77 protein-coding genes, 3 tRNA genes, 8 pseudogenes and 1 other annotated feature (1 of these 89 running past the window's edge) are annotated in these 115,343 nt (G+C 66.5%); of the genes and pseudogenes, 36 read left to right on the top strand and 52 right to left on the bottom strand.

What is annotated here, in order from left to right:
- Nucleotides 1–823, top strand: partial view of a S10 family peptidase gene (locus tag B215_RS0113180; RefSeq protein ID WP_019370115.1) — the 3' portion only. 782 nt of this gene lie to the left of the window's left edge; 823 of the gene's 1,605 nt are visible here — the last part of the coding sequence; its start codon lies off the left edge, out of view; it ends in the stop codon at nt 821–823.
- Between the two features lie 42 nt (nt 824–865).
- Here the strand turns inward: B215_RS0113180 and B215_RS0113175 are convergent, their stop codons facing one another.
- From B215_RS0113175 to B215_RS0113120, 12 genes are all read right to left on the bottom strand, one after another.
- Nucleotides 866–2,119, bottom strand: a complete 1,254-nt coding sequence (locus B215_RS0113175; RefSeq protein ID WP_019370114.1) for a DUF3526 domain-containing protein — start codon at nt 2,117–2,119, stop codon at nt 866–868.
- On the bottom strand, nt 2,116–3,555 hold the full coding sequence (locus tag B215_RS0113170; protein WP_019370113.1) for a DUF3526 domain-containing protein: 1,440 nt from the start codon (nt 3,553–3,555) through the stop codon (nt 2,116–2,118). The genes B215_RS0113175 and B215_RS0113170 overlap by 4 nt, the downstream gene beginning before the upstream one ends.
- Nucleotides 3,552–4,322: an ABC transporter ATP-binding protein gene (locus B215_RS0113165; RefSeq protein ID WP_019370112.1), complete on the bottom strand. Its 771-nt coding sequence runs from the start codon at nt 4,320–4,322 to the stop codon at nt 3,552–3,554. The genes B215_RS0113170 and B215_RS0113165 overlap by 4 nt, the downstream gene beginning before the upstream one ends.
- 137 nt (nt 4,323–4,459) lie before the next feature.
- Complete coding sequence (locus B215_RS0113160; protein WP_019370111.1) at nt 4,460–5,524, bottom strand: c-type cytochrome; 1,065 nt, start codon at nt 5,522–5,524, stop codon at nt 4,460–4,462.
- On the bottom strand, nt 5,521–6,111 hold the full coding sequence (locus tag B215_RS0113155) for a cytochrome c oxidase assembly protein (protein ID WP_019370110.1): 591 nt from the start codon (nt 6,109–6,111) through the stop codon (nt 5,521–5,523). The genes B215_RS0113160 and B215_RS0113155 overlap by 4 nt, the downstream gene beginning before the upstream one ends.
- Entirely contained in the window at nt 6,108–6,488 is a 381-nt protein-coding gene (locus B215_RS0113150; RefSeq protein ID WP_019370109.1) for a hypothetical protein, read from the bottom strand. The genes B215_RS0113155 and B215_RS0113150 overlap by 4 nt, the downstream gene beginning before the upstream one ends.
- A complete protein-coding gene (locus tag B215_RS0113145) occupies nt 6,485–9,001 on the bottom strand; it encodes a cbb3-type cytochrome c oxidase subunit I (RefSeq protein WP_019370108.1) in 2,517 nt (838 codons plus the stop codon). The genes B215_RS0113150 and B215_RS0113145 overlap by 4 nt, the downstream gene beginning before the upstream one ends.
- The gene (locus B215_RS0113140; RefSeq protein ID WP_236704506.1) at nt 8,998–9,981 is read right to left on the bottom strand and encodes a cytochrome c oxidase subunit II; all 984 of its coding nucleotides are present in this window, start codon (nt 9,979–9,981) and stop codon (nt 8,998–9,000) included. Before B215_RS0113140 ends, B215_RS0113145 begins: the two co-directional genes overlap by 4 nt.
- 95 nt (nt 9,982–10,076) lie before the next feature.
- Complete coding sequence (locus B215_RS0113135) at nt 10,077–11,087, bottom strand: glycoside hydrolase family 43 protein (protein ID WP_019370106.1); 1,011 nt, start codon at nt 11,085–11,087, stop codon at nt 10,077–10,079.
- A 146-nt stretch (nt 11,088–11,233) separates the two neighbouring features.
- Entirely contained in the window at nt 11,234–12,751 is a 1,518-nt protein-coding gene (locus tag B215_RS0113130) for a PepSY-associated TM helix domain-containing protein (protein ID WP_019370105.1), read from the bottom strand.
- Complete coding sequence (locus tag B215_RS0113125) at nt 12,748–13,326, bottom strand: hypothetical protein (RefSeq protein ID WP_019370104.1); 579 nt, start codon at nt 13,324–13,326, stop codon at nt 12,748–12,750. Before B215_RS0113125 ends, B215_RS0113130 begins: the two co-directional genes overlap by 4 nt.
- The gene (locus tag B215_RS0113120) at nt 13,323–15,587 is read right to left on the bottom strand and encodes a TonB-dependent receptor (RefSeq protein ID WP_019370103.1); all 2,265 of its coding nucleotides are present in this window, start codon (nt 15,585–15,587) and stop codon (nt 13,323–13,325) included. The genes B215_RS0113125 and B215_RS0113120 overlap by 4 nt, the downstream gene beginning before the upstream one ends.
- Before the next feature lie 210 nt (nt 15,588–15,797).
- Between B215_RS0113120 and B215_RS0113115 the strand changes: the two genes are divergently transcribed.
- On the top strand, nt 15,798–18,728 hold the full coding sequence (locus B215_RS0113115) for a sensor histidine kinase (RefSeq protein ID WP_019370102.1): 2,931 nt from the start codon (nt 15,798–15,800) through the stop codon (nt 18,726–18,728).
- A 5-nt stretch (nt 18,729–18,733) separates the two neighbouring features.
- Here the strand turns inward: B215_RS0113115 and B215_RS0113110 are convergent, their stop codons facing one another.
- The 7 genes and pseudogenes from B215_RS0113110 to B215_RS0113080 all read right to left on the bottom strand — a co-directional run bounded on the left by B215_RS0113110 (nt 18,734) and on the right by B215_RS0113080 (nt 25,785).
- On the bottom strand, nt 18,734–20,104 hold the full coding sequence (locus B215_RS0113110) for an alginate export family protein (protein WP_019370101.1): 1,371 nt from the start codon (nt 20,102–20,104) through the stop codon (nt 18,734–18,736).
- Nucleotides 20,101–21,672: an MFS transporter gene (locus B215_RS0113105; RefSeq protein ID WP_019370100.1), complete on the bottom strand. Its 1,572-nt coding sequence runs from the start codon at nt 21,670–21,672 to the stop codon at nt 20,101–20,103. The genes B215_RS0113110 and B215_RS0113105 overlap by 4 nt, the downstream gene beginning before the upstream one ends.
- A complete protein-coding gene (locus tag B215_RS0113100) occupies nt 21,669–22,076 on the bottom strand; it encodes a DoxX family protein (RefSeq protein WP_019370099.1) in 408 nt (135 codons plus the stop codon). The genes B215_RS0113105 and B215_RS0113100 overlap by 4 nt, the downstream gene beginning before the upstream one ends.
- Before the next feature lie 2 nt (nt 22,077–22,078).
- Nucleotides 22,079–23,980, bottom strand: a complete 1,902-nt coding sequence (locus B215_RS0113095) for an amidohydrolase (protein ID WP_037513750.1) — start codon at nt 23,978–23,980, stop codon at nt 22,079–22,081.
- Nucleotides 23,981–24,045: 65 nt separating this feature from the next.
- Nucleotides 24,046–24,198, bottom strand: a pseudogene (locus tag B215_RS20130) (DUF1427 family protein); the annotation flags it as partial.
- A 21-nt stretch (nt 24,199–24,219) separates the two neighbouring features.
- Nucleotides 24,220–25,056, bottom strand: coding sequence for an alpha/beta fold hydrolase (locus tag B215_RS0113085; protein ID WP_026009228.1), 837 nt, complete (start codon nt 25,054–25,056; stop codon nt 24,220–24,222).
- Nucleotides 25,057–25,128: 72 nt separating this feature from the next.
- On the bottom strand, nt 25,129–25,785 hold the full coding sequence (locus tag B215_RS0113080; protein WP_019370095.1) for an isochorismatase family protein: 657 nt from the start codon (nt 25,783–25,785) through the stop codon (nt 25,129–25,131).
- A 175-nt stretch (nt 25,786–25,960) separates the two neighbouring features.
- On the opposite strand from B215_RS0113080, the gene B215_RS0113075 reads away from it, so the two are divergent.
- The 5 genes from B215_RS0113075 (at nt 25,961) to B215_RS0113055 (ending at nt 34,718) form a co-directional block, all read left to right on the top strand.
- Nucleotides 25,961–26,923 (top strand): sensor histidine kinase, encoded by a 963-nt coding sequence (locus tag B215_RS0113075; RefSeq protein ID WP_026009227.1) that lies wholly within the window; start codon nt 25,961–25,963, stop codon nt 26,921–26,923.
- A 37-nt stretch (nt 26,924–26,960) separates the two neighbouring features.
- Nucleotides 26,961–27,590, top strand: coding sequence for a response regulator (locus B215_RS0113070; protein WP_019370094.1), 630 nt, complete (start codon nt 26,961–26,963; stop codon nt 27,588–27,590).
- Nucleotides 27,591–27,950: 360 nt separating this feature from the next.
- Entirely contained in the window at nt 27,951–30,842 is a 2,892-nt protein-coding gene (locus B215_RS0113065; protein ID WP_237718463.1) for a TonB-dependent receptor, read from the top strand.
- 77 nt (nt 30,843–30,919) lie between these two features.
- The gene (locus B215_RS0113060) at nt 30,920–32,506 is read left to right on the top strand and encodes a rhamnogalacturonidase (RefSeq protein WP_037513730.1); all 1,587 of its coding nucleotides are present in this window, start codon (nt 30,920–30,922) and stop codon (nt 32,504–32,506) included.
- Between the two features lie 25 nt (nt 32,507–32,531).
- Nucleotides 32,532–34,718 carry a GH92 family glycosyl hydrolase gene (locus tag B215_RS0113055; protein ID WP_152997874.1) on the top strand — a complete coding sequence of 729 codons (2,187 nt, stop codon included), beginning with the start codon at nt 32,532–32,534 and terminating at the stop codon, nt 34,716–34,718.
- Nucleotides 34,719–34,796: 78 nt separating this feature from the next.
- Here the strand turns inward: B215_RS0113055 and B215_RS0113050 are convergent, their stop codons facing one another.
- The 8 genes from B215_RS0113050 to B215_RS0113015 all read right to left on the bottom strand — a co-directional run bounded on the left by B215_RS0113050 (nt 34,797) and on the right by B215_RS0113015 (nt 47,690).
- A complete protein-coding gene (locus B215_RS0113050) occupies nt 34,797–35,978 on the bottom strand; it encodes a Gfo/Idh/MocA family protein (RefSeq protein WP_019370090.1) in 1,182 nt (393 codons plus the stop codon).
- Nucleotides 35,979–36,003: 25 nt separating this feature from the next.
- Nucleotides 36,004–37,266, bottom strand: a complete 1,263-nt coding sequence (locus tag B215_RS0113045) for a Gfo/Idh/MocA family protein (protein ID WP_019370089.1) — start codon at nt 37,264–37,266, stop codon at nt 36,004–36,006.
- The gene (locus B215_RS0113040) at nt 37,263–38,096 is read right to left on the bottom strand and encodes an FAD:protein FMN transferase (protein WP_019370088.1); all 834 of its coding nucleotides are present in this window, start codon (nt 38,094–38,096) and stop codon (nt 37,263–37,265) included. The genes B215_RS0113045 and B215_RS0113040 overlap by 4 nt, the downstream gene beginning before the upstream one ends.
- A gap of 1 nt (nt 38,097) precedes the next feature.
- A complete protein-coding gene (locus B215_RS0113035; RefSeq protein ID WP_019370087.1) occupies nt 38,098–39,411 on the bottom strand; it encodes a Gfo/Idh/MocA family protein in 1,314 nt (437 codons plus the stop codon).
- Nucleotides 39,412–39,470: 59 nt separating this feature from the next.
- On the bottom strand, nt 39,471–40,859 hold the full coding sequence (locus B215_RS0113030; RefSeq protein ID WP_236704507.1) for a 3-keto-disaccharide hydrolase: 1,389 nt from the start codon (nt 40,857–40,859) through the stop codon (nt 39,471–39,473).
- A gap of 290 nt (nt 40,860–41,149) precedes the next feature.
- A complete protein-coding gene (locus tag B215_RS0113025) occupies nt 41,150–42,325 on the bottom strand; it encodes a serine hydrolase domain-containing protein (protein ID WP_236704508.1) in 1,176 nt (391 codons plus the stop codon).
- Nucleotides 42,322–44,703, bottom strand: a complete 2,382-nt coding sequence (locus B215_RS0113020; protein WP_019370084.1) for a penicillin acylase family protein — start codon at nt 44,701–44,703, stop codon at nt 42,322–42,324. The genes B215_RS0113025 and B215_RS0113020 overlap by 4 nt, the downstream gene beginning before the upstream one ends.
- A gap of 38 nt (nt 44,704–44,741) precedes the next feature.
- The gene (locus tag B215_RS0113015; protein ID WP_019370083.1) at nt 44,742–47,690 is read right to left on the bottom strand and encodes a TonB-dependent receptor plug domain-containing protein; all 2,949 of its coding nucleotides are present in this window, start codon (nt 47,688–47,690) and stop codon (nt 44,742–44,744) included.
- Between the two features lie 247 nt (nt 47,691–47,937).
- Between B215_RS0113015 and B215_RS0113010 the strand changes: the two genes are divergently transcribed.
- From B215_RS0113010 to B215_RS0112975, 8 genes are all read left to right on the top strand, one after another.
- A complete protein-coding gene (locus B215_RS0113010; protein WP_019370082.1) occupies nt 47,938–50,274 on the top strand; it encodes a penicillin acylase family protein in 2,337 nt (778 codons plus the stop codon).
- A complete protein-coding gene (locus tag B215_RS0113005; RefSeq protein WP_019370081.1) occupies nt 50,271–51,857 on the top strand; it encodes an N-acyl-D-amino-acid deacylase family protein in 1,587 nt (528 codons plus the stop codon). The genes B215_RS0113010 and B215_RS0113005 overlap by 4 nt, the downstream gene beginning before the upstream one ends.
- A 70-nt stretch (nt 51,858–51,927) precedes the next feature.
- A complete protein-coding gene (gene dgcN, locus B215_RS0113000; protein ID WP_019370080.1) occupies nt 51,928–52,974 on the top strand; it encodes an N-acetyltransferase DgcN in 1,047 nt (348 codons plus the stop codon).
- Nucleotides 52,932–53,930: an N-acetyl-D-Glu racemase DgcA gene (dgcA, locus tag B215_RS0112995; protein WP_019370079.1), complete on the top strand. Its 999-nt coding sequence runs from the start codon at nt 52,932–52,934 to the stop codon at nt 53,928–53,930. The genes dgcN and dgcA overlap by 43 nt, the downstream gene beginning before the upstream one ends.
- The gene (locus B215_RS0112990; RefSeq protein WP_019370078.1) at nt 53,921–55,171 is read left to right on the top strand and encodes a dicarboxylate/amino acid:cation symporter; all 1,251 of its coding nucleotides are present in this window, start codon (nt 53,921–53,923) and stop codon (nt 55,169–55,171) included. The genes dgcA and B215_RS0112990 overlap by 10 nt, the downstream gene beginning before the upstream one ends.
- Before the next feature lie 24 nt (nt 55,172–55,195).
- Entirely contained in the window at nt 55,196–56,080 is an 885-nt protein-coding gene (locus B215_RS0112985; protein ID WP_019370077.1) for a LysR family transcriptional regulator, read from the top strand.
- Nucleotides 56,077–57,507 carry a D-alanyl-D-alanine carboxypeptidase/D-alanyl-D-alanine endopeptidase gene (gene dacB / locus B215_RS0112980; protein WP_019370076.1) on the top strand — a complete coding sequence of 477 codons (1,431 nt, stop codon included), beginning with the start codon at nt 56,077–56,079 and terminating at the stop codon, nt 57,505–57,507. The genes B215_RS0112985 and dacB overlap by 4 nt, the downstream gene beginning before the upstream one ends.
- A gap of 77 nt (nt 57,508–57,584) precedes the next feature.
- The gene (locus B215_RS0112975) at nt 57,585–59,681 is read left to right on the top strand and encodes a S9 family peptidase (protein WP_019370075.1); all 2,097 of its coding nucleotides are present in this window, start codon (nt 57,585–57,587) and stop codon (nt 59,679–59,681) included.
- On the opposite strand, the gene B215_RS21565 is transcribed toward B215_RS0112975, so the two are convergent.
- From B215_RS21565 to B215_RS20125, 4 genes are read right to left on the bottom strand one after another with little or no spacing between them, the layout of a single operon-like run.
- Nucleotides 59,667–59,810, bottom strand: coding sequence for a hypothetical protein (locus B215_RS21565; protein WP_162839598.1), 144 nt, complete (start codon nt 59,808–59,810; stop codon nt 59,667–59,669). The two genes, B215_RS0112975 and B215_RS21565, sit on opposite strands and share 15 nt — an antisense overlap.
- Complete coding sequence (locus tag B215_RS0112970; RefSeq protein WP_019370074.1) at nt 59,807–60,691, bottom strand: BadF/BadG/BcrA/BcrD ATPase family protein; 885 nt, start codon at nt 60,689–60,691, stop codon at nt 59,807–59,809. The genes B215_RS21565 and B215_RS0112970 overlap by 4 nt, the downstream gene beginning before the upstream one ends.
- Before the next feature lie 11 nt (nt 60,692–60,702).
- Nucleotides 60,703–61,767, bottom strand: coding sequence for a beta-N-acetylglucosaminidase domain-containing protein (locus B215_RS0112965; RefSeq protein WP_019370073.1), 1,065 nt, complete (start codon nt 61,765–61,767; stop codon nt 60,703–60,705).
- Nucleotides 61,758–63,128 carry a serine hydrolase domain-containing protein gene (locus B215_RS20125; RefSeq protein ID WP_237718462.1) on the bottom strand — a complete coding sequence of 457 codons (1,371 nt, stop codon included), beginning with the start codon at nt 63,126–63,128 and terminating at the stop codon, nt 61,758–61,760. Before B215_RS20125 ends, B215_RS0112965 begins: the two co-directional genes overlap by 10 nt.
- A gap of 223 nt (nt 63,129–63,351) precedes the next feature.
- Between B215_RS20125 and B215_RS0112955 the strand changes: the two genes are divergently transcribed.
- The 3 genes from B215_RS0112955 to B215_RS21380 are packed head-to-tail and all read left to right on the top strand — an operon-like array spanning nt 63,352 to nt 65,998.
- Nucleotides 63,352–64,905, top strand: a complete 1,554-nt coding sequence (locus B215_RS0112955) for a sodium:solute symporter (protein ID WP_026009224.1) — start codon at nt 63,352–63,354, stop codon at nt 64,903–64,905.
- Between the two features lie 16 nt (nt 64,906–64,921).
- Nucleotides 64,922–65,800, top strand: coding sequence for an N-acetylmuramic acid 6-phosphate etherase (locus B215_RS0112950; protein ID WP_019370070.1), 879 nt, complete (start codon nt 64,922–64,924; stop codon nt 65,798–65,800).
- 39 nt (nt 65,801–65,839) lie between these two features.
- Nucleotides 65,840–65,998 carry a hypothetical protein gene (locus B215_RS21380; protein WP_019370069.1) on the top strand — a complete coding sequence of 53 codons (159 nt, stop codon included), beginning with the start codon at nt 65,840–65,842 and terminating at the stop codon, nt 65,996–65,998.
- A 109-nt stretch (nt 65,999–66,107) separates the two neighbouring features.
- Here the strand turns inward: B215_RS21380 and B215_RS20120 are convergent.
- The 4 genes and pseudogenes from B215_RS20120 to B215_RS0112925 form a co-directional block, all read right to left on the bottom strand.
- Nucleotides 66,108–67,034: pseudogene (locus tag B215_RS20120) on the bottom strand (formylglycine-generating enzyme family protein).
- Nucleotides 67,035–67,255: 221 nt separating this feature from the next.
- Nucleotides 67,256–67,594, bottom strand: coding sequence for a hypothetical protein (locus B215_RS0112935; RefSeq protein ID WP_019370067.1), 339 nt, complete (start codon nt 67,592–67,594; stop codon nt 67,256–67,258).
- A 34-nt stretch (nt 67,595–67,628) separates the two neighbouring features.
- Nucleotides 67,629–70,124: an ABC transporter permease gene (locus tag B215_RS0112930; RefSeq protein WP_019370066.1), complete on the bottom strand. Its 2,496-nt coding sequence runs from the start codon at nt 70,122–70,124 to the stop codon at nt 67,629–67,631.
- Entirely contained in the window at nt 70,121–70,822 is a 702-nt protein-coding gene (locus B215_RS0112925; RefSeq protein WP_026009223.1) for an ABC transporter ATP-binding protein, read from the bottom strand. The genes B215_RS0112930 and B215_RS0112925 overlap by 4 nt, the downstream gene beginning before the upstream one ends.
- A gap of 50 nt (nt 70,823–70,872) precedes the next feature.
- On the opposite strand from B215_RS0112925, the gene B215_RS0112920 reads away from it, so the two are divergent.
- Both B215_RS0112920 and B215_RS20110 read left to right on the top strand, forming a co-directional pair.
- On the top strand, nt 70,873–71,496 hold the full coding sequence (locus B215_RS0112920; RefSeq protein ID WP_019370064.1) for an arylesterase: 624 nt from the start codon (nt 70,873–70,875) through the stop codon (nt 71,494–71,496).
- Between the two features lie 319 nt (nt 71,497–71,815).
- Nucleotides 71,816–73,046 (top strand): annotated as a pseudogene (locus tag B215_RS20110) (IS3 family transposase).
- Nucleotides 72,099–72,215: a sequence feature (AL1L pseudoknot), on the top strand. (Overlaps the previous pseudogene by 117 nt.)
- A 309-nt stretch (nt 73,047–73,355) precedes the next feature.
- Here B215_RS20110 and B215_RS0112905 read toward each other — a convergent pair.
- The 3 genes from B215_RS0112905 to gyrA form a co-directional block, all read right to left on the bottom strand.
- Nucleotides 73,356–73,431, bottom strand: a tRNA-Glu gene (locus B215_RS0112905).
- Between the two features lie 68 nt (nt 73,432–73,499).
- Nucleotides 73,500–73,853, bottom strand: a complete 354-nt coding sequence (locus B215_RS0112900; RefSeq protein ID WP_019370062.1) for a DUF952 domain-containing protein — start codon at nt 73,851–73,853, stop codon at nt 73,500–73,502.
- A gap of 3 nt (nt 73,854–73,856) precedes the next feature.
- A complete protein-coding gene (gyrA, locus tag B215_RS0112895) occupies nt 73,857–76,610 on the bottom strand; it encodes a DNA gyrase subunit A (RefSeq protein WP_019370061.1) in 2,754 nt (917 codons plus the stop codon).
- Nucleotides 76,611–76,866: 256 nt separating this feature from the next.
- On the opposite strand from gyrA, the gene B215_RS0112890 reads away from it, so the two are divergent.
- Nucleotides 76,867–78,150, top strand: a complete 1,284-nt coding sequence (locus B215_RS0112890; protein WP_019370060.1) for a tetratricopeptide repeat protein — start codon at nt 76,867–76,869, stop codon at nt 78,148–78,150.
- A 93-nt stretch (nt 78,151–78,243) separates the two neighbouring features.
- Here the strand turns inward: B215_RS0112890 and B215_RS0112885 are convergent, their stop codons facing one another.
- Complete coding sequence (locus tag B215_RS0112885; RefSeq protein ID WP_019370059.1) at nt 78,244–78,711, bottom strand: Lrp/AsnC family transcriptional regulator; 468 nt, start codon at nt 78,709–78,711, stop codon at nt 78,244–78,246.
- Between the two features lie 179 nt (nt 78,712–78,890).
- Between B215_RS0112885 and B215_RS0112880 the strand changes: the two genes are divergently transcribed.
- Nucleotides 78,891–80,474 (top strand): histidine kinase dimerization/phospho-acceptor domain-containing protein, encoded by a 1,584-nt coding sequence (locus B215_RS0112880; protein WP_037513726.1) that lies wholly within the window; start codon nt 78,891–78,893, stop codon nt 80,472–80,474.
- A gap of 129 nt (nt 80,475–80,603) precedes the next feature.
- On the opposite strand, the gene B215_RS0112875 is transcribed toward B215_RS0112880, so the two are convergent.
- From B215_RS0112875 to B215_RS0112860, 4 genes are read right to left on the bottom strand one after another with little or no spacing between them, the layout of a single operon-like run.
- The gene (locus B215_RS0112875; RefSeq protein ID WP_019370057.1) at nt 80,604–81,965 is read right to left on the bottom strand and encodes a cytochrome P450; all 1,362 of its coding nucleotides are present in this window, start codon (nt 81,963–81,965) and stop codon (nt 80,604–80,606) included.
- 48 nt (nt 81,966–82,013) lie between these two features.
- Complete coding sequence (locus tag B215_RS0112870; RefSeq protein WP_019370056.1) at nt 82,014–83,717, bottom strand: Dyp-type peroxidase; 1,704 nt, start codon at nt 83,715–83,717, stop codon at nt 82,014–82,016.
- Nucleotides 83,714–84,718 carry a hypothetical protein gene (locus B215_RS0112865; RefSeq protein ID WP_019370055.1) on the bottom strand — a complete coding sequence of 335 codons (1,005 nt, stop codon included), beginning with the start codon at nt 84,716–84,718 and terminating at the stop codon, nt 83,714–83,716. Before B215_RS0112865 ends, B215_RS0112870 begins: the two co-directional genes overlap by 4 nt.
- Entirely contained in the window at nt 84,711–85,577 is an 867-nt protein-coding gene (locus B215_RS0112860; RefSeq protein WP_019370054.1) for a hypothetical protein, read from the bottom strand. Before B215_RS0112860 ends, B215_RS0112865 begins: the two co-directional genes overlap by 8 nt.
- A gap of 288 nt (nt 85,578–85,865) precedes the next feature.
- Between B215_RS0112860 and B215_RS0112855 the strand changes: the two genes are divergently transcribed.
- The 4 genes from B215_RS0112855 to B215_RS0112840 all read left to right on the top strand — a co-directional run bounded on the left by B215_RS0112855 (nt 85,866) and on the right by B215_RS0112840 (nt 89,868).
- Nucleotides 85,866–87,497, top strand: a complete 1,632-nt coding sequence (locus B215_RS0112855) for a ferritin-like domain-containing protein (RefSeq protein ID WP_019370053.1) — start codon at nt 85,866–85,868, stop codon at nt 87,495–87,497.
- 76 nt (nt 87,498–87,573) lie between these two features.
- Nucleotides 87,574–88,191, top strand: coding sequence for a hypothetical protein (locus B215_RS0112850; RefSeq protein ID WP_019370052.1), 618 nt, complete (start codon nt 87,574–87,576; stop codon nt 88,189–88,191).
- Nucleotides 88,192–88,198: 7 nt separating this feature from the next.
- The gene (bufB, locus tag B215_RS0112845; RefSeq protein ID WP_419724242.1) at nt 88,199–89,077 is read left to right on the top strand and encodes an MNIO family bufferin maturase; all 879 of its coding nucleotides are present in this window, start codon (nt 88,199–88,201) and stop codon (nt 89,075–89,077) included.
- A complete protein-coding gene (locus B215_RS0112840; RefSeq protein ID WP_019370050.1) occupies nt 89,074–89,868 on the top strand; it encodes an HvfC/BufC family peptide modification chaperone in 795 nt (264 codons plus the stop codon). Before bufB ends, B215_RS0112840 begins: the two co-directional genes overlap by 4 nt.
- Nucleotides 89,869–89,938: 70 nt before the next feature.
- On the opposite strand, the gene B215_RS0112835 is transcribed toward B215_RS0112840, so the two are convergent.
- From B215_RS0112835 to B215_RS0112805, 7 genes are all read right to left on the bottom strand, one after another.
- Nucleotides 89,939–90,015, bottom strand: a tRNA-Pro gene (locus tag B215_RS0112835).
- Nucleotides 90,016–90,072: 57 nt separating this feature from the next.
- Nucleotides 90,073–90,148, bottom strand: a tRNA-Ile gene (locus tag B215_RS0112830).
- Nucleotides 90,149–90,232: 84 nt separating this feature from the next.
- Nucleotides 90,233–91,735, bottom strand: a complete 1,503-nt coding sequence (locus tag B215_RS0112825) for a tryptophan halogenase family protein (RefSeq protein ID WP_019370049.1) — start codon at nt 91,733–91,735, stop codon at nt 90,233–90,235.
- A complete protein-coding gene (locus B215_RS0112820; protein ID WP_019370048.1) occupies nt 91,732–93,228 on the bottom strand; it encodes a tryptophan halogenase family protein in 1,497 nt (498 codons plus the stop codon). The genes B215_RS0112825 and B215_RS0112820 overlap by 4 nt, the downstream gene beginning before the upstream one ends.
- 110 nt (nt 93,229–93,338) lie before the next feature.
- The gene (locus B215_RS0112815; RefSeq protein WP_236704495.1) at nt 93,339–96,374 is read right to left on the bottom strand and encodes a TonB-dependent receptor; all 3,036 of its coding nucleotides are present in this window, start codon (nt 96,372–96,374) and stop codon (nt 93,339–93,341) included.
- A gap of 209 nt (nt 96,375–96,583) precedes the next feature.
- Nucleotides 96,584–97,222 (bottom strand): GDSL-type esterase/lipase family protein, encoded by a 639-nt coding sequence (locus B215_RS0112810; RefSeq protein ID WP_236704494.1) that lies wholly within the window; start codon nt 97,220–97,222, stop codon nt 96,584–96,586.
- Between the two features lie 152 nt (nt 97,223–97,374).
- Nucleotides 97,375–98,349: an alpha/beta hydrolase gene (locus tag B215_RS0112805; protein ID WP_026009222.1), complete on the bottom strand. Its 975-nt coding sequence runs from the start codon at nt 98,347–98,349 to the stop codon at nt 97,375–97,377.
- 173 nt (nt 98,350–98,522) lie between these two features.
- Between B215_RS0112805 and B215_RS20105 the strand changes: the two genes are divergently transcribed.
- The 5 genes and pseudogenes from B215_RS20105 to B215_RS20905 all read left to right on the top strand — a co-directional run.
- Nucleotides 98,523–100,730: a WD40/YVTN/BNR-like repeat-containing protein gene (locus tag B215_RS20105; RefSeq protein ID WP_236704493.1), complete on the top strand. Its 2,208-nt coding sequence runs from the start codon at nt 98,523–98,525 to the stop codon at nt 100,728–100,730.
- Nucleotides 100,727–102,358, top strand: coding sequence for a DUF5597 domain-containing protein (locus B215_RS0112795; protein ID WP_050990179.1), 1,632 nt, complete (start codon nt 100,727–100,729; stop codon nt 102,356–102,358). Before B215_RS20105 ends, B215_RS0112795 begins: the two co-directional genes overlap by 4 nt.
- A gap of 35 nt (nt 102,359–102,393) precedes the next feature.
- Nucleotides 102,394–105,264, top strand: a complete 2,871-nt coding sequence (locus B215_RS0112790) for a TIM-barrel domain-containing protein (protein WP_019370042.1) — start codon at nt 102,394–102,396, stop codon at nt 105,262–105,264.
- Between the two features lie 2 nt (nt 105,265–105,266).
- Entirely contained in the window at nt 105,267–106,877 is a 1,611-nt protein-coding gene (locus B215_RS0112785) for an alpha-L-fucosidase (protein ID WP_019370041.1), read from the top strand.
- Nucleotides 106,878–107,143: 266 nt separating this feature from the next.
- Nucleotides 107,144–107,951 (top strand): annotated as a pseudogene (locus B215_RS20905) (IS3 family transposase); the annotation flags it as partial.
- A 208-nt stretch (nt 107,952–108,159) separates the two neighbouring features.
- Here the strand turns inward: B215_RS20905 and B215_RS0112770 are convergent.
- A pseudogene (locus tag B215_RS0112770) lies at nt 108,160–109,456 on the bottom strand (IS110 family transposase).
- 153 nt (nt 109,457–109,609) lie between these two features.
- Between B215_RS0112770 and B215_RS20900 the strand changes: the two are divergent.
- Nucleotides 109,610–109,876 (top strand): annotated as a pseudogene (locus B215_RS20900) (integrase core domain-containing protein); the annotation flags it as partial.
- 99 nt (nt 109,877–109,975) lie between these two features.
- Here B215_RS20900 and B215_RS20090 read toward each other — a convergent pair.
- A pseudogene (locus B215_RS20090) lies at nt 109,976–110,872 on the bottom strand (beta-N-acetylglucosaminidase domain-containing protein).
- Nucleotides 110,873–110,936: 64 nt separating this feature from the next.
- Between B215_RS20090 and B215_RS0112755 the strand changes: the two are divergent.
- The 4 genes and pseudogenes from B215_RS0112755 to B215_RS0112740 form a co-directional block, all read left to right on the top strand.
- Nucleotides 110,937–111,086 (top strand): annotated as a pseudogene (locus B215_RS0112755) (IS3 family transposase); the annotation flags it as partial.
- Nucleotides 111,087–111,403: 317 nt separating this feature from the next.
- Nucleotides 111,404–111,706, top strand: a complete 303-nt coding sequence (locus B215_RS21375) for a hypothetical protein (protein WP_019370036.1) — start codon at nt 111,404–111,406, stop codon at nt 111,704–111,706.
- Between the two features lie 155 nt (nt 111,707–111,861).
- Nucleotides 111,862–113,925, top strand: a complete 2,064-nt coding sequence (locus tag B215_RS0112745; RefSeq protein WP_019370035.1) for a TonB-dependent siderophore receptor — start codon at nt 111,862–111,864, stop codon at nt 113,923–113,925.
- Nucleotides 113,925–115,076 carry a PepSY-associated TM helix domain-containing protein gene (locus tag B215_RS0112740; protein ID WP_019370034.1) on the top strand — a complete coding sequence of 384 codons (1,152 nt, stop codon included), beginning with the start codon at nt 113,925–113,927 and terminating at the stop codon, nt 115,074–115,076. Before B215_RS0112745 ends, B215_RS0112740 begins: the two co-directional genes overlap by 1 nt.
- Nucleotides 115,077–115,343 lie beyond the last annotated feature (267 nt).

The raw sequence follows: 115,343 nt of genomic DNA, 5'->3' as shown, positions 1-115,343 counted from the left end.
GACCATGGCGGCCACCGCCTGGTATCATAACCGGCTGCAGAACCGACCGGCCGACCTGCGCACGTTCCTTGACGAGGTTCGCGCGTTCACCAGCGGTACCTATGCCGCGGCGCTCGCCAAGGGATCGACGATCTCGGCCGAAGAAAAGGCGGCGGTGGCGCGGAAGATGGCGGAATATACCGGCATCAGCGAAGCCTATATCCTGCGTGCCGACCTGCGGCTGACGCTGCCGCGCTTCCAGACCGAACTGCTGCGCGATCGCCGCCTCGCCACCGGCCGGCTCGATTCGCGCTATCTGCTGAACGTGACCGACGCCAATGCGGACAGCCCGACCGACGATCCCTCCTCGACAGCCGTCACCGGTGCGTTCGTCGCCACGTTCCAGGACTATGCGACCCGCGTGCTCGGCTACAAGACCGACATGCCCTACCGCATGACCGCGCGCGGCCCCGGTTTCGACTGGGACTGGAAGCACCGCGCGCCCGGTGACGGCGGCACGCACCTGATGCCCGACAGCGCCGTCGACCTTGCCTATACGATGCGGACCAACCCGTATCTGAAGGTGCTGTTCATGAACGGCTATTATGACTTCGCCACGCCCTTCTACGGCGCCGAATTCGACGTGAGTCACATGCTCCTCGACCCGCAGCTGCAGAAGAACATCCGCTTCACCTATTACGAGGCGGGGCACATGGTGTATCTGAATCCGAACACGATGGGCGAGATGCACCGCGACCTTTCCGCCTGGTATGACGAAGCGCTGCGTGCCGCGGCGTCGAGCCGTCCGCCGCTTCGCCCCGGCGCCAAGGCGGCGCAGAACTGAACCCCCCGGCCGGTCTGCGACACGCGCAGATCGGCCGAGCGGCTATCGTGCGTCGAAGCGTGGTGCGCGATCGAAATCGGCCTTGGCGAAAGGTCGATCCCGGAAGAGATAGCCATAGTAGAAATCGCGCAGCCGTGCGTGGAACGCCCGGATGCGATCCTGATAGGCGAGCTGGGCTGCGAGATCGGTTTCTGCCAGCCGAGTGAGCAGCGCCTGCACGCCTACCGACGGCAGCACCCAGCCAAGTGCTCGCCCCGCGGCATCGCGCCGCTCCAGCCCCGCGCGATAGGCACGTACCCGTGCCGCCACGCTCGCATCGCCATTTTCGTGGAAGGCGAAATACCATTTGTAATGGAATTCGGGGCCGAGCGGCGCGGAGTCCTTCCATTCGGGATGTGCGGCATAAAAACGCCGCATCGTCGCATCGCGGGGAATATCCCAGGCGTGGTTGACGGCTTCGCGCTGCGCGAGGGCGATCTCTGCACCTTGATCGACCGGTATCGACTGGTTGATCAGGACATGGGCGAAGGTGGGCAGGATCAGCACCAGCACCAGCCATGCCGCCGCGAGCGTCGCGGCATTCGCGACCGAGCGCCAACGCAGCCTGCCGACCAGCGCCGCCAGCGCGATCCAGAACAGCAGATAGGCGGCGATCACCGCCAGGATCAGACCGATCACGCCGATGGCGACGCCCTCGATCGCCGCCGCAACCGTGAAGGGCAGGGCGAGCACAGCCCAGAGCAGCACCAGCCGCAACAGCGTGCGCCGACGCCACAGCGCCGCGCCACCCATGGGCAGCGCCGCAAGCGTCCGCAGCCGCCCCGCCTCGCGCTCGCCGGAGACGAGATCGTGGAACAGCGCGATAACGAACAGCGGCGCCAGGAAGACGAGGACAAAGGCGAAATCGAACCGCCCGGGCAGCGCCAGTTCGGGATTGAACGTGTCGCCGTCATAGATCTGCGCCTCCAGGCCGAGCGCGCGCACGCGGAGGATGTAGGGCGACACGTCGCGCATCCCCAGGGCGGCGAAGGCGAGCGGGGAGGGCGGATCCCAGGTTGCGTGGAAGCTGTAATAGGCGGCGCTGCCGGCATCCTTCTTGTGATCGACCCAGGCGGCGATCGCGCCGATATCCTCCGCCTGGGCGGCGGGAATGGCGGCGATCGCTGCGCGCTGGCGGGCGACCTCGGCCATGCCGGCAGTCAGCGCGGCGACGGTGAGCAGGCCGAGCAGCGCCAGCGAGAAAAGCGTCAGGCGCTGGCGGAGCAGCAGCCGAAGTTCATGGGCGAGCAGGGTCATCGAAAGGCTCCCAAACGGCGGGTCGCCAGCGCCAGCAGCGCTCCGGCTACGCTCAGCCACACCAGCAGGATAGCGAGGCCGGGCAAGGCGGCGCGGGCGAGCGCGGCACCGCTCGGCGGGACGAAGGCGAACTCGGGAATAGACTGCCAGTTGCTGGCGGAGACTCGCTTGCGGCGATCGGCATCCGGATCGACAGCGGCATCGTCGCTGAACCGCACCTTTTCCGCCTGCAGATGGTTCAGACGCTGCACCAATGCGTAGCGATATGCCTCGGCTTGTTCGAGGAAGCGGCGATGGCCGGCGAAGTCTGTGCCTGCCGCGGCCATCGACAGCGAACGGATGGCGATGGCGGGGCTGAACAGCGAAACGCCGTCGACGATCGCGTTCTGCCGCGCCTGGGCGGCATAGCTCTGCCCGGCGTAGCGATCGAACAGCGCGGACGTCAGGCGCTCCCCCTCGACGCCCAGCAGGCCCTTGTAGTTGACCGGCAGATCCTCGACTCGCGTCACGCCGTAGCGGGCGAGCACCGCCTGCTTGAACTTAGCGAAATGCGGATCCTCCGGGTTGTGGCTGTCGCCCATGCGACGAAGGTCGCGGGCAATGGCGATATCGGTCTGCAGGCGGTTCTGCAGCGGCACGGCGGCGCTCGCCACGTCCGGCGCGACGCGCGGCAGCAGCACCACAGCGACGGCCCAGAGCGCAACCAGGGCAAGCAGCGCATCGCGGCTGCAGCGAACCAGCGCCGAAACGAGCAGGATGAGCAGCACCCAAAGCGCGAGATAGACCAGATAGCCGAGCGCGATCACCAGCATCGGCAGCGCGAGCGCACCCGGCTGGCCTGCAATCAGCGCGAAGCCGAGCATCGCCGGCAGCGCGGCGAGCAGCGCCACAGTGGCGAGCGCGAGCAGCTTGCCCGCGACGATCTGCGCGCGCGTGACTCCCTGAAGCATCAGCAGCCGCATCGTGCCACGCTCGGTCTCGCGGGCAAGCGCGCCATAGCCCAGGAAGACCAGCAGCAGCGGCGCGACGACCTGCAGCACGAACGCAGGGGTCAACTGGCCGAAGCGGACGAGCAGCGAACTCTGCCGGACATCGCCGAAATTGGCGGTGTTCTGGCGATGCCCTTCCAGGAACATGCTGTTGCCGGTGAAGGCGTCGACGCCGGGATCGAACGCGGCGAGCGGCCCCAGCGGGCGGAAGATGAAGTGGCCGTAATGGACGACGCGGTGTGGATGGCGATCGGGCTGGCCCTGAAACGCCGCTTCGGCGGCATGGGCGCGGCGATCGCGCAGGTCGGCGATGCCGCGCTGGTGCGACCAGCTGCTGGCGACAGCCACCAGCGTCAGCAGGACGAGCAGCACGAAGGCAATCACGGCGACGCGATTGCGCGCCATCATTCGCAATTCGTCGCGGGCGATCAGGCGGACGGTGCTCATGCCTGGGCCTGCGCCTCGCCGACCTGGAAGCGCGCGTGCAGCGCGCGTACGTCGAAGCGATCGGGCCCTTCGGCGACCACGGCGTGCCGCACCCTTCCGGCTTCCAGGAAGGCGATGCGATCGGCGACGTCGGCGGCAGAGAGCAGGTCATGCGTCACCATCAGCACGGCCGTGCCGCGATCACGCACCTGCATCACCAGCGCGTTGAAATCGCCGGTCGCGCGCGGATCGAGGCCCGAGGTCGGCTCGTCGAGCAGCAGCACCGGCACCTGGCGCAGCAACGCGACGGCGATCGCCACCTTCTGTCGCATGCCCTTTGAAAAGCCGTCCAGCCGCTGATCCCAGGCGCGTTCCTGCAGCCCCGCCGCCGCCAGCGCCTCGCAGATGGCGCCGCGCGCCTGGCGCTCGCCGGAAAGGGCGAGGAGATAATCGGCATTCTCCACCGCGCTCAGATGCTCGTACAGCGCGACATTCTCTGGCAGATACGCGATGCGCCTGCGCGCGCCGTCCGGATCGCTCGCAGGATCGATCCCGCATATCGCCACCCGCCCGCCATCTGCGCGCGCGAATCCGAGCAGGACCGACAGCGTCGTTGACTTGCCGGCGCCGTTGCCGCCCAACAGCGCTGTGATGCTGCCAGCGGGCACCGCGAGCGACAGCCCGTCCAGCACCTGGTGTGCGCCATAGGCGAGCGTCACCTGATCGAGAAGTATCGGCGAATCGTTGGAAGGCACGGGATATTCCTTGTCGGCGAAACGGTGCGTCATGCAGAGGTTGTGGGATGTTACAACATGCTATTGGCAATTCCGAAGCGGTTTGACCAGACCCGACGGGACGGTTCCGCCGTTCCGCCGCCGTTGACGTTGCCCGAGCGGGTCGATCGCGGGCCCCGGCCCCGGGCCGATCACTTCGCCGGATCGGCCTCGCGCGGTGGTCGACTGCTGCCCAGATAGCCTGCGAGGCGATCGATCATCGCTTCGGGGATACGGCGCGCGATCACCGGCATTGTCGCCTGCGACTGGCGCGCGTCGACCTGCTTGTCGTCGCCGCGCATCTGCCGCAGTCGCGCGGCGATATAGGCGGGCTTTTGGCCGGACAGCACCGGATAGGGCTTGCCGGGCGCATGGCAGCTCGCGCACGCGGGCAGCTCGCGATCGGGCAGGCCGCGCGCCACGATCCGGGCCGCGTCGGCATCGGCGCGCGCAGGCGCTCCGCCCAGGCCGGGCATCGCTGCGAAGCGCGTCGCCAGCGCCGTCACGTCCGCATCGCTGAGCAGCGCGGCGGCGTTCGCCATGACGCCGCTGCCGCGATGTCCGTCGCGATAGGCACGCAGGGCGGCGGCGAGATAGCCGGGAGTTTGTCCGCCGAGCACGGGAATGTCCGGCTGCCCGCGCCCGCGGCCATCGGCACCGTGGCAGCCGGCACAGGCTTCGAACCGCGGTGCCCCGGCGATGCCCGCGATGCCGCCGGTCAGCCGGACATAGTCGGCGGGCGACATGGTGGGCAGCCGACGCACGAAAGCGACCATGCGGCGAATCTCGTCCGGTCGGTCGCGCGCGGGCCAGGCGGGCATGCCACTGAACTTCACCCCGTGATCGATGATCCAGTAGAGTTCGCGGTCGCTCCATTCCGGCGCAGTGCGGGCGAGATCGGGTGCGGCCGGCGTCGCCGCCTGGAACACCGCGCGCGGCCGCATCCCCGGTGCGCCGTGGCAGGCAGCGCAACTGGCGGCGAAATGGCCGGCCGCGCTGACCAGACCCTGCGGATCGGCGGCAGCCTTGGGGCTGTCCAGTGCGCTGCGGGTGCCCACCGAGTTGCGCATCACCCAGTGGAGGAACCAGTTGGTGATCGGCCAATGCCCGCTCGACGCGGCCACGTTCACCGCGCCCGACCAGCCGACTGCGAGCGCGAGCGCGACGATGCCGACCAGCGTCAGCACGACGCGCTTCCAGGTGACCTGGATGGTCATGTCCGCGCCTCCTGCCGCAACAGCCCGCCGAGCAGTGCCAGCCCGCCCAGGAAATAGGCCGCGCCGCCGACGAGCAGCATCACCACGCCGGAGAGCTGCTGATCGGCAAGCGGGCCGAGCCCGGCCGGCGCCATATGCGCCATCGCAGGGTAGAGCGGCCGCGGCGCGAGCCCGATCAGTGCGCCGAGCAGCGTCATATGCATCGAGGTCAGCAGCAGCGCGCCGATGCCCATCGCGCGCGCCGCGGGCGCCAAGACTGCGCTCCACAACAGGACGCCGGCAACCAGGAAGCTTGCCTGCTCCAGCGCGAGCAGCAGCGGCGAATGCGCGGCGGCGGCGCGGAGCGCGGGTAGGTGCCAGCTCCACACCACCCCCAGTTCGACGAGGCTCATCGCCAGAGGCGTGACCAGGCGGGGCAGGTGCAGCGCAGGATCAGCACCGGTGCCGGCCAGGCCGACGGCGATGCAGGGTGCGGCAACCGCCACCGCAATCATGTGCGCCGCCATGTGCCCGGTCATCCCCTGTCCCGCCACTGCCCAGCCCAGAGCGAGCAGCGCGGCACCCAGCGCGAGTGGCGCGGCCTTCATCGGCAATCCCGCAGGAAGAGCACCGGCAGCGCCGTGAAAATCACGCCGACCACGCTGAGCCCGGCAAGCAGCAGGGTGGAATAGGCAAGGAAGCGCAAGCGATCGCTATCCGTGCCGGATTCATGCGGCGGATGATCGCCGGGCGCGCGCGCCTGCACCCAGGCGATCCAGCCCGAGGCGAGGATCACCAGCAGCGCGGCGATGGTGCCGCCCCAGAAGACCGTCGGCGCATCGACATAGCGGCCGGTCTTCGCGCAGCGCACCGCCGCCCAGAGATAGGAGAAGAGGAAATGTGCCGCCCAGCTCGTCGGCGGCACGATCAGCGTCCACAGAGTGACGCGAAGCGCGCGGAAGCGCTGGTGCAGCCGCCCGATCATAGCACCTCCGGGAAGAGGCCCAGCGTCGTCCAGGTGACGAGCGCGGTGAACAGCAGGAAATGCTGGTAAAGCGTGACGTTGCGGATATCCGCGTCGTGCGTCGGCGTCGCTCGGCCGGCAAGGCTGCGGGCCAGCGCATAAAGCTGACCGATCACGCCGATGGCGGCATGGGCGACCGTCCAGCCGGCCAGCGTCCAGACGATCGCCGGATAGCTGTGCAGCTGAGGATCGAGGCCGGACAGCCACGGGCCCGCCAGCCCGGCGGGGATTGCCGCCAGCCCGGCAAGCGCGCCTGCACCGAGCAGCAGCCGCGCTACCACCAAGGCACCGCGCCGGTTGGTCTCGCGGGCGGCCAGCGTCGTAACCCAGCTCAGCACCATCAGCGCCAGCGCCACCATCGGCCAGAACATGCCCGGGCCGTCCATGCCGGGTGGCGGGAACTGGGGATGCACGGTCCAGAAGAAATAATAGCCGAACACCAGGCCCGAAAAGGCGGTGGCATCGGCCATCATGGTGATGAACATCGCCCACCAGCCCGGCGCCTGCGGACCCGCGACGTAGAGCGGGAGTTCGATGCCATGGCCGATCGGCTTGCACGGCTTTTCCGGAATCTCGGCGGTTTGCCAAAGCCAGACCAGCACCAGCGCCAACGTGGCGAAACCGGCGGTCAGCGCCGCCCAGTACAGGTGATAGGTGGTCAGGATGAACACCCCGCCCAGTGCCGCCGCCGTCGCCATCGGGACGAAGGACGTGCTCGGCAGCCGCAGCACGGCGACGGGGCGGGCATCGAGCACCGACGTGATCATCGTCTCGCGCCGGCCTTCCTCCGCATCGGGCAGGAAGAAGCGGCCTTCGTCGACCTTGCGGACGAAATCGGGCTGGTCCCAGATCGGATAGCGCGTCTCGATGAGCGGGATCGAACGGATGCCCCATTGCTCGCCCTTGGGCGTCGCCAGCCATTCGAGCGTGCCCGCCTTCCAAGGGTTGCGCTCCGCCTGTGGCCGCCAGGGCGAGCGCAGCAGATCGATGACGATCAGCAGGACGCCAAATGCGAACAGGAAGGCGCCGATCGTCGAGGCCATGTTGAGCCCCTGCAGTCCCAGTTCGGCCGGATAGGTGAATACCCGGCGCGGCATGCCCATCAGCCCGGACAGGTGCATAGGGAAGAAAGCGAGGTTCGCGCCGGCGAACAGGATCCAGAAGGCGGTGCGGCCGATACGGTCGCTCAGCTTCTTCCCCGTAACCAGCGGCCAATAGTAATAGAGGCCGGCGAACAGCGGCATCAGCGTGCCGCCGATCAGCACGTAATGGAGGTGCGCTACAACGAAATAGGTGTCGTGCGCCTGCCAGTCGAACGGCACGATCGCGACCATGACGCCGGTGAGCCCGCCAATCACGAAAATGGCGAGGCTGCCGGTGGCGTAAAGCAGCGGCGTCGAGAAGATCACCCGGCCTGCCGCAAGCGTGGCGATGAAGGCGAAGATCTGGATGCCGGTGGGGATCACCACTGCCTGGCTCGCCGCCGAGAAGAAGGCGAGGCTGATCTTGGGCAGCCCGGTCGCGAACATATGGTGCACCCACAGCCCGAAGCTGAGGAAGGCGGTGCCCACCGCCGCCAGCACGATATAGGGATAGCCGAGCAAATGCCGCTGCGCGAAGGTGGGGATCAGCATCGCGAACAGCGCGATTGAGGGCAGGAAGATCACATAGACTTCGGGGTGCCCGAAGATCCAGAACAGGTGCTGCCACAAGAGCGGATCGCCGCCGCGGCTCGCATCGAAGAACGGCCAGCCGAGCAGCCGCTCCATCTCGAACAGCAAATCGCCCGCGATCAGCGGCGGGAAGGCGAACAGGATCATCACCGCCACAACCAGGATGTACCAGGCATAGAGCGGCATCAGATTGAGACGCATGCCCGGCGGCCGGCATTTCAGCACGCCGACGATCAGTTCCACCGCCGCCGCGACGGACGAGACCTCGATGAACGACAGCCCCAGCATCCAGATATCGGCACCGAGCCCGGACAGGTCGGTGCGGGTGGTGAGCGGCGGATACATGAACCAGCCGCCATCCGGCGCGGCGTTGAAGAAGATCGAGCCGAGCACGAACACGCCGCCGATCAGGAAGCTCCAATAGCCGAAGGCGGAGAGGCGCGGGAAGGGCAGGTCGCGCGCGCCGAGCAATTGCGGCAGCAGGATGATCGAGACCGCCTCGAACATCGGCACCGCGAACAGGAACATCATCGCCGACCCGTGTAGGGTGAACAGCTGGTTGAAGGTGTTGGCGGAGACGAGGTCGTTCTCCGGAACGGCCAGCTGCGCGCGCATGATCAGCGCCAGCACCCCGGCGAACAGCATGAAGGCAAAGGCGGTAAGCGTGTACCAGGGGCCGACGGCGTTGTTGTTGGTATCGCTCCACCGCAGAAACAGGCCCTTGGGCGGCTCCCATACCGCGCGCAGCCGCTGCTCCTGCGCCCGGCGCAGTTCGGGATCGTCCTGATCGTGCAGGCTCATTCCAGCGTACCGAGATACTGGGCGATGGCGCGGGCTTCTGCTTCGGGCATCTGTGGGTAACTCGGCATCCGGGCGCCGGGTTTCACGGCAGCAGGCGTGCGGATGAACCGGGCGAGGGCCGCCGGCTGGTTGGGCAGCGTGCCGGCGGCCACCGTCGGGCGGCTGCCGATATGGGTCAGGTCCGGCCCGATCGTGCCTTGGGCCGCGGTGCCCCGGATCGCGTGGCAGCCGCCGCAGCCGTGCTGCGCGAACAGCGCCGCGCCGGGCGTTCCGCCTGTCGCCGCCGCGGGCCGGCGCTGCTCGGCAAGCCAGCGATCGAACGCAGCGGGCTCCATCGCCACAACGTCGAACGCCATCAGCGCGTGGGACAGGCCACAGAATTCGGTGCACTGGCCCCGGAAGCGCCCCGGCCGGGTTGCGCGGACCGGCAGGTCGTTGGTGCGGCCCGGGATCATGTCCATCTTGCCCGCTAGCCCGGGAATCCAGAAGCTATGGACCACGTCGCCGCCCGCCAGCCGGAACAGCACGGTACGGCCGACGGGGATGCGAATTTCGTTCGCGCTCGTCACCGCGCCGCCGTTCTGCGGACGATAGGCGACGCGCCACCAGAATTGCTCGCCAGTGACGTCGATCCGCAGATCGGCCGCCGCGACGGGGCGCGGACGCATATAGGGTAGGCTGAAGCCGAGCAGCGCGATCAGCACCAGCGCAGGGATGAGCCCGCCGGCGATGAGGATCAGCCCCTCTCCGCGCCGCAGGCTGAGCGCCCCCGGCCGAGCCCGTACCGCCCAGGCCATCAGGCCGGCAACGGCCGCAGCAATCACCAGCGCACCAACGACCATCACGAGAGTGATTCGGTTGATGCCCGATGCCTCCTCGCCGAAGGTGGCGAGCGTCGATTGGTGCCGATTGCAGGCCGTCAGCGCGACGCTGGACGTCGCAATCGCCAGCCGCAACAGCATGCTGGTGCAGCGTCGCATAGGTCGTGCTTAACGGCAGGCGGGCCCGGGGTCTACCAAGTGATTGCGAGGAGCGGGGATTCTTCGGTGCCGGATAGCGCTTCTCCGTCCGGATCTCAGCGGGCTACCGCTGGCGGTAGTGAGGAAACGCCTGCATCCGTCTGGACGACCGGCTTCATCGTCCCGTCAGCATTATAGTGGAGATGCTCCACCGTCACGGCCCGTCGCCCGATCGCGCCATTGAGATCGCCGATGCTGAGCGTCGCATTGTGGAGGAAGACGTACGACTTGCCCTTGAACTCGGCGATGCCGGGATGGATGGTGAAGCTGTACTTGCCCGATCCGGTCAGTTCTCCGCGCGGGGTCCACGGCCCGGTGATCGCAGGCGCCGTCGCGTAGGAGACCCGTTCGTCGCGGTGGCGGGAGCGATCGAGGGAAGCGTAGGTCAAGTAATAGAGCTTGCCGCGCTTGTGCAGCCAGGGCCCCTCCTCGAAATCCGGCGGCGTGATTTCCTGAATCGGCCCGTCGATTTCGATCATATTGGGCTTCAGCTTGGCGATATAGCATTGCCGATTGCCCCAGGCGATCCAGGTGGTGCCGTCGTCGTCGGTCAGCACCGTGGGATCGATGTCTTCCCAGCTATGCGTTCCCTTGGGCGTCATCTGGTTGGTGATCAGCGCCGACCCGCGCGCATCGGTGAACGGCCCTGTCGGCGAGTCCGAGACTGCAACGCCGATTGCCTTGCCCGGATGAGTGTTGTCGTGCTCGACGGCGGCGTAGAAGTAGTATTTGCCGTTCTTCTGGATCGTCTGCGACGCCCAGGCGTCCTTTTTCGCCCATTTGAAATCGGCGACGTTCATGATCGGGCCGTGATCGACCCAATGCTTCATGTCGGTGGTGGAATAGACGAGCCATTCTCGCATGTTGAACATTTCGTCGCGCTGCGCCTCGTCATGGCCGACATACAGGTACAGGCGATCGCCGACCACCAGCGGGGCAGGATCGGCGGTGAACTTGTCGCGCACGATCGGATTTGATCCGGCGACGCGGGGCGCCTGCGCAGCAGCCGGCATCGCCCAGCTTGCGGACGTCAGCGCCAGAACCGTCGTGATCGATCGAAGTATCATGTGTGGCGAATCCCTCTCCAACGCCGAGCGCATTGATGCGGCCTGAACGCAGCATATCGCCTCAAGTCGCGCTTATGTCTGCTGAAAGCGCCTGGTACATGCAACTACGACCAACGCATGATGGGGGTGGTGCGCTGCGATCGGGATCATGCGGCCAGCGGCGCGCGCTTCGGGCGGGCGAAGCGGGCGCGCGCCGTTGCCACCAGGCCCAGGCCGATGACGGCTAGCGCCGCATCGACGATCAGGGCCATCCCGTCGCCGGTGCCGAGACGGAGCGGATGCGCTGCGGCGAGCCCGATCAGGAGCGCCCCCGTCGCCAGGCGACCGATTCGCGACAGCGTCGCGGGCGGCAGCAGTGCGGCGGCGCCGAGCGCGGCGAGGCTGGCGATGCTCCAAGTCCAGAGCAGCGGTGCGGCCGACCATTGGGCGACGCCGACAAGGGCGGTCGATGCCAGTGCGATCGGCTGGCCCCAGACGATGCCCGTCCAGATGCGCTCCCAGCCCGGCGCCGGGCGGCCCTTGTCGCGCCGGCGCGCCAGCCAGATGTTGACCCCGCCCACCGCGAGATAGGTGAGGCCGAGACCGAGCAGCGCATAGGCGACTTTGATGACGCCGCCGCCGAACCAGCCGAAATGCAGCAGGCCGAGCGAGCCGAGGATCTGCTGGCCGAGATTGCTCTGCGCGGCCTGCTTCTCGTAGTAGAGCTTGCCCGCGCGATCAAAGGCATAGCTGTCTTCATTAGCGAGACGCGTGGTTTCGCGCGCGACCTCGAACACGGCGGATGCGCCCTGTTCGGTCGGGTGCTCGACCACGAGATAGACGATGCGGCCGCCCGGCGCGCGTTCCGTCACCCGGGCGAACAGGGGCCGCAGGTCCAGCGGCGGGGCGGTGCGTGCGTTTTCGGGCGGATGGGGCGGGGTGAAGATCGCATAGACCTTGGCGGTATCGCCCTGAAACACGGCGAGGCCGATCACGCCGACGATGATCGAACTGAGCCCGAGTAGTGCCCCGGTCAGCGATACGGTGACATGAAATGGCAGGGCCCACACGCCAATGCGGTTGTGCAGATCGGCCTCCTGCAGCCGCCGCGAGCCGCCCAGCCGGAGGTGGAAGGCGTCGCGGAAGATGCGGGGATGCGCGAGCAGCCCGGAAATTAGTGAGGAAAGCAATGCGACGCCGGTCAGCCCGACGATGAAGATGCCCCAGCTCTTCGGAAGGTGCAGGTAAACGTGCAGCCCGACGAGGAACTCGGTCCAGCCGTCGCGCATCTGGCCGGTGATCCGGCCGCTATTGTCGGCGATCCAGGTGGTCTGCCGGCCGCCTTCGCCATCCACCCGCACCGTCGGCCAGGGCCGCGCGGCACTGGGCATCAGTATGAGGACATGCTCCACCGGCCCAGGCGTCCGCGCCAGCGCCCCGCGATAGGCGGCCTGCGCCGCGTCCGGCGACAGCGTCTCCATCCGTTCGGCGCCCGGATTTTCCCAGCGCTGGAATTCGTTGACGAACACCGCGATCGTGCCGGTAAGGCACACAAGGTAGAGCAGGCCGGCAAAGGCCAGGCCCAGCCCGCTATGCCCCTTCAGCACGGCGCGGACCAGATCGGGTGAGGGAAAGCCGGTGCCGTTCTTAGCCGTAGTGGTGGTCTTGGTCTTGGTCTTCGTCATGCGAGCCCCCGGAGCATGGCCAGGCCGAAGCCGAGAATGGCGGTTCCTACCAGCACGGCGGTGGCGCGCAGGATGCGGTTGTCGGCCAGCGTCCACGCCATCGCGCCGCCCCAGGCGAGCGGCACGAGCAGCCCGCCGATCAGCAGCCGCGTCTGTATCGCACCCGGCGCCCAGACGGCATAGCTGATGCCGACCGCCATCGCAGCGACCATGCCCACCGGCCCGGCGAGTGACCAACGCAAGGTGGTACGCCACAGGCTTGGCGCGCGCTCTGCCGGTTCGGGTGCCAGGCCTTCGCGCGGCGCGCGTCCAGCCTTTGCCGGTCGTATGGTATAGCCGCTTGCCACCACGCCAAGGGCGGCGACCCCGATCAGGGCAAGCGCAGCGAAAGGTCCGCGGGCGGCCCCCAGCAGCCAGGCAGGCCAGAGCAACGTGAATGCCAACAGGGAAAGCCCCACCCATCGCCACGGCGCCTTGCCCACTTTCCGGCGCCAGGCGTGGCGCAGCATCCATGCGCCCGTCGCCGCGCCGACGAGCATGGCGGCCGCCGCGCCGGGGAATGCGCCGCCGATCAAAACCCGGCTTCCAAGATCACGCCGACGGTGCGCGGCGCGCCGATGATGGCGAAGTTGGTGTTGCTGTTCACATACTGATCGTATTTTTCTTCGAGCAGGTTGTTGGCGAACAGTGAGAGGCTCCAATGTTCGGCGGCATAGCCGATCCGTGCGTTGACGAGCGTGCGATCGCCCACGCGCACCGACGATTGCGGCACCACAACGTCGGTGTAGACGGCGCTGCGATAGCTGGCGTTGAGATTGGCGTTGAAGCCCCCGCCGAACCGAAGATTCGCGCCGCCGGCCATCGTCCAGCGCGGGGCATAGGAAAATTCCATGCCGGACAGGTTGGTGATCGAGCCGACATTGGTGACAAATTCGTCGAACTTGGTGCGGGTATAGCCCAGGCTAGCATACCAGTCGAACGCGCCCGAGGGGCGGTGCGCCAGTTCCAGTTCGAAGCCGTAGAGGTGCGATTTGCCGGCGTTCACCGTATGCGTGTCATAGGTGCCGTTGCCGAAATTCGCGTTGGTCTGCTGCTGCTTCCAATCGATGTAGAAGGCGTTGGCATTGGCGGTGAGGCGTCCATTGAACCAGGCCGAGCGCAGCGAAAGTTCGTAGTTCCAGGTGAATTCCGGATCATAGGCGAAGAGCTGCGAACGCGCGGTGTTGAACGAGCTGCCGCCCGAGCGATAGCCGCGCTGGGCGACGAAAGCCGTCGAGAGGTCCGGGGTCCACGCCATCTCCACGCCACCCTTGGGCAGGAAGGCGTTGAACGTGCGCGTGCCCAGCGGCGCGGAGCCGTTGGCATCGTCCACCAGCCCGAGAACGGCGGCGTTGATGCCGGCGAAGGCGGGCGCAAGCGCGCCATAGGCAGCGGGATTGGGCAGGGTGCCGACGAACGTCGCCACTGCCTCGCCCGCGATCTTGTTGCGTTCGTGATCGTAGCGAAAGCCGCCGAGCAGCGACAGACGATCGGTCAGGCGGTAACGGGCATCCCCGAACACCGCGATCGTCTGCACCTTGGTCGGGAAATTCGATCGATAATCGACAGGAATAAAGGGCAGCGCCGCGGTGTAGAGCGATGCTACCCGTGCTGCCGCCTGCGCGCCGAGCGTGCCGGTGAGCAGATTGGCGATGGTGTTGCCCGGCGTTGGCACCAGCGTCACCTGTCGCGAGCGGCGATATTGGTCGCGGTCATAGTAGAAAAGACCGACCAGGCCGCTCAATCGATCGCCTTCATAGTTCAGTCGCAGCTCTTGCGTGACTGTCTTCGCGCCCCCGTCGATGTCGCTGTACGCGCGGCTCGCGGCCGAGGAATCGCCATCGAACTTGCGAGTGAAATCGGTGTCGGTCGAGGTCGTCAGCGCCGTCAGCGAGAGCCCGCCGCCCAGGGCATAGCGCAGGTCGAGCGTCGCCTGATCGTTATCGACGTTGCTGCTGTTCGGATAATCGGACGGATTGGTGCGGTTGTCGAAATAATCCGGCACCGAGCGATCGACATAGGTGAAGAGATAGCCGCCCTTCGTCCGGAAATAATGATAGCCGAGGCGCGCCTCGAAGCCCGCAAGCGCAGAGGGCGTCCACAACAGTTTGCCGCGGATCGAGGTGGAATCGACCGGAGCTTCCGGCACGTTTCGGGTGATGTTGCGGATAAAGCCGTCTGAGTCGCGCTTTTCCGCCGAGATGCGGAACGCCAGTTCGCCCGGCACGATCGGGCCGCCTCCGGCGACGGCGAACTGCCGCGTGTCGAAGGACGCCAGCAGCGCGCGGCCCTTGAGGCTCCAATCGAAGCTCGGATCCTGCGTGCGGATATGGACGGCGCCTGCTAGCGCATTAAGGCCCTGGATCGTCGATTGCGGCCCACGGAAGATTTCGACCTGCGCGACGTCCCACATGTCGGTCGGGCCGTTCGAGAGCACATCCTGCGGCAGTGGCGCACCATCGACGAACACGGTGGCGGTCGCGGCGTCGCCGCCGCCCGAGACGCCGCGCTGATCGATGCCGCGGATCGAAAAGCCCGAGGCGCCATAGGTCTCGGACGTGTTGGCGGTGCGGTTGAACACATCCTGGATGGTAAGGATGTTTTCGGCGCGCAACTTGGTCTCAGTCGTGACGCTCACCGACGCCGTGGTTTCCTGCAGCGTGCGCGATGCTTTCTCACCGGTGACAATGATCTCGCTCTGATCGCCTGAGGGCGGTGCCACATCTTGCGCCACGGCCGGCAGCGGCAGCGCGAAAGCAGTGAACAACGACGTCGTAAGCAGCCAGCGAAGCTTCATCTATTCCCCCCATGTGACGAGCGGCTCTTAATCATTAGAGCTATTGCGAGTCAATCGCATAACGATGGAGTATGGCGCTGGCTGGCGAGGTGACGCTCGATCGCACGGATAGTGCAAGCCTTGTCCGGCTCGTCTAACGTTGGGGGGATGGGCGGTGTCGGCAGAGAATTTGGGGGGCAGACAAAGCGGAGCGGGCAATCGCTTTGCCGATTGCTGTGTGTCGCCTGGTTCCTGCTGCTTTGGCCCGGCATCGCTGCCGCGGTGCTGCCAGATCAGGCGCTATCCGAACTCCGCCATGCCCATTGGACGTTAAGAGACGGTGCGCCGCCCAGTATTCGCGCCATCGTACAGAGCCGCGACGGGTTCTTATGGCTGGGCACGGCGACGGGCCTCTACCGGTTTGACGGCATCCGCTTCGAGCGGGTCGATCCCGAGGACGACGCCCGCCGCTCGCTGCAGGTAACAGCGCTGCTGGCGGCGAGGAATGGCGATATCTGGGTCGGCTATGACTTTGGCGGCATCGGCGTGGTGCGGGGCGGCAAGCTGCGCGGCGCGAATCCCTGGCGGCCCAGCGGCGGGGTCGACGCGATCGTCGAGGGGCGCGACGGATCGATCTGGGTCAGCAGCGACAGTCGCGGGATGTTGCTGCTGGCGCGGCTGAAAAACGGCAAATGGACGCGCATCGGAGCCGCCCAGGGCTATGCCGGTGGTCCGATGGGCCCGCTCCTCGCTGCTGCGGATGGAAGCATCTACATTGCCACGGAACCGCGCGTACAGCGATTGCGCCCGGGTGCGCGGCGCTTCGAGACGCTGCCGATGCGGGCGACCAGCGACGCGGCGCTTGCAGCGGATGCGCAGGGCGTGATCTGGATTGGCGACAAGGCGGGCCTGCGCCGGATCGACGGGCGAGGGGCGACCTTCCCGCTGGCGGGCGCGAACACGCCCTATGTCCGGCGGGGCATGCGGTTTGACCGACAGGGCCGGTTGTGGCTGACCGGGCAGGATGACGGGCTGGCCCGGATCGCTTTCGCCGATCGCCAGCCTTCGCGTATGGAACGGATGACGGCCGGGCAGGGCCTCACCTCGTCCCTCAGCGTTGCCGTTGCCGAGGATCGTGAGGGCAATATCTGGATCGGCACGGAATCGGGGTTGGACCGCTTCTCCGCCAGCAACATCGTGCGCGCCGCGCTGGAGGACGCACTGGTCACCGGCTTCGTCCCAACCAGCGACGGCAGTTCGCTGTTCATTGCCGGGCTGGCGGGCATATACCGAATCGATGCCGGTAGCAGCGCGCCGCGGCTGGTGTTCGCCCGCAAGTCGATCGGTGTACTTTGCGGCGACGAACGGCGGCTGTTGACCTTCAGCCTGACGGGCAACTTCCTACTCGACCTGCGCGCCGGAAGCGTGCGCCAAGTCACCGATATCGGAGAGCCGCTGTCGATCGTCTGCGCGCTGGACGGCCAAGGCACGTTCTGGAGCGGGATGGACCGGCTGTATCGGCTGGCGGGGAACCGGCTGGTGCCGGCCGATGGCGATGGCGGACTGAAAACCGGTACGATCAGCAAATTGCTGCCGCTCGCCGGCGGCCGGATGATCGTCGCCCGCGCGAGCCGCGGATTGCGCCTGTATGCGGGCGGCCGTGAGACCTTGCTTTGGCGGCGTGAGGCGCAGACGATCGGCAGCGTCACCAGCTTCGCGATGCTCGGCACGTCGGTACTGATCGGTGCCGAGGCGGGGCTGGGGCGATGGGACGGCCGCGGGCTGACGCAGCTTACCGCCCGATCCTATCCCTTCCTCACCGGCATCATGGGCATGCGGGCAACCGCCGATGGGCATGTCTGGCTGATCGGGCATGACGGCATTTTGCGGGTATCGCGCGCGGCGTTGGAGGCGGCGCTGCTTCGGCCCGGCGCGCACCTGCCGATCACGCGGTTCGGCTATTATCAGGATTACCGTGCCCGCTCGAACCTGAACGTGATGATCGGCAACGACATCGCCGAGGATGGCACCGGCCGGCTCTGGTTTGCGACCAACAAGGGGTTGGCCTATATCGATGCGGTGGGCATCGCGCAGAACCGACTGGCGCCGCCCGTGGCGATCACCGGGCTTACGGCCGGTGGCCGCCGCCGCGAACCGGGGGCGGCGCTGGTCGAACTACCCGCCGGCACCGATCGGCTCGAGATCGACTACACCGCGCTCAGCCTTACCGATCCGCAGGCGAACCGCTTCCGCTACCGGCTGGAAGGTACCGAAAACGCGTGGACCGAGGCGCAAGATCGTCGCCAGGCGCTGTACACCAATCTCGCCCCGGGTACCTATCGGTTCCGGGTGATCGCCGCGAACAACGATGGCGTATGGAACGAACGCGGCGCCTTGCTGGCATTCCGCATCGCGCCGCGCTTCTACCAGACCTGGTGGTTCGCAGCGCTGTGTGCGGCTGCCGGCGCGTTGCTGCTGGTTCTGCTCTATCGCCGGCGGCTGGCGGTGGTCGCCGCACGGGCGCGGGCGGGGGTGTGCGCCCAGTTGGACGAGCGCGAGCGGATTGCCCGCGAACTGCACGACACGCTGCTCCAGGGCTTTCAGGGGCTGATGCTGCACTTCCAGACGGCAGCCGAGCAATTGCCGCCGGGCACGCGATCGCGCGAGACACTGGAAGCCGTGCTCGATCGTGCGGAGGACGTGCTGGTCGAAGGGCGAGACCGCGTACAGGCATTGCGGGAGGCCGCGGAGCCGATCTTCCTTTCCGCACGGCTGCAGGCGGTGATCGAGCCCGTCGTGGGCGGGCTGCTGCGGTGGTCGGTCGAGGAACAGGGTTCCGTCCGCGCGGTCTGCTCGCCGGCGGCGGACGAACTGGCGTTGATCACGCAGGAGGCGGCGTCGAACGCGGTGCGCCATGCGCAGGCAACCCAGCTACTTGTCGTGATACGATATGGGCGGCGGCGGCTGGTCTTAACCGTACGCGACGACGGTCGCGGCATCGCCGCAGAGACGCTGAATGCCGGGGGGCGCAGCGGTCATTTCGGGCTGCGTGGCATGCGCGAACGGGCCGAAGCATTGGGCGGTACCCTGTCGATCCGCGTGGACGGAGCGCGCGGCACGACGATTGAAGTCACCGTGCCCGCCCGCGCGGTTTACCCATGATAGGTCTAGAAGCGCAGCAGGCTTTCCGCGCCGAACATCCGGATCGGCCGGGCGGGTCCGGTTTCCCGAAGGAACGCACCGGGAGTGAACAGCGAGGCTGAAACCGAGAGCGATACGATCGTGCTGGCCTGCCAAGCCAGCGATATCTCGACCTGCTCGCCGATGTGACGCATATCGCTGCCGCCTGCGTCGCGGAGAAGCTGCCCCGGCAGCTGATAGATCCCGTCGGCGCGGCGCGCGCGCCAATAGGTGAGTGCTGCGAGTTCGGCGGTGATGCCGTCACCGAAATCGACATCGACACTGGGATGCAGGTTGACGATGTTGCGCGGACCGATCGGGGACAACTCGCCGAAATACTTGCCTTTGGGAAACAGCGCGTTGAACGTGCCCAGCCGGTTATCGCCCGCGTCCCGGTCGCCGCTTGCAACATTGGCACGCAGCCGCGCCCGGGGGGTTAGCGGCAGGGCGGGGAAGCGCAGGCTGGTTTCGGTGGCGAGCGACCAGGCGTTGATCGGCATATCGCCGAAGCGGCCGCGTTGGAACATCGCTTCCCAGTTCCACCCGAGAGCCCCCTGCCGGCCGAACAGGCGCAGGCCAAGGGTGTCCCGCCGCTCGATCGCCATCCGGCCGCCGAAGCGTGCGGCATCGTCGCGATAGGCCAGCCAGTAGAGATCTGCCCCCGCACGTTCCGCGAGCGGGAGGGTGGCATAGACTCCGTCGAGCCGCCGTGTACGCGATCGCCGGTCATCGAAATTGCCGGGCCCGATTGCCACGGGGCGAAGGTGCAGCAGCTCGAGCGTCGCACCGCCTTGCCGCAGGGTCAGCCTCATGCCGTCGAAGGGCTGAGGGACGTTCGGGCCATAGCGCAGGCCGACCAGCCGTTCCGATCCCAGCGCGATCAACTCGCGCCCGCCGCGGAAGGTGACGGACGTTCTTTCGCCGAGGGGCAACTGCACGTCAGCAAAGCTCTGTAGGAGGTCCATGCCGGTTTGGTCCGCCGGCCCGGCACCCGCGGCGACACCGCGGGCATAGCCCGCAATCCCCTGGACGAAGGTGCGCACGGGCCCGACGTGCAGATCGGCAAGCGGCATCAGCCGCAGCCAGAGATATCCGTCATCGGGAGAGGGTGGCTGGCCCCAGTTATTGTTCTCGAACCCTTCATAGCGGATGCGTGCTTCGGCACCGATCGTAAGATAGGCGGTGCCGTCCCGGTCCAGGGGACGATCTTTCAGCCGTACCCACCAGCGGGCGTCCCGATCAGGCGTGCCGCGTGCTTGGGACCAGTCCTCGTCATAGCGCAGGTTGGTCTGGGCCACCTGCGCCGCCGCGATGCCGGGCGCGAGCACCAGCGCCACGACGAGGCAAAGGCGGATCATGGTGCGACCAGATGGCGCACCAGCGGGGGCGCGGCATCCGCCTGGAACGTCCGCAAGGCATCCTGATGCACGCGATCGGCATTTGTGATGCGATCGTGCTGGCGCAGATGTTCCAGCCAGCTTTCGACGGTGAAGGTTTCCAGTATTTGGTTGGGGGAGGCGACGTCTTGGTAGATGCCCCAGGCGATGGCCCCGTCGCGGCGGCGAATCCGGCGCATGCCCTGCATCGCCGCGAGGAATTCGTCGACGCGCGCGGGATCGATGCGATACTCGATCGTCACCAGCACAGGTCCGCGATCCTGCTCCACCGCGCCCTCGACGATCGGCGCCGGCCAGTGCATCGCGGGGGCGAGATCGAGCCTAGCCAGGTTCGCCAGCGGCCGCAGCCAACCAAGCAGCAACGTCGCCGCGAGCAGCGCCAGCGCAGCGGCCAGCAGCGTGGCCTGCACCCCGATCTGGCCCGCAATCGCCCCCCAGGCGGTCGACCCCGTCGTCATCGAGCCTTGAAAGACGAGCAGGTAGACGGCGAGCGCACGCGCCTTCACCCAGGCCGGCGAGCCGGACTGCGCGCCGCCGTTCAGCGCGGCCATCATCGCGATCCACGCGAAGCCCCCGGCGGTCAGCGCAGCAGCCGCGCCCACGAAGCCACGCGACAGCGACAGCCCGACCATCGCGCCCGCGAGCAGCAGCGATGCAGCGACGGTGGTGCGGTTGGCGCCGATCCGGCTGCGCAGCCGCGGCAACAGCACCGCACCGGCGATCGCGCCCAGCCCCAGGAACGTCAGCAGGCCGCCATAGCCCGCCGGACCCAGGCCCAGATCGCGCCGGGCGATGATCGGCAGCAGCGCCCAGAGCGCGCTGGCAAACACGAAGAAGCCGATCGAGCGGACAAGCACGGTCTGCAGCTCCGGCGACCGAAGCGCGTAGCGGACGCCCGCGCGCATCGCGCCGAGGAAATGTTCCGCCGGCAGGTGGCGGGCGGCCGTCGTCCGGTGCCAGCGAGCGAGGACTGTGATCACGCCGAGAACCGAGACGGCGTTGAGCGCGAACACTGCCCCGGTGCCCGCGGCCGCGATGATCACGCCGCCGAGGGCCGGCCCGATCGCCCGGGCGATGTTCACCCCCAGGCTGTTGAGCGCCACGGCCTGTTGCAGGGCAGGGGCCGGGACGAGTTCAGGCACGATCGCCTGGAAGGTGGGAGCCGACAGCGCGGCGCCCACCGCAATCGCGCCTGTCATCGCGAGCAGCAGCGGCGCAGTGGTGATGCCCGCCAACGTCGCTGCCGCCAGCAGGGCCGTTCCCGCCAGCCCGAAGAACTGTGCGCCGATCAGAAGCATGCGCCGGTCGACGATGTCGGCGAGCGCGCCCGCAGGCAGCGCCAGCGCGAACATCGGCAGCGTGGTGGCCGCCTGCACCAGCGCGATCATCAGCGGATCGGAGGAAAGCGATGTCATCAGCCAGCCGGCGCCGACATCGTGCATCCAGGTGCCGATGTTCGAGACGATGGTGGCGATCCAAAGCGCGCGGAACACCGGGCTGGCGAGCGGGCGCTCGGCGGAGGCGCTCATTGCCCGCGCGCCCGCACGATCGCCGCGAACATCAGGCCGCCGATCAGGCCGACATGCTCCAGGAACGTGTTGCGCGCATGGAGGCGGGCGACCGGATCGACGCTCTCCCAGAACGGATGGGCGAGGATCGTCGCCAGCGCGGTGAAGACGCCGAGCATGCCGGCCCCGAGCCATGCCAGCCGGCCGAGGATCAGCAGCAGCGATCCGACAAGCTGGACGAGGATGGTCAGCGTTACGATCGCGGCGGCCGGCTGCAGGTGGAAATACTCGGCCTCTTGAAGCGCCCCGGCTGGATCCAGCATCTTCGCGATCCCACTGGTCCAATAGGGTAGGGTAAGCAACGCCGTGGCGGCAACGGCGAACCCGCGAGTGGCGAGCAGGGCGTGGATGCGCAGTCCGATCATCGTCAGACAGCCCAGCAGCCACAGCCGAACGCGCCCCAGAAGCTCTGGACGTCGGCAGCGGGCGCGACGGCACCGAGGGCGGCGGCGTGATCATGGCCATGCACCGCGCATGCCGTGGCGCATCCGCAGGCCGAGGCCAGCTTGCGCGCCGCATCGGGCGCGCGATGATAGCCGCCGAACGTTGCGACCGGAGACCAATCGGGCATCGGTTTCGGCAGTGCGGGCGCGAGGGGGGCGAAGTCCCCCTCACCATGCACCACCTTGCCGCCCAGCACGGTCAGTACCGCGCGAAGATGGACGATCTCGCGTTCGGGCACCGCGAAATAGTCGTCGGAGAGCAGCGCCAGGTCGGCAAGCTGGCCGGCCTTGATCTGCCCCTTCTTGCCCACCTCATTGGAGAACCAGGTGTTGCGTTCGGTCCAAAGCCGCAGCGCGGTCTCGCGATCGAGGCGGTTTCGCGCCGGATAGAGCGGCGTCCCGCCGAGGGTGCGGCCGGTGACGAGCCAGGACAGCGACACCCAGGGATTGTAGCTCGCCACGCGCGTCGCATCGGTGCCGGCGCCGACGGCGAGCCCCGCATCGAGCATTCGCCGGATCGGCGGCGTCGCCTCCGCGGCCTTGGCGCCATAACGTTCGACGAAATACTCGCCCTGGAATGCCATGCGGTGCTGGACCGCGATGCCGCCGCCCAATGCGGCGATGCGATCGATGTTGCGTTCGCTGATCGTCTCGGCATGGTCGAAAAACCAGTTGAGCCCGGCGAGCGGCACGTCGCGATTGACCTTTTCGAACACGTCGAGCGCGCGGCCGATCGTCTGATCGTATGTCGCGTGCAGCCGCCATGGCCAGCGGCGCTCGGCCAGCAGCCGGATCACGGGTTCGAGGTCGCCTTCCATATTGGGAGGCATGTCGGGGCGCTCGACGCGGAAATCCTCGAAGTCGGCGGCCGAATAGACCAGCATTTCGCCGGCGCCGTTGTGCCGATAGGTGTCGTCGCCGTCGCCCGGCCGGACTTTCGTCGACCAGTTGGCAAAGTCCTGCAGCTCTTCCTTTGGGCGTTGCGTGAAGAGGCTGTAGGCGATCCGCAGCGTGAGCTCGCCATCGGCATGCAGCCGCTCGATGATTGCATAGTCGTCGGGATAGTTCTGATAGCCGCCACCTGCATCGATCACGCTGGTGACGCCAAGTCCGTTCAGCTCGCGCATGAAATGGCGCGTCGAATTGCGCTGATATTCCTCCGGCAGCTTCGGCCCCTTGGCGAGCGTGGCATAGAGGATGGTCGCGTTCGGCTGGGCCAGCAGCAGGCCGGTAGGGTTGCCCGCGGCATCGCGCACGATTTCCCCGCCCGGCGGGTTCGGCGTATCCCTGGTATAGCCGACCGCCCGCAGCGCGGCGGCGTTAAGCAGCGCGCGATCGTACAGGTGAAGGATGAACACCGGCGTGTCAGGCGCGGCGGCGTTGATTTCGTCGAGCGTCGGCAGGCGTTTTTCGGCGAACTGGTGTTCGGTGAAGCCGCCGACGACGCGCACCCATTGCGGGGGCGGCGTGTTGCGGGCCTGGCGCTGGAGCATCGCCATGGCATCGGAAAGGCTCGGCACGCCTTCCCAGCGCAATTCCATATTGTAGTTCAGCCCGCCGCGAATGACGTGGATGTGGCTGTCGATCAGGCCCGGGATCATTCGCCGGCCCTTGCAGTCGACTACCACCGCATCGGGATGGGCGGCGGCGCGCACCTCGGCTTCGTGGCCGACGGCGAGAAAGCGGCCGTCCCGGATCGCCACGGCATCGGCGACGGGGTTCGCCCGATCGAGCGTGGTCACCCTGGCGTTGACGAGCAGGAAGTCGGCTTGGGGCATGGCGAAGCTTTCGCTGGCGGCGGCGAGTGCGGCGGCAGCGCCGCCCATCGCCTGCCGCCGGGTGAGGCCAGTCACGGTCGGCGCTCCTGCGCGGCGATCCCGGGGGCGGTCAGCCGCTTGGCGAGCGGCAGGATCTGTTCGCCGGCGAGGATGCCAGCCAGGCCGATCAGCGCGACGATCGGCGGGGCGGGAGAACGGACGCCGATCAGGCTGTAGATGAAGCCGATCAACAGGCCCGCGCTGAGCGATAGAAGATAGGCCTTCATGACGCCGTTCCCCCTTCGTCGTCAGCCGCGGATGAAGGCGAGCAGATCCGCGTTCAGCACATCCGCATTCACCGTCAGCATGCCGTGCGAGAAGCCGGGATAGATTTTGGACGTGGCGTTCGGCAGCAACTCCGCCTGCAGCACGACCGCGTTCTTGTAGGGCACCACCTGATCGTCGTCGCCCTGCATCACCAGCGTCGGCACGGAGATCGCCTTGAGATCTTCGGTCTGGTCGGTTTCGGAGAAGGCCTTGATGCCTTCGTAATGGGCGAGCGCGCTGCCCATCATGCCCTGGCGCCACCAATTGTCGATCACGCCCTGCTTCACTTCAGCGCCGTCGCGGTTGAAGCCGTAAAAGGGGCCGGCGGCGACATCGCGGAAGAACTGGGCGCGATCGGTTGCGACGCCGGTGCGGAACCCGTCGAAGACCTCGAGCGGCAGGCCGTTCGGATAGCGATCGGTCTTCAGCATGATCGGCGGCACGGCGGCGACCAGCACCGCCTTGGCAACGCGGCCCTGCGGAATGCCATGCTGCGCGACATAGCGTGCGACTTCGCCGCCGCCCGTCGAGTGACCGATATGGACCGCGTTGCGCAGATCGAGATGCGCGGCCACGGCGGCGGCGTCGGCTGCATAATGGTCCATGTCATGGCCATGATCCACCTGGGCGGAGCGGCCATGGCCGCGACGGTCGTGCGCGACGACGCGGAAGCCCTGCGCCAGGAAGAACAGCATCTGCGCGTCCCAGTCGTCCGACGACAGCGGCCAGCCATGGTGGAACATGATTGGCTGGGCGTCCTTCGGTCCCCAGTCCTTGAAGAAGATCTCGGTGCCGTCCTGTGTGGTGATCGTGCTCATGGGGTATTCCTTCGCTTGAACATGATGGTTGGGCGGCCGGCGCGACGTGCGCCTGCCCATGCGCGCATAGGATCAGTGGCCACCTTCCGATGCGCCGAACATCGTCTTTGCATAGGTGACGCCCAGGCCGTAGGCGCCGCCCCATTTTTTGGCGACGCCTGTAGTCATATCGTAGGTGGCGGAACGCGCCCAATCGCGCTGCAGTTCGAGCAGATACTGTAGCGAGGTCATCGGATGCGCGCCGGCGTTCACCATCCGCTCGACCGCGCGTTCATGGGCTTCCGTCGAGATGTCGCCGCACGCATCGGTGATGACATAGGTCTCGAACCCCTGATCGACGGCCGACAGCACCGGGCCGACGATGCAGACCGAGGTCCAGAGGCCGGCGAAGACGATGCGCGCCTTGCCGATGCGGTTCACCTCGGCGATCACGGCGGCATCCTCCCAGGTGTTCATCGATGTGCGATCGAGCAGCGTCTGGCCCGGGAAGGGCGCGGTGATCTCGTCGAACATCGGGCCGGAGAAGCTCTTTTCGGCAACGGTGGTAAGGATCGTCGGCACGCCGAACCCGGCGGCGGCGTTGGCGACGAGGGCCGCATTGTTGCGCAGCAGCTCGGCAGCGATCGACTTGGTGGCGAACGCCATCTGCGACTGGAAATCGATCAGCAAGAGCATGTGATCGGTGGGATCGAGCAGCAGCTTGCCGGGAGTTGGGGTGGCGGTGGGCATGTGGGTGGTTCCTCGCGTCGATCGGTGTCCCCTGTTGATTACGCCGAACGGTCCGGTGCTCGCACACGAGCAAGGGGGGCTTGCGGCCCCCCCATTCGGGGTAGTGCGGTGCCGGCGGGCTGCGCTAGGCTGGCGGCCGATGCGCTTGCAGCTTCTTGGATCGCCCCGAACGGCAATGCTTGCGCTGGTGCTGCTGTCGACCGCGCCGCTGCGGGCAAGCGGCAGCGACGGGTGGGGCGTCGGGCCGGCTGCGCTCGGGCCCATCCTGGCGATCGGATATGGCGCGCAAGGTCGTCCGCACGCCGCATCCGGCTACATCCTACCTCGCGACGCGGCTGCCAGGCCTAACGGCGCACCTCAGCGGATCGGCACGGCGCCGGGCGTGCAGGGCTGGCCCTTCCCCCTGTTCGGCGGTGCGGCACTGGTGCTGGTGCTGTGGGCCGTCCATCGTGCCCGGCTGCGGTTCGTTGCCCGGCGGATCCGCAGCCGGTTGCTCGATCGGCTGCGCGAACGCGAGCGAGTTGCGCGCGATATTCATGACAGCCTGCTCCAGGCGATCCAGGCGCTGATGCTGCGCTTCCAGCTGGTCGCCGACAGCTTGCCGCCCGGGCATCCGGCGCGCCGCGATCTCGATACCGCGATGGACGAAGTCGATGCGGTGGTGGCGCAGGGCCGCGATCGCCTGGATGAGCTGCGCCGTTTCGGCGGTTTCGAGGATCCTGCGGCGGCGCTGCGGGCGATCGCCGATCGGCAGCTGGGCGGCAGCGGCGTGGTTCCCGTCTTCCGCTCGCGCGGCAGGCCGCGGCCGCTGGACCCCCTCGCTTGGGAGGCGCTGGCGAGCATCGCTGCGGAGTGGATGCTCGACATCGCGCGCCACGGCCATGCCGCCGCGATGGAGGTGGAAATCGCCTACCGCGCGCACGGCCTGGCGCTGCGGATCGGCGACGACGGGATGGGCTTTCTCCTCCCGCCCGTGCGCGACGGCGGCGCGGGGCATCCCGGCGTTGCGAAGATCCATGCGCGTGCCGGACGGATCGGCGGCAGCGTCCGGCTTTCACCCCGTCGCGGGGGCGGTACCCTCATCGTCGTGACAGTGGCTGCGCCGATGGTGTATCGATCCCTCCACGACACGCGCTGACAGGGAGTCGGCGCGGTCGCTGCAGCGCCGGTGGTAAATGGAATCGACCAGCAACCAGATCCGCGTGCTCGTCGTCGACGATCATCCGATGATGCGGGACGGCATCCGCGCATCGATCGAGCGGCACGACGATCTGGTCGTGGCGGGCGAGGCGGGCGACGGGCAGGAAGCGGTGGCCTGTTATCGCGCGCTTCGGCCGGATGTGACGCTGATGGACCTGCAGCTGCCCGGCATGGGCGGGATCGACGCGCTGGAGGCGATCCGCGCCGAGCGGCCCGACGCCGTTATCCTGATCCTGACGACCTATCCGGGTGACGCCCAGGCGCATCGCGCGCTGCAGGCGGGCGCGGCGGGCTATCTGCTCAAATCCTGCCTGCGCAAGGAGCTGATCGACACGATCCGCGCCGTGCATGCGAAGCGCCGGGTGATCTCGCCCGACGTCGCGCAGCAGCTCGCGCTGCACGCCCCGCAGGAGCGGCTGAGCGAGCGCGAAGTGCATGTGCTGCGGCTGGTGGCCGACGGCCAGTCGAACAAGCAGGTGGCCTGGGCGCTGCAACTCTCGGTCGAGACAGTGAAGTCGCACCTCAAGACGATTTTCGACAAGCTCGGCGTCGATGATCGCACCCATGCGGTGACGACGGCGGTGCGGCGGGGTTACCTCGGCTGAGACGTCGCCGAATCGTATATGGGTTTACATCGTGTCCATCCCCGCAGGGAAATGGTGCGGATTCCGGCAGCGGCGCGCAGCAAGTCCTTTGACACCCGGCACCTCTCACGGGCCTTCGTCTGATAAATCGGAACAGTGACAGAGCGTTACGGGCCCTTGTGTGCGCGTTTGTGCGAACGTTTGACAAAATAATTCATTTTGGATTAATTGGCCGGACCAACAGGTCCAGCCACTGTCATCGGCCGTAAGTGCTCGAGGCAGGCGCAGGGTGTCATGTCGCCTGAGGAGAGGGGTTTTATGTCCATCGTCGATCGAGTTCCGCGCCGTTCCCTGGCCGCCGTCCTTCTTGCCGCAACCGCGTTGAGCGCATTGCCGGCACAGGCGCAGGAAGCCCCGGCCACGCCGGCGGGCGACAGCGCCGCGCAGGACCGGCCCGCCGAAGACGCCGCTGTACAGAGCGAAATCGTCGTCACCGGCTTCCGCCAAAGCTATTCCGACGCCATCCGCACCAAGCGCAACGAAGTGGCCATCACCGACGGCATTTCTTCGGACGGCCTGGGGCGGTTCCCCGATCTGAACGTGGGCGAGGCGCTCCAGCGGGTACCCGGCGTGCAGATCAACCGCGAGGCCGAAGGCCGCAACGCCACGATCAACCTGCGTGGCCTGCCCGGCGAATATGCCCGCATGACGCTGAACGGCGTCGCGTTCGCCGAACCGATCCTGAGCGAAGCCGCTCCGCTCGGCGCGTTCAATGCCGACATCTTCAGCGCGATCGTGATCGACAAGTCACCGATGGCCAATGCGCAATCGGGCGGCCTTTCGGGCAATGTGGACCTGCAGATCGCCACCGCCCTCAACCGCAAGGAAGGCGGCTTCCTGAAGGCGGCGATGGAGTATAACCAGCTGGGCGAGACCTTCGCGCCGGGTGCGACGATTGGCTACAACCACCTCTTCTCCGATCGCTTCGCCGTGTTCGGCGTGCTGGCGTACAAGCACGAGAATTTCCGCCGCGATTCGGTGCAGTTCAACAGCTATTCGAACTTCTCGGCGGCGCAGGCACAGGCCAATGCCAGCGTGCTCGGCAGCTATTATGCGCGGTCTGCGGCATGCCCCTCGTGCACCGGCACCACCACGACCAAGGGCGTGCTCTACGAGTCATCGATGCGCCAATATTCCCGCCTGAACGAAGGCGATCTCTACACCGGCGCGGCCGGCGCGGAATGGAAGCCGAACGACGAAACCCGCCTGAGCGTGACCGGCTTCTACACCGATCGCCAGCTGCCGGAGACCAACCAGTACATCCTGATCGTCGGCGAGAACGACGCAAGTGGCCTGACCGCAAAGAGCAGCCCGGTCGCGCTCAGCGACGGGCGCTATGTCGTAACCGACATCGATTTCACCAACCCGGATTCGCGCATGTCCACGCGCCGGCTGGGGATCCGCCAGCGCAGCTGGGGCATCGACGGCAAGGGCGAATGGAGCAACGACGCCTGGCGCGTGACGACGGTGCTCACTGCCTCCAAGGCCGACAACAAGTCCGAAGAGACGTCGATCGACTTCGATCGCATCCAGACCACGGCGGGCAACGGCGCCACCGGCACGCTGCGCACCGGCGCGGGCGACATGTCCAAATTCTATTATGCGCTATCGCCGACGCCGCTGGTGACGAGCGCAGTGCCGACCTGGTATTGGGGCGGCGTTACCGATCCCACCCAATATTACAACACGCCGACGACGGTGGGCCGCACGAACCGCCTGCAGTTCACCGGGACGCAGAGCTATGCGACCAACGAGCTGTTCGCCGGCCAGGCCGATGTCGAGAGGACCTTCGAAGACAGCGTGCTCAGCGGCATCCAGGTGGGCGCCCGCTTCGAGCGCAATCGCTTCATCTCGCGCGGCTATCGAACCTCTGCCTATGGCCTCCAGGTCCAGAACATCACCGGCAGCCTGGTCACCACCGCGCCCGTGGTGGACGATTTCTTCGGCGGAAAGCTGGGCACCTATACCACCAACTGGCAGGCGACCCGGTTCGACGATGCGATCGCGGCGCTCACGCCGGTGACGGTCTATCCGGGCGGCGAGCTCTCGCCGTCGGGCTATAATATCCGCTACAACGACAACAATTATGCGCTGTACAACTTCACCAACCAGACCGACGTCGCGTCGATCTATGGCCAGTTGAAATATGAGTTCCAACTCGGCGGCATCCGCATCCGCGGGAACGGCGGCATGCGCTACGAACATGCCCGCAACACCATCGACGCGCTCGACCGGATCAAGCTGACCGGCACGATCGGTTCGCCCAGCGACTTCACGACGAACACCTACAAGCAGACCTATGGCAAGTGGCTGCCGTCGTTCATCCTGGTCGCAGACCTGACCGACAAGCTGATGCTGCGCGGCGCCGCCTATCGCACCTATGTCCGCCCGCAGCCGCGCCAGTTCACGCCGGCGACAGTGGTCGGTAATCCGGACAACGGCGTCTATTCGGTAACGCTGGGTAACCCGAACCTGAAGCCGTACGACTCCACCTCATTCGACGTCTCGGTCGAATGGTATAACCGGCCGAACGGCATCATCTCCCTCGCCGCGTTCCAAAAGCGGATCACCGGCCTGATCGCGCAGATCAGCGATCCGACCAAGCTGTGCCCTGCCGATGGCAGCGCGCTTGGCCTGGGCACACTCCGGATCAACGGGGATCGCTGCGAAAGCAGCCTGATCTACACGGGCGGCGCCGTGCCGACGCCGTATCTCGTTTCGGCAAGCGGCTTCGTGAACCAGACCAACCCGGTGACGGTGCGCGGCGTGGAGTTCAACCTGCAGCAGTCGCTCGACTTCCTGCCGGGCCTGCTCCGCCACCTGGGCGGCGGCTTCAACTATGCTTTCACCGATATCAGCGGCAAGACCTCGAGCGGAGCGGCGGCGACGCTGCCCGGCGTTTCGAAGCACAACGCCAATGTGATCGGCTATTACGAGACCAAGGATTACGGCCTGCGACTGGTGTACAATGTGCGCAGCAAATATGATCTGGCCTCGGCCGGCACCTTCACCGGCGCCGCGCGCCAGGTGAAGGCGCGTGGGCAGATGGACCTTTCCGCGTCGTACAATGTCAACGAGCAGTTCTCGCTGTCGTTCGACGCGTACAACCTCACCAACGCGATCCGCATCGAATATGAGAACGATCCCCGCCTGATCCGCCGCGCGGACTATGACGGGCGCACCTTCACGCTGACGGCGCGCGCGACCTTCTGAGGTCGCGTTCCCGGAAGCCCTCCCACCTTGGCGGCGCTTGTGTATCAAAGCGCCGCCAACTTTTCCTGGAGGCGGGAATGACACAATGCGGGGTGAGCCGGCGGAGCGTGCTGGCAGGTGGCGCGGTACTCGCCGCGCTCGGCCTGCCGCATCGGCTCGCCGCGCGGGTGGCTGCGGGCGGGGCGGTGGTCGACGTCCGCGCCTTCGGAGCGAAGGGCGACGGCAAGGCGCTCGATTCCCCCGCGATCAACCGGGCGATCGACCATGCCGCGGCGCGCGGCGGCGGCACCGTCTGGCTGCCGGCGGGCACCTATCGTTCCTACAGCATCCGGCTGAAAAGCCATATCGCCCTGCACCTCGATGCCGGCGCGGTGCTGCTCGCGGCGGACACGCCGATCGAGGGGATGGCCAGCGGCGGCTATGACAGCGCGCCCGATCTGCCGCCCGCTTATGCCGCCTATCAGGATCACGGCCACGGCCATTGGCGCAACGCGCTGATCTGGGGCGAGGGCCTGGAAGACATCGCAATCGAAGGGCACGGCCTGATCTGGGGCAAGGGCCTGGGGCGTGGCCATGACTATGATGTCGGTCGCCCGATCTCCGGCAGGCCGGGCGTGGGCGACAAGACCATTGCGCTGAAGCTGTGCCGCAACATCAGCCTACGCGACTTTCGCGTGCTGGAGGGCGGCTGGCTCGCGCTGCTCGCCACCGGCTGCGACAATATGGTGATCGACAATCTACTGATCGACACCAATCGCGACGGGCTCGACATCGATTGTTGCCGCAATGTGAGCGTCACCCGCTGCACGATCAATGCGCCCTGGGACGATGCGATCTGCCCCAAATCTTCCTTCGCGCTCGGCTATCCCCGCTGGACCGAAAATCTGACGATCAGCGACTGCACGGTGAGCGGCAGCTATGCGATCGGATCGGTGCTCGACGGCAGCTTCCGCCCGTTCCCGCCCGCGCCGAAGAGCACGCACGGCCGGATCAAGCTGGGCACGGAAAGCAATGGCGGCTTCCGCAACGTGACGATCAGCAACTGCGTGTTCGATACCTGCCGCGGCCTGGCGCTGGAGACGGTGGACGGCGCGCGGCTGGAAGATGTGACCGTCACCAATCTCAACATGCGCGACCTCACCACCGCGCCGATCTTCCTGCGGCTGGGCCGGCGGATGCGCGGACCAGCCGATGCCAAGCCGGGAACGCTGAAGCGGGTGCTGATCGACAATGTCGTCGTATCGGGCGCCGCGCCGATGCCCTCGATCCTCGCCGGGATCGACGGATATCCGGTGGAGGACGTGCGGATCAGCAACATGTTCGTCGAGCAGGTTGGCGGGCAGGGCGCCGCCATGGCCGCGATCGATCCGCCGGAAAATGCGGCCGGCTATCCCGAGCCCAACATGTTCGGCGACCTGCCGGCAAACGGCTTCTTCATACGCCATGCCCGCAATATCGCGCTGTCGCATGTCGAGGTGCGGACGCGCGCGGTCGATGCGCGGCCGGCCTTTTGGCTGCGCGACGTGGACGGGTTCGACGCGGGCGATGTCCGGGTGCCGCAGGGCACGGCCTTCCAGCTCGATGCCGTCACCCGCTTCCGGCTATGGGGAAGCAGGGATCTGGCCGACCGCCGGATCGACGGACCCATCAAGACGAGCTGGTAAGTATATGCGTAGAGGGGAGAAGATGATGCGCCGTGCAACCACCCGCCCGTTGGGCCTGGCGGCGCTGCTGCTGGCCGGTGCGATGGCGCTGCCCGCCGCCGCGCAGAGCGATCTTGCCCGCTATGTCGATCCGCGCATCGGCACCGGCAACGACAATCAGGGCGATACCGTGCCCGGCCCGGCGCGGCCCGCCGGATCGATCCACCCCAGCCCCGAGACGCTGACCGGCAGCAACGCCGGCTATGACAAGGATGCGCCGATCAGCGGCTTTGGCCAGCTGCACACCCAAGGATCGGGCGGGCGGACGACCTATGGCACCTTCCTCGTCTCGCCCCAGACCGGCGAGCCGCTGTTCGACGAGGCGCAGCACCTTTCCCCCAAGGCGGACGAGGTGCTGGCGGCGGATGCCTATGCCGTCACGCTCACCCGCTACGGCATCCGCGCCGAAGTGACGCCGGCGCCCGATGCCGCGCTCTATCGCTTCACCTATCCGGCGGGGAAGCCGGCGACCTTGGTGTTCGATATCACCCGCAAGATCCGCGGCGAGCTGGCGAGCGCCGGTGCGGACGTGACGCTCGATCCCGCCCAGGGCCGGATCACCGGGCGGGTGCGGGCGCGCAGCTACTGGAACCCGGCCGAAGTCGATATCTGGTTCGTCGCCCAGCTGGATCGCACGCCGACGCGCTGGGGCGTGCGCGTGGGCAAGGAGGATCGCGCCGGCGCCACCAGCGCCACCGCGCCCGCCGATACCCAGCTCGCCGGCTGGTGGCAGTTCGATGCCGGGCCCGACAAGCCGGTACTGATGAAGCTGGCGGTTTCCTTCACCAGCGCCGAACGCGCCGCCGAGCTGCTGGCCGAGGATATTCCGGGCTGGGATTTCGAAGGCGTGAAGGCGGGCGCCCGCGCCGACTGGAACCGCGAGCTTGCCCGCGCGACGATCGACGGCGTGGGCGATGCCGACAAGCGCCGCTTCTACACCGCGCTCTATCACAGCGCGATCCAGCCGCGCGACCGCAGCCGCGACCAGCCCGCCGCCGACCGCGCGACGCCGCACTGGGACGATTATTACACGCTGTGGGACACCTATCACACCGGCTTCCCGCTGATGTCGCTGCTGCGGCCCAGCGTGTACCGCGACAATGTCGCCTCGATCGTGCGGACGTTCGAGCGCTATGGCGCCGCCCACACCGCCTTCATCGCCGGGCGCAACTATCATGTCGGCCAGGGCGGCGACGAGGTGGACAATGTGCTGGGCGAGGCGCTGATCCGCGGCGTGCCGGGGATCGACTGGCGCAAGGCCGCCCCGGTCGCGCTGCACAACGCCTTTGAGGAGCGGCGGCCCCGCTACCTGATCGACGGCTGGTTCGCGGTGGGCGATCGCAGCCCGGAGCCGGACAACCAGCGGGCGAAATCGGGTTCCTCCACCCCCGCCTTCGCGCTCAACGATTTCTACGCGGGTACGCTCGCCCAGGCGATCGGCCGTAAGGACGACGCGAAGACGCTGCTCGCGCGATCGGGCAACTGGCGCAAGGTGTGGAACCCCGATGCGGTGAGCGACGGCTATGCGGGCTTCATCCTGCCGCGCTATGCCGATGGCCGCTTCCAGCCGATCGATCCCAAGCTGGGCTGGGATGGCAAGACCTATGACAATGTCGGCTTTTACGAGGGCACTGCCTGGGTCTATTCCTATACCATGCTGCACGACGTGCCGGGCATGGTGGCCGCGATGGGCGGACGCGAGCGTTTCGTCGAGCGGCTGCGCCACGCGCTCGATACCAACCTGATCGACATTACCAACGAACCGAGCTTCGCGACGCCCTGGCTGTTCAGCGATGTCGGGCGGCCGGATCTCGCCAGCTACTGGGCCAACCGCATCTTCCAGCGCTTCACGCCCGACGCCTATCCGGGCGACGAGGACAATGGCGCGATGAGCTCGCACTATGTGTTCAATCGGCTGGGGCTGTTTCCCAAGCTGACCACCGATCTCTACTATCTCCATGCGCCGCACCAGCCGCGCGGCGCGATCACGATGGAGGATGGCCGCCGCTTCGTCATCACGGCGCGCAACTGGAAGCCGGGGCGGATCTACGTCGCCTCGGCAACGTTGAACGGCAAGCCGCTGACCACGCCGTTCCTGCGGCAGGCGGAGATCACCGCCGGCGGGGAACTGGCGCTGACGCTATCGGACAAGCCGACACGCTGGGGGCGGTGAGGGGGCGCCGCAGGGTCTTTCCGCCCTCCTGTCGTCTGCCCGGCAGGAGCGGGCGCCCGGCGCCTCCCTTGGCCCGTATCAGCCGCCCTGTACCGGCGGCCGCTGCGCGCCGGATAGCGTCCGCGCCTTGTCCTGGGCGGTCAACACCAGTTCGGCCGCGAGCAGCGCCTGGGCCTGGTTCTGCGCAACTTCGGTGCGCTCTACCACGTCGGTGACGAACTGCGGGCCGAAGGGCAGCGGTACGTTGCTGCAATCGAGATAGCGGGTGCCCTGCCGATCGGCGAGGAACAAGTGGTTGCCGCCGGGGCGACCCTCGATGTCGACATATTTGCGCAGCTCGATATAGCCCTCGGTGCCGAGGATGAAGACGCGTCCGTCGCCCCAGCTCGGCAGGCCGTCGGGCGTGTACCAGTCAACGCGGACATAGCCGGTGCCGCCATTGCCGGTGAGCATCATGTCGCCGAAATCCTGGAACTTCGGCTGAGCCGGCGTCGCGAAGTTACCGACCTGCGACGCGATCACCTGTGCCTCGGTCGATCCGGTGTAGAACAGGAACTGATCGGCCTGGTGGCTGCCGATATCGGTGAGGATGCCGCCGTAATTCGCCACGTCCCAGAACCATTGGGGCCGCGACGGCGCGCTGATGCGGTGCGGGGCGATATTGATCGTCTGCACCACACGCCCGATCGCGCCACCATGCACCAGCTCGCCCGCCTTCACCGCAGCACGCACCTCGAGCCGTTCCGAATACATGATCGCGAACTTGCGCTTGGTTGCCGCGATCGTGCGGCGCACCTCCGCGAGCTGGGCTAGGCTGGTGATGCCGGGCTTGTCCGCCAGGAAGTCCTTGTCTGCGCGCATCACGCGGATGCCGAGCGGCGCGCGAAGATTGGGAATGGCGGCGCTGGCGACGACCTGCACGCTGTCATCATCCAGAATCTCGGCCTCGCTGCGGGCCACTTTCACCTCGCCATAGCGTGCGCGGAACGGCACCAGCTGCTTCGGATCGCTTGCATGCACCGCCACCAGCGTGCCGCCGCCGCGGATCAGTGCGTCCGTCATTGCATAGATATGCGCGTGATCGAGCCCGATCACGGCGAAGCGAATGCGGTTCCTGGCGCTGGGATCGGGCGCGGTGGGAGCGGCTTGGGCCGATACGCCATTGCCCTGCGCGGTCGACTGTGCCCGCGCCGCGCCGGCGATTCCGGCGCCGATCAGTCCGGCACCCGCGAGCAGCAGACGGCGATCGATCATGTCCATGCAAATGCTCCTTCAGGCGAAAGGGTCAGAAAGTGAGAAGGTCGGCCGGCCAGGCGAGCGGGCGGCCTTCGTCGATCGCCTGTTCGCCGAGCAGCGAGGCCACGCTGGCATAATAGGCCTGGGCGAGCAGGCCCGGCACTTCCTTGCCGGTGCGCACGGCTTCGCCAAAGCCTTCGAACTGCAGCATCGTCTCGTCATACTCGCCCCAGCCAAGCGAATCCCCCGGCGTGACGACGGGCAGTTCCGGGAACCAGGTCGCGCCGCCGATCGGCACGGCGCGCTTGCGGCCCGCCTGCACATCCGAGCGCATACGGGCCAGTGCCGGCACCTGCGCTGGCGGGACTTCCCTGTAGATCCGGCCGAGTTCGGGCTCGATCGTGCCCGTGCTCCCCTGGATCTGCTCTTCACAGCCATAGCGGGCGTTGTTGAGCATCGAGGTATAGATCAGCTTCCGTCCGTCCGCATAGTCGTAGATCAGCGCCACCTGATCGTAGACGTCGCGACCATCCTTCCAGAAGCAGATGCTGCCCGATCCCATTACTCGTGTGGGCAGCGCGCCCAGGAACCAGTTGGCAACCTGAAGCTGGTGCGTCGCCAGTTCGGTCATCAGCCCGGCGGATCGATCGCGGTACAGGCGCCAGTTGATCTCGCGGTCCTGCCCGCCCGGCGGGAGCTTGCGGCGCCAGCTGCGGTTGCGGTGCCAGCTCGCGCGGATCTGCGTGATCGCGCCGATCTCCCCCGCCTGGGCGCGCTTCAGGGCGTTGAGATAAGTCGGGTTGAACAGGCGCTGATGGCCGATCTGCAGCACCTTGCCGCGCTGGCGGGCGCGGGCGACCATCGCGGTGCAATCGGCGATGCTGCGCGCCATCGCCTTTTCGCAGAACACCGGGTAGCCGGCGTCGAGCGCATCGAGCGTGTGGCGGGCGTGGAGATCGAGCGGGGTGGCGACCACCACCGCATCGATGCCCTTGGCATCCAGCATGGCGCGGTGGTCGCTGAAAACCGGTGTATTCGCTGGCACATAGGCCCGTGCCTTCGCGATATTCGGCGCGAAGGTGTCGCACAGGGCAGTCACCGCGCAGTTGCGGGTCTTGTTGATGTTCTGGATCAGCGTGCGGCCGCGATCACCGGTGCCGATCACGCCCATGCGGACGCGCGGGCCCATGGCGGGATCTTCGGCCGCAAGCGCGGCCCAGGGAGCGGCAGCGCTCATGCCAGCCCCGGCCGAAGCCAGCAGGACGTGATCGAGAAAGCTGCGGCGCGACAGGGCGAAATCGTCGTCGGTCATGCGGTGGGTTCCAATGGTCGCTCGGCACGCACGGGGGCGGCATGGGGGAAGCGGAAGCGTCGGTCGGGATCGGCGGCGCGGAGCCGGTCCGCCACGGATGGATTGGCCACGAGCAGCGCGGTGCTCATCGCCTCGGCCTCGGCGCCGGTTGCGGCAAGGGCGACGGCGGTGGCCGGCTCGGTGACGATCGTGCCGTCGACCGGGCGAACCATCGCCGCGCGGCCGGGCTTGGCGGCGCCGGCGCCGATCGTGGAGGAAATGGAGAGCGACGCATCGTGCATCTCCAGCTCCACCAACCAGGCATCCGCCTTTTCGGGGTGCGGGATGGCGAAAGGCCAGGCGCCGCCCAGCGGATGCTGGCCGATCACCGCGATCGAACTCTCGCCGGCGGAGAGCAAGGCGTGCGTGACTCCGGCCAGGCGCAGCGCGGCAACGGCGCGGTCGAGCGCGAAGCCTTTGCCGAAGCCGCCGAAATCCAGCGTGAGCGGCTGGGTGGCGGAAACCCGGCCGGCTGCGCGATCCAGCGCGATCGAAGACCATGCGCCGAGGCTCGGATCGAACAGTCCGCCACTCTGCTGCCATAGCGCGTCCACCTGCAACAGCGCGTCGAACAGCAGCGGCTCGTCGACCGCGGCGCTGTCGCCCGTCGCCAATGCCCGGTTGAGCGCGGTCGTCGGGGAGGGGCGGTGGATGGTCAAGGCATTCTCGACTGCGGCGATCGCGGCTTGCGCGGCCGAAAGCGCATCGGCCGCGCCGCCGCCGAACAGGTGCAGCTCGACGCGCGTACCCATGGCGGCGAACCGCGCGACGCTGGCCTCGCTCGCGCGCACTTCAGCCGCGGACCTCCCAGCCGGGTTCATAGTCGACCGACCACAGCTTCTGCGCCGCGGCTTCCTTGGGCTTACCGGTCGTTGGGTCCGTCGTGATCGCGCCCCCGCTGCGATAGGCGATGTTGCCCAGATGACAGAGCGTCGTGCTGATATGTCCTTCTACGATCGGGGAATTCAGCGCCCGCTCGGTGCCGCGGATCACGCCCAGGAAATTGGCGGCATGATAGATATCGAGCGCGCCTTCGCCGACGGTGCCGGTGGTTTCCGATTCCGCTGCCGCCTTCACTTCGCGCAGCTGCTTGCCGCCAAGATCGTACAGCTCGAAGCCGTTGCGATCGACCACCGCCGAGCCCCTGGTGCCGAGCAGCAGCGTGCCGCGACCCCGGCCGTAGCGGAGCATGCCGTTGCAGCTTTGGCCGTCCCAGCGGATCCTTCGGCCATCTTCATAGCCGAGCGTGAGCGCGAGCGTGTCGTACATCTCCCAATCGTCGCCGCGGTAAAAGCGGCGCTCGCCCAGCGCAGTGACCTTGCTCGGGTAGGATAGGTCCATCAGCCAGCGGGCGACATCCAGCTCGTGCATCGCGTTGTTGCACGTTTCGCCGGTGCCGTACTTCCAGAACCAGTGCCAGTTATAGTGGACGAGGTTCGAACGATAGGGGCCGCGCGGGCGGGGGCCCTGCCACATGGCCCAGTCCAGGTTCGGCGGCGGTGGCACGACCTGCCCCTTGCCGATCGACTTGCGGTTATTCGCATACCAGGTCTGGGCTTCGTAGATGTCGCCAAGCTCGCCGGCGCGGATCAGCTCCGCCAGTTGGCGCGTCTCGGCGCTCGATCGCTGCTGGTTGCCGACCTGGAGCACGCGGCCGGTGCGCTTCTGGGCGGCGATCAGCGCCTCGCCTTCTGCTGGCGCGATGCCGATCGGCTTTTCGATATAGACGTCGCGGCCCGCATCCATCGCATCGATCGCGACCTTGGCGTGCCAATGATCGGGCGTGGCGACGGTGATGACGTCGACAGCCTTCCGATCGAGGAGGCGGCGATAATCGCCGGTGGTTTCGACCGTGCTGCCATGCCGCTGGGCGAACTCGCTGGCGCGCTTGGCCAGCACCGCCGAATCGACATCGGCGAAGTGGGTGACCTGGACGTTGGGCTGCTTGGCGAACGCGCTCATATGCGCCTGGCCGCGGCCGTTCACGCCGACGATGCCGACGCGGATGCGATCGTTCGCGCCGAGGATCCGCGCATAGCTGCGCGCGCTCATCGCCATTGCGCCGACCGCGCCGGCGCCTTTTATCATCGATCGACGATCGAACATGGCAGTGCTTCCCCTCTTGTCTATTGTAGCTTTGTTTCCAGTGATGTGGCCTGTACTTTTCAGAAGCGGCGCAATTTGATCGAGCGGAAATCCACGCGGTCGCCATGATCCTGCAGCAGGATCGCCCCTTCCGCCGTGGTGCCGAAGCCGGTGATCGCGGCGAACTTGCTTTCGGCGATCCGCGCCTTCAGCGCATCGGAGCCGCGCGTATATTCGACAACCTTGAAGCCGTTGAGCCAATGTTCGACATGGTCCCCGCGCACCAGGATGGTTGCGCGGTTCCATTCGCCCGGCGGGTTGCCCCGCTTGCCCGGGCTCGACGGGTCCGAAAGGTTCCGCGCCGGGATCAGGTCGTACAGCGAGGCGAGGGTGCGATTGCCGTCGCGGCCCATCTTCGCATCAGGGTGGCGGGCATCATCGAGCAGCTGATATTCGAAGCCGACATTCGAAACTGCGCCGCCGGCTGCCGGGGCCAGCAGATATTTGATGCCGCTGTTGGCGCCTTCGCTCAGCCGGAAGTCGACCGAGAGCTCGAAGTTTCGGTAGCTGGCATCGGTGGCGATATCGCCGCCGCCGCCGTTTTTGTCGACCGTCAGCACGCCCTGTGCGATCGTCCAGCCGCGCGTGGGGAAGCCGCCACCTTTGGCCGAGTGCCAGCCTTTCGCGCTGCGGCCGTCCCACAGCAGGGTCCATCCGGCGCGGCGCTCGGCGGCGGTCAGCTGGTTAGGCTGCCAGCCCTGCTGTTCCAGCCGGCTCTCAGGCAGCGCATAGCGGGCGGGCGAATCAGTGAGGATGCGCAGGCCCTTGAACCGCACCTCGGGGCCCTTGGCCGCCACCTCGTCCGGCAGCGCATGCACCTGGAACGCCAGGAAGCCGCGCGCATCGGTATCGTCGACGATATCGGCAGCCGGCACGCCGTTGATGAAGGTGCGGATGCGATGGCCGATCGCTTCGACGCGGTAGTGATTCCAGTCGCCCGGACGAAAGGCATTGCGCGCGGCTTCGTTGCGGCCGAGCGTGTAGAGCCATTGGCGGCGCTGTTCGTCATAGAGGCCGGCGCTCCACGCGCGGGGCGAGGGATCGATCTCCGCCTGGTAGCCGAACACGACACCGCTCCGATAGTCGGGCCGGCTTTGGCCGCGGATCATCATGCCCGAGTTGAGCGACGGATCGGTCTTGGCGTCGAACTCGACGATGAAGTCGCCATAGAGCTGGTCGGACACCAGCCAGCTATTGCCCTTGCCGACCACCGCCCGGCCGACCAGTTCGTCACCCACCACCGTGTAGGTGGCGTTGCCGCCTGTGCGATGCCATCCGGCAAGGCCCGGCTTCGGCATGAGGTTGCGCCACGGCGCTGTGGGCTGCCCCCCAAGCGAAGGGGAGGCGGTGGGGAGAGTGAAGGCGGCCATCGGAAGGGCCAATGCCAGTAGCGCGATGGTGCGGACCACGATCTCTCCCCTTGTTCATTCGGCTTGCCGGCACGATTGAAGCTTCGCGCCGAAAGCTGTTGATACGTTAGGCGTAATTTCTGGTCCGGCCAGTTGCAAGCGAGTTGTCAGGCAACCGGTGGTTAAACTTTCCTGAATTGCTGTCTTTGGTCAGGCACCGGGGCCGCTGCGGCGCGCATGGTGCCTTGCGCCACGCGGCAAGTTTGCCGTTGTTGCGCGATGATCCACGCCGTTGCACGGCGCGCTATTGCGGCAATGATTTGTGTTTCCGCCAGTGTGCAGGATCGCGATCAGCGTCGGACGGCGGCGGCATCGATCGCGGACAGCAACGCGGTGTGGATCGCAATGCGCGCGTCGGCGATCCGCTTGTTGCCACGGCTGGGGTTCACCCGATTGCTGAGCAAGATGATGAAGGCGTTGCGCGAACGATCGATATAGATCGAGGTGCCGGTGAACCCGGTGTGCATCAGCGCGTCGGGGGCTGCGCGCGGCCCGGCGAAGCCGCCGGATGCATCGGGCATGTCCCACCCCAAGGCGCGCGAGCTTCCGGGAACGACGGTCTGTCGCGTGGTGAACGCCGCGATGCTGGCGGGTTTCAGCAGCTGCCGGCCGTGGCGGCGACCATGATCGAGATAAAGCTGCGCAACCTGGGCCAGATCCGCTGCGGTGGAGAACAGCCCGGCATGGCCTGCGACTCCGCCCAGCACGAACGCATTCTCGTCATGCACCTCGCCGCGGATCAGTCGGTGCCGAAAGACGTCGTCCTGCTCGGTGGGCGGAATGCGCGCGATCCGGCGTGCCGGCGGATTGAAGCCGGTATCCTTCATGCCGAGCGGCTCGAAGACAGCGTCGTGCAGGAACCGACCCAGCGGTTTGCCCGCCAGGCGCTCGACGATCTCGCCCATCAGGATCATGTTCTCGTCGCGATACTGGTAGCGGGATCCGGGTTCCCAGGCGAGCGGCATATGGTCGATCCGTGCGAGCAGTTCCTGCCGGTTACGGCTGTGCTGCCACAGTAGCTCGGAAGTGAACAGGCCCGAGCTGTGGCTGAGCAGGTGCCGCACCGTGATCCGATCATGCCCGGGCGCGCCGCCAAAGGCAGGAAGATACTCGGCCACCGGCCGATCGAGATCGAGCAATCCGCGATCGTAGAGCAGTTCTGCAGCCGTCGTCGTACCGATCACCTTGGTGAGCGATGCGAGATCAAAAATCGCGTCGCGGGGCATCGGAGGCGCATCGGGCGCCGCGGACATCCTGCCGAAGCTTCGCAGCGCGACGAGCCGGCCCTGCATCCCGACCGCGACCACCGCGCCGGGAAAGGCCTTGCCGACCCAGGCCTGGACCTCGGCCCAGGCAGCATCGAAGCGCGAGCCCCGAGCTGCGGCGGCGGCATAGTCCTCCGGAAGCGGGACGGCGATGACCGCGATGCCGATGCCCAGTGCCATTTGCCGTCGCGTAAGCTTCATGGGCGGAGTTCCGTGACCTGCCGGGCGTGCGCGTCGACAGCCTTCCGGCTGAAGGGGAAGCGTCGCGTCTGTCCCGCGATCCAGGCAGCGTAGGTGTCGCGGTAATGCGGCGAGCGCGGGTCGATCGACTGGCCGGGCAGCGCAAGAACCCGCGACTCGTCCCAGTTGCCGACATCGTTGACGATCAGGAAACTGGCACCGTGGCTGACGGTGCAGTCGCGTGCCGCGACATAGCCGCGCGCCATCACCGTGAAGCCATCGCCGCCCGATCCTCCGCCTTCAATCGCGGGCAGCGCCGCGGCAATCGCCGGAAGGCGAGAGAGCGGGTGCCGCAGAACCACCCGGTGCGCATCGCCCCAGCGCCACTGTGCGGGATCGGGGCCGAACGTGCGTAGCGCCGACTCCCAGCCCTTGGCCAAGGCTGCCGCAAGCATCGCATCGCGCGCCGCTATCGGCTCCGGCCCGAACCGCGCGTCGGGCTGGGCGAGCAGCGCCAGCATCGGGCGCGGGTCGACCGACTTGACCAGATCGCGCGCCGCTGGCGGCACTACCGCCGCGAGGAACGCCTTGCCCAGTTCGATCCAGAACATTTCGAACAGCGCGGCGGGCGCGGACTCCGCCTCCAAATGCATGTCCCAGCGCCGGAGCATTGCCGCTGCGGGGCCTGCGGCGCCGTCGAGGCGAGCGGGCAAGAGCGGGATGAGCGCACGTGCGGGCAGCGACAGGGTGTCCTGTTGTAGCGCGACGCTGCTTTCGATGCCGTGCTTGCTCGGCTGACGCAGCACCTCGACGATGCGTTCGTAGCGATAGGGCGCGTTCCAGGTGAAGCTGCTGACCCGCTTGCCCGGCGACCAGCTATCCGGAAGATTGAACTGGTTGGCCGAGGCGAACCAGCCGCTTGCGGGATTGAGGACGGACGGCATTTCCTGCGTCGGCACGATGCCTTGCCAGTCGTAGCGGCCATCGCCCGGCACCGGCAGCAGGCCATCGTGACGCGCGCGGATGGGGACGTGGCCGAGCATCCGCCAGCCGGTATTCCCGTCCCGATCGGCATAATGGAGATTGGTGGGCGCGACGTGCAGCCGGGCGGCCTCGGCCAGTTCTTCCCAGTTCTTCGCCAGGTTGAGCGCGATGATGGCGAAGGTCATGTTGGCGCCGGGGCGAAGTGATACCGATGCCATCGCCGTGGCCCGCAGCGTCTTCGGGTCGTGCCGCAGCACCGGGCCGTACTCGGCATGGCGCGAGGCGACGCGCACGTCCGGCGCGTCCTTCACGCGGATCGTGTGAGTCACCGTCTCGAAGCGCTTCCACATGCCCCCGTGGCGATATTGCTCGGGATCGTCCGGGTTCAGCGCTAGGACGAACAGGTCTTCCTGATCGATGTGCGTGTTGGTGCGCCCGAACGCATAGTGATCGGTATGTCCCTGCATGATGCCGGGCATGCCGGGGCTGCCGGCACCGATCACATCAAAGCCCGGCGCGGTCAGATGGGCGAGGTGGCGCGGCGAAAATCCGCCGATGCCCAGATGCGGATCATTGGCAAGAATGGGTCTTCCGGTGGCAGACTGCGATGCCGGGATCGTCCAGGCATTGCTGCCATGCGCTTCGCGATCGAGGCGGTCGTACACCGGATCATAGTAAGCGAGCACCTCGTCGCTCCAGGGCAGCGGTCCTTCGGTCGTTGCGAGGATACCCAGATCGGCCTTGGAGACCGCGCCCAGATCGAGACCTTCCGGAATTCGGGGCTGCCAATCCCAGGCGAGCGGCGCGACCAGCGCATCGAGATCGAGCAGACCGCGCGCCGCCAGCTGCGCGCGCCGGACCTCGTCGGTGGTACTGCCCATGTCACCGCTGCGGATGCGGACCAGATCGGCGACGTCCCAGCGCAGCGGACGCAGCTGCAGCACGCCATATTCGGGCGGCAGGTCTGCCGGATTGGCCTCCAGCTCGGCGATGCGCGCATTGATGCCGGCCACATAGGCCCGGGCACATGCGACCACGTTTGCGGGCAGCGCTGCCAGCTCGCCCGCGATGTCGCCGCGGAAGTGCAGCAGGCGGGCGGCTTCGTCATAGGGGACGAAGCGCGCGCCGAACGCCTCCGCCAGCCGACCGAGATCCCGCCGGAGCTGGAGGTCGATCTGGAACAGCCGATCGCGTGCGACGACATAGCCCTGGCCGAAATAGGCGTCAGGGATCGATTCTGCGCGGATATGGGGTACGCCCCATTCGTCGTCGACGATCGTCACAGGTCGGCGTGCGCCCACGGCCTTCACCTCTCTCCCGGCCGGATCGCGCCGAGCCGCGCCCGCTGCGCCCCGCCACCCGGTGAGGGCGATGGCGGCGCAGGACACCAACAGGAAGCGGCGGCGATAGTTCACGCGGGTAGCCGTTGGTGCGCCATCCCCGCCGCGGCCGCTCAGCGCGTTTCGAAGCGGATGCCGATGCGGAAGGCGCGGCCCAGCAGATCCGAATAGGTGCTGTTCGCCGCCAGCCCCGTCTCCGGCAACAGAATGGGATCGCGATCGAACAGGTTGGTGACGTTGAGGAACAGCTCGCCGCGTGCGCCGCTGCCCGTCTTGATCTTGGCGGTCAGGTTCAGATCGACGTACAAGGCACCCGGAATATGGTTGTCGTCGATCGTCGGGAACTGCGAGACGGTCGCGGCCGGGCGACCGACCGGGCAGTTGCTGCTGCACTCGATATAATTGTTGCCATAGGTTCCGCTGCTCACGCCGCGCGCCGTGCCCGTCACCGAGAAATGATCGTTGTCGTAGCTGGCATTGAAGCGATAGATCCATTTGGGCGGCGCGGTGCCGCTCAGCTGGCCGACCACGTTGATCGGCACGACGTTCGGCACACCGCTGTCGGTGATGTTGCGGATGTACCGCGTCGCCAAGCCGTGCAGGGTCACGGCGCCGGGTGCCTTGCCGAAAATCTGGTCTAGCCCGATGCGGTAGCTTGCGTCGAAGTCGATGCCGCGCACCGACTGCCGCGCGAAGTTGAACGGGCTGGCGCGGAAGAACAGTTCGCGGTCGCCCGTGGGATCGGGGCCATAGGCAGAGCAGAATTCGGTGCGGCCTTCATAGCAGCGATTGATGATGTCCTGCGCGAAGAACTGCCCGATCGCATCCTTCAGCTTGATGTCGAAACCGTCGACCGAAGCCGAGAAGCCCTGGAGAAAACGAGGCTGGAGCACCACGCCGATATTGGTCGAATCGGCTTTCTCCGGGCGAAGATTGGGGTTGCCGGTGGTGATCTCGCGGAAGGTTACGTTGGTGCGCCCGGTCGCGGGATCGGTCAGCGTGTTGGTGCGCGACGTGCCCGACTGGAACAATTCGCTGAGATTGGGCGCCCGAATGTCGCGCGAGCGGGTGGCGCGGAAGCGGATATCCTCAATCGGTTGCCAGCTGGCACCGACCTTCCACGTCGTCACATAGCCCGAGGTGGAGTAATCGGTCGCGCGTACCGCGCCGTTGAACTCGATGCCGAGGCCCAGCGGAACGACGGTTTCGAGATAGGCTTCCTTGACGTTGTAGCTGCCGAAGGTCGGCAGGAAATTGCCCACCGACCAGCCGGTCTGAAACTCCACCGGCACGGAGCCGGAGACGGATTCCCGGCGATATTCGCCGCCGACCGCGACGCTGACATCGCCGGCCCAGGTGGCGAACGGCGTCAGCGACAGGTTGGCACCCGCCACCGTCTGCTGCAGATTCTGGTCGCGATAGGGATCGCCGAGCACATAATCGATGGCGCCCTGACTGGCGACGCCGATGCCCAGCCGGTTGAGCGGCACGCAGCCATTGGTGGGCGCGGTCAGGGTAGACCGGCACACGATCGTTCCCGCCGCTACGCCCAGGGCATTGCCGGCGGGCGCGGCCACCGCGTCGGTCGCGTTGGCCATGCGGGTGGTGTTCATGATGTCGCGCAACTGCTCATGCGCTCTGGTTTCGCCATATTGGCCGTAGATGTTCCAGACGGCAGCCTTGCCGAATGCCTGGAACTCACCCTCTGCGCCGACCGCATAGCGCTGCACGTCGCGACTGCTGTTGTTCTTGCGATAGGGCAGGTCGACCGAGGTGGAGCCGATCGTGACGGAGGTGACGGCGGCCCGCTCCGCCGCGGTGATGAGCCCTGCCGACACCGCATTGCCCAGCGCGGCCTGCAGATAGGGATTTGCGGCGCTGAGGGTGGTGCTGGTGGTCAATTGCGGCCCGGCATTGAACAGCGTCTTCTGCCAGTTGTACGATGCCTCGGCGAAGAGCGAGATGCCGTTGGTGATGTCGTAGCTCACCCGTCCGAACACGCCGCGGCGATCGTCGTCCGCATCCAGGCCGATGTTGCGGCCCTGATCGTTGAGCTGCCAGTCGCCGCCCTGCGTCAGCGACGGGGCTGTGGCGCCGCCCAGCGCAGGGAAGGTGAGCGCGCCATATTGGAACCGGTTCGCCGTGCCGCCCTGGCCGAAATAGAGGCCGCGCAGCCGGTTCGCCACGCCGCCGCTGGAATTGAGGATGATCCCGCCCGGCGTTGCGTTGGCGACCCCCACAGGCTCGCGGATCAGGAATTGCGGCTGGCCGTTGGTGTTCGTGTAGTTCGGGTTGGTGATCCGAACGCGCCCGCGTGCATTCCATTCGCGATCGACCTGGAAGATGCCGTCGCGATGCGCCCATTCGCCGCTGAGCAGCACATGGCCGCGTCCGTCCCTGCCGAAGTCGGTTCCGGCCGCGGCGCTGAAGGAATAGTTGCCGCCGTCGCCTCGCCCGGTGATGCCGCTATCGGCCAGGATCTTGAGACCCTTGTACTTCTTGTCGAGCACGAAGTTGACGACGCCGGCCACCGCGTCCGAGCCATAAGCAGCCGAAGCGCCGCCGGTGACGATCTCGACGCTCTTCACCAGCGCCTGCGGGAAGGTGTTGACGTCGACGAGGCCGGTCACGCTGGACCCTACCGTCCGCCGACCATCAAGCAACACCAGCGTCCGAATCTCGCCCAAGCCGCGCAGGTTGAGCGCGTTGATGCCGGCAAGCCCCGAGCTTATCGCCAGGCGCGAGTTCGAGGGCCGCGTAGAGCCGGCGAGCGCGGGCAGCTGGTTGACGAAGTCGGCGATGTTGTTGGTGGGCGAGGTGTTGCGGATGTCCTCCAGGGTCGCCACCGTCACCGGCGTGGGCGCCTGGAAGCCGTTGCGCAAAATGCGCGTACCGGTGACGATCAGATCGTCGCTGGACGGTGCCTGGGCCTCGGCTTCCGCCTGCGATGGCGGATCGCCGGGGGCGTTCGTCTGGGCGAATGCCGGCACCGCCAGCGCCATCGACAAGGCCGCCACGCCGGTTCCGGTCGATAGTAGCCGCCGCCATGATCCGTCGGTCATCTGCAATCCCCCTGGTTAATGCGTATCGAGCGTGATTTCCCTGCGGACGGTCATTTTCTTGTCGCTGATCCGTACTAGGGGCGATGGTGCAGGGCGAAGGCGAAGCAGGTCAAGGGCAACCCAACTTCCGATCGTTTGGTGTGCCATAGCCTTCGCCTATGGTGCGATTGCGCGCGCCTCCCGCCGCTCTATGCTCCCCTCGCGACCGCTTATGCGGGGCCTGGGCATAGCCGGACAAGGGGAATTCATGGTCGATCGCCGCACCTTCCTGCTTGGCGCCACGGCCTTCGGCGCCTTCGCGCCTTGGCGAGGGTCTGCCCGGTCACTTGCACCGGCTGCGCGGATCGAAGTGGCGGGGCTTTCGCGGCCGATCGAGATCATCGACGATCAATGGGGGGTGCCGCACATCCGGGCCGCAACCAAGGCCGACGCTTTTTTCGGCCAGGGCTATGTCGTCGCGCGCGATCGGCTGTTCCAGATCGACCTTGCGCATCGTCGCGCCATGGGGCGGATGGCGGAAGTGTTCGGCGCGGAGTTTGCCGATCATGATGCGGCCGCGCGGCTGTTCCACTATCGCGGCGACCTCGACGCCGAACTGGCCCGCATTCCGCGCGACGTTCTCGAATGTGTGCGCGGCTATGTGGCGGGGATCAATGCGCGAATTGCCGAGGTGGCGCGCGATCGTACGCTGCTCCCGCTCGAATACCGCATCCTGGACGTGATGCCGCTGCGCTGGCAGTTGACCGATCTGGTGCTGGCGAGAGGCGGCTCGATCGGCAATGTCGATGACGAGGTGCGGCGCGCACGGTTGGCTGCGTTGGGGCTGCTCGAACTGGACCGACTGGTGGCCCCGCTGCGCCCCCATATCGCAATGACCGTGCCCGATGGGCTCGATCCGCAACAGGTGCGCGAGGCGGATATGGGCGTGCTGCGGCTGGGCGCGTTGCCGTTCGGCCGCGACACGCCGACGCAGGACGCGGACGATATGATGAGCGCCGCAAATGCGGGATCGAACGCGTGGACCGTGGCGGGGAACCGCACCGCTACCGGGCGCCCTATATTGGCGAACGACCCCCATCTCGGCATCGGCGGCTTCGGGCCTCGCCATGTCGCGCATCTGACCGCGCCGGGCCTCGACGTAATCGGCGGCGGCGCCCCGGGGCTGGCCGGGATCATGCAGGGCCATACCGATCGCTTCGCGTTCGGCCGCACCAATTTCCACATCGATCAGGAAGACCTGTTCGTGTTGGAGCTCGATCCGCAGGATCCCGAACGTTATCGCCACGATGGCGGCTGGAAGCGCTTCGTGCGGCACGATGTCGCCATTGCGGTGAAGGATGCGGATCCGAGGCAGGTGGTGCTTCGCTATGCGGTGCAGGGGCCGGTCCTTTCGCACGATCCGGCGCGTGGGCGCGCAACCGTTCTGGCGTCGGTGGGGATGCAGCCGGGGGGCTCCGGCGCCTTCTCGATGGTGGCGATCAACCTCGCCCGCGACTGGGCCGGCCTGCGCGAGGCGTTCAAGCTGCACCCGTCGCCCACCAACTTCCATTATGCCGATGTGCGGGGCCATCACGGCCGCCAGGTGATCGGCTTTTGGCCGCAGCGAAAGCGGGGCAACGGCCTGCTGCCGGTGCCGGGCGATGGCCGCTACGACTGGACTGGCATGCGCGATTTTCGCGCGTTGCCCAGCGACTATGATCCGCCGGCGGGCTGGTTTGCTTCCGCCAACCAGAACAACCTGCCGCCCGACTGGCCGGCCGAGCGCAGTCCCGCCTTTTCGTTTCGCGACTCCGCGCGCTACGATCGGATCGCGCAGGTGCTGTCGGCGCAGAGGCGGCACAGCATCGCCGACAGCGTGGCGCTGCAGCACGACACCTTGTCGCTGCTCGCGCAGCGGTTCCAGGCGATGCTGCCACGCCAGCCCTCGCAAGGTGCCGCAGCGGCGGCGACGATGCTCGCGCGCTGGGATGCGCGGATCGAGGGGGCAAGCGGCGCGGCGGCGCTGTACGAGATCGTGCTGCGCGCTCTCAACGCCCGGATGATCGAGGCGCTGGTGCCGGAGGCAGCGCGCAGCCTGATCCCCGCAATTGAGCCGCCCGAACTGATCCGCGTGGCAGCCGCACGACCGGACCTCATCGACGCATCGCTCGCCGCCGGATGGGCGGAGGCGGTGACGCTGCTGGGCAGCGATCCGGCGGCGTGGCGCTGGGACAAGCTGCACCGGGTTCGTATCGCGCATCCGCTGTCGCGTATCCCCGCCATTGCGGCCGCGTTCCCGCCGGTCGAGGCAGGCGGATCGGGCGGCGACAGCTTCACCGTGATGGCGCGGTGGCTGGGGAACGGGCCGGACTGGCGGGTAGGCGGCGGCGCGAGCTATCTGGAAGTGATCGACGTCGGTGACTGGGATCGCTCGGTGATGCTCAATCTGCCGGGCCAGTCGAACGATCCGCGATCGGTGCATCGGCGCGATCAGGTTGCCCCCTGGATTGCGGGCACGATGCAGCCCATGCCGTTCAGCCGTGCCGCCGTGGACGCAGCTGCGGCCGTTACCACTCGCCTTCAGCCCGATAGGAGCCCGCAATGAAGCGCCTTTTCCTGACCGCCCTTGTCTGGTGCGCCGCCACCGCATCGAGCGCGCCGCGCGTCGACGTCGTGATCAGGGGCGGCACCATCTACACGGGTGCGGAAACGGCGCCGTTCGTCGGCGACGTCGAGCTGGAAGGCGACCGCATCGTCTATGTCGGCCGGTCGCGCGGCACGGCGGCGGGCAAGGTGATCGATGCGCGCGGCATGATCGTCGCGCCCGGGCTGATCGACGCGCATACCCATCCGGAAAGCTATATCCGCTCGGCAGATCCGAAGGCGCGGTTGAACCTCCCCTGGCTGGCGCAGGGGGTCTCCACGGTGGTGATCGGCGTTGACGGCTACGGCACGTTCGAAGTGGCGAAAGACGCGAAGGCGCTGGAAGCAAGCGGCATCGGCACCAATGTCGTGCCGTTCGTCGGCTTCGGTTCGATCCGCACGCGCGTGCTCGGCGAAGACGATCGGGCGCCGACGCCCGCGGAGCTGTCGGAAGAGAAGCGCCTCGCCGCGACCGCGATGTGCGAAGGTGCCTATGGCCTGTCGACCGGCTTGTTCTACCCCCCGCAAAGCTTCGCAAAGACCGACGAAGTCGCGGCGGTCGCCAGCGAGGTCGGCAAGCGCGGCGGCATGTACGATACGCACCAGCGCGATGAATCCAGCTATTCGATCGGTCTCCTTGCTTCGACCCGAGAAGCGATCGAGATCGGCCGCATCGCCGGCACGCCGGTGCATTTCGCGCATCTGAAGGCACTCGGCGTCGACCTGCAGGGGCAAGCGCCCGCATTGATCGCGACGATCGAGGCGGCGCGGCGCGCCGGTCAGGACGTGACTGCCGATCAATATCCGTGGCTCGCCTCGGGCTCGAGCGTCGATGCGTCGCTGGTGCCGAGCTGGGCGATGGACGGCGGCTACGCCAAGCTGATCGCGCGCTTCGACGATCCTGCCACGCTGGCGCGGCTGAAGGCCGAGATGACGGAAAATCTGCGCCGACGGGGCGGGGCAGGGTCGCTGCTGCTGACGGCGCAGGGACAGCCCTGGAGCGGCAAGACGCTCGCGGAAATGGCGAAGCAGTGGCAGCTGACTCCGATCGATGCGGCGATCCGCATCCTGCGTACGCCCGATGCGGCGGGCACAGGGCCGGCGGGCACCGACGTAGCCAGCTTCAACATGGCCGATCGCGACGTCGATCTGATCATGAAGCAGCCCTGGGTCGTGACGTCCTCCGACGGATCGAACGGGCATCCGCGCCAATACGCCACTTTCCCGCGGCTCTATCGGACCTATGTCGTCGAGCGGAAGGTGATCAGCCTGGCGCAGTTCATCCGCCGTTCTACCGGGGCCATCGCCGACATGTATCGCATCCCCCAGCGCGGCTATCTGCGAAAGGGCTATCATGCCGATGTCGTGGTGCTGGATCCGAAGCGTTATGCGCCGCGCGCCGATTACCTGCATCCGCGCGTGACCAGCGTCGGCGTGGCGGCGCTGTTCGTCAACGGGCAGCTCGCACTGGCGGACGGCGCGGCGACGGGCGCCGCGGCGGGACGCGCGCTGCTGCGCCCCCGGCCGAGCGGGTGCGACCAATAGCCGCGCGTTATAGGCGGCGACCGGAGAGCGATTGGCGGCGCTCGCACCGGCGCTCCTATCATGCCGCATCATGACCATTCCCGCTCCCTACCTCCTCTATCTCGGCCATTCCGATGACGAGATCGGCCTCAAGACATCGCGCGGTCTGGCCGCGTTTCGCCGTGAGGATTGCGTTGGCGAATGGCGGCACGACGATTGCCCGTTCACGCTCGGTCTGCCGCGGATGGATGCCGCCGCCGGCCGTGCTGCCGGCGCGCAGACGCTGGTGCTGGGCATTGCCAATCCGGGCGGTCGCTTCCCCAACTGGATGATCGGTGATGCGCTGGCCGCGATCCGCGCTGGGCTGAACATCGCGTGCGGGCTCCACGAGCGGCTGCGCGACGTGCCCGAACTGGTCACGGCGGCGGCCGAGGCCGGCGTTGCGCTGTTCGACGTGCGCGATGCGCCGACAAACCTGCCGGTCGGCAACGGGCGGCGGCGCGCGGGCAACCGGCTGCTGACGGTCGGTACCGACTGCTCGGTCGGCAAAATGTACGCGACGCTGTGTCTGCGCGACGCGCTCCGGGAGCGGGGGATCAAAGCCGATTTCCGCGCCACCGGCCAGACCGGCATCCTGATTGCGGGGGGCGGGGTGCCGCTCGACGCGGTGATCGCCGATTTCATCGCCGGGGCCATCGAGACGCTGGCACCGGCGCGCGAGGACGATGGCTGGGATCTGATCGAAGGGCAGGGATCGCTGTTCCACCCTGCCTTTGCCGGCGTTTCGACTGGGCTGCTCCATGGTGCGCAGCCGACGGCGCTGGTGCTTTGCCACGATCCGGTGCGCCCGCACATGCGGGGCCTGCCGCATTTTCCGATGCCGGGGCTTGCCGAGTGCCTGGAAACCAATTTGCGCGTGGCGCGGCTGACCAGCCCTGACGTGCGCGCTGTCGGCGTGGCGCTCAATACCGCCAAGCTGGAGGAGGTTGCCGCCCGGCGGCTGTGTCGCGAGACCGAGGATGCGCTGGGACTGCCCTGTACGGACCCTTATCGCTTCGGATCGGAGGCGATCATCGACCTGCTGCTGGAGACATCATGCGCCGCACCCTCGCCGCTCGTCACGACCGCTTTGCGCTGAGAACGCCGTTCCGCATCTCCCGCGGCGTCAAAACGGCCGCCGATGTGGTGACGGTGACGATCTGCCAAGGCGGAACGCAGGGTTGGGGCGAGGGCGTGCCCTATCCCCGATATGGCGAGACGGTCGAAGGCGCGATCGCGGAGGTCGAGCGGGTGCGCGCGCTGATCGAGGAAGGGGCGACGCGTGCGGACATCCTCCAAGCGATGCCTGCGAGCGCCGCCCGCAACGCGGTCGATTGTGCATTGTGGGACCTGGAAGCCCGGCTGGCGGGGACCAGCGTCGCGGCGCTCGCCGGCGTTGCACCTGCCGATGCGATCGCCTCTGCCATCACGATCGGGATCGACACGCCGGAGGCGATGGCGCGGGCTGCAGGCGATGTAGCGCAGGTTCCGCTCCTCAAGATCAAGGTCGATCGGGACGGAGCCGCAGCCCAGATCGCGGCGGTTCGCGCCGTTGCGCCCGCGCCGCGGCTGATCGTCGATCCCAATGAGAGCTGGCGGGTGGAGGATATCGCCGATCGGCTGCCGCTGCTGCGCGAGCACCGTGTCGACCTGCTTGAACAGCCGGTGCCGGCGGGCGAGGATCAGGGGCTTGCGGCGCTGGCGGGCGCGATTCCGATCTGCGCCGATGAGGCGCTCCACACCCGGGCAGACCTGGATCGGCTCGCGGGTCTGTACAGCCATGTCAACGTGAAGCTCGACAAGACCGGCGGCTTGACCGAAGCATTGGCGCTGGCGGAAGCGGCACAGGCGCGGGGGTTCGGGTTGATGGTGGGCTGCATGGTATGTTCGTCGCTGGGGATCGCGCCGGCGATGCTGGTGGCGCGGGAAGCGGCCTTTGTCGATCTCGACGGGCCGCTCTGGCTGGCCGAAGATCGCCCCGGCGGCGCACGCGACGCGAACGGAATCCTGACGGCGCCGGCCCCCGGCTTTTGGGGAAGCGCGGGTTGCGCGTGATCCGGGGCTGGTTCGCGATCCCGCTGTGGAAGCGGGTGGTCGGTGGGTTGCTGCTGGGCGTCGCGCTCGGACTGATCTGGCCGGAGGGCGCAGGCGCGGTCCGGCTGGTGGGCGAACTGTTCGTCCGGCTGATCAAGATGCTGGTGGTGCCGGTGGTGCTGGTCACCATTTCGGCGGGGATTGCGACGCTCGGCGATCCGCGGCGGCTGGGGTCGATCGGCCTGCGCACCGTGGGGCTGTTCGCAGCCACTACCCTTGTGGCGGTATCGATCGGAATGGCGATGGGGCTGGTGCTGCGCCCCGGCGTCGGCATGTCGCTGGGCGGCGTGGTGCCGCATCCGCTGGGGCCGCCGGTCACGCCAGCCGAGCAGCTACTGTCGATCGTGCCGCTGAACATCGTTGAGGCGCTGGGACGGGGCGACATGCTGGCGATCATTTTCGTCGCCGTCCTCCTCGGGGCCGGCAGCGTGATGGCAGGCGAGGCCGGCAAGCCGGTCGTCGCGCTGTTGCAAGGGCTTTCTTCGGTGCTATTGCATATTGTTCGCGCAGTGATGGAGGTGACGCCCTTCGGCGTTCTCGCACTGATTGCCCAAGCAGTAGCAGTGAACGGCGCAGCCGTGTTCGTCCATGTCGGCTGGCTGGCGCTGGCGGTGGTGCTGGCGTCGCTCGTCCAGATGCTGGGGGTACATGCCGTATTGATCGGCCTCGTCGCCCGGCTGCCGGTCGTCCGTTTCTTCCGCGGCATTGCCGACGCGCTGGTAGTGGCCTTTTCGACGGCGTCGTCCTCCGCGACGCTGCCGGTGGCGCTACGCGTGGCGCAGGACAATCTGGGCGTGTCGCGCGGAGTTGCCTCCACCGTGCTGCCGCTCGGCGCCTCGATCGGCAAGGACGGCACCGCCATGTATGTCGGGCTGCTCGGCCAGTTCGCGCTTCAGGCCCTAGGCATCGTGCCAGACGCGACGATGCTGGTCACGATGCTGCTGACCGGGGCGCTGGCGGCGTTCGGTACCGCGCCGGTGCCGTCGGCATCGCTGTTTATGCTGGCGGCGATGCTTTCTGCGGTCGGCGTAGGTGCGGAGCAGACTGCGTTGGTGGTGGGTCTGGTGCTGCCGTTCGACCGGCTGCTCGACATGACCCGCACCGTGCCCTCCGCTTCGGCCAATCTGGCCGTCGCTACGCTGGTGGCGCGGGGGGAGGACGAACTGGACGCCGCGCGCTTTCGCGGGCCGGTGGCCGAATAGGGGCGGGGGCGCTAGGCTGCATCCATGAACCTGCGCCATATCGAGATTTTCCACGCCGTGTACGTCAACGGATCCGTCTCTGCAGCCGCTCGCGCACTGAACGTCTCGCAGCCCTCGGTATCGAAGACGCTCCGCCACGCGGAGAGCCTGTTGGGGTTCGAACTGTTCCAGCGTTCCAACGGGCGTCTGCTCCCTACCGAGGACGCGCACGCGCTGTTTGCGGACGTCGCCGACATCCAGGAGCGGGTGCGCGCGTTGCGCGAGGCGGGGCGCAACCTGCGCGTCGGGGCGGGGACGACGCTGCGGATCTCGGCATTGCCCAGCCTGGGGTTGGGGGTGTTGCCCGATGCGGTGTCGCGCTTCCTCGTGCGAAGGCCCGATGTCCGCTTCGACCTTCAGACCGTCCATCACGACGATCTGCTGCGCAAGCTGTACGAGCGCGAGAGCGATATCGCGATCGCCAGCGAGCCGCCGCGCGGCGTGGCGCTAACCCATAGCTGGCTGGGCGAGGGCGAACTGGTCGTCCTGTACCGCGAGCGCGACATGCCGGATGCACCGCCGCGGCTGGAACTGTCGCAACTGGTCGTCCGACCGGTGATCTCGCTGAAAGGCAGCGGCCCGATCGGCAAGCTGCTGTCCGAAGAAATCGACCGGCTCGGCCTGGTGCTGAACGAAGTGGTGGTGGCACGGACCTTCTACATCGCGGCGGCGCTCGTGCGCGCGGGCGTCGGGCTGGCGATCGTCGACAATTTCACGGCGGCCGCATCGATGGCGCCTGGGTTATCGATGCGGCCGCTGCGCCCGTCGATCACGTTCGATGTCCACGCCATCCACCTGCTCGATCGACCGCCGTCGATGCTTGTGGCGGAATTCCTGACGATGTTGAGCGAGGAGATCGAACGCCGATGAGCTGGCCAGCGCTGGTTGCCCTGATGCTGGCGGGGGCCCCCGCCGATGTGCCGCCGCCGCTGCCGCCGGGGGTGACGGAGGCCCTGGCCAGGGCGCCGGAGGGCACGCGCATCGGGCTGGTCGTGATCGATGCGGAGGGGCGCGAGATCGTCGCGCTGCGGCCGGACGAGCGTTTTATCCCCGCATCCAACACCAAGTTGTTCACCACCGCCGCCGCCTTCGAGACGCTGGACGTCGCGGTTCCCGATGGGGCGGGCGGCGCAACGGTGCGCCTCGAGGGCCGCGGCACGCCCGCGGTCGTCCTGGCGGGCCATGGCGACGCGCGCCTGTCCTCTGCGCCCGATTGCCGTGTCGATTGCCTGGCGGATCTGGCGGCAGCGGTGGCGCAGAAGGTGCGGGCGGTGGGTGATGTGGTGGGCGACGACACCGCGTTTCCCGATGAGCGCTGGCCATTAGGCATGAGCTGGAACAACATGGCGGGCGTGTACGGCACGGCCATTTCCGCGCTGACGCTGGATGACAATGTCGTGACGCTGACCATCGCGCCGGGCGCGGCTGGCACGCCGCCGCAGGTTACGGGCGACGGCTATTATCGGATCGACAATAGCGCCACGACCGGCCCGGTCGGCAGCCCGCGAACGCTGTCGTTCGAACGTGTGCCGGGTAGCGATCTGCTGCGCCTGACCGGCAGCATCGCCGAGGGAAACCTTCCTGTGGCACTGTCGGTGGGCGTCGACGATCCGGCACACCGCGCGGCTTGGCGCTTCGCGCAGCTGCTGCGTGCGGCAGGCGTGAAGGTGAAGGGGCGGATCGCCGTGCGGCATCGCTCCCTTGTACCGGCCGACGATCCTGCAAATCGTGGCGACGCACCCCTTGCAGCGCCGTCAGAGGCGACCGTGCTGGCGCGGCTCACGCCAGCGCCCCTGAGTGAGGATCTGCGCCATACCAACAAAGTGAGCCAGAATCTTCATGCCGAGCTGTTGCTGCGGCGGCTTGGCTCGAGCGGCTCGGTGGCCGACGGGCACGCCGTCGTCGATGCGCTGCTTGCCCGCGCCAAGGTTGCCAAGGGCGCGGTTGAATTGGCCGATGGGGCCGGCATGTCCAGCTACAACCGCGTGACGCCGCGTGCGACCGTGGCGTTGCTGCGCTGGGCCGCCACCCAGCCTTGGGGAGCGGCATGGCGTGAGACCTTTCCGGTCGCCGCGAGCGACGGGACGCTCGCCCGGCGCTTCACCGGCACGCCGCTCGCGGGCAGGGTATGGGCGAAGACCGGGTCGCTGAATGCTACCAGCGCGCTCGCCGGATATTTGACCGCTGCGAGCGGGCGAACCTTGGCGTTCGCGGCGTATGCCAACGACATACCCGGCGGCACCAGCGCGACCTCGGCGATCGATGCGGCGCTGGTGGCGATCGCCGCCGCCCATTGATCGCATAACCGGGCAATAGGTGGGGCATAGCCACCAGGCATCTGGCCGTACCGCCGCGCGCCGCGCATAGTCGGGCCATGTCGAGACGCTCCCTTTCCGCTCGCCTGTTCCTGCGCCCCACGCTGCTGCTGGGCGCTGCGCTGCTCACGATCGGCGCTGGCGCGACGCCGCCGGACCACGAAGCAGCCATTGCCCGCCTGCTCGGTCTGCCGATGAGCGTGGGGCTGGTCGGCGCAAGTGAGCGGCCGGTCTTCGCGTGGGTGGAGATGCGTGCGGGAGTGCGCACGCTCTGGGTGTCGCCGGGCCCTGGCCAGTCGCCGCGTCGCCTGACCGACACCCGCCGCGACGACGGCGTCGACCTCCACCATCTGGCGCTCAGCCGGGACGGCGCGACGATTGCCTGGACGCAAGGCGGCGACGGTGAATTCCCCGATCTCCCCCCGCCCAACAGCGGCCACGCCGCGCGGGGCGGCACCCAGACGGTGTGGGTCCGCGCCACCGCCGGCGAGGCTATACCGCGGGTGCTGGGGGAGGGCCATTCGCCTGTCTTCTCGCCCGATGGCAGCCGCGTGGCGTTCCTTTCGGGCGGAACGTTGCTGCTCGCGGAGGTGTCTGGCGGCGCGGCGACGAAGCTTGCGCAACTGCCCGGGACGATCGAGGACCTCTCCTGGTCCCCCGATGGCAAGCGACTCCTGTTCGTAAGCCGGCGGCGCGATCACGGTCTGGTCGCGCTGTTCGATCTGGCGAGCGCGGCGCTTTCCTACCCCGATCCGGCGATGACGCAGGACGTCTCGCCGATCTTTTCGCCGGACGGGCGGTCGCTCGCTTTTATCCGCACCGTCGCGCCGCCGTTCGGCGCGACCGGCACCGAGGCCTCCTATTGGAGCGTGCGGGTGGTGGAGCTCGCGACGGGCAAGGCGCACACCGCTTGGCGCGCGACACCGGGCGCTGGCGGGCGCTATTACGGCACCCGCACCGCCAACCTGTTCTGGAGCGCCGACGACCGGCTGCTGTTCCCATCGGAGGCCAGCGGCTGGGTGCATGTGATGGCGGCGCCGGCGCGCGGCGGCACCGCCGTCGACCTGACGCCGGGCGAGGCCGAGGTGGAGAATTTCACCCTTTCGGCCGACCGCCGCACGCTGATCTATGCCGGCAATTTCGGCGATGTGGAGCGGCGACACCTATGGCAGCGCCCGCTGGCGGGCGGCGCCGCGCGGCAGCTGACGGCGGGAGACGGGATCGAAGGCTTCCCCACAATTGCCGGTGATGCGCTGGCGGTGGTGGCCAGCGGCGTCCGCGTGCCGCCCCATGCGGCGCTGGTAAAGGCTGGCGGTGGGCTTGTCCCGATGGTCGCGGGCGGCGATCCGGCCGAAACCGGCGACTTCGTCGCGCCCGAGCCGGTGCGCTTCGCCGCCGAGGATGGCGTCACCGTCCACGCCACGCTGTTCAAAGCGCGCGGCGGGAGCAAGGGGCCGCACCCGGCCCTTATCTTCCTCCATGGCGGCCCGCGGCGGCAGATGCTGCCCGCCTTTCACCTGATGCCCTATTATGCCAACGCCTACCTGCTCAATCAGCACCTGGCGATGGATGGCTTCGATGTGCTGGCGATCAATTATCGCAGCGGCACCGGCTATGGCCGCGCCTTTCGCGAGGCGGCGGAGACCGGACGGGAGGGTGCCAGCGAATATCGCGACGTGCTGGCCGCCGCCCGCTGGCTGGCGGCGCGGCGCGATGTCGATCCGCGCCGCATCGGCCTGTGGGGCGGCAGCTGGGGCGGCTATCTGACCGCGCTGGGGCTGGCGCGGGATAGCGCCATCTTCGCCGCCGGCGTCGACCTGCACGGCGTGCACGACCTCGTCCGCACGCCACCGCCGATGCTGCCGCCCGAGGTGCAGGCGCGTTGGCGCGAGACCGCTTGGCAATCCTCGCCGGCGTCCGCGCTCGATCGCTGGCGCTCGCCGGTGTTGCTGGTGCACGGGGACGACGACCGCAATGTCGATTTCGCCCAGTCGGTGCGGCTCGCCGAGGCGCTGACCGCGCGCGGGGTCAAGCTCGACACGCTGATGCTGCCCGGCGAGCGGCACGAATTCTTCCGCTACGAAAGCTGGGTGAAGGCCTATGCCGCCACGGACGGCTTCCTTGCCGGAGCGCTTGGCGCGTCACCCAAGCAGTAGCGCGAGGGCGTTGGAGGCAAGGAGAGGCGGGGCGGCTGGCGGCGACGGCAGCACACCTGCTGCGGGCCGGGCGATCGGTGCCAGCGCCGCTATGCCGGCGGCGGTGAGGAACTGACGACGCTGGATCATTGCAGCTTCTCCTGAAGCGGGGCGGGCAGACCCGCGAGATAGAGGGCGCCGCTCAGCGCATCGCCGAGCGGGTCGCTAAGCCGGGCAACGGTGCGCGCCCGCAGCCAGGGCCGCACTTTCGGCGCGAGGCCGCCGAGCAGCGCGCAGCGGGTCGCGCCGCGTTCGAAGATCGTTTCGATAAACCGCTCGATATGGCCCACCGCGTCCTCCACGATCGATCGGGCGATAGCGTCGTCCGCTTCGGCATAGGCCATTACAAGTGGCGCGAAGCTGCCATAATCGCGCGGTGTCGCCTGATCCATCCAGGCGATCGCGCGGGCGGTGTCATGGCCGAAGCGCTCGGTAACGGCGGTGCTGAGCGGCGTCGCACGGGTGCGGCCGTCGAGCGCGCGCAGCGCGTGGCGCATCGCGCTTAGGCCCAGCGCCGCGCCGCTGCCTTCGTCCGAAATGGGGAAGCCATAGCCGCCGATGCGGAAATTCTCGCCGTTCACCCGCACCTGGGCGACGCTGCCGGTGCCGATGATCAGGATCGCGCCGTCTCCCCCGCCATGGGCGCCCAGATTGGCGATGCCGGCATCGGTATCGTAGAGGGTCTCCGCGAAGGGAAAGCCGAAACCCTCCAGCGCGGCGAGCACGCCGGGCCGCGAGATGCCGGCAATGCCCATCGCTGCGCGGATGCCGGCGACCTGCGTGTCGTCGAGGCCCGCCGCGTGCACCGCCTGCGCGGTCACGTCGCGCAGCGTGGCATAGAGCGACTCCAGCCCGAGCCCGGCATTGGCCGGCCCGGCCTGCGCCGTCGCGAGCACTCGGCCGGCAGCGTCCACCAGGCGGCAGCGGCAGTTGCTCCCGCCCGCATCCACGCCGAGGAAGAATTGCGTCATCCGATCCTCCCCTACTGGGTCTGCACTTCTTCCAGCGTCGTGCGGAAGCGCCCGTCGAGCCAGTCGGTGATCTCCCGCGCCGCGGGATGATCGATGGCGCCGTAGCGCGTCCGCAGCTCGGCATGGCGCGGGCCGAGATTGTCCAGCCCGGTATCCTGCAGCGGCAGGATGTCGCGGCGCAGCACCGTGGCGAACTCGCTGCCCAGCACGGAAGTGGCCGCATCCAGGAACGCCTCGCCATAGGCATAGCGGCTACCCTGGCGATAGCTGGCGGCCAGCGTGAGCGCAGGGATGCAGGAAAGCAGCGGCTGCGACGCGGGGTTGATCGCATGGCCGCTGACATGGTGGCGTATCGCGGCGGGCCGCCCGGTAAAGGCGCGCAGGTGCAGGAATTGCGACATGCGCACGCCGTCGTTCACCGGATAATTGTCCCACAGGCAGACCTTGCGGCCGAGTTCGTCCTGCACGCGCTTGAGATGGGCGACCCCGATTTCGCGCGAGACCACTTCCTCTCCGGTCCAATAGACGCGGACCTGGCGATCAAGATAGCGGCCGAGTTCGGAAAGATAGGCCGGTGGCCGCCGACCCCAGGCGCGCTCCAAGATGGGATCGTCCGAATAGAAGCTGGGGCAGAAGAAAATGCGGCTCGCGCGGCTGTTGTTGGCGCAGAAATCGACGAGTTCGGCTTGGCCGCGCGCCAGATCGGGCAGTTCTGCCGGCAGATCGTCGAACAGGATCGCCAGATCCTGGATCCCCAGCGCGTCGAGCTGGCCGAGCTTGTAGCGCAGCGCCGCGCGCGAGTCCTCGCCGAACGGATGCGTGCTGCCGACGGGAGTCAGCGCCACGCCGAAGCGGACGCCGAGCGCGCGGCACTCGGCGGCGAAGGCAGCGATGGCGGCGAACTGTTCGGGCGGATGCGGCTCGCGCCAGCGGCGGCGCAGGAACGGATCGGCCTTGGGGCCATAATGGTAGAACCGATAGCCAGCCCCCGCCAGCGTGCGGAGCACGGTCGTTCGATCGGCCCAGCTCCAGGGCTTGCCGAAAAAGCCTTCGATCAGGCCCAGATTCAACGCCATGCGTGCTCCCTCCTATCGCCTGGATCATTGCGTGCCACAGCCGCCACTGCACCGCGCAGCACCGCTTCCTGGAGCTTGCCCAGTGCGGGATAGGGTTCGCCTTCGGGCCGGTGCACGCGATTGGTTAGCAGGACCACGCTGAGCCCCAGCGACGGCGAGAAGGCGAACCAGGTGCCTGTGAAGCCGGAATGGCCGTAAAACGGCGCGGCGATGCCGGCGAGTTCGGTCTTGTGGAAGCCCAGTGCCTGATCGAGGTCGAACGGCGTCTGCAGGAACGCGGCGATCGTCTTGGCGGGAGCAAGCCGCCAGCGGCCATGGCAGCCGCCATTCATCAGCAGTTGCGCATAGCGGGCGAGATCGGTCGCGGTGGAGAACAGCCCCGCATGGCCCGCCACTCCGCCCCAGCCGAGCGCCGCATTGGCGTCATTCGCCTCGCCGACCAGCATGTTGGTACGATAGCCGGAGAAGGGCTGGGCCGGGGGGTACGGCGCGGCGGGATAGGGTTTGCCGGTTTCCGCCATGCGCCGTTGATACGCGTCGCCCGCCGAGGTGGCGGCGGCGCGCCTGCGCTGCTCGGGCCTCGGCAGAAAGCCGGTCTGGCGCATGCCCATGGGGCGATAGAGGGCATGCGCGACGTAACGTTCGAGCGGCATGCCGCCGACCTGGACGACGATCGCGCCCAGCAGCATGAAGCCGAGATCCGAATAGGCGAAGCGCGCGCCGATCGGGTACCGCAGCGGCAGCGCCGCCAGATACGGCAGCACGCTTCCCGATTCATCGCGGTGTAGCCAGGTTGGCTGCCACTCCCACAGCCCGGCGCGGTGGGTGAGCAGTTGCCGCACGGTGATGGTGGCCTTGTCCGTGCCATCGAAGGCGGGCAGCAACGTACCCAAGCGCGCGTCGAGCGACAGGCGCCCGGTACCGACGAGGTGAAGGATCGCGGCGGTAGTCGCTTCGACCTTGGTGATGGAGGCCATGTCGAACAGGGTATCGACGGTCATCGCACGCGGCGTGGCGAGCGCCTGAAGTTCGCCGCCGGGTTTGGAAGCCAGGCGCTGAGCATCGCCGAACGCGGCGCGATGCACCACCTGGCCATCCCGCGCGACGAGAAGCACGGCGCCGGCATAGAGCGAACCCACGCCGCTGCGCACCGTCTCGTCAAGGGCGGTGAAGCGGGGATCGTGTTGCGCGCGCGGAGCCTCGCGCAGGACCGGGCAGGCCGAGGGCGGCGCAGGTGCCGCCCCTGCGGCCGACGCGGCGAGGATCGCCGTACACGCCGTCAAGCACCCCCGCCGCAGGGCGCGGTGAAAACGGCGCTTCCGCGCGTCCGGGATCGTCGTGCCCGCCATCCTCCCAGCCATAGCATGGCACCTGGGAGCGGCCCATTCCACGATGGCGGGTCGCCATAACGGATCGCCATGGGCGCTGCTTTACAGCCGTCGGCCGGATGTGCGACCTGCTTGGCGAGGGGGGAAGCGGAATGTCGGATCCGCGACGGAGCGTCTTCCCGTGGACGGCGCGCTACCGGTTCACCCGCACAGGCGGTCGGGCCGGCCTTGCTCGCCAGCATGGATTGCGATGACGATGGCTCTCTCCTTCACCCTGGCCGACTGGATCGTGATTGCGGCTTATCTTGCGGTCCTGCTGATCGGCGGTTGGGCGTTCATGCCGCGCCATACCGAGAACGCGCACGAGTATTTTCTCGCCGGCGGCACCGTGCCTGCCTGGCTGGCGGCGGTATCGGTGCTCTCCGCGACGCAATCCGCAGCCACTTTTCTCGGTGCGCCGGACTATGGCTATCGCGGGGACTATAGCTACCTCGCCTCGAACCTGGGCGTGTTGCTCGGCGCGATCTTCGTCGCCCGGGTGCTGATCCCGCGCTTCTATGCCGCGCGGGTGACGACTGCCTACGAACTGCTCACGCTACGCTTCAGCATGCGGGCGACCCGTTGGGCCGGCGGCATGTTCCTCGTAGGGCGCGTGTTTGCCGGCGGCGCGCGCATCTACCTTGCCGCGATTGCGCTCGCCATGGTCGCGACGATGACGGTCAGCGCTACCAGCATCCTGATCGCCGCCGCGGTGGTGGTGGCCGCCAGCTTCCTGTTCACCTTTGTCGGCGGACTTCGCTCGGTGTTGTGGAACGATCTGATCCAGTTCGTCATCTATCTGGGATCGGCGATCGCGGTGCTGGTGTTCCTGCGGCTCTCCATCCCCGCCACCAATGCGGAGATCCTGCAGGGGCTGGCGCAGACCCCGGAAGGTGTGAACAAGCTGCGCCTGTTCGATTTCTCGACTGATCTGAGCAAGCCGTTCTCGCTGCTGGCCATCGTCACCGGAGTTACCTTGCTCCACACCGCTTCGGCCGGGATGGACCAGGATATGACGCAGCGGCTGCTCGCCTGCCGCGACGCGCGCACTGGCGCGCGCGGACTGTATCTGTCGGTCTTCGCCACTGTGCCGGTGGTGGCGCTGTTCATCACCATCGGGCTGCTGCTCTACGTCTTCTACGATCGGCCCGATCTGATGGGCGGCGCGACGGCCCAGGCCGGGCAGCAGTTCGGCGGCGAGAAGATCAGCATCTTCATGCACTATATCTTGACCCAGCTGCCGGCAGGGCTGCGCGGCCTGGTCACCGTCGGCATCATGGCGGCGGCGGTGGCAACGACCAATTCGGCGCTCAACGCCATGTCCTCGGTGTTGATCCAGGATTTCTACCGGCCCTGGCGCCAGCGGCGCGGCGGCGCATCGGAACATCATTACGTCGGCGCGGGCAGGGCGGGTATGGGGCTGATCGGACTGGCGATGTTGGCGATGGCCGTGGCTTCCTATTTCTGGCAGCACCGATCGAACATGGGGCTGCTGGAGTTCGCGCTGCAGGTGATGGTGTTCGCCTATGCCGGGCTGCTGGGCGTCTATTTCGCCGCCGTGTTCACTACCCGAGGCACCACCGGATCGGTGATCGCCGCGCTGCTCGCGGGGTTCGCCACCGTCTGCCTCCTCCAGCCGGCGGTGGCGCGCGCGATCGGGCTGCCGGGTGCGTTGCGCGGCCTGGCCTTCCCCTACCAGCTCTGCATCGGTACGCTGATCGCCTTCCTGGTGTGCATCGCGCCGCGCTCGCCGAGCGCAAACACGCAGTAAGTTAGGACGCACCGCCATGGGCACCGAAGCGATCGACCCCAGCTATGAAGATATCGATCAATGGCCGACACCGCTGGCGGTGGCGGCGATGGTCGAGGGGCAGATGGCCGCGATCGCCAGCCTGCGGGCGCTGACAGGGCCGATCGCGGCGGCAGCAGAAGCGGCGGCGCAGCGGCTGGGGCAGCGCGGCCGGCTGGTCTATGTCGGTGCGGGCACCTCCGGGCGGGTAGCGGTGCAGGACGGGGTGGAGCTGTATCCCACCTTCAACTGGCCCCAGGCGAGGCTGCATTTCATCATGGCCGGCGGGCTTGTCGCGCTCACCGAGGCCGTGGAGGGCGCCGAAGATGATGCAGAGGCCGGCGCACAGGCGATCCGCGACGCGCGGCTGACGGCGGAGGACGTCGTGTTCGGTCTCGCCGCGAGTGGACGCACCCCCTACACCGTCGCCGCGCTGCGGATGGCGCGAGCGGCCGGCGCGCTGACGATCGGCATTGCCAACAATCCGGACACGCCGCTGCTGGATGCCGTCGAACATCCGCTGTTCGCCGATACAGGCGCCGAGATCGTCGCCGGCTCGACACGGATGAAAGCAGGGACCGCGCAGAAGGCCATCCTGAACCTTCTGTCCACCGCGATCATGCTGCGCCGCGGCTTGGTCTATCGCGGCCGCATGGTGAATATGCGCATGTCGAACGCGAAGCTGCTGGCGCGCGGCCGCCAGATGGTTGCCGATCTTGCCGGCGTCGACCTCGATCTCGCGGGCGAAGCGCTCGACCGCGCCGATCACGACATCAAGGCCGCCGTGCTGATCGCGATGGGCGCCGATCTTGCAACTGTGAAAGCCGCACTGGCCGCCAATCCAAACCTGCGCGACGCAATCAAGGCAAGGGGATAGCCTTGAGGGGACATTGCTTCGTTGCCGCCACTATGTGTCATGAATGATACGTTCTTCATCGGGCTCAGCCTGGGCGTGAACAATGTGTTCGACCAGGATCCGCCGGCCTGCTTCTCGTGCAGCCTGAACAACTATGATCCGACCACCTACGATGTCCCGGGGCGCTTCGGCTATGCCCGGCTGAGCTACGGGTTCTGATCGCCCGCAGCCGCGCGGCTGCACCCGCCGAAGCCTTGTCGGCTAGGCGGGTTCCCGGTCGACCAAGCGCAAGCTCCCTCTCCCCACTGGGGCTAGGGAGCTTGCGGCTTCAAGGGCGAAGGACGCAGCGGAAGCCGATGTGCGAGGTCGAGGTATCGATCATTTCGGGATGGCGCGCGGCCGGCCGATAGCGCTGGCGGTACTTCGGCGCACACAGATGCGATCCGCCTTTCAGCACCTTCCCGCCGATGCGGACGCCCGGCTGCAGCGGATCGAAGCTTTCCTTCAGCTTGCCCCCTCGCGGATTGGAGAGGGTGCAGCAGGCGCTGCGCGATTTCTTCTTCGCGCTTTCCGGCCGCTCGCGCCACCAGTCCCGCGTCCATTCCCATGTGTTGCCGATCATGTCGACCAGCCCGAACCCGTTGGGGGGATAAGCGCCCACGGGGGATGTCCGCTCCCACCCGTCCAGCATCTGGTTCGCGAAGGGGAACAGCCCCTGCCAGTAATTCGCGAGCATCGCTCCGCCCGGGGCCAGGTCGTCGCCCCAGGCATAGTCCGCGCCGTTCAGTCCGCCGCGGGCGGCAAACTCATGCTCGGCCTCGGTCGGCAGATCCTTGCCGGCCCATGCGGCATAGGCTTCGGCATCGGCATAGGCGATGTGCACCGCAGGATGATCCCACAGCGCAAGCGTTTCGATGTCGCTGTCGGGGCCCAGGGGATGGCGCCAGTTCGCACCGAATTCGAAGCGCCACCAGTTGCCGGGGTTGGTGGTGTCTACGGGATGAGCGGTCTTGTGGAACACCAGCGATCCGGCACGCTGCATTTCCGGGGGCGTTCCGGGATAATCCTTGGGGTCGGGCGGGACCTCGGCCACGGTAATGTACCCCGTCGCGTCGACGAACGCTGCGAATTGGCGATTGGTGACTGGGGTGCGATCCATCCAGAAACCATCGACGGCAACGCGGCGGAGGGGCGCTTCCTCGGGATAGAAGCGTTAGGACGCCATGGTGAAGCTGCCACCCTCTATCCACACCATGTCTAACGGGTCCTGCGCCCGCTATGGCTTGGCTGTTCTCGGCTTGGCAACGCGGTACTCCTTCCACCTCGAATATCGGTCGCCAGCCTCTGAGCTCGATGGCCACGCGGCCCCGGAGAACGATAGCTCGCGACAAAGCCGGTCATCGCGCTGGGATCCACAAAAACAACAAGGCGCCGGCGGCGCGATGGTTGCTGCCGAGGAAGTCGGCGCCGTGCGGTTCAGCGCTGCTTCTTGGCGATGGTCGCGGTGAAATCGGGATCCTTGTTCGCCACCCAGTCGACGAACTTTCGGACGTTGGGGTTCGCCAGCAGCGCCTCGACATCGGTGCCGTGGCGCTGGAGTTCGGCGTTGGTGAAGTTGGCGATCAGCGTCTGCTGGCAGATCGCGTGCATCGGCACGACATCGCGCCCGCCGCGGCTCTTGGGTACCGGGTGGTGCCAGACGGTCGTCTTGCCCATCGGCCGCCCGCACAGCCAGCACAACACCGGTGCTTCGGGCGGCTCCTCCGCGCGGAGCAACTCGCCATACGGATCTTTCTTCGATTGTCTGCGGTTCATGGGCAGCGCTCCTACTCGCTTCGGCGGCCCGCCGCTACAGGTCGCGAAGTGCCGCAGCGGGTCGGGCGCGAAGGGCAGGGAGGCTGCCGGCGATCCCCATGCCAAGAGTCGCCGCGACGGCGGCTGCCACCGTCGCGGCGACGATGTCCCAGCGCGGGGCCCAGGCGATGGCGAACACTTGGGTCACGACATACCATCCCGCGCCTGTGCCCACGCCCACCGCTACCAGCACCAGGGCTGCGGCGAGCAGGGCATATTCGAGGGCCTGCGCGCCCAGCACCTGGCGGCGGCTGCCGCCGAGCAGTTTGAGGATCACCGCATCGTAGCGCCGTGTGCGGGACGAGGCAGAAACGGCACCGATCAGCACCGCCACGCCGGCTGCCACCGTCACCGCCGCCGCCGCGCGGATCGCCACCGCGATCTGGCCGAGCACCGTGCCGAGCTGGCCGATCACGTCGCCGACGCGGACCAGCGTAACCGAGGGAAGGGCGATGCCGACGCTTCGCATGACCGCGCCGTCGCGCCCTGGGTCCGCGTAGACGCTGGCGAGCAGGCCGTGCGGCGCTTCCTCGATATAGCCGGGCGAGAAGACGATGGCGAAGTTGAGCCCGAGCCCGCCCCAGTCGATCTTCCGCAAGGCCGCGATCCGCGCCGGCACGTCGACGCCGAGCACCGACACGGTGATGCTGTCCCCGACCTTCAGCCCTAGCGACGCGGCCGCCTTGTCTTCCAGCGAGACGAGCGGGGGGCCGCGATAGTCCGCCGGCCACCATCGTCCCGCGACGACCGTGTTGCGTGGGGGGAGCGTGGCCGACCAGGTGAGGGTGCGATCGCCGCGCAGCACCCAGGCGCCTTCGGGCAGCGTCTTCATGTCGGCGACCCGCTGGCCGCGCAGCGCGACGACCGATCCGCGCAGCGACGGCAGCGCCTCGATCGTGGCACCGGGTGCCACGCTTCGGACAGCATGGGCGAACCTCGCGGCATCTTCCGGCTGCAGGTCGATCGCGAAGAAGCGGGGCGCCTTGGCCGGTGCGGCATTGCGCAGTTCGGCGGCGAGGCTGGCATCGATCACCGCCAGCGCGACGAACAGCGAGAAGCCGAGACCCAAGGCGACCACCAGCCGATCGGTTTGCGCGCCGGGCCGATGCAGGTTTGCGATCGCCATTCGGAGCAACGGCGTGCGCGCCCTTGGGAGCTTCGAAGCAGCGAACCGGATGGCGAGGCCGAAACTCCACAACAGCGCGATGAGCGCCGCCACCGCCCCGACAAAGCCGAGCGCTAGGAGCCGGTCCGATGCGGTCAGGACAGCGAGCGCGACCAGTGCCGCCACCAGCAGCGCCATCAGCCCCAGCACGATCGCCGAGGGCCGACGCCCGATGCCGAGCGCGTCGCGCAGCAGGGTCGCCGCCGGCACGTCGCGCGCACGGGCGAGCGCCGGCAGCGCGAACAGCAGGGCGACGAGCAGCGCCAGCAAAGCGGCGGTCGCCAGCGGCACCGGATAGAGCGCAAGGCGCGGCGGCACCGGCAGCGACGCACCGACGAAAGTCGTCAGCAGCCGGGGCACGGCCGCGCCGACGAGCAGGCCGCTGCCGATCCCGAGCGCCGAGACTGCCCCCAGTTGCGCAAGGAAGATCGCCGCAATCGTGCGGGAGGTCGCGCCGAGCACCTTGAGCGTCGCGATGATCCGGGTCTTGCCCGCAAGATAGGCCGCGACGCCGCTCCCCACGCCGACGCCGGCAATGGCGAGCGCGGCTAGCCCGACCAGCATCAGAAACTGCCCGAACTGGTCGATGCCGCGCCGTAGCCCGCCGGCCGCACGGTCGCTGGTCCGCGCCGTCCAGCCCGCGCCGGACAGACGGGCGAGCAGGCGCTTCTGCACCTCGGCTGCCTCTGCGGGCCTCGCCAGCGCGATGCGATAATGGCTTTCGTACAGGCTGCCGGGCTGCACCAACGCGGTCGCGTCGAGCCCCGCGAGATCGACCAGTGCCGGAGGCCCGAGCGTGAACCCCGCGCCGAGCCGATCGGGTTCCTCGGCGATGATCCCGATCACCCGCAGCCATGCCGAGCCCAGCCGCACGCTGTCTCCGGGTTTCACGCCCAGCCGATCGGCGGCTGCTGCCGCGATCGCGATCTCCCGACCCCGTGGGCGGCCGGACAGCGCCCCCGCGGCGAGCCGGAAGCGCCCGACCAGCGGCCATGCCGCATCCGTTCCGCGCAGATCGATCAGCATTGCCGGCGCGTCGGCGCGTTTGCGCAGCATCGCGCGCATCGACACCGTCTCGGACACGCGGCCTGCTTCTGCGAAGGCGGCAAGCTCCGCCACGGTCGCGCGGCGCTGGGAGACGGTAAACTCGACATCGCCGCCCAGGATCTGCCGCCCGTTCGCATCGAGCGCCGCGATCATGCTGGCGGCGAGGCTGCCGATCCCGGCCAGCGCCGCGGTGCCGAGGAAGAGGCACGCGATCAGCAGCACCAGCCCGCGCCCTCCGCGGCGCAGGTCGCGCAGCGCCAGCCGCCAGGCGATGCTCACGCCCGCTGCCGATCGCTGGCGATGCGCCCGTCCGCGAGCGTGACGACCCGCGCGCATCGCGCTGCCAGGGCGGGGTCGTGGGTGATGACGAACAGCGTCGTCGCGCTGGCGGCGTGCCGTTTGAACAGCAGGTCCATGATCGCGGTACCGGTGGCGGTATCGAGATTGCCGGTGGGCTCGTCGGCGAACAACAGGGCGGGGCGCCCGACCAGCGCCCGGGCGATCGCGACCCGCTGCTGCTCGCCCCCGGAAAGCTGCGCGGGGTAGTGGCCGATCCGGTGCGCGAGGCCGACCGCGGCGAGTTCCGCCTCGGCCCGCGCGAAGGCATCCCGCGTGCCGGCCAGTTCCAGCGGCACGGCGACATTCTCCAGCGCGGTCATCGTCGGCAGCAGGTGGAAGGCCTGCAGCACGATGCCGATCCGTCCGCGCCGCGCCACGGCCAGCGCATCCTCGTCCAGCGCGGTGAAATCCAGCCCGGCGACCGACACAGTGCCGCCGCTCGGGTGCTCCAGCCCGGCGAGCACTGCCATCAGCGACGATTTGCCCGATCCCGAGGGGCCGAGCAGCGCGATGCTTTCGCCCGCGGACACCCGCAAGTCGATCCCGCGAAGGATATCCACCCGGGCGGGTGCCTTCCCCAGCGACAGCGAAACATTGCGCGCATCGATCAGCACGCTATCGGAAGGGGATGATGCCATGGTCACGCCTGAAGCGATATGGAGGGTTGCGGGGGATTGTCCATCTCGCGATGCTCCCGCTCCTGGCATTTGCGCCGAGCGCCGATGCCGCGCCGCGCGCGCCGGTGATCTGGGCGTTCGGGGACAGCCTCAGCGCCGGCTATGGCCTTCCGCCCGCCTCGGGATTTACCGCCAAGCTGGAAGCGGCGCTGCGCCGCGCAGGCGTGGCAGCGACGGTCCGCAACGGCGGCGTCGCTGGCGATACGGCCGCGCAGGCCCGCGCACGTCTGCGGTGGGGATTGCGCGGATTGGGGAGGGCGCCCGATCTCGTCATCGTCGAACTTGGTGCGAACGACATGCTTCGCGGCCTTCCCGTCTCGCAGACCAGAGCCAATCTCGATGCGATCCTCACCGAATTGCACAATCGGCGCATTCCCGTGTTGCTCGCCGGCATGCGGGCTGCGCCGAACCTGGGGCCGGAATATGTGCGTGCCTTCGACGGCATATACCCCGCGCTCGCCAAGAAGCATGGGGTAGCGCGCTACCCGTTCTTCCTCGACGGGGTGGCCGGCAATCGGGCACTGCTTCAGGCGGACGGGATGCATCCGAACGCGCGGGGTGTCGATATCATCGTCGGCCGCATGTTGCCGGGCGTTCGCAAGGCGTTGCGTAAGCCGGCGTCGCGGCCGGGATGACCGCGCCCGAACTGCTCGTCCGCGATGGGGCCATTATGCCCAGCGGCGCTATCGACTAGGTGTTTAGGTCGTGAACTCGTAAAGGGTTGTCGCTGATGGCAGCGGCGGGCATGCTAGAACCATGATTGAACGATCGCCGGTCCAGGCTCGATGGGAGCGATATCGCGACGCTCTTCGCGAGGAGCTAGCGTTGGCCGAAGCCGTGGTCGTACGTATCCCAGGGTGGAAGCCAGTCGACGCCGACCAGGGCTTCCGTTGGCTGCAGGCATTGAACCGCGCCGGGTTTGTCGGAGGCCCCAACTCCTGAGAGGAAGGGTTTATGACGAGCAAAACGACGAACAGGTTCTCGCCTGAGGTGCGCGCCCGCGCGGTTCGGATGGTGCTGGAACACGAGAAGGATCACCCGTCGCGGTGGCGCCGGTAGTATCGATCGCGGCGAAGATCGGCTGTTCCGGGCAGACGCTCAACGAATGGGTGAAGAAAGCCGAGGTGGACAGCGGTATGCGCGGTGGTGTGCCGAGTGACGTCGCGGAGCGGATGAAAGCCTTGGAGCGCGAGAATCGCGAGCTGCGCCAGGCGAACGAGATCCTTCGTAAGGCGTCCGCCTATTTTGCGATGGCGGAGCTCGACCGCCGAGCGAAGTGATGGTGTCGTTCATCGACGCGCACCGCGTGGTGTACGGGGTCGAGCCGATCTGCCGGGTACTGCCGATCGCCCCCTCCACCTACCATGCCCATGTTGCCAGAAGGATAGAGCCGACCAAGCGGTCGGCTCGCGCGCGGCGGGACGACGTGCTCCGACCGGAGGTGCGCCGCGTGTTCGAGGAGAATTTCCGCGTCTATGGCGTCCGCAAGATTTGGCGGCAGCTGCGCCGCGAGGGATTCGACGTCGCCCGATGCGCCGTTGCCCGGCTGATGCGTGCGATGCGTCTGGCAGGCGTGATCCGCGGCAAGCCGGTGCGCACCACCGTCAGCGACAAGACGGCACCATGCCCGCTCGATCGGGTGAAGCGCCAGTTCCGTGCTCCGGCGCCGAACATGCTATGGGTGTCGGACTTTACCTACGTGGCGACCTGGGCGGGGTTCGTCTACGTGGCGTTCGTCATCGACACCTATGCGCGTCGGATCGTCGGCTGGCGTGTCAGCCGGAGCGCCCATGCCGGCTTCGTCCTCGACGCGCTCGAGCAGGCGCTGCACGATCGTCGTCCCGCGCGAGATGCTGGCCTTGTCCACCACTCGGACCGCGGCAGCCAGTACGTTTCCATCCAATACACCGAACGCCTCGCAGAAGCCGGCATCGAGCCCTCGGTCGGCAGCGTCGGAGACAGCTATGACAATGCCTTGGCCGAGACGATCAACGGCCTGTATAAGGCTGAGGTCATCGATCGACGCGGGCCATGGCGCAGCTTCGAAGCCGTCGAATACGCCACCCTCGAATGAGTCGACTGGTTCAACCATGGCCCACTGCTCGAGCCCATTGGCAACATCCCGCCTGCCGAACCCGAAGCGAACTACTATGCTGCCGCTGAGCAGATCGATATGGCGGCGTGACTCACATCCAATGGCCTCCGGCAATCCCGGCGCGGTTCAGGCGGATATGAACGACCGGCTTTGGTCGCCAGCTGCCGGGAGCGATGCGCCCAACGATGATGGCCGGCGAGTGCGCCGAACGAAGGTGGAAAAATTGAGTTTGGGGTGCGAATCAGGCATTCGCCAGCGCTCTACCAGCTGCGGATGCGAACGCCACGGGTCCTAGAACAATCCGCGAAAGTCCGCCGATTTCCAGCTACGGTTTTGCAGTAAATTTGCAGTAACTTCCGCGTTCGTGCAGCCATTCAGTGGCTAAGCCTTTGAAAAGGCTGGTGACCCCTACGGGACTCGAACCCGTGTTTTCGCCGTGAGAGGGCGACGTCCTAGACCGCTAGACGAAGGGGCCATTGCTTGGCGGAGGCGGCCAATTACGTTCCGGGGTCGGCTCCGTCAAGCAATGATTTTACGGCATGTTCACCCCGCCACCGGCAGGCGGAGGGTGCCGTCCGGCTCGTGGTGCACTTCGCTATAGGCCGTTACCGCATCGAGCGGCAGCGGGCCGTAGAGGTGGGGGAAGAGCTGGCCGCCGCGCGAGGGTTCCCAGCGCACCGTGTCCCCCAGCGCCGCCAGATCCACGGCGGCGAGCCACAGGTCCGTCCGACCCGCGAAATGCTTCTCCAGCGTCTCCTGCGCCTGCTCGGCGGTGGAGAGGTGGATATAGCCGTCAGCCAAGTCGATCGGCGCACCAAGGAAGACGCGTTCGTGCTCGAGCGCGTCCATCTGCTCCTGCGTCAGGATCTTGTAGGCGGTGAGGGGCATGTCGGCCATGGCTCAGCTCTCGCCGCCGTCGGCGAGGTCTTCGCCCGGCACCGCGTCCGGCGTCGCTTCGCCCGCAACCGCGCCATCGCCCAGGTTCACCTCGGCCTCGTCCTCGGTTTCCTCGATGCGTGCCGCCGAGACGACATGCTCGTTCTGCGCGACGTTGAACAGCCGCACGCCCGCCGAGTTCCGGCCGATCACGCGCAGATCGCCCAGCGACATGCGGATCATCTTGGCCTGATCGGTGACCAGCATCAGCTGATGCCCCTTGGTCGCCGGGAAGCTCGCCACCACCGGCCCGTTGCGGGCGATGTTGTCGATATTGGTGATGCCCTGGCCGCCGCGACCCGTGCGGCGATATTCATAGGCCGAGCTGAGCTTGCCATAGCCATTGGCGCAGACGGTGAGGATGAACTGCTCCCTCGCCTTCAGCTCCTCATAGCGCGCATCGTCCATGCGGCGCGGCGCGCGATCGGCATCCTCGCCCTTCCAGGGCGCATGGCGGAGATAGTCCTCGCGCTCGTCCTGGTCCTTGATGCCTGCCTTGTGCAGGATCGACAGCGACATGACCTGGTCGCCCTCGGACAGCCGGATGCCGCGCACGCCGGTGGAGGCGCGGCTCTGGAACTCGCGCACGTCCTCGCCGGGGAAGCGGATCGCCTTGCCCATGCGCGTCGCCAGCAGCACGTCGTCGCTTTCGTCGAGCAGCGCCACGCCGATCAGGCGATCGTCCTCGTCCTCGCCTTCGAACTTCATCGCGATCTTGCCGTTCGACGGCACGTTGGTGAACGCATCCATCGAATTGCGGCGGACATTGCCCTTGGCGGTGGCGAACATGACGTGGAGCTTGCCCCATTCCGCCTCGTCCTCCGGCAGCGGGAGCACGGTGGAGATGGTCTCGCCATTGGCGAGCGGCAGCAGGTTGATCATCGGCCGGCCGCGGGTGGCGGGGCCGCCCTCGGGCAGCTTCCACACCTTCATGCGATAGACGCGGCCGAGCGTGGAGAAGAACAGCACCGGCGTGTGCGTCGAGGTGACGAACAACTCGGTGATCGCGTCCTCGTCCTTGGTCGCCATGCCGGCGCGACCCTTGCCGCCGCGCGCCTGGGCGCGGAAGGCATCGAGCGGGGTGCGCTTGATATAGCCCTGAACCGTGACGGTCACGACCATGTCCTCGCGCTCGATCAGGTCCTCGTCGTCGATGCCGTCGGCGGCAGCGGCGATCTCGGTCTTGCGCGGGGTGGCATAGGTGTCGCGGATCAGGACCAGCTCGCCGCGCAGCACTTCGTAGAGCTTGGCGCGATTGCCAAGAATCTCGAGCAGCTCGGCGATCGAATCGGCGAGTTCCTTGAGCTCGTCGCCGATCTCGTCGCGACCCAGCGCGGTGAGGCGGTGCAGGCGCAGGTCGAGGATCGCGCGGACCTGGGTGTCGGACAGGCGATAGGTATCGCCGGTCACTTCGGTGTCCACCGCCTCGACGAGGCGGATATACGGCGCGATCTCGGCGATCGGCCATTCGCGGGCGAGCAGCGCCTCGCGCGCAGCCGCCGGGCTCGACGAGCCGCGGATGATCTTCACCATCTCGTCGAGATTGGTGACCGCGATCACCAGGCCGAGCAAGATGTGCGCACGGTCGCGCGCCTTGGCCAGCTCGAACTTCGAGCGGCGGGTGATGACCTCCTCGCGGAACTTGACGAAGGCCTCGATGATGTCGCGCAGGTTGAGCAGTTCCGGGCGGCCGCCGCGGATCGCGAGCATGTTGGCCGGGAAGCTCGATTGCGCCGGCGTGTTCCGCCAGATCTGGTTGAGCACCACCTCGGGCGTCGCGTCGCGGCGCAGGTCGATGACGATGCGCACGCCCTCGCGCGAGCTTTCGTCGCGAATGTCGGAAACGCCTTCGATCCGCTTTTCCTTGGCGGCCTCGGCGATCTTCTCGACCAGCGCGTTCTTGCCCTGCTGGTAGGGTATTTCGGTGAGCACGATCGAGCGACGCTCGCCGCGCTGTTCGAACTCGTGGCGCGAGCGCACCAGGATCGAGCCGCGGCCGGTCTGATAGGCCGAGCGGCAGCCCGAGCGGCCGAGGATCACCGCGCCGGTCGGGAAGTCCGGACCGGGCACGATCTCCATCAGCTCTTCGGCGGTGACCGCGCCGTTATCGATATACGCGAGGCAGGCGTTGATCACTTCGCCGAGATTGTGCGGCGGAATGTTGGTCGCCATGCCGACCGCGATGCCGCCGGCGCCGTTGACCAGCAGGTTGGGGAAGCGGGCAGGGAGGACCGACGGCTCGCTTTCCGAACCGTCATAGTTCGGCACGAAGTCGACCGTGTCCTTCTCGATATCGTCGAGCAGCGCCGTCGCCACGCGGGCGAGGCGCGCTTCGGTGTAGCGCATCGCGGCGGGCGGATCGGGGTCCATCGAGCCGAAATTGCCCTGGCCGTCGATCAGCGGCACGCGCATCGCCCAATCCTGCGCCATGCGGGCCATCGCGTCGTAGATCGAGCTGTCGCCGTGCGGGTGGTATTTACCCATCACGTCACCGACGAGGCGGGCGGACTTGCGGTAGGGCCGTCCGGCGACATAGCCGCCTTCCTGCGCTGCATAGAGAATGCGGCGGTGAACGGGCTTCAGGCCATCGCGAACGTCGGGCAGGGCGCGCGCCACGATCACGCTCATCGCGTAATCGAGGTACGAGGTCTTCATCTCGTCGACGATCGAGATCGGGGTAATGTCAGAAGGGTCGGCGAGCAGGGTCTCGTCGGTCAAAGCGGCATACTTTCGGGTTTTTGTTACGCTGATATGGCTCTAGCCGCCCGCATGCCTCCTGCCAACCCCGCGCCCGCGCGTACGCACGCGCGTGGGGAGCATTGGGAGCCAAGTGGGCGCAGCGACGTTACAGCCGCGCAATGGCCCTATTCAATCGTGGTTCAGCCTCTTTGCGCCACGGGCATCGTGCTTGAATGGGGATGAAGGCGCCTTTACAGGGACCGCAACGCCGCCTGGCCGACGAGGAGAGTTTCACATGAAGTTTGTTTCGAAGCTTGCGCTGACTGCGATGCTCGCGCTGGGTTCGACCGCGCTGGTGACGACGCCCGCGCTGGCCCAGAAGGATAAGAAGGGCGCCGCGAAGGAAGACCCGAACGCGCTCAAGGTGGGCGATGCCTTCCGCAAGGCGGCCCAGCCCGCGATGGAAGCGGTACAGGCCAAGAACTGGGCTGCCGCCGGTCCTGCGCTCGATGCGCTGGATCAGGTCGCCCAGAACGACGACGAGAAATACTATGCCGCCTATCTGCGCTCGCGCATGCAGGCCGGCCAGAACGACATGCCCGGCCTGATGAAGACGCTGCCGGTCCTGATCGCCAACCCCCGCACGCCGCCGACCGAACTCGCCGCCTATAAGCGCCAATATTATTACATGGCCGGCGATCAGGCGATGAAGGACAAGAAGTATCCGGAGGCGATCGACGCGCTGCTCAAGGCGCGCGAAGCCGGCAATAACGAGTTCGATCTCTCGCTCGCGCTGGCGAACGCCTATGCGGCAACCAACCGCCCGACCGAATCGGTCGCCGAAGTGGATCGCGCGATCAAGGCAGTGAAGGCCACCGGCCAGAAGCCGCCCGTCGCCTGGTACCAGTTCGCCATTCCCCGCGTCTATGCCACCGGCAATCGCGCAGAAACGGCCAAGTGGCTGCAGCAGATGATCCAGGAATATCCGACGGCGAAGAACTGGCGTTGGGGCGTGATGATGCTCCGCGGCAGCGCCGATCAGGCTGGTACCCGCCTGACGAATGCGCAGCGCATTGACCTGTTCCGCCTGCTGCGTGCCACCAAGGTGCTGGCCGACCAGAGCGACTATGTCGAATATGCCGAATCGGTGAATTCGGCCGGTCTGCCATGGGAGGCAGTTGCCGTGATCGATGAAGGTCGCAGCAACGGCAAGGTTCCGGCCGGCAATGCGGACGCTACGCGCATCCACACCTCCGCGCAGGCGAAGGTGAAGGCCGAAGGTTCGCTCGCGCCGCTCGTCAAACAGTCCCAGGCTGCGGCGAACGGCAAGACGGCAGCGCAGACCGCCGACGCCTATCTGGCATCCGGCGACTTCGCCAAGGCCGTCGAGCTGTATGATCTGGCGCTGCAGAAGGGTGGCGTTCTTGCCGATGACGTGAACCTGCACAAGGGCGTGGCGCTCTACAATCTTGGCCGCAAGGACGAAGCCCGCACCACGTTCGGCCAGGTGAAGGGCGCTCCCGCCATCGACCTCGCCACGCTGTGGACGGTTGCGCTGGACCTGCCGGCGCTTTCCTGATCGGCACCGCGCGTTCCGAACGCCAATAGAAAAGGGGCGGTCCGCAAGGACCGCCCCTTTTCACATGCTCTCAGGCGGGCGTGGGGGCACCGATCAAAGCTGTGGAACGGGTACGCCCGGCAGCGCCTTCGCCGTGCGGATCGTGAGCGAGGTTTTGACATGCTCCACGTTCGGTGCGGTGGTGAGACGCGTCGTCAGGATCGTCTGGAAGCTCTGCAGATCCGGAGCGACGATCTTCAGGATGAAGTCGATCTCGCCGTTCAGCATATGGCATTCGCGCACTTCCGGAATTTGCGCGACAAGCTGCTCGAACGCGCGCAAATCGCTTTCGGCCTGGCTTTTCAGGCTTACCATGGCAAAGACGGTTAGGTTATAGCCCAGCGCGCTAGGGTCGAGCGCAGCATGATAGCCCTTGATCGCGCCTTCCTGTTCTAGCGCGCGCACGCGCCGCAGGCATGGCGGTGCCGTCAGGCCGACCCGTTCGGCAAGCTCGACATTGGTCATGCGGCCATTTTCCTGAAGTAGTCCCAGGATACGGACGTCGATCTCGTCGAATCGCATTGTGTTCTGTGGCTCCTGTAGGGCTTCGTTTCTTATCGCGCGTTGTTAGCACAATAAAATTACACGGCAACGCAATTGTCCCACATTGCGACGTACCGAAATGGACTGTTTCCAGCCTCCATCGCCCACCGCTATGGAGGTGCTGCAAAGCAAAAATTTGCGATGCGGGGGAAAGGGCGGTGGCGTTGCGCTTTGATGATTCGCTGGAAACGGTGCTTGCCGGAGACGTGGAGTCGCCGTCCGGTGCGCCATCGGCATGGCGGCAGATCGTCGATCTGATTGGGCGCGGGCGCGCAGCGCCTGATCCGCGGGCGTTCCGTCTCCTCGAAACCATCCGGGGGCGCGTACCGCTTGCAGCGCGCGAAGCGAGCGTGCGGGCGCTGGAGTTTGCCCGGCCGCCAGCGTCGCTGGTGCGGCTGCTCGCAGTCGATGTCCTGCCGGTCGCACGGCCCGTCCTGCGCACCGCGCAGATCGACGATGCAGAATGGATCGCGCTGCTCCCGCAGCTCTCTGCCGAGGGGCGTCATGTCTTGCGGCATCGCCGCGATCTTTCGCCCGCGGTTGTGGGGGCGCTGGCGGCGTTCGGCGCGGATTTCACGCTGGCGGACCAGCGGACGGCTCCGGAGGTAGCGCCCGTCGCCCCGCCACCGGGCCTGTTCGCTGTGGCCGACATCGTTGCGCGGATCGACGCCCATCGCCGCGAACGGGCGGATCGATCGATCCCGGCCGCACCGCCGGTACCACAGGCAAGCGATTTCCGCTTCGAAACCGATGTCGCCGGCGTCATCCGCTGGGTCGAAGGCGTGGATCGTGCGCCGGTGATCGGGCTCTCCTTTGATCTGCAGGGCGTGCACCGGGGCAGCCGGTTGGACGGGGTGGCGGCAGGGGCATTCCGACGTCGGGCCGCTTTCACCAACGCGCGCATGACAATCGCCGGCGATTCGAGCGCGGCTGGAGACTGGCTGATCTCTGCCATCCCCACTTTCGATCCTTTGGGCGGCCGGTTCTGCGGCTATCGGGGCACGGCGCGGCGCCCCCGGGTGGACGAACGTGCCGAGCCGCTGCGGCAATCGCCCGTGGAGGCGGATCTGCTCCGCCAGCTGGTGCATGAGCTGCGCACCCCTACCAACGCGATCGCGGGCTTCGCCGAAATGATCGAGGCGCAGATGCTGGGCCCGGTGCCGGCCGCGTACCGCGAGCGCGCCGCGTTCATTCGCGGCCAGGTGCGCGAGTTGCTCGGTGCGATCGACGATCTGGACCTCGCCGCGCGGATCGAAAGCGCTGCGCTGGCGCTGGCGCCGGGCACGGTTGCGCTGCGCAGCCTGTTGTCGGGCATTGCCGCCGATCTCGCCGAATTGCTGGCGCTGCGCGGTTCGGCGCTGATCCTGCCGGAGGACGATGCCCTGATCTCGGGCGATGCCCGCGCAGTCGAGCGGCTGCTCGCGCGTCTGCTGGCCACGTTGGTGTCGGCAAGCGCGCGCGGCGAGCGCCTCGCCTTGCGCCTCGAGCGGGAAAAGAGCGGGTTTGCGACGATCCGGATCGACCGGCCTGCCGCCCTTGGCGACTATCCGGGCGATGCGATGCTGGCGATTGACGATGAAGGCACCGAGGATCTGACGCTGCTGGGGGCCGGCTTCGCGCTGCGTCTTGCTCGGAACCTTGCGCGCGAGCTCGGCGGCAGCCTCAGCATCGCGAGCGACAGCCTGTCCTTGCAGCTGCCGCTCGCTGAGGCGGCGGCGGGCGGGCATGTCCAGCGGAGCTGAGCGCCGTTCGCCGGCAGAGCATTTTCGAGTTGACGGTTTACGGTCAGCCCATCGGGGCATGCAGCAACCAGAATATGGGGCGTTTTCGCCCATGGTGAAAATGCTATGGTGGGGCGCGCGCAGCGACGGTCAGCTATCGAATTCGAGATGGAGATGCTGCGGGAAGGGCGTGCCGGCCTGATCGATCCGCCCGCGCACGCCTGCTGCGCGGCGCAGATTGGGTTGGGCGAGCAGCGGCTTGAGCAGGGCAGGCAGCACCGCGCGGTTGATGTGCCCGCCGAAGCAGCTGTGCATGCCATGGCCCCACAGCATGTAGCTTTCCCAGGGGCGATCGACGCGGAAGCTGGCGGCATCGGGGATCGCCAGCGGATCGAACATCGCCGAGAGGTTCGATGCCATTACGATGCTGTCCTTGGCGATCCGGCGGCGGCGCAGCTTGCCGCTCGCGATCGCGGTATCGTGCATCGCCCGGCGATAGATGACCGGATTGAGCGGGCGGAAGCGCAGCGCCTCGAAGATATGCGCCGAAAGCGTCGCGTCGTCGCCGTCACGGGCAGCGGCGCAGGCGGCGGCGAAGGGGCCGGGGCGATCGAGCAGTTCGTCGAGCGCGAGGTTTGCGGCGGCGGAAAGCGTCGGCAGCTCGCCGATCATCAGGCCGATCAGGTTATTGCGGATATCGAGGTCGCGCATGCCCGGCATCGCTGCGTCGCCCATTGCGAGGCAGCGGCCTAGCACATCGTCGCGGTGCGGCTGGCTGCGTCGCTCGGCGATATGTCCGTCCATCCAGCTGCGCAGCGCCGCCGCCGCTGCCTCGGCCCGTGCATCGAGCGCGGGATCGGCCTGAAGATCGATGAACAGGTACCAGAAGAGCAGCGTTGTCCACTCTGCGATCGCGGCCTCGGAGGGGCCGGGTGTGCCGAAGTAGCGATCGAGCAGCCCCGCCGCGACCGGCTGGGTCAGCGCCTTGGGCACGTCGATGACGCCGGGGACCATCGCGACGATCTCGGCCGCGGCATTCGCCACATAGGGGGTGACGATCGACGGCACGTCGTCGCGGCGCACCACCAGCCGCATGTTCGAGGTGTCGCGTGTGTAACGGGGGCTATCCTGCATGCCGAGGAAGAAGTTTTCGCCGGCGGTGATCTTTTCCATGCGTGGGGCATAGACGACGCCGAAATCCGCATCGCGACCGAGGATATCGACCACGTCCGCGCGGCGGGTGGCGATCGCGGTGATGCCGTTGTTGGGATAGGCCGCGATGATCCGCCGCTTCAGGACCAGATTGGGCTGGAACAGCCGGAGTAGCGCGAACACCTGCCGCTGTCCGGCCGGGCTGGCGATCGCCGCGCCCAGGCGGCTGCCGATCGTCCCTCCGCGCCCGAACAGCGCGCCGATCCCGCGCGCGATCAGCCAGAGCAGCGCCGCCACGCCCTGGAAGAGGAGCATCAGGCGGCGCCAGAGCGCGCTGGGCAAGTTGAACAGCCAATGCACCTGGACGTCTCCTCTGCAAGCGGGTGGCGATCGGGTTCGGGCGGGCGCTCAGGTGGGATCGATGATACCCATGCCGATCATCCGCAGCGCGGTCATGCTGGGCAGGAAGAAGTAATCGCCGCCGCGCGGCTCGACGAGCTGGGGGAGGCGATCGCAGATGAACGGCAGCTTCCCGGCATCGGCCTCCACCGGGATGACCAGCTTGGGATCGTCCGCGGTCGCATGGTTGCCGATCACCGGGCAGGTATCGCTGCCGGCGTTGAAATCGAGCCCATATTGCATCCATTGCTGCTGCACGAACTCGAACTGGCGGAACAGGCTGGTGCAGATCGCCATGAAGATGATGCCATGGTCGCCGTCGTCCGTGGGCGCGTGCGGGTCATACTGGCCATAGGGCAGCCCGCGGCGCAGGATACGCCGCCGGTTGATGATCGCGGAACCGTCGCGCGACATGCCGTTCGCGTCGAACGTCGGCCCCAGCGTGTCGCGCGGGTTGGCGCGCCGGAGGTGCGAGGTCACCGGACATTTCGATCCCACCGGATCCGAAGCATAGATGAAGTTGGTGAATTTGAGCGCGATCTCGGCGAGCTTGGCCTTGTCCTTTGCCGCGCGTGCCCGTTCGAGTTCGGCCCGGAACTGCTGCCAGGCAGGGTAGGTGGGGGCGATCATCAGCGGCACGCCGTCTTCCCAGCGGCCGACCATCTTGGCCTTGATCGTCTCCACCGCCTCGATGTGCGGCACGGCGCGTACCCGGGCATAGCGCGCGGCCTGATCGTCGATATAGCCGTGGAAGGTGCCGACCGCCTCGTGCAGCTTGCGATAGGCCATGAAGGTGCCGTTGCGGCTGAACTCGATCGGCATCGCCGCGCCCGGAATTTCCTGCGCCTCGTCGGGATAGCCGAGCAGGAACTCGCCGGTCGCCAGCGGTTGCCAGCTGCCATCCGCCATCAGCTTGCCGCCGCCCGCCACGCGCACCCGTTCCGCCTCGCCCGAGAACTGGCCCGAGAAGACCGGATCGCCAAAGCCGTCCGAAAGGCCGAAATGTTCCTTGTTGGTGGGCCAGCATCGATCCCCGTCGGTGCGCATCACCGCCGACAGATCCTGCCATCGCGCATTGTTCGGCCCGACGCCGTCGAGCAGCACCACGCCCCCTTCCGATTGATCGCACAGCGCGATGAGCGCGTCGGTTTCATGGCCCAGCTCGTCGCAGGCGCTGCCGTCCGGCTTCTGCTGGGCATAGAGCGTCAGAAGGATGTGCACGCGCTTCTCGCCGCGCGAATCCCGCCACACCGCGTCGCGCTTGTCGAGGAACGGGTCGTCGCCGAGCAGCGCGGCGCGCGCCTCCATGCCGTCGATGAACTCGTCGGGCATGCCGCGCAGGGTGCGGGTCGGCACGCCGAGCGCGAGCAGTCCGAAAAAGGTGAAGCCGATGTTGAGCGTCACCTTCGGCTTCATCAGCTGCACGCGGCCGGGATAGTCGGGCACGCCCTCGGCCCGCACGATGTCCTTCACCCGGGGATTGCGCGTCCGCAGCAGCGGCTCTTCCCGCTCCGGATCCTTCCAGCGCGCGGCGGTGGTGATCCTCGGGCGCAACGCCTCGACAAAGGCGCGGCCCTTTCGCGCGTCGCGCACGGTCAGGTAGAAATTGCGCCCTTTGGGAAATCCGTCGCCATAGGTGCGCAGGATGCCGCCCTGGATATCGGCAAGGTCGAGCAGCGTCGCCGCGGGAGCGGTATTGGTGGCGTTGGTCATGCCGCGTCTCCCGGCAGCTTGCTGCGGATCACCCCCGCCGGTTGAGTCGGTCCGTCCAGATCGCCGGGCCGGTTGGCGGTCAGGAAGGCGCGGAACGCGGCGCCCCATTCGGCAGGGTCGCGGTGCTGCTGCGCGATGGCGAAGCGCGTGAAGGCCTGTTGCAGGTACAGCGCCTTGAGCACGTTGCGCAGGTCGCTGCCCGGTGCGGCAGGGTAGGGCTGTCGCCCCTTCCAGAGCACCCAGTAATAATCGACCACCAGCCCGAGCACGAGCAGCGCGAGCCCCGCCCAGGGCATCCAGGCCCAGCCGCTCCAGCCGGCAAAGCCCGCCGCCCAGGCCCAGCCGGTCCACCGCAGGATCCACGCCGCCAGCGATGCCAGCAGCATCAGCGCGCCGGCGCCCGGCAGCAGCGCCAGCCCCAGAATCGAAATCGAGCTGAGCTTGGGCGGCACATACCAGTAATCGTGGAACGGCATCGTCGTTTCGATCTGGCAGCGCTGGATATAGCTCGCGAAGCTCGCCGCATCGGTCACCGTGTCGAAATCGTAGCAATATTGGAAGATCGAGCGGAGCTCGGGTTCCATCTGGCCCCATAGTTCCTCGAGATAGCGGCGCGGTTCGCCGGCGCCGCTGGGATCGAGCAGGTCGAAGTCGATCGTCCAGAAGATATAGGGGCAGGTAATCTGATCGACCGGCTGGGGCTCGAGCAGGTTGGTTCCCCGAATCGCGTTGACCAAGGCATCGCTGTGGTCGCGGCCGTTGAAATAGGGCTGGTCGAGGATCACGAACCGCGTGAAATGCGTCCTGAGGTTGCGGGAGAAGGGGCTGTTGAGCCCGATCTCTTCGGTCGCATGCGATTGCAGCGCGGTCGGCAGCGTCTCCAGCACTTCGCGCACGACATGGATCGGCGAGCTCTTGATGCCGTCATGCTCGACAATGCCTTCGTTGCACACCGGCACCGCGGCCGTGAAGAAATAGCTGCTGACGTCGATATTAGCCATCGGACCGCTCCCCTTCCTTGTCCGCTGATGCGTCGGCGGTAGGGGGCGGCTCGGTTCCCGGCGTGCCCGGCGTCGGCGCGCGCAGCACGGCGGCAACCTTGGTGCGCACCGACTCGCGCGCATCCTCGTCCGCATTTGCGCTGGAGGCGATCACCGTTTCGGTGGCGATCGGGTGCAGGGCGCGATCCGCGGCGATGGGGCCGGTGCCGTCCCGGCCCCAATGCCCCAATTCGGCGGCGGCACGGTTCCGATCGGCGGCGGCGGTGTCGCAGCTTGCCACCGGCGCATAACCCGGCGCGCCCAATCCGCCCTGGTTGGCGATCAGCAGCCGTTCGAACGCCGAAGCCAGTTCAGCGTCGCTGAGCGTGCCCGCCTTCGCTGCGATCGCGGCGAGCCCGTGCGACAGCTTCAGCGCCAGCTTGATGTCGCGCTGCCCGCTCCCCGGGGTCGCGTTGTAATAATAGTTGGTGTCGATCTGATTGGCGCGAATATAGTTTTTGAACGGCGTGATCGGAATCGAGTTCGGGTATTTCGTGCTCGAATACCAGAATAGATCGAGCCCGCCCGGAATGCCGTCGGCGAAGGCATCGATATACTGGTCCCAGGTGCCGTTGAAGTTGCTGCAGAACAGCATGTAGTCGTTGGACAGATCGGAGGGGGGCTGGCCCAGCTGCGGCCATTGATCGCGGCGGATGATCACCCAGCGCGCGAAATGAATGAAGCCGAGGCCGAGCAGTCCCGACAGCGTGGCCGGAAGCGATCGGGAGAGCATGAACAATAGATTGTTGATCCAGGTAACCCATGGCCGCATCGGCGTGACGACGTTCATGCCATAGGCTTTTCCGGCCAGATTGCTCATTCACCCATCCCCCACAGGAATAGCGCACGACGCCGTTGATCCGACGATTCTGGAACGAATAACGCAGCGATTTGCAATATTGACGGTGTAGGCGTACCGGTTGTTGGCTCGGCTTGCAACGGAGTACATCACAAAAGTAACCATTTGTGATGTAACTTGCCAATAAACCGAGATTCCTGATTGTAGGATGCAAAACTCGATAATAAGATAGGGCGAAAAGGAGGGCGTGATCCTAGTAACCTTTGCCGGGTTCATGTCTACGCAGATCTGAGGGGGATTGCATTGGATATGGCCGATCCGATCACGCCGCTTACGCCCGCAGAGCAGGCCTTCGTCGCCACGATCAACGCGACATGGAATCGGGATCAGGTGCTTGCGCGCCTGAAGGTGGATCTACAGACTGCGATCGAAATCGAGCTCGCAACGATTCCGATCTATCTTTATACCTATTACTCGCTTGTTCGGAACAACGAGAGCGGCGAAACGATCAGCGACGCGCAGCTCTATGCCAACAAGGCGGGCGGCATCATCATGAGTGTGGCGGTGGAGGAAATGCTCCACATGTCGCTGTCGTCGAACGTCCTTTGGTCGATGGGCGTGATGCCGCAGCTTTATGGCAAGGCGCCCGCTGCTTACCCGACCGGGCTCCCCTATCATAACCCGACAGGGCCGGCGGGCCCGGACGGCAAGACGGCCGTGCAGATTCCGCTCGGCAAGCTCAGCTTCGAGCAGCTGTGGCACTTTCTGCAGATCGAATATCCCGAACAGTGGAACGCGCCGCCGCAGGACAGCGATTGGGATACGATCGGCCAATTCTATTCGTACATACGCTGCCTGTTGAGCACGCGGTTCCTTGCCGATTCCGATTTTCAGCAGGGATCGATCGGCAACGCGATCCAGCCGGACAACTACTCGCCGAACAATGTCGATACGCTGTACCCGTCCGGCGGTTTCGATCCGTGGAAACCGGCACCGCCGGCAACCGTTTCCTGGACCGATCCGGTGCAGGGCGCCGCGGCGGCGGCCGTTTTCCCGAATGTGGAGGACAGCCATGTCGGCCCGGCGCAGCTGATCGCCGTCCGATCCATCCAGGATGCCGCAACTGCGATCGACACGATCTGCGATCAGGGGGAAGGCGTGCCGATCCCCGATATCGGGCCCGGCCCCGACGACGATCCATCGAAGGGCGAGGAATCGCACTATGCAAAGTTCCTTACGCTCCAGGCGCAGTTCGCAGACTATGCCGGTACCAGCGAGGTACGCCCGGCCCAGCCCCCGCCACCGGTGGACGTGATCCAGCCCGCGGTCACCGCGCAGGCGCTGCTCGATGCGGGCGTGCTGGTGGACATGCCGGACAGTCCTGTAGCGGCGAATTACCCCGAATATTATGTCGACATCGCCAATTTCTGCAGCGCCTGCTTTCAGTACATGCTGGTGATGACCGAAACGATCTACCTGGTGCCGCCCGCTCAGCAGAAGCTGTTCTTCAACGAAGGCTTGCATCGTTCGATGATCTGGGTGCTCGACAAATATATCCGCACGATCCGACAGATCCCGATCCCGAGCGGCGCATATGCCGGTTCGATGATGGGGCCCGTGTTCGAGAATGTCTCGCTTGGTGATCGGGCGGTATCGTTCCAGGGTCTGACCGCCTTCGGCAACAAGGCGATCGCCGCCGCCAATACCCTGATCGCGCAGCTCGATGGCAGCGCGGTGGTCGATCACGTCCAGGCGCTGTTTACGTCCGGACGTGCCAACGCCCAGGCGGTGAAGGTGGACAAGGGCGATACCGGCCTGGTCGAGGTGCTGCAGAACGTCATCTACTATGTCGGCGTGGCGATCTCCAAGACCGGCACCAACAACGCCCCGATGCACCTGCCCGATGTGGGCCCCTATTGGACTGCAGCCCAGCAACGCTGATCGTCATGCGAGAGGAACGTTCATGGCATCCTGATCTACGCCGACCCCATCGCCCGCGCCCGCTCCCGGTGTTCCCGTGCCGACGCCCTATCCCTATGCCGACGAGCCAGCCTTTCCGGGCTTCAGCGTGATCGGTCCGCAGCCGGAGGGGATGCCGCTGCACGCATGCATGGGGCTGAACGCCTGTGCGGGATCGGATCGTTTCGGGCTGCTCGGCCCCCCGGGGGGCACGCCCAATGCCTGTGCGGGGCAGGGCTATTGCTCGACGGGAACCGATCACACCTGCCATGTGCAGAACGAGTGTAAGGGGCAGGGCGGCTGCGGCCTGTACGGCACTGGCGAGGAAATGAACAATCCCGGCGCCAATGCCTGCCGATCGCAAGGATCGTGCGCCACGCCGATCAACGCCGAACGCTTCAGCACCAACGGCCCCAACCAGGGGCAGAGCGTGTGGCTGCGCGCGCGTGCCGTGTTCGAAGCGAACTGGGAAGCGACGCGGGCGGAGCTGCTCGCGGCGCAGAACGTGCAGAAAATCGGGCCGCAGCAGCCGCTGCCGGCGGCACTGGGATCGCCACCGGCTGCCTTTGCGGGCACCGGGCCCAGCTATCTGTGGATTTCCGAGGACAACAACGCCCGGGACAACATGACGGCCTGTGGGTCGAGCGGGATGAGCGGCGCTGGTGGCTGCAGCTGACGGCGCACTGGCGGCGCTGCCGCGGCTGGGGCTCGGGCTGGGGCTTCGTAGCGTTCATTTCGACGCGATCCTTTCGGGCGCGACTCGGGACCTGTGGTTCGAGGCGATCTCCGAAAACTTCATGAATTCGGGGGGGCGACCCCGCGCCGTCCTCGACGCGGTCGCGGAGCGCTATCCGGTGGTCCTGCACGGCGTCTCGCTGTCGATCGGGAGCACCGATCCGCTGAACCGCGCCTATCTCGCCTCGCTCAAGCGGCTCGCCGATGCGGTTCGCCCGGCCTGGATCAGCGATCATCTGTGCTGGACGGGGGTGAACGGGTACAACACGCACGATCTGCTGCCGATGCCGCTGACCGAGGAGAGCTTGGCGCATGTGATCGTTCGGGTCCGGCAGGTCCAGGATCAGCTGGAGCGTCCGCTCATCCTCGAAAATCCCAGCGCTTATGTGCGTTTCGCCCAATCGACGATCGACGAGCCCGCGTTCCTGCGTGCGCTGGCGCACGAAACGGGATGCGGGCTGCTGCTCGACGTCAACAATGTCTATGTCAGCTGCTTCAACGCCGGCACCGATCCGCGTGCCTATCTCGACGCCTTCCCGTTCGATCGTGTCGTCCAGATGCATCTCGCCGGGCATCAGGATCTCGGCACGCATGTGATCGACACGCACGATCGCCCGGTGCGCGCCGAAGTCTGGGATCTGTTCCGTATCGCCTGGGCGCGGAGCGGCGGTGCGGCCACCTTGCTGGAATGGGACGATCACATTCCGGCGTTCGATGATTGCCTCGTCGAGTTGCACAAGGCCGAACGCTACATGGCGGGCGTTTCGGACCCGGTGGATTTGGCGGTGCCGCTGGCGATGCCGAACAGGATGGAGGATGCGGCGTGACGGCGCTGGCGGCGGCGCAGCGGCGGATGCATGCGGCGCTGATCGATCCCCAGGCCGATCCGGCCGCGGCGCAGGCGTTGTTCGCCAGCGACGGTCGGCTCGGCGCCGCCGACGGTCTGGCCGTATACCAGCGCGGCTATGTCCAGCGGATGATCGCCTGCATGCGCGAGCAGTTCCCGGCGCTGTGCCACGCGCTCGGGCAGCCGCTGTTTGACGATTTCGTTGTCGATTATCTAAGCTACTCCCCCCCCAATCAACCCACCCTCCACAATTTCGGCCGCCGCTTCGCTGGCTGGATGGAGGCCAGCAGGCCTGATGGCAGTGCGCGCGAGGCCTGGATCGATTTCATGATCGATCTCGCCGGCTTCGAATATGCTGTGTTCCAGATGTTCGATGCCCAGGGACAGGAGGGTCGCCCGGCAGCGACCGCAGACGCGCCCGACTGCGCCTTGCGCCTGCAGCCGGCTTTTTCGCTGGGCCGCTATGGCTTTCCGGTCGCCGGCTATTTCCACGCCGTGCGGCGCGGAGAGGCGCCGCGGCTGCCACTGCCCCGGCGCTCTCACCTCGCGTTGGTGCGCAGCGGCTATGTGACGCGCACCATACTGTTAAGCGTTCCACAATTTGATTTTTTGGCGACGATGTTGGCGGGAAACGATGCAGCTGCGGCGCTGGCTGCCGTTGCCGCCAGCCATGGCTTCGATGCGGGCGCGGCGGAGACGATGTGGCACGGCCCGAACGGCTGCCGTGCGCGGTGGATCGAGTGGGGCTTCTTCGTTGCCGACCCAGCATGATCTCCGCGCTGCCGAAATTGGACGACACTTGCGTCCAAGACGTCTGGCGCGTGGCAGGCAAGGAAAGAAGTGGTCGGGGAGACAGGATTCGAACCTGCGACCCTCTGGTCCCAAACCAGATGCGCTACCAGGCTGCGCTACTCCCCGACGTACGTGCCGCCTAGGGCTTTGTTGCGCCGTGCACAACCCCGGAAGCAAACATGCTGGTGGGCCCGGCAGGATTCGAACCCGCGACCTAGCCGTTATGAGCGGCCAGCTCTAACCGCTGAGCTACAGGCCCCCAGCAGGATCGCCCCTAGCGGAGCTTGGTGCCCGCCTGCAAGCGTGCGCGGCACTCCGGTTGCTGAAGCGGTGTGCTTCCTTCTCAGCACGCGTGCAAATATTGGGCTATGGTGGAGGCGTGCGGGGGCAGGGCGGCTGCCGCGCCGGCGATGGTTTTGCGCATCGCCGCCAGGATTTTGGACCTAAGCTCGGGCGTCATGCTGTTCGCAAGCGAGTCATGCCCCCGAGGTATCACGCCTTGCCCGAGCAGAACCGCCAGCCAGCTTGCGTCCATGAACAGGTCTCCCTCGCGACCCAGCAGCCGGCCGGTGCGAGCGAACAGCGCCACCTTCTCGATCAGAGTCTCCGGCACGGTGATGGCGCGGCAGTGGCGCCAGAATGACGTGTCATCGCGCTCGGTGGCGGTATAGTGGAGGATCAGGAAGTCGCGGATCGCATCCCATTCCCGCGTCACCCGCCGATTATATTCGGCGCGCACCACCGGATCAAACTGCTGGTCGGGAAACCAGCTGAGCAACGCGGTGATCGCGCTCTGGATCAGGTGGAGGCTTGTCGACTCCAGCGGCTCCAGAAAGCCTGATGCTAGTCCGATCGCGACGACGTTGGCTGCCCAGGGCGTGGTTCGCCGGCCGGTGGTGAAGCGCAGGTGGCGGAGCTCTCCGACCGTTGGCGCGTCGAGATTGGCCAGCAGCAGCGCTTCGGCCTCGGCCTCGCTGCAGAAGCTGCTACAGAAGACATGGCCATTGCCGGTGCGGTGCTGCAGTGGGATGCGCCATTGCCAGCCAGCGCCACGTGCGGTGGCGCGGGTGAAGGGCGTCGGCGGCGCGACGGCAGCGGTGGGGACCGCGATCGCGCGATCGCAGGGCAGCCAGTGCGACCAATCCTGATAGGGTACGCTCAGCGCGTCGCCGATCAGCAGTGCGCGGAAGCCGGTGCAGTCGAGGAACAGATCGCCCGAGATGGTGCGACCGTCTTCCAGCGTGAGCGTGCGGACGAAGCCGGTTTCCGGATCCTGCTCCACGTCGCCGATCCGGCCTTCATGGCGCACCACGCCGCGGCTTTCGGAAAGCTGGCGAAGAAAGGCGGCGTAGCGCCCGGCATCGAAATGATAAGCATAGCCATAGGTGGCGAATACCGAGCGAGCGTCGCCCTGGGGCAGGCCAAATCGACCGTTCATTGCCGCCAGGGTGGACAGCGAATAGGCTCCCAAAGGTGTCGTATCGCCTTCCGCGCGCGCGGCGAGCCAGTGCTGGTGGAAGGGCACCATCCCGAAATCGTCGCCATAGCGGCCAAAGGGATGAAAATAGCCTTCGCCCCTTCGCCACCAATCCACAAACTCGATTCCCAGCTTGAACGTGCCGCCGGTCGCCTTAACAAAGGCGGCCTCGTCGACACCGATCATCTGATTGAAGCCGTGGATCGGCGGGATGGTCGCTTCGCCGACGCCGACCGTACCAATGGCTTCGGATTCGACCAGAGTAATGGCAATGCCAGTGCCGGCCAGCGCCTGAGACAGCGCGGCAGCCGCCATCCAGCCAGCACTGCCGCCCCCGGCGATAACGATGCGGCGAAGTGGTACGTTCATGCTGCTTGTGCGTGGCAGGTGCGGCGTACGAAATGGTCGTGCTGCGGCAGTCTTGCTGCGGCTGCTTGCAGCGTGTCGCGGCGCGCGGCGACGAGCGCGGCCATGGACTCGAGCGACATCCTATCGGCAGCCGGATCGTGGCCCTGCGGTATTCGGCCCTGGCCTAGCAGTATCGCCGCCCAACTCGGCTCCGCGTGCGATTCAAGGTCGTACATGGGTACTCGTCCCATCGCATCCCAAAGCGCGAGCTTGTGGGTAAGAGTGTCCGGCAAGGCCATGTTGGCGCTGTCGCGCCAGAAGGGCTCGGGCCTCTGGCTAATGCAGTAGTGGGCGATCAGGAAATCCCGGATTCGCTCATACTCCGCGATGGTCTCGCGGTTGTACTCCGTCCGGATCGGAGGCGCGACGCGGCCGTGCGGCAACAGTTCGGCGAGGCGGGCCAGCCCTGTCTGGACCAGTTGCAGGCTAGTGGATTCCAGCGGCTCCATGAAGCCTGCAGCGAGGCCGATAGCAATCACGTTGTGGGCCCAGAACTGCTCGCGGCGGCCGGTCGTGAAGCGCAGCAGGCGCGGCTCGCCGATCGCGTCGCCGTCGAGGTTGCTGGTAAGGATATGCGCCGCTTCGTCATCGGAAAGGTAGCGGCTGCTATAGACTAGGCCATTGCCCGTGCGGTGCTGGAGCGGGATGCGCCATTGCCAGCCAGCGGTAAGCGCAGTTGATCGGGTGAAAGGCGTGAAGCGGCCGGCCCGGGCAGACCCCTGTGCGATCGCACGATTCGCCGGCAGCCAGCCGGACCAGTCGACGAGTGCCACTCCGAGTTCCGCGCCTAGAAGTCTGCTCGCAAAACCGGTACAATCGATGAAGATATCGCCGTCCAGCCGGCGATCACCGTCGAGCCGAAGGGCAGCGACGTCGCCGCTATGCGGATCGCGCTCCACATCGACGATGCGGCCTTCCATATGCGCCACGCCGCGCGACTGCGCATAGCTACGCAGCAGGCAGGCATAGAGGCCCGCATCGAAATGATAGGCGTAGCGATATTCAGCGGCTTCTCCACGCGACGCCTCGGGCGGCGCAAAGCGATCCTGCCGAGCGAGGATCGCGGGCATCGACCAAGCGTCGATCGGATCTTGTTCCCGTCCGGCGGTGCGCAGGCGGTGCCAATGATGGTGGGGGGCGGTGCCCTCGATCGGCGCGCCGAAGTCCCCGAAGCCGTGGAAGTGGCGGTTGCCGAGGTGACCCCAGTCGACGAATTCGATGCCCAGCTTGAAGCTGCCTTGGGTAGCGGCGACGAACTCTGGTTCGTGCACACCGAGCAGGCGGTTGAAGTCTTGAAGGATCGGCACGGTCGCCTCGCCGACCCCGATCGTTCCGATCGCATCCGATTCGACCAGCGTGATGCGGGTAAGCGGTGCTGGGCGTAACCGCGCGAACAATGCAGCGGCCATCCACCCGGCGCTGCCGCCGCCTGCAATGATGATGTGCTGCGGCATTGCGCGAGCGTTCCCATTCTGCCGATCGAGAGCCGAGTTTAGGCGGAATCGGCGGGCGGAAAAAGGATGCCCCCGGGCCAGAGGTCCGGGGGCATGGGATAGAAGAGTTGTTAGAAGAGCGTACGGAATAGGAAGGCGAAGCGCCGATCGGTATCCGTCCAGCCGTAACGCGGCTTCAGGCTGGGATCACCCACATCGAGGAAGGTCCGCGAGTTGAGCAGATTGTAGCCCTGTACACCGATCTTCACATTCTTGGTGAGCGAATAGAGGATCGATGCGTCCAGCTGCCCGTAGCTTTCCGACCAGACCGGATAGTTGATGTTCGCGGCCGAGGTTGTCAGCAGATAGTGCGAACGCCAGTTATACGCCGCACGAGCCGAAATTCCGTACTTTTCGTAGACGAGAGCTGCGTTGTACGAGTACTTCGACAAGCCCTCCAACGGCAGATTCAATCCTGCGTTGGTTGTCTGGTTCGGATCGAACACGTTCACCGCCGTGTTCCTGCCACCCGACGAATCGACGAAGGTGTAGTTGCCGCTGAAGCCTAGGCCTCCCAGCGCCCCCGGCAGCATGTCAAAGAACTGGGTGTAGCCGATCTCGAAGCCCTTGATCTTGCCGCTGGACCCGTTGGTCTGCTGCGTCACGTCGAAGGTCAGCGTCTGGCCGTTCGACGTAAAGGTCTGCTGCGTCAGGCCGGCAAAGATATAGTTCGAGATATCCTTGTAGAAACCGGCGAACGTCAGGCTGTTCGATCGACCGAAGTAATACTCGAGGCTCACGTCGAACTGGTTGGAGCGGGTGGGCTTCAAGTTCGCATTGCCGGCGCTGCCAGTGAACGGCGTCAGTGTCCCGTTAACGCCCGTGCCGGTGCCGATGCCGGTGACCGAATCAAAGCTATAGCCAAGCGATACGTATGGATTGAGCTGCGCGAAGGTCGGTCGAACGATCGCCTTCGCCGCGGCAAGACGAAGCTGCAGATTTTCCTTGAGAAAGAAGCGCAGGTTCAAGCTGGGCAGCACATCGGTGTACGATCCGTTGCCCGTGGTCGGCTGGGTGATCGTGCCGCCGGCGAAGCGGAATGCCGCTGCATAATTGGCGCAATCGGTTGCGTTTACCGTCTGGCCGGCACGCGGGCCGGTGGTGATGGGCGTGCCGACAACGCAAAGGCCAGGCGACGAGGTCGGCGCGCCGATGGTGATCGGGGTGCCGCTTGAGCCGGTCTCGGTACGTACGACCCGCACGCCGATATTGCCGTCGAAATGGCCGAGGGGGCTCTGTTCCATGCCGAAGCGCATCAGGGCATAGCCGGCATAGGTCTTTTCGGTCTGGTCGTTGATACCGCCCGGGTTCGTGCTGTAATCGTCGCTCAGCGGCGCCCAGCCCCAGCCGTTCGACAGCGTGCTCTTCAGATAGTCATACGCGTGCGCCGTGCCATTTTGCACGAGGCTTGCCGACGGGAACCAGAAACCCGCGCCCGGTTGCGGTGCCTTGCCGCGGAAGAAGTTGTTGTAGTTCACCAATTGCGTCTGATTCGGCAGGCCAGCATTCTGCGGACCGCCTGGATAGCCGGTCTGGTTGAGGAACACCGCGCTGCCCGGCTGCCAATATTGCGCCGAGAGCAGGCCCCAGTTGTAGGTGCTCTGCCGCGTGGTGGCGGAGCGATCGGTGAAGCGGCCGCCGACGCGGAACGACTTCAGGAAGTCGCTGTCAGTGAACGTGTACTCGACGTCGGCGCGGGTTGCCCACTCGTCTGCCTCATTGTCCTCGATGTGGTCCATCGCGGCAGCCCACCAGTACAGATTCTTGTCGGTGAGCGACTGGGCGCTGTTCGTCGGCGTCATCGTAATCGACGGATCGTCACTGCTGAAATCGAACGCGATGGTCGTCGGGATGTTGGCGCCGGTGAATGCCGTCATGCTGTACACCTTGGCGGTGGACTTGATGTACTGGAGATCGGCGCTGACGGACCAGTTTTCGTTCGGCGTCCAGCGCAGGTTGCCCGAGAAGTCCTGGGTCTTCTTGTCCTGGCTGCCGGCGCGGGTGTCGAGGTTGAGGTTGCGGTTCTGGATGACGCCCGACTGCAACTCGCGGTTCGGCCCGAACTGGTAGGTCGAGTTGTCCGACCCCGGCATGTCATAGTCGCCGATCGCGTATTCGATGTCGCGCGGCGTCGCTTTCGAAATCAGCGCTTCGAAGGTCAACTGCAGCGTGTCGCTCGGCTTCCACTGGAACGAACCGTCGAACGCGGTACGCTTCTGCTGCCAATCGATTCGGCGGAAGCCCATGCCGTTGGGGATGAAGACGTTGGTGCCCGCAGCCAGACCATCCTGCGGTGCAGTCAGTGTGCCGCGATCGTAGCGACCTGCCGTGATGCTGTCAGTACGGTTGCCGATGTTGTTGAGCGAATAGCTGAGCAGCAGCCCCATTTCGCCGAGCGGAGTCTGCCAGCGGCCGCTGGCAAGCGCATTGCCCGACCAGAAGGTCTTCTTGCGCAGATCGGCGTAATTGGCGTCGCCGGACAGGGCAAAAACATAGCCGGGGGCGTCGAAGGGCTTGCGGGTGCGCAAGTTGATGATGCCGCCGATGCCCCCTTCAACGAGGTCGGCCGACGGGTTCTTGAAGACGTCGACGCCGACGAGCAAGTCGGCGGACACGTCTTCAAAGGACAGCCCGCGGCCGTTGTTCGCCGAGAAGACGTCGCGGCCGTTCAGTTCGGAGCGGACCCAGGACAAGCCGCGGATGAACACGCCACCGCCTTCGGACGACAAGCGGGCGGGATCGCGATTTTCGTTGGTGCGCTGGAGCGTAACGCCGGGCACGCGCTGCAGCGCTTCCGAGACCGATCGGTCGGGAAGGGCGCCGATATCCTGCGCGGTGATCGAGTCGACAACCTGTTCGGCGTCCCGCTTGCGATTGCGCGCGCTCTGCAGCGAGGCGCGAATGCCCGTGACCACGATTTCCTGTGCTGCGTCGCCTGCCGTGGCATCCTGCGTGGCGGCTTCGCTACCCTGCGGCGCGGCTGCTGCCGTCTGCGCTAGGGAGGTTCCGGGCAGGATTGCCAGTGACAACGTTGCCAGCGAGGCGCCTGCGCGCAGGGCTGCGCCAATGGACGTCGAATTCAAAGATGATGTGAAACGGTAGGTCACTGGTCCCCTCCTGCGCCGGAGCGCTATCCCGAATGGTGAAGGCCGGAGCGCTCCGTCGAAAGCGCCTGCACGGCGGTACCGGTGTGGTCCCGGCATCCCATGTTTGCGCTACCATCGAGTCCGATTTATCGCAACAATAATGTGAAACCGAAGTTTACGAATGAAACTACGTTATCGTTAACACATTTAATGTCTTAAAAATCAGATGCTTACTTGATTTCGCTGGTCGCGGAAACGATCGCTGTCGCGACAATCGGCACCATTAAGGCATAGCCTGCATCGAGGGGATGAATGCCGTCCCGTGTCAGTTCGGCGCGCATAAAGCCGCGCTGATCGGCAAGCGCGGCATCGTAATCGGCGTAGGCGAAGCCCCGTCGCATGGCCATGGCGCGGAGTCGGGCATTGATCGCCCGCAAAACGGCGGGTCGGCGCTCCTTGACTACCGCGCGGGCGGCTTCGCTATAGTCGTTCACCGGCAGGATGGAGCACAGCACGACGGCAATGCCGTGCGCGGAAGCGATGTCCGCCATCGCTTCGATGTTCGCGACGATAGACTCGGGGCTTTCGACCTGGAGAAGTCCCGTGACGTCGTTCACGCCACCCAGAATCACCACGGCGCGGGGGTGAAGTGCTACCACATCCTGTTCGAAGCGTACCAGCATCTGTGCCGTCACCTGCCCACCGATGCCGCGGTTGATATAGTGCTCGTTCGGGAAGCTCTGGGCAAGGTCCCAGCCGTCGGTGATCGAGTCCCCGATAAACACGACGCGCTGCTCGCCCTCTTTAGGCGGCGGCAGCGCGGCGTTGGCCGGCGCGTACAGGTAACGCTCGCCGAAGTCCTGCATCATGGTCGGCACAAGCTTGGCGCGGAAGGGGCCAAGCCAGGGACCCCATTGCCGATCGTCCGCCTCCGTGCGCCGCTCCGGACTGGAGCGATAGGCGGGCTTAGGATCATTGGCGCCACCGGCAAGCACAAGGGCGAGCAGCGCCGCCGCACGGATCATGCTGCCAGAACACCGCTGCGTCGCGCATAGGCTGCGAACAATGTCGGCCAAGCGGCGGCGGGTACTGTTTTTTGCAGGCGAACGCCGAAGCCGTGGCCGCCCTGATCGAAGGCGTGGAGTTCGGAAGGGCACTGCGTGGCCAGAGCCGCCTGGTACAGTGCCAAGCTGTTGGCGATCGGCACCAGCCCGTCGTCGCTGGCATGGGCGAGGAAGAGCGGCGGGGTGTCACCGGTTACACGATTCTCCACCGAAGCCTGGCTGAGCGCTTTAGGATCGGCGGCAGTGCCGAAAAGATTGTCGCGGGATCCGCCGTGCGTGAACGATGCCGACAGGCTGACCACCGGATAAATCAGGCCGGCGAGATCGGGGCGTGCGGATTGCTGGTCGGCCGCGTCAACCGGCGCGTAAACGCGCTCTGCATGGCGAGTTGCAAGGCTGCCGGCGAGATGGCCGCCGGCCGAAAATCCAAGCGTCAGTACGCGCTTGGCATCCACGCCATAGCGCGTGGCCGAAGCGCGGATCAGGCGCAGCGCGCGTTGCGCGTCTGCGAGCGGGACGATCGATCGGTTGCTCCACCCTTCGGTGGGAAGGCGATAGTGAAGGATGAACGCAGTCACCCCGATGGCGTTGAGCCAACGGGCCTGTTCCTCGCCCTCGTTGTCGATGGCAAGAAAGCCATAGCCGCCGCCGGGAATGAGCATCACTGCAGTGCCATTGGGCTGGGGCGGGCGCCGCACGGTCAGCGATGGGCGGCCGATTCCGGTTAGCCAGCGATCGTTAAACGCCGGATCCTTCGAGCGTTGGTCGAATTTGGGGGTGGGCAACGTCGCCGGGGCGCCTGGCGGCGAATCCGGCCAAAGTGGCAGCACGTCTTCGGCGACTGCCTGGAACGCCTGGGCGGGCAGCGCGGCGGCGCCGGCTGCGGCGGCCATACCGGCCAGCAAGTGCCGGCGATCAAGGTGCTGTGTCATCGTCTTTTCCTCCCCGGTGTCCGCGATGCCAAACAGGATTGGCGCCTATTGTAGCATGCATCCATCTGTAAAAGTAATTTTCAGATCAGCGGTTTCTTTCTGCTGCTGGTAGCGCTAACCTGTCCACGACGGATCGTAAACCGGCAACGTTGTCGGATGCGGGAGGGAGAGGAATGGGGCGTTTCATGTCGCTTGGCATGCTTGCGGTGCTGGCCGTTTCGGCCGCGCCTGCTATTGCGCTGGCGCAGAAGGCCACCCCCTATCGCTGGACCAATGTGACGGTGGGTGCCGGGGGTTATGCGCCGGGCATCGTCTTCAGCCCGGCCGAGCGGGGCCTTGCCTATCTGCGCACGGACATGGGCGGGGCCTATCGCTGGGATTCGGTGGCAATGCGTTGGGTGCCGCTGCAGGATTCCAATGCCGTATCCAGCTATATGGGGATTGAGAGCATTGCGCCCGATCCGCGCGACCCGGCAATCGTGTACATGGCTGCAGGGATGAGCGCACGCGCGCCGGCGGCGATCCTGCGCTCGGCCGATCGGGGCAAGACGTGGCGTGTGACGCCGGTGCCGTTCGAAATGGGCGGCAACGAAGCGGGCCGGGGGCTCGGCGAGCGCCTGGCGGTAGACCCGAACCGCACCAGCACCTTGTTCTTCGGATCGCGGCACGACGGCCTGTGGCGGAGCGATGATGCGGGTGCGCATTGGAACAAGGTTTCGTCGTTTCCGCTGTCGGGGCTAGGCACGCCGGCGCCGCGCCAGACCCATGGCGGCGTGGCATTCGTGGTGTTCGATCCCACTAGCGGCACGGCCGATCAGGGTTCGAAGCGAATCTGGGCAGGCGTCGCAGATCCCGGCGCCATGCATCTCTATCGCTCTGAAGATGGCGGAAAAAGCTGGATAGCGGTTTCCGGGCCCGCGCCGGAAATGCTGGCCGTAAAGGCCGCCATCACCAAGGATGGGACGCTCTACGTCGGCTACGCCAATGGCATCGGGCAGAGCGACGCGCTGCAAGGCGCGCTGTGGCGCTTCTCGCCCGAGGGCAAGGGACAGGCAGTCACGCCACCCGATCATCAAGAGGGCGGCATCCTGGGTGTCGCAGTGGCTGCCTCCGCAACGGGAATCATCGCGATCAGCACGCTGGATCGCTATCGCCTGGGGGACACGCTATGGCTGTCGCGCGACGGCGGGGCGCACTGGACCGATCTGGGGCCCAAAAGCCGCCGTGATGTTTCGGCGTCGCCGTTCCTGCTACACGAGGGAAAGGGTGCCGACTTCGGCCACTGGATCACCGGTCTTGCGATCGATCCGTTCGATCCTGCGCACATCGTCTATACTACCGGCGCGACTGTATATGCGACGTCGACGCTTGGCGCCGCCACGATCCAATGGGCACCCTGGGTGCGTGGCATCGAGCAGACGGCGATCATCACGCTGAGTTCCCCGACGGGTGGTGCGCATCTGGTTTCCGGCTTCGGGGACCTGGGCGGTTTCGTGCACGATGACTTTGCGACGTCGCCGCAGCCGACTTTCGCGAACCCGTATCTGTCGAACACCAACACCCTCGATTATGCCGGGCTGAAGCCGAACGTGATCGTGCGCAGCGGCAGTCTCTACGCCAACCGGCCGCGGGATGCCTCGCTCGGTCGGTCGGAAGATGGTGGTCGGAGCTGGGTGCCGGTGAAGGTACCGGCGATGGGCAGTCCGCCGGCGCGTGCTGACCTAAACGGCGAAGCGGCGGTCAGTGTATCGGCGGACGGCAGCGCGATGTTGGTGGCGGCGCCCGAACCTATGCTGACGCGCGACGGCGGCAAAAGCTGGGTGCGGGTGGAAGGCTTGCCGGGCAACACGCGGGCGACCGCCGACAAGGTCGATCCCGGGCGCTTCTATGCCGTGACCGACGCGCAACTGCTCGGCTCGCGTGATGGCGGTGCGCATTTTGTGGCGCTGCGAGGCCACGGCCTGCCGGCGAACCTGTCGGCAGCGCGCATCCATAACCGCGAGCAACAGTCGACGCTGATCGCTTCGCCGTTCGTGGCGGGCGAGCTCTGGCTCAAGCTCGGGGGGCAGCTTTGGCGCAGCACAGATGAAGGCGCATCGTTCCAGCCCGCCAGCGGCGCCCTGCAGGTCGATCTGTTCGGGCTCGGCAAGGGCAGCGGGCGGGTGCCGACGCTGTTTGCCGTTGGCACGATGGACGGGCTGCGTGCGGTCTGGCGCTCCGACGATCTTGGGAAAAAATGGATGCGGATCAACGATGACGGGCACCAATGGGGCCTGCGATTTCGTGTGATTTCAGGTGACCCGCGCATCGCGGGCCGGGTATATCTCGGCACTGACGGGCGCGGACTGTTCTATGGCGATCCGGCAGGGGAGAGGAAATGAAACCATTGCGCATTCATGGCGCGGCGCTTGCGGCGCTGCTCTCGGGCGCGCCGCTGGCAGTGATGGCGCAGACTGCCACGCCGGTGCCGCACATTCAGACGAAGAACGGGCGCCATGCGCTGATCGTCGACGGCGCGCCGTTCCTGATGCTGGGCGCGCAGGTGAACAATTCGAGCAACTACGCCGAGCCGCTGGCCACCACCTGGGAGGTGCTGGACCGCATCCACGCCAACACCGTGGAAGTGCCGATCGCCTGGCAGCAGGTGGAGCCGCGCGAGGGGCAGTTCGACCTCAGTTTCTTGCAGACACTGCTCGATCAGGCGCGCGCGCACGACAAGCGCGTGGTCCTGCTGTGGTTCGGAACCTGGAAAAACACGAGCTATAGCTACACCCCCGATTGGGTGAAGTTGGACGCGCAGCGCTTCCCGCGGATGAAGACGCGCGACGGCAAGGATCATGGTGTGCTGAGCGCGCATGGCGTGGAGACGCTGAAGGCCGATACGCGCGCTTTCGTCAAAGTGATGGAGTATTTGCGCGACCATGATCCGCAGAACACCGTGATCCTCGTCCAACCGGAGAACGAAACCGGCAGCTATCGCAACCCCCGCGATTATTCGGCCGAGGGCAACCGGCTGTTCGGGCAGACCATCCCGGTCGAACTCGCGAAGAAGACTGGCAAGCGCGGTACCTGGAGCCAAGCGTTCGGCGCGCAGGCGGACCGCGCGTTCAACAGCTGGTACGTCGCACGCTACGTCAATGCGATCGCGGCGGCGGGGAAGGCGGTGAAGGCGCTGCCGATGTATGTAAATGCGGCGCTCGCCGGCCCCTCCAACGTGCCCGACCCTAGCGGTGTAGCGAGCGGCGGGCCGCAGCAGGATGTGCTGGACATCTGGAAGGCAGCCGCCCCGGCGCTCGATTTCGCCGCACCTGATCTCTACGATCGCAGCAGCGAGAACGTCTCGCTCTACCTCGAAAAATATGCCCGTCCCGATAACGCGCTGATGGTGCCGGAGATCGGTAACGCGCGCGATTTCGCCCGCTTCTTCTACGAGGCGCTGGGCCGCGGCGCGATCGGCTTCGCGCCGTTCGGGATGGACGCGACGGGCTATTTCAACTTCCCGCTCGGCGCGCGCGACCTCGATCCGGCGACGGTGGATGCCTTCGCGCTGCCCTATCGCACGCTGGGCAGCATCGCGCGGGACTGGGCACGTATCGCCTATACCCGCCCGACCTGGGGCGTGGCCAAGCCGGACGACAACAAGCCGCGCAGCACCACGCTGGGCGGCTGGCAGATCACCGCCAGCTGGGGCGAGTGGCAGTTCGGCATGAAGGAGTGGACCTTCCTCAAGACCGATCCCGCACCCTGGGGCGCGGAGAAGATCGGCGGCGTGGCCGTCGCGCAGCTTTCCGACAACGAGTTCCTGGTGGTGGGCGACCATGTCCGCGTCACCTTCTCGGCAGCGGAAGGCAGCGCTCCCAACGGCATCATGCTGCGAGCCGAGGAAGGAACTTTCGTCGACGGCAAGTGGCAGACGACGCGAATCTGGAACGGCGACCAGACCGATTACGGGCTCAACCTGATCGATCGACCACAGGTTCTGAAGGTTACCATGGGCCGCTATCGTTGAGCGGCAGAAATAGAAGAAACGCAGGAGGTTTGGGCATGAAGAGGGTTTGGATTGCGGCGCTGCTGGCAGGCAGCGCGATGACGTCGGCGCAGGCGGCGCAGGAAAACGGCTATAGCCGCACCGACGGCGGGGTGGTGGTCACACCGACCGGCGGCGCTGCCGCCAGGGTGGAAGTGACCGTGCACGGCGACGGCATCTTCCATGTCGTGGCGCTGCCCAAGGGCGTCGATACCGGCACGCTCGCCCCCAGCCTGATGGCGCCCAATCCGCCGGCCGCCGGCGCGTTCGAGGTGTCCCAGGCGAATGGCCATGTGCTGGTGAAGGCCAAGCGCGCCACCGCCGATGTCGAGCTCGCCACCGGCCGTGTCCGCTTCACCGATGCCAAGGGCCGCGAGCTGCTCGCCGAATCCGGCCAGACCGCGTTCAAGCCGGTGACTGTCGAGGGCAAGCCGTTCGTCTCGATCAGCCAGCAGTTCAACCGCGGCACGGACGAGGGGCTGTACGGCCTCGGCCAGCACCAGAATGCGCAGATGAACTATAATGGCGAGGACGTCGAACTCGCCCAGCACAACATGGACATCGCCGTGCCGTTCGTCGTCTCGACGCGCAGCTACGGTCTGCTGTGGGACAATGCGAGCATCAGCCGTTTCGGCAATCCCAAGCCCTACACGCTGGTGGGCGAGGGGCTGAAGGTCTCCAGCGACGGCAAGCCCGGCTGGAAGGCTGAATATTTCCTCGACGGCAAACCGGCGGTCACCCGCCAGGAAGCCACGATCAACTACCAGTACATCAAGGACCAGAAGAACTGGCCGGAAGCGGCCAAGGCGCAGACCGTCGCGGCGACGGGCGGCCAGAACACCGCCGGCAACGCGGTGCAGAAGCAGACGGTGGTGTGGACCGGCGACCTCCAGCCGGAGGTGACCGGCACCCACAAGTTCCAGCTCTATGGCTCGAGCTACTACAAAGTCTATGCCGACGGGAAGCTGGTGCTCGATCGCTGGCGGCAGAACTGGAACCCCTGGTACGCCAATTTCGACCTGCCGATGGTCAAGGGCAAGCCGGTGCAGATCCGCATCGAGTGGGAGCCGAACGCCGGCTACATGGCGCTGCTCCACAATGACCCGCTGCCCGCGCAGGACCGCCATTCGGTGTGGTTCACCAGCGAGGTCGGCCAGGCCAAGAACTATTGGTTCGTGCCCGCCGACACGCTGGACGGCGTGATTGCCGGCTATCGCCAGATCACCGGCAAGGCCGAGATGATGCCCAAATGGGTCTATGGCTTCTGGCAGTCGCGTCAGCGCTACGACACCGCCGCCGAGGTGACCGGCGTGGTCGACAAGTACCGTTCGCTGAACATCCCGCTCGACAATATCGTACTCGACTGGCGCTACTGGCGCGACGACGACTGGGGCAGCCACAATTTCGATCCGACCCGCTTCGCCGATCCCAAGGCGATGATCGAGAAGGTCCACGATCAGCACGCGAACTTCATGATCTCGGTCTGGCCGAAATTCTATCCAACGACCGAGAACTACAAGGAACTGAATGCGGCCGGCGCCGCTTATCAGGGCAATCTGCGCCAGGGGAACAAGGATTGGGTGGGGCCGGGTTACGCCAGCACCTTCTACGATCCCTATTCGGCCGAAGGACGGCGGATTTTCTGGAAGCAGGTGCAGGCGAAGCTGGGCGTGCTAGGCACCGACGCGTGGTGGGCCGACGCCAGCGAACCAGACATGCACTCCAACCTTTCGATTCCAGAGCGTATCGACACGATGGGGCCGACCGCGATTGGGCCGGCGGAGCAGTATTTCAACAGCTATCCGTTGATGAACGCTCGTGCCTTCTTCGAAGGCTGGCACGGTTTCAAACCGGACGTGCGGCCGTTTCTGCTAACCCGTTCGGGTTTTGGTGGGCTGCAACGCTATGGCGCTGCAATCTGGTCCGGCGACGTCGCCAGCCGCTGGTATGATCTGCGCGCGCAGATTTCGGCCGGCGTCAACGCATCCATGTCGGGCATCCCGAATTGGACGCACGACATTGGCGGCTTCGCGCTGGAGGACCGGTTCGCGACCAAGACGCCGAAGCCGGAAGACCTCGCCGAATGGCGCGAGCTCAACCTGCGCTGGTTCCAGTTCGGTGCGTTCAGCCCGCTGTTCCGCAGTCACGGCGAGTTCCCGTACCGCGAGATCTACGAGATTTCGCCCGAGGGCTCGCCGATGCGCGCGTCGATGGTGTGGTACGACCAGCTTCGCTACCGGCTGATGCCGTACATCTACACGCTGGGCGCCGACACCTATATGAAGGACGGCAGCATCATGCGCGGGATGGCAATGGACTTCCCGGCGGACGCGAAGGCTCGCGATATCGACGACCAATATATGTTCGGCGATTCCTTCCTCGTCGCGCCGGTGACCGAGTACAAGGCGCGCAGCCGCACCGTGTACTTCCCGGGCGCAGGCACCTGGTACGACTTCGCAACCGCCAAGACCTATCGGGGAGGTACCGTCGCAGGGGTGGCGGCGCCCGAAACGAGGATGCCGCTGTTCGTCAAGGCCGGCGCGATCGTGCCGATGGGCCCGGTGACGCAGTATGTCGATCAGCAGCGCGATGCCCCGCTGACCATCACCGTCTATACTGGCGCGAACGGCCGGTTCTCGCTTTACGAGGACGACGGCCGCAGCGAACAGTACAAGTCGGGCGCGTTCAGCCGCATCCCGCTGACCTATGACGACAAGGCCGGCACGCTGACGATCGGCGCGCGCGAGGGCAAGGGCTGGTCGGGCATGCCCACAGCCCGCAGCTTGCGTGTGAAGTGGGTGAGCGCCGGAAAGCCGGTGACTGACGACAATGGCTTTGATACCGAAGTTCGGTATCAAGGTGGTCTTGTCGTGGTTCAGCGGAGGTAGCAATGATCGGATCAGGGTGGCGGCGTCGCGAAGTTTTGGCGGGGCTGGCCGCCCTGCCGGCAGTGGCGCGCGCACAAGTTGTGGCCCAGGGGCCGGTTCAGGCGAACTGGCCCTCGCTGGTGGCGAACTACCGCTACCCTGATTGGTTTCGCGATGCGAAGTTTGGCATCTGGTCGCACTGGGGGCCGCAATCGGTGCCCGAGCAGGGCGACTGGTATGGGCGGCATATGTACATTCAGGGCCACCCGGCCTCGGATTTCCATCGCAAGACCTATGGTCATCCCGCCGATGTCGGCTTCATGGAGGTGCAGAACCGCTGGACTGCCGAGCGTTGGGACCCCGACAGTCTCATGAAGCGCTTCGTCAAGGCAGGCGCCAAGTACTTCGTATCGCTGGCCTGCCATCACGACAATCTCGACTGCTATGACAGTACTCATCATGGCTGGAACAGCCTGCGGGTCGGGCCGAAGCGCGACGTGGTCGGCACCTGGGAGAAGGTGGCACGCGCGCACGGGCTGCGCTTCGGCGTTTCCAACCATGCCTCGCACAGCTGGCACTGGTACCAGACCGCGTATGGCTATGACGCCGAAGGTGTGCGCAAGGGCGAGCGCTACGACGCCTATCGCCTGACCAAGGCCGACGGCGCAGGCAAATGGTGGGAGGGACTGGACCCTCAGATCCTTTACACCGGCAAGCATATGCCCGCCCCCGACGGCATCGAGACGATGCAGGCAATGGGCAAGTGGCACGAGCAGCATGACGGCCAGTGGCTGGAAACCGTGCCCCCGGGGGACATGGACTATGCTCGCCGATGGTTGCTGCGCCAGGTGGACCTCGTGACCAAGTACAAGCCTGATTTTTGCTATTTTGACAATTACGAGCTGCCGTTCGGCCCGATCGGACTGGCAGCAGTGGCCGATTACTATAACCGCTCGATCGGGTGGCACGGCAAGGTCGACGTCGTCGCCACGGCCAAGAAGCTCAATCCTTATGCACGTTTCGGCCTGGTGCAGGACGTCGAGCGTGGCTTTTCCGACCATCTGTGGGACGAGCCGTGGCAAACCGACACCTGCCTGGGCGATTGGTTCTATCAACGGAGCCTCTATACCAACAAGGCGTATAAATCGGCGAACGACGTGCTGCAGCGGCTGGCCGACGTGGTGTCAAAGAACGGCAATCTGTTGCTTTCCGTACCTCAGCGCGGCGACGGTACGATCGACGCGGAAGAAGAGAAGATCCTCGACGATATCGGCGCCTGGATGGCGGTCAACGGCGAGGCCGTGTTCGGCAGCCGGCCGTGGCAGGTGTATGGCGAAGGGCCGACCCAGCTTGCCGCGGGGATGCAGAACGAACACGCATTCAAAGGCTTCACCGAACAGGATGTGCGCTTCACCACCAAGGGCGACGCGCTGTACCTGTTCTTCCTCAAGGCCCCGAGCGCGCCGGTGACCGTGCAGGCGTTGGGGCCGAAGGCCGGCCGCGTGGCACGGGCGCGGCTGCTTGGCGGTGGCGATGTGGCGTTCCGGCAGAGCGCTGCTGGTTTGACGATTACGTTACCCCACGGGCTCGGCATTGTTCCCGTGGTGAGGATTGATGGGCTACGCCGCACCTGAACCTTGCCCCATGCTGCTAATCGGGGGAAGCACGGGGGCACCGGCGCCGCATTGGCTGCCAACGTCCTACGATTGCGGCGTTGGGCATCGAACCAACTTGCTTAGGTGGTGCGACCAATCGCTGTCACCTGTCCCCCAAGGCTAATTAGGGCACTTTCGGCCGCTCCGCCGCCGCCGTCCACAGCAGCGTCGGTACATCCGTTGACGTGACCCCCGTTTTTTCCTCCATTTGGAGCTAGAGTCCGGCCCCGGAAAGGGACGGACAGATGAAGCGGAAGCAGTTTTCGGAAGAGCAGATCATCGGCATCCTGAAGGAAGCCGAAGCAGGCGCGGTGGTGACGGATCTGTGCCGGCGGCATGGTATGTCGAGCGCGACCTATTACGCTTGGAAGGCCAAGTTCGGTGGCCTGGAGGTATCCGATGCGAAGCGGCTGCGGGCGCTCGAGGAGGAGAACGCCCGACTCAAGCGGCTGCTGGCGGACACGATGCTCGACAATGCAGGTCTGAAGGACCTGCTCACAAAAAATGGTGACGCCTGCCGCGAAGCGGGAAGCGGTCGCGTATCTCCAGACGGCGCTGGGGATGAGCGAGCGGCGGGCGTGCACTGTCGTCGGTGCGGATCGCACGAGCATGCGGTATCGCTCGTGCCGGGAGGATGATGGCGACCTGCGGTCGTGTCTGCGCGAGCTTGCGCAGCAACGCCGACGGTCCGGCTATCGGCGGCTGCACATCCTGCTGCGCCGGGACGGCATCACGATCAACCGCAAGAAGACCCAGCGGCTTTACCGCGAAGAGGGTTTGACGGTGCGTTGCAGGAAGGGCCGCAAGCGCGCCGTCGGCGCGCGGGCACCTGCGCCCGTGCTGGCGCTCCCCAACCAGCGCTGGAGCCTGGACTTCGTCCATGATCAGATGGCCACGGGTCGCCGGTTCCGCATCCTCAACATCGTCGACGACGTGACGCGGGAGTGCTTACGGGCGGTGCTCGACACGTCGATCTCGGGCAAGCGGGTGGTGCGCGAACTGGCCGCTCTAATCGCCGAGCGCGGCGCGCCCAGGATGATTGTCAGCGACAACGTCCTAGGTCGGGAAGCAGCGGCGGAAAACGGCCAGCAGGTCTCGTTGCGCCGATGGCGATCAGCGCTATGCGGTTCTGATCCAGATGGCTTCCATCGTCAAGGAAAGCGCTCTCGGCCATAGCAAACACAGGATCCAGCGTCCGAGCCGGTCGTGGTCCTCACCGTCCTTAAAATGAGATGCGGATGCCAGATGGAAGGCCCGAACATTATCTACAGGGTCGCCGTAGCGCCCTCACGGCACAGCAGAGAGGGGTCCTTCCATCTGGTGTCCGCCCGTTCGACGAACGGACGGTACTCGGTTCCCGTTTTGATGACGGCGTGCGCGACGCGCGCCATCTTGGCGGTGAGTGCGGTCATGGCCTTGCGGCGGCGATCCGGGTCGTTGCCGTGTCCGGCCACGTACCGACCCAGCTTGTCGCGGAAGCTGTTGTCGCGCTGGCGAATGGCAACCTGAGTCGCCATCCAGAAGGTGCGGCGTAGCCGGGCGTTGCCATACTTCGACAGCTTGGTCTTACCGCGGAATGTGCCGGACTGGCAGGTCGCGAGATCAAGTCCGCAGAACTTGAGGAACTGCCGGTGGTGGGCGAAGCGGCGAAGATCGCCGGCTTCGGCAAGGATGGTCAGCGCGTTGATCGGCCCGATCCCGGGAATCAGGCGCAGGAGCTGATAATCGCGGTTGTCGCTGAGCAAGGCATGGGCCGTTCGCTCGATCTCGTCGCGTTGGCGGATCAGGCCTCGAGCCTGGGCGATGACCATGCGGAACATGGCTATCGCCACGCTGTCTTCGTCGACCGGCAGGGCCACGGAAGCACAGGCTGTCGCGTAAATATCGTTGATCAGCCGGGCCTTGGAGACCTTGCGACCGACTAATGGCCAGACCTCGTTCGTGAATGCCTCCTGGCCCAGTGATGTCATGCTCGCTGGCGTGGGGAAGCGCTCGAGCAAGGCCAGGAACCAATCGGACCGGCTGTTGCCAGCGAAGCGCTCGATCTCCGGAAAGTACAACGGCAGGTAGTGGGTCAGGATCCGGTGCCAGGTCTGGGTCTTGGCCTTGGAAATGGCCTCGTGCGTCTTCGACATCTCCTGCAGATCGTTGATGCCGGCGGCGAGCGGGTCGACATAGCGCTGGGTGGCGCCGATCCGCAGCATGTGCAGGATCACCTGCGCGTCTTTGGAATCGTTCTTATCCCAGCCATTGTGCAACGCCTCACGGGTCCGGGCCAGCGCGACCGACGAAATCAACCGCAGCTCGAAGCCCGCGGCCAGCAGCCGGTGCGCCAGGGTGCGATGGTAGTTACCGGTCGCTTCAAAGCCGACGACAATCCGCCGCCCGATCTCTCCAAGGTCCGCTGCGAGGCGATCGTAGTCCGCCTTGGTTGCCATCACGGTCATCCGCCGCCGGCGACCGCCTTCCGGACGTTCGATCAGCACCTCTTGGCGATGCTTTGACATATCGATGGCTACCAGCACGGCGTCGGTGGGGTTAGAACTGCGCTTGGTCATGGTCGGTCAATCTCCAAAGTGTTGAGTCGACAACTTCACTTTAGAGATCTGCTGGCCGGTCATGGCCGCCTTGATGAAGCCCGCGGGCGCTACGCGCCCTTGCCTTCAACAAGGCAATCCGGCTCTTCGCGGGATCGGTTCCCAATGTGCTACGGAACCGAGCTCACCTCTAACGCGGTGCTGGCGTGGTCGGGCGATGCCGGTGTCGAGTGGCACTATATCGCGCCGGGCAAGCCGACGCAGAACGGGTTCGTCGAGAGCTTCAACGGTCGCATGCGCGACGAGCTGCTAAACGAGACGCTGTTCTTCACGGTCCGCCAGGCGCGCTCGATCCTCGCGCGCTGGGTCGATGATTACAACACCGAGCGGCCGCACTCCTCGCTCGGCTACGCCACACCGGCGGCGTTCGCCGCCGAACTCGAAAAGCAACGGGCGGGGTTAACCCCGCCCGTTGCTTCGCCCGCGCTCCTGCGCGACAATAACGGTCGGTCCTGGTTGCAGCTGGATGAAAGACAGGGGTCACGTCACCGTCACGAAGCGGTCCAGCACGCTGTCTGCGATCTGGATCAAGCCATCGAACCGGATCGCGCCCTTGATCGTCGGTATCGCGGCGGCTGCTGTGGCAAGCTGCTGCGCCTCTGCGAAATAGCGCGTGGCGGCGGGCTCGCGACGGTTAGCCGCGTCTAGCCCGGCGGCGGTAAGCTGCAAGACGCGTCCCCAGACTTGCATGGCATCCAGCCATGGTCGCGACTGCTCAACGAAACGGTGGTCTACGGTCGCCGCGCGGATGCTAGCCGGCGCGCGGGCGAAATCGTCCGCGATATCGACGAATGCGCTGAGTGCAGCCTGACGAGCAGCTTCGTTTCCTCCCTCGAGCGCCGCGCGGACGCCGTCGAATGCTGCCTTCAGGGCAGGGGCTTGTTCCTGCCAGGGGTGGCTGCCGAAGGTAGGGGCCAGATGCTGCGTGTCGAAAAAGACCAGCAGCGAGTGGGGGGCGCGATCGTCCCCGCCGGCGACCTCGCTAGCGGCATATTGCCAGACGAGGTCGGCGTCATAGCCCCGATCGTTCCACGCGAACGCGGCCACGCCAGTTATCGCAACGCGGGTCGGCACTTCCTGGTTCATGGGATTGGAAAGGATGCCGGCTAATTCGCTAGCTAGATAGGCCCGGCTCGCGGCGGGTATAGGGCGCGAGTGTTAGACGTCCCTGGTGGTCGCATAATCGTTGACCGGATAATTGTCCCACAACAACGTTTTGCGCCCGAACGCCTCTTGGGCCGCCTTGGCGTCATTGATCGAAATGGATTGCGGGACGACATCCGTTCCCGTCCACTGCACGACGATCTGCGAATCCAGCTGCTTGCCGAGCCCACTCTTATAGCTGCTTCCCTTAGTTTCGTAATATTCGGTGGGCACCATGATTGAACCGCACCGGGTCTGCCGGAGGCATTGGGTTGTGAGTCACGCTGCCATATCGATGCGGTCCTTCGAAGCCGTCGAGTACGCCACGCTCGAATGGGTGGACTGGTTCAACCACCGGCGGCTGCTCGAGCCTATCGGCAACATCCCGCCTGCCGAAGCCGAAGAACAATATTATGCTGCCGCCGGCAACATCGATATGGCAGCGTGACTCACAACCCAATGCCTCCGGCAGACCCGGTGCGGTTCACTATTCGCTAGAACGATCCAGAAGGACTTTTCGGCAAATGGCCAGTTTTTCTCGCTCGCGATCGCTAACAGCGCAGGAATTGAATGACTGCTTTTCGGGTGGAAGCCTCCATTCAGTGGACAGATTTCGAATGGCAGGAAATGGGACGAAGCGGTCGTTCCAGAGCGATAGATCGAACGGCAGCCCTCACCAGGAGCCGACTTTCGGCAGCTGCATGGCCGGCATCCCAGAACGACAGAATGCGAGCCGGTACACGAGGCCGCTGCGCGGCTTTCGTGATGGCGATGACCAGCATGGCTATGTTGCCGGGCCGCATGAGGAGTTTCCTCTTCGATCTCCTCCCGGTGCACGATATCCACGCGGATCGGCTCGTCCTGCACGCGGCTGCCTGTTCGCGTTGCCTGCACGACGATCTCAGGACTTTACGGGCATCGGCCTGCGCAAGCGCCAGCGTCGGCGGTAGCTCCGAGAAGCAGCAGGAAATGCTGGGATTCATCGACCCACACGCTCGAAAAATAGCCTTCAATACCACCCCCCGTTCGATCCAAATTGGGATCACGGGCGCTTCATTGGGTCTGTAGCAACTACAGGGTAAAGCGGCTTGATCAACGCTTGACTTGCTATTGATTGGCGTTCGCAGCGCTGCTAGGCGTTCTCCATAATCAGAATGGGGATCGACGTGACAAACAGGCATGCGCCGGTGGTTCTGGCGTTTGGGGCGATAGTCGGTGTGGGCATGGCGCATTCCGCTGCAGCACAGACCACCACTAGCGACAGTGACGCGAAAGAAACGATCGTCGTCGTCGGCCAGCGCAGCCAAGCCTATGTCAGCGACGTTGCCACCGCGCCGCTGCGCATCGATGCTTCGATACTGGAAACGCCGGTGTCTGTCTCAACGGTGACGGACAAGCTATTGACAGATCGCGGGCTGACCAACCTCAACGCTGCCGGTGACACGGTCGCCGGGGTGCAGCGTCAGACCGGCTATGGCTATGCCTTCTCCACTTCCTACGTCATTCGCGGATTCCGTACCGATGGGGCCGCAAGCACCATCAACGGCTATCGAGAGTTCGGCTTCACCACGGCGCGCGACCCGATCAACATCGCCCGAGTCGAGTTTCTGAAGGGGCCGGCGTCGGTCCTGTATGGCAGCTCGTTCGCCGTAGGCGGGCTCGTCAACTATGCCACCAAGACACCCGTCGACGAGACCTTCGCGGAAATCTCGGGCCAAGCCGGCGACATCGACCTGCGCCGCCTGACGATCGATGCCAATCTGGCGGACAGCCAGCAGCGTGGCGGCCTGCGCGTCACCGGGGCAATCGGGCAGGAGGGACAGCTTCAAACCTTCCGCGAACGATCCTATCGCTTCGGCAGTGCCGTCGGCACGTGGCGCCTCGCCCCGGATGTGAAAATGCTGGTCGAGGGCTATGGCTTCGACGGCGATACTGCGGCGCGGGACGGAGACGGCTATTATCCCGATGCCGTGTTCCTGAGCGTGCCCCGCGACTTCAAGACCGGCGAGCGCTTCTCGCGCGGCAATCAGTGGAGCTGGGGCGGACGGACCGAACTGGAATGGAACCTCGATGCCGATACGAGCCTGCGCGGTGGCGCCTTCTACAACAAGGCGGGACAATCCTATTTCGGGGTGCGGCCGGACTTCAGCGAACCCATTTCCGCCGACGGTCGCTTCCTCAACCGCAACGCCTCGCGCGGGAGCGACAAGCAGCAGGATCTGACGCTGCTGTCGGAGCTGCGCACCGGCGTGACCACCGGCCCGGCGCGGCACAAACTGTTGGTGGGTGTCAGCTACAGCGACTATGATTTCGGGCCGTACGAGTTTTTCGACGCCCCCCTGGCGCCGCTGGAGATTGCCAACCCGATCTATGGCCTGCCAGAGCCGCGCGCCGATCAGTTCGTCAGCAATTATCCGGCGCAGTCTTACGGCGCGCAGTCCACGGCGGTGTACCTGCAGGATTTCGTAGAGCTCGGCCCGCAGGTGCGGCTGCTGGCGGGGCTACGCTACGACGAGGTACGCTCGCGCTACGAAGATGTGACGCAGGTCTTCAACCGGCAGACGGAAAACGCCTGGTCGCCTCGTCTGGGATTTGTCTATCTACCCGTTCCAAGCCTGTCGCTGTTCGCCAGCTGGAGCCGCTCGTTCGTACCGAACAGCTTCGGTCGGTCCGCCGATGGCGGCCTATTCGTCCCCGAGCGCGGCGTGCAGTCGGAAGTGGGCGCGAAGCTGGAGATGCTGGGAGGCAGGCTGTTCGCGACCGCTGCCCTGTTCGAACTCAAGCGCCGCAATATTCTGACGACTGATCCGAACGATCCGAACTTCAGCATCGCGGTTGGGGAACAGCGCAGCCAAGGCGTGGAGCTGGAATTGCAGGGCACGCCCATGACCGGGCTGCAGCTCACGGCAGCCTATAGCTATACCGATGCGAAGGTGACGCGCGATAACGATGCCTCGCTGGTTGGCGATCGCCTGCCGCTCGCTGCGCGCCATGTCGGGAGCCTCTGGGGGCGGTATGACACGCGCCTGACGCGCAGCTGGAATGTCGGCGTCGGCGGGGGCGTCTTCGCTTCCACCAGCCGACAGGCAACCCTGCCGAACAATGCCCTGACGCTTCCCGGCTATACCCGGGTGGACGGTGCCCTGTATTTCACCGGCCAGAAGGGGCTCCGCGCGCAGATCAACGTCGATAACCTGTTCGACGCCCGGATCATCGATAGCGGCGGCTTCTTCCTGCTGCCGCAACCCGGGCGGACGGTCCGCATGGGTATCACCATCGGCTTTTGATGAACAAACGGCATCCACGACGGGTCTTGCGCGCGGCACATCGCTGGCTGGGACTTGTCGTGGGCCTTGCGTTCATCCTTCTGGGATTGACCGGCAGTTTGCTGGTATTCCACCGCGAGATCGATCACTTCCTGCTGAACCGCGATTGGTGGCGGGTGGAGCGCGCGGCGCCTTCTCTGACGCTTGCCGAACTCGCCCTCCGCCTGCGCGAGCAGCGGCCTAGCGCGAAAGGCGTGGGGGTCGACCGCCCCGCCTTCTCCGGCAGCGCGCCGAGTGGCTATTATGAAGTTCCAGGTGCCAGCGGCGAGACCCGGTTCATGATCGCCGCGCTTGATCCGGCAACCGGGCGGATTCGGGGTGAATATGCTTGGGGGGTGCTGCCACCGGGGCGGCGCAACTTCATGTCTGTCGTCTATCGCCTGCACTATGAGCTGCTCGCCGGTGCGACCGGCCTGACGCTCGTAGGCGTATTGGGATTGGCCACGCTGCTGCTCTTGGCCATCGGCTTGTATCTTTGGTGGCCCCGGCCTAGGCGCTGGCGGCAGTCGCTCCGCCTCAAACCCGGCGCGCCCCCGGTTCGGCGGCAGTTCGACCTACATGGCATTTTCGGTGCGCTGGGCGGCCTCGGGCTGGGCATTATTGCCTTGTCTGGCGCCTACATGGCGTTGCCGGGACCGTTTCGCGCCGCCATCGGCGCCGTCACGCACCTTACGCCATTTCCGCAAACGCCGCATATAACAGCCCTGACCGCCGCCCCGCCGGCCCGTGTCGAGGCAGCCATTCGCCCCTCGCTCGAACATGCCCGCTACGACAGCTTCGCGCTGGGCGACGCCGGCCAGCCGCATCGCCTCACATTCAGGGAGCCCGGCGACCCGCGAACCGACTATGGCAGCACCGTCATTTTCGCCGATCCCGCGGATGGCCATGTTCTCGCCCATCATTCCCCCGCCCGCATGTCCACGGCCGACTTGGTGCTGCGCTTCCAGTTCCCGCTTCACAACGGCCAAGCGCTCGGTCAGGCGGGTCGGATACTGGTCGCTGTGCTCGGCATCTTGCCCATCGGCCTGTTCGTAACCGGGCTACGCCTCTGGTGGCTCCGGCGCTCGGCACGCTCCCGCGCCTCAAAGGCTCCGCAACGGGCCACCGCGTGATGTTGCGCAGAGCGGGGGCGAAAGATGAAAAGCAATCGCCCGAACACGGGACTGCAGCCGTGCGGCTGCTTGAAGGCCTTACTGAACTCAGCGACTACTTTTGGGAATAGCCGCCGTTCGCAGGTCCTTCGCTTAACGACGTAATCTGGTCGGCAGGCGCCGCAAGCGAACGCCGGATCGTGGGACATTTATGCCGTCCCTCGCGACTTGTCGACCGGCAGGTTTTGGTCGAGGCTGTGTAGAAACGCTCCCGAGGTGTAAGGCGCG

It is taken from the genome of Sphingomonas sp. ATCC 31555, from assembly GCF_000282895.1.
Classification (GTDB): domain Bacteria; phylum Pseudomonadota; class Alphaproteobacteria; order Sphingomonadales; family Sphingomonadaceae; genus Sphingomonas.
Note: the sequence above shows the minus strand (reverse complement) of the source record. Positions and strands in the feature narration are given on the sequence as shown.

What these genes read in the sequence shown, in the direction of transcription:
- B215_RS0112790 (WP_019370042.1), top strand. Translation starts at nt 102,394, where the DNA reads ATGAAGAGGGTTTGGATTGCGGCGCTGCTGGCAGGCAGCGCGATGACG.
- B215_RS0113135 (WP_019370106.1), bottom strand. Translation starts at nt 11,087, where the DNA reads ATGATACTTCGATCGATCACGACGGTTCTGGCGCTGACGTCCGCAAGC.
- B215_RS0113110 (WP_019370101.1), bottom strand. Translation starts at nt 20,104, where the DNA reads ATGATCCGCCTTTGCCTCGTCGTGGCGCTGGTGCTCGCGCCCGGCATC.
- B215_RS20105 (WP_236704493.1), top strand. Translation starts at nt 98,523, where the DNA reads ATGGGGCGTTTCATGTCGCTTGGCATGCTTGCGGTGCTGGCCGTTTCG.
- B215_RS0112745 (WP_019370035.1), top strand. Translation starts at nt 111,862, where the DNA reads ATGGCGCATTCCGCTGCAGCACAGACCACCACTAGCGACAGTGACGCG.
- B215_RS0113155 (WP_019370110.1), bottom strand. Translation starts at nt 6,111, where the DNA reads ATGAAGGCCGCGCCACTCGCGCTGGGTGCCGCGCTGCTCGCTCTGGGC.
- B215_RS0113150 (WP_019370109.1), bottom strand. Translation starts at nt 6,488, where the DNA reads ATGATCGGGCGGCTGCACCAGCGCTTCCGCGCGCTTCGCGTCACTCTG.
- B215_RS0113075 (WP_026009227.1), top strand. Translation starts at nt 25,961, where the DNA reads ATGCTTGCGCTGGTGCTGCTGTCGACCGCGCCGCTGCGGGCAAGCGGC.
- B215_RS0113050 (WP_019370090.1), bottom strand. Translation starts at nt 35,978, where the DNA reads ATGGACATGATCGATCGCCGTCTGCTGCTCGCGGGTGCCGGACTGATC.
- B215_RS0112740 (WP_019370034.1), top strand. Translation starts at nt 113,925, where the DNA reads ATGAACAAACGGCATCCACGACGGGTCTTGCGCGCGGCACATCGCTGG.
- B215_RS0112975 (WP_019370075.1), top strand. Translation starts at nt 57,585, where the DNA reads ATGTCGAGACGCTCCCTTTCCGCTCGCCTGTTCCTGCGCCCCACGCTG.
- B215_RS21565 (WP_162839598.1), bottom strand. Translation starts at nt 59,810, where the DNA reads ATGATCCAGCGTCGTCAGTTCCTCACCGCCGCCGGCATAGCGGCGCTG.
- B215_RS0113170 (WP_019370113.1), bottom strand. Translation starts at nt 3,555, where the DNA reads ATGAGCACCGTCCGCCTGATCGCCCGCGACGAATTGCGAATGATGGCG.
- B215_RS0113120 (WP_019370103.1), bottom strand. Translation starts at nt 15,587, where the DNA reads ATGAAGCTTCGCTGGCTGCTTACGACGTCGTTGTTCACTGCTTTCGCG.
- B215_RS0113105 (WP_019370100.1), bottom strand. Translation starts at nt 21,672, where the DNA reads ATGAGCGCCTCCGCCGAGCGCCCGCTCGCCAGCCCGGTGTTCCGCGCG.
- B215_RS0112855 (WP_019370053.1), top strand. Translation starts at nt 85,866, where the DNA reads ATGGCCGATCCGATCACGCCGCTTACGCCCGCAGAGCAGGCCTTCGTC.
- B215_RS0112935 (WP_019370067.1), bottom strand. Translation starts at nt 67,594, where the DNA reads ATGAACCGCAGACAATCGAAGAAAGATCCGTATGGCGAGTTGCTCCGC.
- B215_RS0113045 (WP_019370089.1), bottom strand. Translation starts at nt 37,266, where the DNA reads ATGACCGACGACGATTTCGCCCTGTCGCGCCGCAGCTTTCTCGATCAC.
- B215_RS0112810 (WP_236704494.1), bottom strand. Translation starts at nt 97,222, where the DNA reads ATGATGCAGGACTTCGGCGAGCGTTACCTGTACGCGCCGGCCAACGCC.
- B215_RS0112865 (WP_019370055.1), bottom strand. Translation starts at nt 84,718, where the DNA reads ATGGCTAATATCGACGTCAGCAGCTATTTCTTCACGGCCGCGGTGCCG.
- B215_RS20125 (WP_237718462.1), bottom strand. Translation starts at nt 63,128, where the DNA reads ATGGCTGGGAGGATGGCGGGCACGACGATCCCGGACGCGCGGAAGCGC.
- B215_RS0112825 (WP_019370049.1), bottom strand. Translation starts at nt 91,735, where the DNA reads ATGAACGTACCACTTCGCCGCATCGTTATCGCCGGGGGCGGCAGTGCT.
- B215_RS0112860 (WP_019370054.1), bottom strand. Translation starts at nt 85,577, where the DNA reads ATGAGCAATCTGGCCGGAAAAGCCTATGGCATGAACGTCGTCACGCCG.
- B215_RS0113035 (WP_019370087.1), bottom strand. Translation starts at nt 39,411, where the DNA reads ATGTTCGATCGTCGATCGATGATAAAAGGCGCCGGCGCGGTCGGCGCA.
- B215_RS0113085 (WP_026009228.1), bottom strand. Translation starts at nt 25,056, where the DNA reads ATGAGCACGATCACCACACAGGACGGCACCGAGATCTTCTTCAAGGAC.
- B215_RS0112870 (WP_019370056.1), bottom strand. Translation starts at nt 83,717, where the DNA reads ATGACCAACGCCACCAATACCGCTCCCGCGGCGACGCTGCTCGACCTT.
- dacB (WP_019370076.1), top strand. Translation starts at nt 56,077, where the DNA reads ATGAGCTGGCCAGCGCTGGTTGCCCTGATGCTGGCGGGGGCCCCCGCC.
- B215_RS0112950 (WP_019370070.1), top strand. Translation starts at nt 64,922, where the DNA reads ATGGGCACCGAAGCGATCGACCCCAGCTATGAAGATATCGATCAATGG.
- B215_RS0112970 (WP_019370074.1), bottom strand. Translation starts at nt 60,691, where the DNA reads ATGACGCAATTCTTCCTCGGCGTGGATGCGGGCGGGAGCAACTGCCGC.
- B215_RS0113140 (WP_236704506.1), bottom strand. Translation starts at nt 9,981, where the DNA reads ATGCGACGCTGCACCAGCATGCTGTTGCGGCTGGCGATTGCGACGTCC.
- B215_RS21375 (WP_019370036.1), top strand. Translation starts at nt 111,404, where the DNA reads ATGGCGATGACCAGCATGGCTATGTTGCCGGGCCGCATGAGGAGTTTC.
- B215_RS0112890 (WP_019370060.1), top strand. Translation starts at nt 76,867, where the DNA reads ATGAAGTTTGTTTCGAAGCTTGCGCTGACTGCGATGCTCGCGCTGGGT.
- B215_RS0113095 (WP_037513750.1), bottom strand. Translation starts at nt 23,980, where the DNA reads ATGGGCGGCGCTGCCGCCGCACTCGCCGCCGCCAGCGAAAGCTTCGCC.
- B215_RS0113080 (WP_019370095.1), bottom strand. Translation starts at nt 25,785, where the DNA reads ATGCCCACCGCCACCCCAACTCCCGGCAAGCTGCTGCTCGATCCCACC.
- B215_RS0112965 (WP_019370073.1), bottom strand. Translation starts at nt 61,767, where the DNA reads ATGGCGTTGAATCTGGGCCTGATCGAAGGCTTTTTCGGCAAGCCCTGG.
- B215_RS0113055 (WP_152997874.1), top strand. Translation starts at nt 32,532, where the DNA reads ATGCGCCGTGCAACCACCCGCCCGTTGGGCCTGGCGGCGCTGCTGCTG.
- B215_RS0112985 (WP_019370077.1), top strand. Translation starts at nt 55,196, where the DNA reads ATGAACCTGCGCCATATCGAGATTTTCCACGCCGTGTACGTCAACGGA.
- B215_RS0113160 (WP_019370111.1), bottom strand. Translation starts at nt 5,524, where the DNA reads ATGACCATCCAGGTCACCTGGAAGCGCGTCGTGCTGACGCTGGTCGGC.
- B215_RS0113005 (WP_019370081.1), top strand. Translation starts at nt 50,271, where the DNA reads ATGAAGCGCCTTTTCCTGACCGCCCTTGTCTGGTGCGCCGCCACCGCA.
- dgcN (WP_019370080.1), top strand. Translation starts at nt 51,928, where the DNA reads ATGACCATTCCCGCTCCCTACCTCCTCTATCTCGGCCATTCCGATGAC.
- B215_RS0113130 (WP_019370105.1), bottom strand. Translation starts at nt 12,751, where the DNA reads ATGACGAAGACCAAGACCAAGACCACCACTACGGCTAAGAACGGCACC.
- B215_RS0112920 (WP_019370064.1), top strand. Translation starts at nt 70,873, where the DNA reads ATGCTCCCGCTCCTGGCATTTGCGCCGAGCGCCGATGCCGCGCCGCGC.
- B215_RS0113165 (WP_019370112.1), bottom strand. Translation starts at nt 4,322, where the DNA reads ATGACGCACCGTTTCGCCGACAAGGAATATCCCGTGCCTTCCAACGAT.
- B215_RS21380 (WP_019370069.1), top strand. Translation starts at nt 65,840, where the DNA reads ATGAATGATACGTTCTTCATCGGGCTCAGCCTGGGCGTGAACAATGTG.
- dgcA (WP_019370079.1), top strand. Translation starts at nt 52,932, where the DNA reads ATGCGCCGCACCCTCGCCGCTCGTCACGACCGCTTTGCGCTGAGAACG.
- B215_RS0112795 (WP_050990179.1), top strand. Translation starts at nt 100,727, where the DNA reads ATGAAACCATTGCGCATTCATGGCGCGGCGCTTGCGGCGCTGCTCTCG.
- B215_RS0112820 (WP_019370048.1), bottom strand. Translation starts at nt 93,228, where the DNA reads ATGCCGCAGCACATCATCATTGCAGGCGGCGGCAGCGCCGGGTGGATG.
- B215_RS0113015 (WP_019370083.1), bottom strand. Translation starts at nt 47,690, where the DNA reads ATGACCGACGGATCATGGCGGCGGCTACTATCGACCGGAACCGGCGTG.
- B215_RS0112925 (WP_026009223.1), bottom strand. Translation starts at nt 70,822, where the DNA reads ATGGCATCATCCCCTTCCGATAGCGTGCTGATCGATGCGCGCAATGTT.
- B215_RS0112955 (WP_026009224.1), top strand. Translation starts at nt 63,352, where the DNA reads ATGGCTCTCTCCTTCACCCTGGCCGACTGGATCGTGATTGCGGCTTAT.
- B215_RS0112900 (WP_019370062.1), bottom strand. Translation starts at nt 73,853, where the DNA reads ATGGCCGACATGCCCCTCACCGCCTACAAGATCCTGACGCAGGAGCAG.
- B215_RS0113070 (WP_019370094.1), top strand. Translation starts at nt 26,961, where the DNA reads ATGGAATCGACCAGCAACCAGATCCGCGTGCTCGTCGTCGACGATCAT.
- B215_RS0113175 (WP_019370114.1), bottom strand. Translation starts at nt 2,119, where the DNA reads ATGACCCTGCTCGCCCATGAACTTCGGCTGCTGCTCCGCCAGCGCCTG.
- B215_RS0113025 (WP_236704508.1), bottom strand. Translation starts at nt 42,325, where the DNA reads ATGAAGCTTACGCGACGGCAAATGGCACTGGGCATCGGCATCGCGGTC.
- B215_RS0112885 (WP_019370059.1), bottom strand. Translation starts at nt 78,711, where the DNA reads ATGCGATTCGACGAGATCGACGTCCGTATCCTGGGACTACTTCAGGAA.
- B215_RS0112805 (WP_026009222.1), bottom strand. Translation starts at nt 98,349, where the DNA reads ATGACACAGCACCTTGATCGCCGGCACTTGCTGGCCGGTATGGCCGCC.
- B215_RS0113060 (WP_037513730.1), top strand. Translation starts at nt 30,920, where the DNA reads ATGACACAATGCGGGGTGAGCCGGCGGAGCGTGCTGGCAGGTGGCGCG.
- B215_RS0113100 (WP_019370099.1), bottom strand. Translation starts at nt 22,076, where the DNA reads ATGATCGGACTGCGCATCCACGCCCTGCTCGCCACTCGCGGGTTCGCC.
- B215_RS0113145 (WP_019370108.1), bottom strand. Translation starts at nt 9,001, where the DNA reads ATGAGCCTGCACGATCAGGACGATCCCGAACTGCGCCGGGCGCAGGAG.
- B215_RS0112785 (WP_019370041.1), top strand. Translation starts at nt 105,267, where the DNA reads ATGATCGGATCAGGGTGGCGGCGTCGCGAAGTTTTGGCGGGGCTGGCC.
- B215_RS0113010 (WP_019370082.1), top strand. Translation starts at nt 47,938, where the DNA reads ATGGTCGATCGCCGCACCTTCCTGCTTGGCGCCACGGCCTTCGGCGCC.